Here is a 111789-nt window from a genome sequence, read left to right on the forward strand (position 1 = left end):
CTGGTGTCCTACAACGAGAAGCACAACGAGGCGAACGGCGAGGGCAACAACGACGGCGAATCCCACAACCGCTCCTGGAACTGCGGCGTCGAGGGGCCCACGGAGGATCCCAAGGTCCTGGGCCTTCGTGCCCGCCAGCAGCGGAACTTCATCGCCACCTTGCTTCTGTCCCAGGGTGTCCCGATGCTGCTGCACGGTGACGAGCTGGGCCGGACGCAGCGGGGCAACAACAACGGCTACTGCCAGGACTCCGAGCTGACGTGGATCAACTGGGACAGCGTGGACCAGCCCCTCGTCGAGTTCACGGCCGCGGTCAGCGCTCTGCGCGCCAAGCACCCCACCTTCCGCCGCAGCCGCTTCTTCGACGGCCGCCCGGTGCTGCGCGGCGAAGGCGAAAGGCTTCCGGACATCGAATGGCTGGATCCGGATGGAAGCACCATGCAACCTGAGGACTGGGACAACGGCTTCGGCCGCTCAGTTGGGGTTTTCCTCAACGGCGACGGCATCCAAGGAAAGGACAACCAGGGCCGGCGCATCACCGACGTCAACTTCCTGCTCTACTTCAACGCCCACGACGACGAAGTCAAGTTCAGGCTGCCCTCGGACGAATACGCACCCGCCTGGGACATCCTGATCGACACCGCGGGGGAGAGCGCCGACTCCGCGCCCGTCGAAGCAGGCGGTGTAGTGTCGCTCGTGGCGAAGTCAATCGTAGTGCTTCGTGCGCACAGTGCTCCCGAGGAGGTGCCCGACCACTCAGTGGCCGCCTCGCTCGCAGCGCTGACGCAGACGGCGACCGCCGAAACCGCGGCGCTCACGTCACCTGCCGTTCCGGAGCCGAAGAAGACGAAGAAGCCGGAGTCCGGGCGGCGGCCAAGCAAGCAGGACACTCCGTGAACGGTTGGCGACATCTTGATCGGGGCCTTGCCTGTCAGTAAGCGTGCTGATTAACTCGGAGGCGAAGCGCCGGACCGGCGCTCGTCTTCGTTGCAAAGGAGATGCACCATGGGTTTTCTCGCTTTTCTTCTGCTTGGCCTGATCGCGGGCGCCATCGCAAAGGCCATTCTTCCTGGAAGGCAAGGCGGTGGGCTGCTGCTTACCATGCTCCTGGGAGTTGTCGGGGCGTTTCTTGGTGGTTGGATCGGTTCCCTCCTCTTCGGTGGCGGACTGGGAGACTTCTTCGATCTGAGGACGTGGCTGCTGTCCATCCTGGGAGCCATCATCGTGCTGCTGATCTTCGGAGCACTCAGAGGACGTCGAAGCAGGGTCTAATGCCTGTCGAACAATTGGTTCGGCAGCACCGTTCTCGGGTGTCCGCTGGTCAGGCCTTCGCCGCCACCGGATCGTTCGGGTGTGGATTCAGGGGCGTAATCTCCACAGTCATCCACACATGCAGCGGGAGCGAGGCCAGGATCTCCCTGAGATCGGCCTCCGTATCGGCGCTCCAGAGGCCGAGCGTGCGCCACTCGCCCGGCTCTGCGGGCGGCCTCCACAACCGAAGGAGGTTGCCCGTCTGCGCCAGTTCGGCAGCGCGGATAGCTTCGCGATCCTTGGTAGCGTCGACCGTCGAATCTGGCGTTCCATGCGGGACGTTCGTGGTGAGGATGGTGAGGAATTCCATGGGACTGCTTTCTGTCTTTGTCGGCCGTCGGGCGGGTGCCCTTTATTTGAGTCAACACGAGTGCCCGTCTGCGGTCCACGACTTGTATCCGAACACTGGTAGGCCCGGCCTCTCATGGTCATCCCGGCGTACAATCAACCCGTGGAACTCCGGCAGCTCACCTACTTCGTCGCTGTCGCCGAGGAACTGCATTTCGGTCGAGCCGCTGAGCGGCTTCGCATTGCCGGGCCGTCGCTCTCCCAGCAGATCCTCAACCTCGAGCGCGAGCTTGGGACCCGGCTCCTCATCCGTGATCGCAGGCACGTCGAGTTGACGCCCGCCGGCAGCGAGTTCCTGACTGATGCCCGGGAGGTCCTGGCCGCTGCCGCACGGGCGTTCGATCGGGCTCGCAACGGCGACCGACAGATGCCGCTGCGGCTGGGCTATGTCAGTTGGCTTCCCCCAGGGATCGCGACAATGCCCAACCTTCGGATCCGGGTAGACGAGTGGGTCCTGCCATCCCACACTCAGGCAGCGCGGGTAGCCGAAGGCAGCCTCGATCTTGCAATTGCGTGGATTGAGGAGGCCGACGTCGCGCGGCAGGGCCTGGCAGCCGAGCTTTTAAAGTACGAGCGACTACAAGCCGTCATGCCAGGGACGCACCATGCGGCTCGTCACGAGAGTGTGCCGGCAGCCGGACTCACGATCCTCGTCGATGTCGACGAAGCCTCATGGGACTCGTGGAACCGCTACGCGTTGGCCTTCGCGCAGGCCAGTGGGGCGTCCGTCACCCACATCGACGACGGTGGCATCACCGGACCCGCATTCTTCGAGCATGTGTCCCGCTTGAGGCGGCCAGTGCTCCAGTCGCCCAAACGTCATGCAGAGCCGATGCCGCCCACATTGACCCGTCGGCCTGTCACGTCCCCGGTCCCGCTGTGGGCTTGGGATCTGCTGCACCGTGCGGATGACACGCGTCCTGTGGTCACGAGCGCGATCCGAACGCTGATCGACGGCGCCTCGGCGGCCGGGTGGCGAATACCGCCGACCGAAACCCACTGGCCCCCGACCATTGGAAAGCAAGCGTGAGGGGTTTCGCAGCTCTAGGACTGGATTTGGTCGTTGCCGAAAAGGCCTGGCAGCCCGCCTGTATGGAGAAACACCGCTGTGCCTTCTGGCAGTCGATCGTGGCGTGCTGCGCTGATTAAGCCAGCCATGGCGCGCCCAGTGTATGTCGGATCTAGGATGATGCCTTCCATCCGAGCGGTCAGATCGATAGCTTCCCGTGCCGCCTCCGTGAGGTATTCGTATCCGGCGCCGACCTGCTCTTCATCAATGCGAAGCGCACCGCTGGCAAAGCCCATCTCGTCTATGAGGCGTGCGACGGCGGCTCGCGCATCTTTGAGCGCTCCGCAGTCAACACCGAATACGCGCTCCGCTCCGATGGCTGCGACAAGGCCAGCCATCGTCCCTCCGGAGCCTACTGCGAGGGTGACGCTCCCCAGATCAGGTACCTGCTCGAGCAGCTCCATCCCCGCTTGCCGATACGCCTCCGCACTGAGTGCATTCGTTCCGCCGAAAGGTATCCGAAACGCGTCGCGCTCACGCGCTAATTCTGCGGCCACGCTTTCAGTGTCCGAGGCCCCGGCGAATACAAGCTCAGCGCCCAGGATTTGATCCAGCAGGAGGTTGCCGGTGGGTTTTTCCGGGCGTTCACCCGCCAATACGAGTACCACGTGCATTCCAAGGCGAGCTCCCGCGGCAGCCGTCAGCCGCGCGTGGTTGCTTTGCTGAGCGCCAGTGGTAACGAGGACGCGCGCGCCCTGCCGTTCAGCGTCCGCCATCATGATTTCGAGCTTGCGCACCTTGTTGCCACCGCCCGCAAGGCCCATCAGGTCATCGCGTTTGAAGACCAGCCCGTCTCGGGGGATGCCGAGGGCCGCAGCTAGCCGGGGTACCGCTTCTACGGGGGTCGGTCGTAAGAAGAATTGCGTCTTCTTTTCCATCCTTAGCTTCGTGCCAAAGGTCGCGGAGGCTAGTAGGCGACCAGCCGCCGTCGAAGGGACACCGTCCCCAGAACGAGTCCGACGGCGGCGGTCGCCAGCAGCACAACCAGGTCCCGGCCGAGGTTTTCGGTCGACTGGTAGAAGATCGCTGCCTCTAGCGCGTCCACCCCGTAAAAGGTCGGCGTGAAGTGCGCTATGGCCTGGATCCAATCCGGCAAGAACGCCGCAACACTGATTCCTCCGCTGAGGAAGAACAGGTAGATCGACAGATTGATGCCAGCCCCGGCAACGGCTGAGAAGCGCCGCAGCGCACCTCCCAAAGCCGTCCCGAGCCCGGCGGCCGCCAGCGCGATCAGTCCGATCGCGGCCAGCGCCGGCAACCAAAACCATCCAGCAGGGCGGAGGACCCCAAAGGCGTACGACAAGACCAGGACCACTGCAGCCACGAGCATGGTTGTTACCCAGCATGCCAGGATCTTGCCGGCGATCAGCGACCCGCGGCCGATCGGGGAGAGCAACAGCGCTTTGATGGTAAGTTCTTCGAACTCGCGGGCGGCTGCCAACCCGCCGTTGACGATCCCCATGATCGTGAGCAGGAGCACGAGGATCGGCACGAGCTGAAACTGGACCAGGTCGACGTCGTGCGGCCTCAGGTCCGATTCGGCGACGCCGACCATGATCGGTGTGTCCGGCTGGCCGGCATAAAAGTTGGTAATGGCGGCCGGAACGGAGCGGCGCAGATCGTTGGTGAAGTCGAGGTTCAGGTTGTTGATCTGCACTCTGACGGGGTCGGGCCGCCGCGCCCGGTAGTCGTCGTCGAACGTGGCGGGTACGGTAATGACCGCCGCAACTTGGAGCGTGTCCAGCAGGTGCGTGGCTTCAACGGGATCGGCGCGCTGGACGCGGAAGGCGTCCGAGTTCTCAAGGATCGAGACGAGCCGTTGCGCCTGCGGCCCGCTGTCCTCAACCACCAGCGCGACCGGGTTCCGGCCGACCGCCCCGGCCACCACGAAGATGATCAGCAGGAATGCGACGGGCGGCAGGAGGCTGGCCAGAATCGCGGACGGCGTCCGGAACCAGGTCAGGATATCTTTCGCCGCTATGGCGAGCACGGCACGTCGGGCAGCCATCAGTGCCTCGCCCCACGCCGACCGAACACGAAAGCCGCGCACCCCACGGCCACCAAGCTGAATGCTCCCAGGACGATCGCGTCCACAGTCAGGCCTTGCGGAGCCGTCTGGTAACCGTGGAAGGCGTGCTGGAAGGCGGCGATCGCATACGTGAGCGGCGATATCGCAGCGATCCCGCCGGGGATGGCGCCCAGCCAATTCGCCGGCCCGAACGGTCCGCTCAAGAAGAACAAAGGTAGAACGGCCGCGATGGACAGGGGGATTGCCTGCTGTCTCCGGCGGACCAGGGTCCCGACGAGGACGCCGAGGGCGAGGAACGCCGCCAGAACCAAGAGTCCGAAGCCCAACACTTCGAGGGGATGGAGCGGATGGACCCCGATAAAAAGGACCACGACGGCGAGTAGCAGCAGCGCGGACGCCGCCGCAAGGACTGCGGCTCCCAGGACCTTGCCCACCCCGATCGTCAAGCGGCTCACAGGCGCAAGTGCGAGTTCCTTGATGGTCCCGAGCTCGTAGTCCCGCGCGGTATTGACGCTGCCTTGCAGTTGGGACGCGAGCATCAGGCCGGCAACCATGATGCTCACGGCGAGGTACGGAATGTAGCCGGTGTCTTGTACTTGGAGGTCGGATTCGCGGGCGGTCACCACCACCTGATCGGGGAAGGCGTCCGCGTAGAAGGACGTGATGGACAGCGGAACGGCCCGCCGGATGTCGTTGGTGAAGTCGACGTTCAAGTTGTTGACTTCCACCGGAATCTCGATTCGCGTTCCGGCGGCGAGGGCGGCGTCGAACTCTTGTGGCACGGTCACGACGGCGACGATGCTGCCGGAGCGGATCTCACGTTCTGCGTCGGCCGGGCTTGCGGTGTGGATGATGAACGAATGCGCGCCGTTCATCGCCTGAAGGAAGCGTTCCGCGAGCGGTCCGTGGTCATTCATCACGACGGCGATCGGGGCCTGGCCGCCGCTGATCGCGAAGAGCAGGAAGAGAAGCAAAAAGTTGATCGGGATCAGGACGCCGATGATCGCGAACAATGGCTCCCGGAGGGTGAGCCGGATGTCCGTCGCGGCCACGGCCCGGATCACACGCAGGTCATGGCGGAGGCTCACTCCCGGAGCTCCTTGCCCGTCAGGCTCAGGAAAACCTCGTCGAGGCTCGGTTCCCGGCTCTGGATCTCCTCCAGGCTCGTGGACCCGACTACTTCCGTTACGACCTTGCCGGTCACGTCGGCACCACCCTCTACTGTGACCTTCAGCGAGCCGTCGGAAGCATTTGCCGAGACGACGCCGGGGAGCGCAAGGACCTTTCGAACGATGTCCTCCCCGGGAGCTGGATGCGTGCGCATTTCAAGTACCGTGTCACCGAAACTGCGCCGCAGCTTGGTTGGCGAATCGAGCGCCACCAGCCGTCCGCGGTCGATGATGGCCAGGCGATCGCACAAGGCGTTCGCTTCCTCGAGGTAGTTGCTGGTGATGAGTACGGTGGTTCCGCGATCCTTGAGTTCCAGGATCCGGTCCCAGAGGGCATGCCTGCTCTGCACGTCGACTCCGAGGGTCGGTTCGTCGAAGTAGAGCAGCTCCGGTTCGTGGAGCATGGCCCGGACCAATGCCAGCCTTCGCTTCATGCCGCCGGAGAACGTGGCGACGCGGCTCTTCCGCCGCTCTTCCAGTTGCGCCAATTCGAGCAGCGAGGTGATCTTCCTATCGAGACCATGCTTGGGCACGTCGAAGAGATCGGCATGAAACCGGAGGTTGGCTTCTGCTGTGAGCTCCTCGTAAAGGGCGTTCTCCTGCGGTACTGTCCCGAGCGAGCGCCGGATCCCGCGTGGATCCTTCAGCAGGTCGATGCCCAGGACCCTGACCCCGCCTGAGCTTGGGCGGCTGAGGCCGCTGATCATGTTGATGATGGTTGTTTTGCCGGAGCCGTTGGGCCCGAGTAGGCCGAAAATCTCTCCGCGTTGAACCTGCAGGCTCAGGTCGTCGACCGCGGTGAGGGAACCGAACCGCTTTGTGACGCCTATGAGCTCGATGGCCGCTTCAGTCATGCCTTTTCCTCCCTGAACAGCGGGCTGCATTACCCCTGCTTCCTCGCCGGGCGTGCCGGCTCGGCGCGAATGGCGGCGGCAGCTTCCGTCAAAGCGGCGTAGTTGTGCCCACTGACGAAGGCGTCACAGTAGGGCAGCGCGGCGGCCATGCCGCCCGCCAACGGTTGGTAATCCGTGCCGCCTTTCCTCGGATTGACCCAGACGATCCTGTAGGCGAGCCGCCGCAGCCGCGCCATCTGCGCGTCTACCAGTTCGGGGGCATCCTGGGCCCAACCATCGGAGAGCAGCACAATGACCGCGCCCCTGGCCAAGCCGCGGCGTCCGTAGCCATCGGTGAAGCGCCGGAGGCTCTCCGCGAGGCGTGTGCCACCCGCCCAGTCGGGGGCGGCCGCGGCTCCCAGGGCCAAGGCTTTGTCTGCGTTCCGGTTCGAAAGCTGCCGGGTCAGTCTGGTCAGCCGGGTGGAAAACACGAACGCCTCGGCCTGCGCGCCGGCCACCGCGCCCTGCAGCAGGGAAAGGAAGACCTGCGTGTACGGTTCCATGGAGCCGGACACATCGCACAGGAACACGAGGCGGCGCGGACGGGCACGACGGCGGGAATAGACCAAGGAGCTTGCGTCGCCGCCGGTGCGCCGGGCCGCGCGGATGGTGCGCCGGAGGTCAAGCTTTGCGCCACTATGCGCCCATTGGCGTGTCCGGCGGCTTCGGCGCTCCGGGGTAGCCAGGACGATGCGCCGAACCAGCTGGCGCACGTGGGCAGCTTCTTCGGGTGTCAGCTCGGCGAAGGACTTCTCATGCAGGTGCTCCTCTGCGGACGCCATGGCAAGGATTGCCTCGAACTCCGGGGCATGGGATTCGTCATCGTTCGCTTCGCCAGGGGCGGCGACGGGCGCCCGCGACGCCGGGACGTGACCGTCGGCGTGGGCCAGGCGCCGTTCGCTTGGAGCGGTCCGGGTGTGTTCGGCCGTGCCGATTGCCGGTGGACTGTTGGCATCGCCGCGGGTCTCCGCCGGATCGAGCGTCCCGTCGAATGCGGCCGAAAAGACGGCGTCGAAGACCGGCAGTTGTTCGTGCGAAGAGACCAGCGCCACCCGGCACGTCCAGTAGAGCGGCTCACGGGCAGTAGGCGGAACGATCTTGAGCGCCCGGGCAAGCCAGGCCGCGCGGTCCGGGGAGCTCGGCAAACCTGCATTGCGCAGCGCCGTGCTGAACCCTACCGCCAAAGCCGCAGCATCCACGCCGGCCCGGCCATCCCTGAGCGCAGGCTCAATCATAGCCGCCAGCCACCCATGCCGGGCCTTGAGCCCACGCAATGTCCAGATCGTCGCGATTCTTCAGGACCGAACCCCAGGTCTGTTTTACCGCCGCCGGGTCCAGTCGTTCCACGCCAAGCACCGTCAGGGCAGACACCCAGTCGATTGCCTCCGCGATACCCGGGGGTTTGGCCATGTCTAGGGACCGTAACCTCGTGATGGCCGCTGCGGCATCCAAGGCGAGCGGCTCGGCGCTCCCCGGCACCCTGCGGCGAACGATCGCGGCGATGCGCTCCGGCCGGGGGTAGTCAATCCAGTGGTACAGGCAGCGTCGGGTCAAGGCGTCGTGCAGGTCCCGGGTCCGATTGGAGGTCAGGACGACGATGGGCGGGTGCGTGGCGCGAATGGTGCCCAGCTCGGGAATCGTCACCGCGGCCTCAGCCAACAGCTCAAAAGTGAAGGCCTCGAACTCAGCGTCGGCCCGGTCGATCTCGTCCAGCAGCAGGACGGCCGGACGCGGGCCTGGATGCTCGATCGCCTTCAGCAGCGGGCGGCGAAGCAGGTACTGTTCCCCGAAAAGGTCGGACTCCTCCACGCGGACGTCCCGGACCTCAGCCAAGCGGATGCCCAGAAGTTGGCGTTGATGGTTCCACTCGTACAGGGCCTCACCCACGTCGATGCCCTCATAGCACTGCAAGCGATACAGGGGCGTGTCGAGCACCTTGGCCAGCGCCTTTGCCGCCTCGGTCTTCCCGACGCCGGCCTCACCCTCCAGCAGGATGGGTTGCGGCAAGCGGATGGCCAGGAACAATGCGGTCGCCAGTCCGACGTCGGCAAGGTAGTCGCCGTCGTCGAGTGCGGTCATCAGCGCGGAAACGTCCGGGACAAGACGCCGGACATCGTCTTCCGCACCCGCCCGCACCGGCCCGGTCATCGGTCCCGTCCCAGCCGGGGCTCAAGACGCAGCGGCATAGCGTTCCGGATCGGCGAGGAACGCCCTCCTGCATCCAGAGGAGCAGAAGTAGTACGTAGTCCCAGCGAACTCGGCGTGCAGCGTGGACTCCACAGCCGCGACGCTCATGCCGCAGACCGGGTCCACGGCACTCGCGGGCTCCGTGCTCGCGGGCGCCGGATCCGCTGTGGCGGTCTCCGGTTTCGTAGCCTCTACAGCCCCGCCAAGGTGGCGCACGGACACAAGCTCGGCGAGAATCGACAGCGCGATCTCGGCAGGCGTCCGGCCGCCCAGAAGCAGCCCGGCCGGGCTGTGTACGCGAGCACGCTGGCCGTCGTCGACGTCGAGTGAGGCCAGGACGGCGGCGCCGCGCGTGCGGCTCGCGACCAGGGCGACGTATGGCACCCCTAGCCGGAGTGCGGCCTCCAACGCAGGCTCCTCGTCCCGGCCCTGCGACGCGACGATGAGGGCGGCGTCGTCGGCCCGCGGTTCCGCCGCGGTTCCGTCCGTGAGGTCCATGTCCAGGTCGAGGATGGCACCCAAAGCGCCCAAGGCCTGTGCCACGGGGGTCGCGCCGACCACCACCACCCGGGGAGCGGGCATCTGCGGCTCGAGGAAGATCTCCACCGCTCCGCCGCTGAGGCAGGGGTTCGCGACCTCGACGGCGCCCTCCTCGCGGGTGCGGGACGGTTCGCCGGGGACGACGCGCAATAGCAGGGGTTCGTGTTTGGACAGCGTCTGCAGGCCGTATTCGCGCACGGAGGCCTCGACGCACGTGCCGCCAAGGAACCCGTCGATTTCCCCGTTGGCCAGCACCAGGGCGGTGTCCCCGGCGTGGGCGCTGGTGGGGTGCTGCGCTCGCACTACCGTGGCACGCACAAACGGTTCCCGGCGTTCCACAAGTTCCTGCGCCCTTGCCGCCAATGCTTCTCCGTGCAGGGGCATGTCACACCGGTGGCCTGGCCCGGCCCTGCATGGCCTCCCATACCCGGGCCGGCGTGCACGGCATATCCATGTGCGTCACTCCATATGGCGTCAACGCATCCACGATGGCATTGACGATGGCGGGCGGGGACCCGACCGTGGCGGATTCGCCGATGCCTTTGGCGCCGATGGGGTGGTGCGGCGACGGTGTGACGGTAAACCCGGTCTCCCAGTCCGGGACTTCCATCGCCGTGGGGATGAGGTAGTCCATGAACGAGCCGCTGAGGCAGTTGCCCTCCTCGTCGAATGCGATGATCTCCATGAGCGCCATCCCGACGCCGTCGGTCAGTCCGCCGTGGACCTGGCCTTCGATGATCATCGGGTTGATCCGGGTCCCGCAATCGTCCACCGCGATGAATCGCCGGACCTTGACGTGGCCGGTCCCGGCGTCGACGTCCACAACGCAGATATAGGCGCCGAAAGGGAACGTGAGGTTGGGAGGGTCATACGTCACCTCAGCATCGAGGTTGCCGTCGATTCCCTCCGGCAGGGCAACGGTGCCGTGGGCGCCGAAGGCAATCTCGGCGATTGTCTTGCCGGCGCTTGGATCGCCCTTGACGAACCAGCGGCCCTTTTCCCACTCGAGGTCCTCGGGCCGCGTCTCAAGCATCGCGGCGGCAATGAACCTCGCCTTTTCCCGGACCTTCCGCGCCACCAGCGCCACTGCGCCGCCGCTGACCGGCGTCGAGCGGCTGCCATAGGTGCCGAGGCCGAAGGGGGTCTGGTCCGTGTCGCCGTGTACGACGTCGATGCTCTCGGGCGGTATGCCGAGCTCCTCCGCCACGATCTGGGCGAAAGTGGTCTCGTGGCCCTGCCCCTGGCTCTGCACGGAGATCCTGACGACGGCCTTGCCCGTGGGATGGACACGGAGTTCGGCACCGTCGGCCATGCCGAGCCCAACGATGTCGAAATGCTTGCGCGGCCCTGCGCCGACGGTCTCGGTGAAGAAGGAGACCCCGATGCCCATCAGCTCGCCGCGCTCCCGCTTTTCGCGCTGCTCGCGCCGGAGATCCTCGTACCCGGCCATTTGCATGGACAATCGCATGGCCGGCTCGTAGTTGCCCGAGTCGTAGACCCAGCCGGTCTTGTTGGCGTAAGGGAACTGTTCCGGCTTGATGAAATTCTTCAACCGAAGCTCTGCCGGATCCATCTCCAGTTTCCGGGCCAGGATGTCCACCATGCGCTCCACCAGGTAGACCGCCTCCGTGACGCGGAAGGAACAGGCATAGGCCACGCCCCCGGGGGCCTTGTTGGTGTAGACACCCGTGACTTTGCAGTAGGCAGCCTTCAGGTCGTAGCTCCCGGTGAAGATGGAGAAGAAACCTGCAGGGTTTTTGGTGGGCTGCGCGGTGGCATTGAAGGCGCCGTGGTCTGCCAGGACGTTGGTCCGCACCGCCAGCATCTTCCCTTCCTTGGTGGCCGCGATCTCGCCCTGCATGATGTAGTCCCGTGCGAACGACGTCGACATCAGGTTTTCCGAGCGGTCTTCCACCCACTTCACCGGCTTGCCGGTGACAATCGAGCCGACAACGGCGAGGACGTAGCCGGGATAGATGCCCACTTTGTTGCCGAAGCCTCCGCCGATATCGGGGGAGACAATCCGGATTTTGTGCTCCGGAATGCCTGCCACTATCGCGTACAGCGTCCGGTGGGCATGCGGCGCCTGGGTTGTTTCGTAGAGGGTCAGTCTGCCGTCGATCGGGTCGAAGTCCGCGACGGCGCCGCAGGTTTCCATGGGTGCCGGGTGCACGCGCGGATACACGACCTCTTGGGCCACGACGACGTCGGCAGCGTCGAACACTGCTTCGGTTTCAGCCGCATCGCCGATCTCCCAATCGAAGATCCGGTTGTCCGTCCGGCCCTCGATATCGTCACGGATGACCGGCGCGCCGGGGTCGAGGGCGTGGCGGGCATCAATCACCGGCGGCAACATGTCATATTCGACGTCGATCAGCTCCAGGGCGTCGCGCGCGGCGTAGCGGTCCTCGGCGACGACGAAAGCGACCTCCTGGCCCTGGAAGCGGACCTTGTCCGTGACGAGGACTGCCTGCACATCGGCCGACAGGGTAGGCGCCCACGCGAGGTTGAGTGCCTGCAGGTCTTTGCCCGTGATGACGGCGAGAACCTTGGGATGCGCCAACGCTTCGGTGGTATCTATTGAGACCAGCCGCGCATGCGCAACGGGTGCGCGCAGGATGGCTCCGTGCAGCATGCCGGGCAGCACGATGTCGTCGATGTAAGTGCCCTTGCCGCGGACGAACCGCGGGTCTTCCTTGCGCTGGAGGCGGCCGAACCCGATCGGGCGGCCCGGGTCTCCGGCCGCCGGGTTGGGTGCATGCTCCTGGATGGTGGTCATGCCGTCACCTCTTCAACGATGGTGCCACCGGCACCGCCGTCGTGCGTTTCGGCGTCTGCGCCGAGCGGGTGGGCGGCGGCCCATTGCACCGAGCGGACAATGGTCGCGTAACCGGTGCACCGGCAAATCTGGCCGGAAATGGCTTGGCGGATCTCGGCATCGTCGGGATGCGGGTTGCGGTCGAGGAGGGCCCTGGCGCTGAGCATCATTCCCGGAGTGCAGAATCCGCATTGCAAGCCGTGTTCCTCCATGAACCCCTGCTGAACCGGATCGAGCGTGCCGCCGACGGCCAGTCCCTCGACGGTCCGGATCTCGTGTCCGTCGGCCATGGCTGCCAGCACGGTGCACGATTTCACCGGCTGACCGTCCATCAAGACGACGCAGGTTCCGCAGTTGCTGGTGTCGCATCCCCAGTGCGTGCCGGTCATTCCAAGGTTTTCGCGGATGAAATGGACCAGCAACACGCGCGGTTCGATGTCCCGGGTCACCTTGTCCCCGTTGACCGTCATACTGATCTGCATTGCCTTCAGCCTTCCTGTGCACCTGCAGCGCGCGCACAAGCACGGCGCAGGACCCTGCGGGTGAGTTCGTCGGCCAGGTGCCGTTTGTAGTCGACCGGTCCGCGCTGGTCGTCCACCGGGTGGCAGGCGGCGGCTGCGATGCGGGCCGCCTCGACGAACAGGTCTTCATGCGGCCGTTGTCCGAGAAGCACGGCTTCGGCCTCGGGGACGGTGCCGTCCAGCCCGACCGCCGTCAGCCCGATTGCGGCCTCTTCCACAGTCCCGTCTGCGGAGAGCCCGACGGCGGCCCCGGCCGCGACGATCGCCCAGTCACCTACCCGGCGTTCCACCTTTTCGTAGGCGCTGCCCGAGCGCGGGCGGATCGTGAAGCGGATTTCGTACAGCAGCTCGTTCTGCGCCACGGCGGTTTCGTAGGGGCCGCGGTGGAAGTCCGACATGGCGACGATCCGCTCGCCGTCGGGCCCGCGGATCACGGCCTGGGCACGCAGAACGTCGCAGACAGTGGAGAGGTCTTCGGCCGGATCGGCTTGGCAGAGCGAGCCGCCGATCGTGCCGCGGTTACGGACCACAGGGTCCGCGATCACCTGCTCGGCATCACGGATTATCGGAAAGAGTTCAGCGACGTCGGCGGACTCGAGGAGCGCAGCGTGGCGGGTTAGGGTACCCACACGCAACTGCTCACCTTCCCGGCGGATGAATTCCAGTTCCGCCAAGTCGTTGATGTCGATCAGCCACTCCGGCCGCGCCAGGCGCAGCTTCATCATCGGCAGCAAGCTGTGTCCGCCTGCGATGATCCGCGACTCGGGACCGTGGCGTTCGAGGAGTTCCAGGGCGTTTTCGACGTCGCTCGCGCGCTCATAATCGAATGGAGCCGGAATCTGCATTGTCCACCCCTTAGGGCCAGACGTACTGCGGGTCGCAGGACGCGGACCTATGATCAGTCTTGCCCGCGTCATTGTGGGTGTCAACATGATCAAGGGGCAAGATCACGGCCGTTTTGATTGCAAAAAGAAATTCGCAGCCGGTGTCCTTTCCGCGACGTTCCGTCCGTCGTCATGGTGTATCAACCGATCGTGGAATGGGAATGGGTCGCCGAGATGGAAGCCCGGGGCGTGAGCCGCCACGGTTACCGGCTGCCTGTCGAGGACGCGACAACCGTCACGCTGCGGGCGGGTGAGGTAGTTGTCTCGTTGCGAGCTAGCTTGGAGTGCGCCGTTAGGGTGGGGCATGAGCGATAAGGGACTGCTCGAACCACCAGGAAGGAACCCAATGACTGAAAGCAACAATTCGCCGGACAAACCCACAATGTCGGCAATGTGGTCCGACGGGCTGGGCCGCGCCGGGATCCGTTCAGGCCAGATGCTCCTGGTCATCACCTTGGTATCAGTGATTCTGTGGGCTCTGACCAGCGTGCCGCTCGTCATGATCCCGGTCACTATCGCGCTCATTCTTGCCTCGGCAATCTCGCCTCTTGTGCGTTGGCTGACTGCCCACCGGTGGCCCCAGGCCCTCGCCGTCGCGGCATCGTTCGTGGGGATCCTCGCAGTCTTCGGCGGAGTCATCACCGGAATCGTCTTTCTTATCAGGGCGCAATCGAAGGAGCTTGCGGTGAAATTCACTGCCGGCATCGACCAACTGCACCAATTCCTGAACAACGGCCCCTTCAAGGTCAGCGACGAGCAACTCCGCTCCGTCGCCGATTCCATCCAGCGCTTCGTCACGAGCAGCACGTTTGGTGCCGAAGCGCTCACGGGCGCCCGTACGGTCGGTGAAATCCTGGCCGGCTTGGTTCTCATGGTGGTGATCTTGTTCTTCTTCCTCAAGGACGGCGAGAAGATCAGGACTTTCCTTTTCGGGTTCCTGCCGCCGGTTCACCGCGGGAAGGCCCACCTGGCCGCGGAACGAAGCGCCACCGTCCTGGGAGGCTATGTCCGGGGCACGGCCCTCATCGCAGCGGTGAACGGCTTGATCATCGGGACCGTCCTGGCCATCCTCGGTGTCCCGCTTGCCCTGCCCCTTGGCGTTTTTGTGTTTATCGGCGGATTCATTCCCATCATTGGTTCCACCGCAGCCGGTACCCTCGCTGTAGGTGTCGCCCTGATCTCGAACGGTCCGGTGACGTCCCTCATCGTCCTCGCAGTCCTGGTCGCGGCCAACCAGCTTGAGCACCATTTCCTTCAACCCGTTTTGATGGGCAAGGTCCTGAGCATTCACGGGCTGGCCATTTTGCTGGCCTTGGCTATCGGCACGATGCTCGCTGGCATTATCGGTGCCTTGTTGGCCGTGCCGACTGCCGCCGTTGGCTGGACTGCCATCAAGACGTGGACCGGGCGGGGCGACTCGGCGCCCGCCGGCATCGACCACGCCGATGGAACCTCGGGCTGAACCGGACTCACCGCCAAAGCCCGAACCTACGCCTGCGCTAGGAGTTCGTCGCGCAATTGCTCCAGGTGGGACGGTTGTTCTGCGAGCGCCCGGGTGGTCGGCGGGGGACTGGGTGCCCGGACGCCCGCGAGGGGGTCGTCGGTGCGCGGGACGGTGAGGCTCAAGGCCCCGCCAACATCGGGTGCCGCGGCATCGCGGCGAGTGAGGGCCGGCAGGTTCCAACGATGTTCGATGGTGGCAAGGATGCTCGTGTGATCGAGTGGGACAGGACCGCGGGCTCGGAAGAGGGTGCCGGCCGGGATGAGCGGACTGATCAGGATCGTTGGCACACGTACCCCGAAACGGGTGAAATCGAAACCGAATTCCCCCGGTGTATCGTCTGGCGGCGTCGCGCCCCACGGCGGAGCGACGTGGTCGTAGCAGCCACCGTGTTCGTCATACGTGACGATGAGCAGGGTGGAGTCCCAGGCCGGCCCATCGTGGACGGCGCGATAGGCGTCCAGCAGGAACTGCTCCCCGAGCGCGACGTTGTAGTTGGGGTGCTCGCTGTTGCCCGTCGAGGACCAGGACGGTTCAAGGAAGGCGTATGCGGGGAGCTTCCCGGCCGCCGCGTCGGCCTGGAAGTCCGCGAACAGGCCAATGTTCGACGCCGGGGCGTGCCGGGTGTCGTCGAAGTCGAGTTTCGTCAGGGGCGACTTGGTTTCGCCGTAGATTTTCCACGGGATCCCATGGTTGCCCAAGTGCCCGAAGATGCTCGGCACGGCGAACCGTTTGGCCTTGTCATCCAGGTTGCCTTGGCTGGTTCCGGCACACGCGAACGCCCGATTGGGCATCGTCATGGTGGGAGCTGACGCGAACCAGGCGTCACAGACGGCGAACCCCTTCGCCATCGCAGATAAGACAGGAAGTGTCTGCGGGGTGAAGCAGCCCATGATCATTTGCTCGGTTGTTCCCGGCACCACGTGCCAGCCCTTGGCCAGGTTGTCCTTGATGGCACCGGCGTAGTTGGTCACAAAGCCGCTCATGGGAGGCACAGTCCCCGCTTGCGGCGCGCCGGCGCTGCCATAGAGCTGCTCGTTCGTTGCCTGGTATCCCTCCCCGGGGTCGGCGCCCGGCATGAAGTAGACGTCGGGCGTCGAGGAAGTCAGCTGATAGACCCCGACAGGACTGCCATCGGTGCCTGGGCAGGACTCCGTGCCGGTCAGGCCCTCAAACGGGTCTCCCGCGGGAGAAACATTGGCGGAATCGGCGTAGAGGTATCCCAGCATGTGATCGAATGAGCGGTTTTCAAGCATCAAGACGACGATGTGCTGGACGGCATTGAGACCAGTTGCCGGCACGGTGACCATCCCTTCGTAAGGAGTTCCTGTCCGTGCAGAACAGTCTCCCACGCAGCTGTCCTGGTGGATATGCCGTCGGATCGGTGCTGCTCAGGCGGGAACGGGAGCCACCACGGGTTCACCGTTGAAGTATTCGAGCTGCCAGCCGTCAAGCGCATCGTGGTGGGCTAGGTTGAGCGCGGCATTCTCGATGCTCTCCAGCGTGCGGGCGACGGCGCGGCCCAGGCTCAAGCGGAGGAGGGTTCCGTGTGCGACAACAAGGACGCGGCGACCGCTGAACTCCTCGGCGAGCGCCTCCAGCCCGGCCAGGCCTCGGGAGGCTGCCGCATCCTCGCTTTCCGCGCCGCGGAAGCCGCCGGGAATGCGCAGTGCGTCCAGCTCAGGGCCCGCTTGAAGGCCCTCGGCAGGTCCAAAGCGTCGCTCGGTCAGCTCCGGCATGTGCCGGTCCACGCTGAGCCCCAGCCCTGCGGCGATCAGTTCGGCGGTTTCGGCGGCCCTGCTCAGCGGTGACGAAACGATGACGTCCCATTCGTAGCCGGAAAGGACGGCGACGGCGTCGCGCGCCTGGCCGCGGCCGACGTCGTTCAGCGGAATGTCGGTGGATCCCTGCAGCCGGCGCTGGGCATTCCAGTCTGTCTGGCCGTGGCGGACGAGGGCGAACGTAGTAAGGGGCATTCCAGTCTGTCTGGCCGTGGCGGACGAGGGCGAACGTAGTAAGGGGCATGCCTTCCATTCTGCCTTGGGATAAGTCCGTGGGCAGCCAATGCTGCTTCTTGGGTCGGCCTTCCGCCTGCAAGTGAACGTGGCATGAAGGTTCGGTCAACAGGGGTCGCGAAACGGGAAAACCGGACTGGGCGACGGTCCAGTCTTTATACGGTGGACCCATGAAAGCCTCCCTAAAACGTCGCAGTGCCCTCACCGGCGGCCTCGCTCTGGCCGTCTTTTCAGCGCTCCTTAGCCCCGTTGGGCCCACCCATGCGGACGATGTTCGAAAACAGGATCAGGGTGCCCACCTCAACCTTGGCGCCGCTGACCTCCCCGAGAGCCGGACAGTGACAACCCTCGCCCCCGGCGTCACACTGACCAAAATCAGCCGGGGCGGAGCCGACTCATCACTTTTCTGGACAGCCGAAGTGGCCATTCCCTCCGACTCGCCGGATCCGGATGCTCCGGCGTCGGCGCTCTCAAGCCAGGCCACTGCACAGCGCACGGCCGACAAACTCAAAGCCGGCGGAGTCGACGAGCGCGTTGAACATGTCCAGTCGCCGCAGCTCGCCGACGCGGGAGGCGATTTGGGGTATCGGGTCCGTGCCGGCCGCTTCGCCGCGCAGGCTGACGGCGCCTCCGTCGTCGCAAAGATCAAGACCGCCGGTTTTGCCTCCTCAGTGATCTACACGGGTTGGGACGGCGACTCCGAAACCAGCACCAAGACACGCGGACCGTGGAATCTTGACGTCATCACGATCGATCCCGGGACGTACCAGGGTCAGCTCGCCGCCTCGTTCGGCCCGGATCTGGAGAAGCGGGAGACCACCAGCCAGTTGGCTTCCGACGCCCACGCCATCGCGGCTGTGAACGGAGGGTTCTTCGTCTTCGACCCGAAGGCCGGTGCCGAAGGCGACCCCGCCGGGGCCGGGGTCTATGGAGGCAAGACCCTCAGCGAAGCCGTGGCGGACCGCCCGGCTCTCGTCATCGACGGGAAGAAGAATGCCAGCAGCATCCAGCGACTGACCTGGGATGGGAAAATCTCCTCCGCTTCCGGGGAAGCACCATTGGACGGCATCGACCGTGTACCTGGCCTGATCCGCAACTGCGGCGGCGCCAACGACCTGCCTACCTCAGGCCCGCTCCAGGATGTCACCTGCACGAACTCCAATGAGCTCGTCACGTTCACTCCGGAGTTCGGGCCGTCCACGCCTGCCGGTCCAGGCCTCGAGGTGATGGTGGACAGCCACGACACCGTTACCGCCATCGCCGAAACCCGTGGTGCGGCCGTCCCTTCCGGAGGACACACCATCCAGGCCACCGGAACCGACGTCGCGCGGCTCCGCGCACTCGCTCCGGTGGGCGCCAAGCTGAAGATCGACGCCGGACTGCTCGGCCAGGACGGGAAGTCCCTGCACGCTAACAAGTTCACGAGCGTCGTCAACGGTGGCCCGTTGCTGGTCAAGGACGGCAGTGAAGACGTCACTGCCCGCCATGACGGCATGGTTCGTCCCAACGACGGAAACAGCTTTTACTACGGCTGGGTCCACAAACGGAACCCCCGGACCTTCGCCGGGACCGATGCCCAGGGCAGGACCATGCTTGTCACCGCCGATGGACGTTCGACTTCCTCGCTCGGACTGAGCCTGAAGGAAGAGGCTGACGTTGCACTGTCACTTGGCATGGTCCAGGCCATGAACCTGGATGGCGGTGGCTCAACAACAGCCGTTGCCGAAGGAAAAGTCCAGAACAGCCCCTCGGGCGGCTCGGAGCGCGCTATCGGGGACGCGCTCCTTGTGCTGCCGGCCCGCAAAGACGGGCAGTAGGACCGGGACTTCCACGGGGAACCAGCTAGATCCAGTCCCGCTTCTTGAAGGCGAGGTAAAGGAAGATTGAACCGCCGGCCATGAGAGCGCAGGATAGCCAGAGGCCGTAATCGCTCTGGAAGCCGAAGAAGGGCACATTCTGCCCGAAGAAGCCGGTCACTGCAGTGGGAACGGCGATGATCGCGGCCCAACTGGTGACCTTCTTCATGACCAGGTTCATCTGGTTCCCCTGGATGCTGATGTGGGTTTCCAGGATGGTCGTGACGAGGTCACGGAGCGATTCCGTCCATTCCGAGGCACGCAGCACGTGGTCGTAGACGTCCTGCAGGAAGGGCTGCATCGCCGGGCTGCAGCCAACCAGGTCCTCCCGCCTCAGGAGGGTGTTCAGGACTTCACGCATGGGCAGGACGACACGGCGGAGCCGGACGAGGTTCTTTCGGAGTTCGAAGGTCTTCCGCTGCAGGTCGTGATCGGGGGAGTGGTCCGCGAAAAGCGACTCCTCGAGGGAATCGATGTAGCCATCGAGTTCCTGGACGGCGTCGAAGTGCCCGTCGACGATCATGTCCAGCAGGCCCCAGAAGAGGAAGGGCACCCCGTGTTGTGCCAGCTCGGTTTCGGCGTCCCAGTGCGCAGTCAGCTTGTCGGTGTCGAATCCGGCCCCGTGCACAGTCACTAGCGCATTGTGGGTCACGAATGCCGAGATCTCGGCGACAGCCAGTTCCCCGGTGCCAGGCTGTAACGCGGCCTGGTAGGCCGAGAGGAAAAGGTGGTTCGGGTAGCGGTCCAGTTTGGGCCGCTGAAAGTCGTGGACGGCGTCCTCGACGGCGAGTCGGTGAAGCCCGTACACCGTTTCGACGCCGAGAAGGTCATCCGGCGTCGGGTTCGTGTAGTCGATCCACAGCACCACGTCATCCTGGCGGGCCAGGGCTTCGATTTCGTGGGCCAGGACATCGTCGCGTTCGAGTTTGCCTTCGCGGTATAGCCGTATGAACACCATCCGCCCCATAGTACGGGACGCGTATCCGTGCTTCCTGAGCGGCAAGGCTTCGCGGCCGGGACGTGCCTTTGCCGTTGTTCGTCCCTACAATTTAAGTGCGGCCTTGCGGTGTCCTGCCGCTGGGCCGGCGACTAAGGAGAGCCATTATGGGTTGGGGCGACAGGTTCCATCACGCTGCCGGTAAACTCCACGGCAAGGCCACGGAGGCGGCCGGCGAGGCCACCGGCAATGACCGGCTCAAGGCTGAGGGCAAGTCCCGTCAGGTCAGGGCCGATCTGAAGCTGGCAGGCGAAAAGATCAAAGGCGCCTTCAGGAAGCACTAGTCCGCGGACGCCGATAGCAGGGCGCGGGCCATGCGGCCCGCGCCCGCGTCATGTCCTGATACATTTTTCCAACACTGGACGGGTCAGTGCGGCCTGCCATGATGAAGCAGGCGCGGGGGGGCTGGATCATCAACCCCGGTTCGGCGCGGGAGCGTCATGCGGCAGGGCCGTTCGCCCCGCTGGCTAGGCTCTCGCGCGCAGCTCCCGCCGGAGGATCTTTCCCGACGCCGACTTGGGAATCGCATCGACGAACTCCACCGATCGCACGCGCTTGAACGGCGCCACCCTTCCGGCGACGAATTCCATGACTTCGCCGTCGCCGAGCTCGGCTCCGGCCTGCCGCACGACGAACGCCTTCGGTACCTCTTCGCCGTCGTCCGCGTGGATGCCGATGACTGCGGCGTCCGCAATACGCGGGTGGGTGAGCAGGAGCGCTTCGAGCTCGGCAGGTGCGATCTGGTAGCCCTTGTATTTGATCAGCTCTTTGAGCCGGTCGACGATCGTCACGACGCCGTCGGCCGTGACGGTCGCGATGTCGCCCGTGCGGAGGAAGCCGTCCGGATCGATCGTCGCGGCGGTTGCGTCGGGCCGGTTCAGGTAGCCGAGCATGACCTGCGGCCCCCGGACGAGAAGCTGTCCGGGAGCGCTCGGTCCTTCGGCCGGAACGTCGATCTCTTCGTCCGTAGCGGGGTCGAGGAGCTTGCATTCCGTGTTCGGCACGGTGTAGCCCACCGAGTCGAGAGGGACGCGCTCGGCACCGTCGCGCGGGATGGCGTGGGATACGGGACTCAGCGCGGTCATGCCATAGCCCTGAAGCATCGTGCACCCGAGCCGGTTCGCAACAGCGTGCCCCAGTTCGCCGTCGAGGGGCGCTGCCCCCGAAAGCACGGCGCGCACGGACGAGAGGTCGTATTGGTCCACTAGAGGATGCTTTGCCAGCGCGACGGCGATGGGCGGCGCGATGAAGAGGTAGCTACAGCGGTAGTCCTGCGTAATGCGGAGGAATTCGGCGAGGTCGAACTTCGGCATCGTGACAAGCCGGGCCCGCTCGCCGAGGGCAAGGTTGAGCAGCACGGTCAGGCCGTAGATGTGGAAGAAGGGCAAGACGGCGAGCAGCACGTCGTCGGGAGTTACGCGGAAGAAGGCGCTCGACTGCGCGACGTTCGCCACGAGGTTGTACTGGCTCAACAGGACGCCCTTCGGCGCGCCGCTCGTGCCCGAGGAATACGGCACCACCGCGGCGGCGTGCGGATCGACGTTGAGCGTCGGCGCGGGAAGACCGGCGTCGAGCACGTCCGCGAGCGAGGGATGCCCCGCGGCGGCAGCGAGGTCGCCGCCGTCGAGCACCACAAGCCGTTCCGCAGGGATCCCGGCAACCAGCGCCGCGGCCTCCGCCCGCTCAAGGAACGGCGTGACGGTGAAGAGCCAGGAGGCGCCGGCGTCGCTGAGCTGGCTGCCGACTTCATCGGCGGTATACAGCGCGTTGACGGTGGTGACGGCAGCACCCGCACGCAGCACCCCGTGGAAGACGACGGCGAACGCCGGCACGTTGGGGCAGAAAAGGCCCACTGTGGTCCCGGGGCCTGCATCGTGGCCCGCTAGCCAGCCTGCCATGGCGTCGATTTGGCCGACGAGTTGGCGGTAGGTCATTTCCGCGCCGGTCGTGCCGTCCACGAGTGCGATCCGGTCAAGGTCCTCGACGCCCAGCCCGCCGAACAGATACTCATAAATCGTGACTTCGGGGATCTCGACATCAGCGTACGGGCTGGTGAACATCGCGGCTCCTTCGGCGCACGACGGCGGGAGTCGCCGTCGTGCGTCCATTACACCCGGCGGCGCGGGGCCGCGACAAGGCCCGCCGCGGCCGGATGCCCACCAACTGGACGGCTCTACGCCTCAACCAGCCCTGCGCAGGATGCGTCGACCAAGGCGGGGGTGTGCCAGGGGCGGCCGGTTCGATCTCCTTGGGGGAGCGGATTATGGTGTCGAGGCGGGACGGGAAGCGGCGGCATCGCGGAAGGGCTGGTTTGCCGTACAACGGGAACCGGATGCGTGGGTGACGGCCCGCGGTGCGGGACTTCCGGGCAGAGATCGGTGATCAGGCCCATTCCTGCATATTCCCGCACGTCGCTGATGCCGCTCACCGCGGCGGGCTTGTCGGGAAAGGACCTGGAGATGGCTACCACGGTTCCGTCCGGCGCTTTGAGCCTGAATCTGAAGCTCGTGTCCTCGTCGATGTAGAGTTCAAATATCCCTGCCATGCGTATCCTCCTGAACAGCGGGCGGCGCGTGGCGCCCGGTAGGTCTCGCCGGGTCCGGGGCGCGGCGTTGCGCCCCAGCGGTTTCAGCCGGCAAATGGATCATCTGACTCACAGCGTGTGGTGCTCGCCGCACGGTGTAGTTAACAAAATACGGGGAAGAACCTTGGCTGGCTAGTGCATCAGGGACGGCCCTTGGTCATCGCTGCTCGAGAATCCGGTGTGCGGCGTCCTGGGCCGCCAGCGCCCTGTCATCGACGATTTGGCCGGGCAAGTGTCCGGCGGCTGCGATGGCACGCCGCAATTCCGCCACGGTGCGAGGGGTGCCCACGCCCCGGTGTGCCATGGCGTGGCAATTGGCACACAGCGGCACGAGGTCCGCTATCGGATCCAGCGTGTAGTCGTTGCCGAGCTGTGAAACGGGAACCACATGGTGGACGTGGATGAAGTCTTTGCCGATGTCTCCGTAGCCTACTTCGAAGGAGAAAGTGCACACGGCACAGGACGTGCCGTGGAAAGCCAGGCAAATCCGGCGGGCTTCAGGGTCGCGCTCGTAGCGGTTCGTTTCAATCCAACTGACGGCTGCTTCCGGGTAGGTTCCTGGAACGGTCTGGCACGGCTCGGAGGCTCTTGGTCCGTGCTCCCGCCACACGCGCTGAAGGCCGGATTCTGATTCTGCCGGTATGGACCGTCCCGATCCGCGGAAGGCGTTCCAGGCCACGTCCGGCACTTCGCTGGAGAGGACACTCGACGGGATCTGGCTGCCGAGGGGAAGCAAGGCATCGAAGGCCACGCTCACGTACCGCGCAACACTCTTCGGCTCGGTGCGTTGAGGCGCTTCATACGCTTCGGACATGACGACGCCGTGGCCGATGAGCCCGCGTCCGTGGGGGCCTCCGCCTTGCACGAGAAGCCATGCTTGGTTGCCGGCCTGGATCTTCCGGTGCTGGCCAACGTTCCATCGCTCGAGGAATTGACCCGTTTCGGCAACCTGCCCGATCACAGCCTCGTAGTTCCAGTCGTTCCAAAGCCGTGGATTCCATCCCAGGATGATGGCTGCCATGGCTGCTCCTCCCTGCGTTCCGGTGTATCTATGCGAGTCGGGTCCGGACGATTTCGCTGACGGCCTTGCCGTCGAAGCGGCCAGCGACCTTTGCTGTGACGGGCTTCATCACGGCGCCCATCTGCCTGATCGTGAGTTCCTGGCCGCTGGCCTTCAACGCGGCGATGGCGTCGTCGACGATTGCCTCTACTTCGGCGGGGGTCAGCATTTCGGGCAGGTACGCCTCGATGACTTCCGCTTCGGCAATTTCCGCGGCAGCGCGCTCGGACTCGCCGGCCTCCGTGTAGATGCGCGCCGTGTCCCTGCGCTTGGCGGCTTCCTTCTGCAACAGGGCCGTCACTTGGGTGTCGTCCAGCTCGATGGGTGTCTTGCCGGACTTCTCACGCGTCTCTATTTCGCCGAGGACGTTGCGGACCGTCGTGAGCGCGGTCTTGTTGCGGTCTTTCATGTGGACTACGACGTCGGCATGCAGGCGTTGCTTCAGGGTGCTCATGGTGTTCCCTCTAGTTGGTGGTTGTTTTCATTCTTCACGGTCTTGGCCGTCTATGCAGAAGAACCATGCAGCCGGCTGGCCCGGTATCTAAAATTCTGCCTCCGGCGTCCCCCAAGAGGGCCCTTGGCGACGTAGCATCGAGGTAGGCGGCTGCCAGGAGTGTGGCGAAATGTTTGAGAGATTTACGGACCGTGCCCGTCGCGTTGTTGTGCTTGCCCAAGAAGAGGCACGCATGCTCAACCACAACTACATCGGTACCGAGCACATCCTCTTGGGTCTGATCCAGGAGGGTGAGGGGGTTGCGGCCAAGGCGCTTGAGTCGATGAATATTTCGCTCGATGGCGTCCGCGAGCAGGTGCAGGAGATCATCGGCCAGGGCCGGCAGGCCCCGTCCGGTCATATCCCGTTCACCCCGCGTGCCAAGAAAGTCCTTGAGCTCGCCCTCCGGGAAGCCCTGCAGCTCGGCCACAACTACATCGGTACCGAGCACATTCTGCTCGGCCTCATCCGGGAAGGTGAAGGCGTTGCCGCGCAGGTCCTTGTCAAGCTTGGTGCCGACCTCGGCCGGGTCCGCCAGCAGGTCATCCATTTGCTCTCCGGGTATGAGGGCAAGGACCCCAGTGGTATGGTCGCCGGACCGAGCCAGGCCGAGGTTGCACCGGCTGGTTCGGTGGTGCTGGACCAGTTCGGCCGCAACCTTACCCAGGCTGCACGGGAAAACAAGCTTGATCCTGTGATCGGCCGCGAGCTGGAGATGGAACGCGTCATGCAGGTCCTCTCCCGCCGGACCAAGAACAACCCCGTGCTGATCGGCGAGCCCGGCGTCGGCAAGACCGCCGTCGTCGAGGGCCTCGCCCAGGCTATTGTCCGGGGCAACGTGCCGGAGAGCCTGAAGGACAAGCAGCTCTACACGCTCGATTTGGGCTCAGTGGTGGCCGGTTCCCGGTACCGGGGCGATTTTGAAGAGCGCCTGAAGAAGGTCCTCAAGGAAATCCGGACCCGCGGCGACATCATCCTCTTCATCGACGAGATCCACACGCTCGTGGGTGCCGGCGCTGCAGAGGGTGCCATCGATGCGGCGTCCATCCTGAAGCCGTTGCTGGCCCGTGGTGAACTCCAGACCATTGGTGCCACCACCCTGGATGAGTACCGCAAGCACATTGAGAAAGACGCCGCGTTGGAGCGCCGTTTCCAGCCGATCCAGGTCCAGGAACCATCGGTGGCCCACACCGTTGAGATCCTCAAGGGCCTGCGTGACCGTTACGAGGCGCACCACCGGGTGACCATCACCGACGGCGCGCTGACGGCCGCGGCGGCCCTCTCGGAGCGTTATGTGTCGGACCGCTTCCTGCCGGACAAGGCGATCGACCTGATCGACGAAGCAGGCGCACGTCTTCGCATCCGCCGCATGACACGGCCGCCGGAGCTGAAAGCGATGGACGCACGCATCGCCGAGGTGAAGATGGAGAAGGAATCGGCCATCGACGCCCAGGACTTCGAGGGTGCCGCGTCGCTGCGCATGAAGGAGCAGAAACTTGTCGCCGAGCGCCGGGAAAGGGAGCTCAGGTGGAAATCCGGCGGCACGGACGGCAACGCCGAGGTAGACGAGGAGCTGATTGCCGAAGTTCTCGCGAACTCCACCGGCATCCCGGTCTTCAAACTCACCGAGGAAGAATCCAGCCGCCTGCTCAAGATGGAAGAGGAACTGCACAAGCGCGTTATCGGTCAGAATGAGGCGATCAATTCAGTGTCGCGTGCAATCCGCCGTACACGTGCAGGCCTGAAGGACCCCAAGCGTCCCGGTGGCTCGTTCATCTTCGCCGGCCCTACCGGCGTCGGCAAGACCGAGCTCGCCAGGGCGCTGGCGGAATTCCTCTTCGCCGATGAGGATGCCCTTATCACGCTGGACATGTCCGAGTACTCCGAGAAGCACACGGTTTCGCGTCTCTTCGGTGCCCCTCCGGGCTATGTCGGCTACGACGAGGGCGGGCAGCTGACCGAGAAGGTCCGCCGCCGTCCGTTCTCCGTGGTGCTGTTCGATGAAGTGGAGAAGGCCCACTCCGACTTGTTCAATTCGTTGCTGCAGATCCTCGAGGACGGCCGCCTGACGGATAGCCATGGCCGGGTGGTGGACTTCAAGAACACGGTGATCATCATGACCACCAACCTGGGCACCCGCGACATTTCCAAGAGCGTGGCGACCGGCTTCCAGTCCGGCACGGACACCACCACAGGGTACAACCGGATGCGGGCACGGGTCACCGAGGAGCTCAAGCAGCAATTCCGTCCGGAGTTCCTCAACCGTGTGGACGACGTCATCGTTTTCCCGCAGCTCACGCAGGACGAGATCATCCAGATCGTGGACCTGATGATCCATCGCTTGGAACAGCACCTGGCCGACAAGGACATGGGCATCGAGCTCACGGACGCCGCCAAGGTACTTTTGGCCACCCGCGGATACAATCCCGCCATGGGTGCCCGGCCGCTGCGCCGCACCATCCAGCGCGAGATCGAGGACCAGCTCTCCGAGAAGATCCTCTTCGGCGAGATCCACCCGGGTGACATCGTGGTGGTGGACGTGGACGGCGAAGGCGACGACGCCAAGTTCACCTTCGCCGGCAACGCCAAGCCGCGCATCCCCGACGCCCTGCCCGCCGTGGGGTAACGCGGGTTAAAACCGGGTTAACAGATGGCCCGGTCCGGCCGCCGTCGGACCCGGCTTAGTCACGCTTGTGCCCGAGGCTGGTGAGCAGGCGCGCGACGGCGTCCTCCGCGGTTGGCGGCGGCCCGAAGACCTCGCGTTGCCGCGAAGTATCGGCGACCTAGCGGCCCGTCCCGAACCAGTCGATCATCGCCTCAAGGTCCTTCGCCATCGGGTTGACCGCGCTGATCGGGCTGACGACGACTTGGATCTCCCGGCCGAGCATCCGGGCCGAGATATCGGCGATGTCCTGCATGCTTACCGGCCGGTCCCAACCGATGTCGATACGCTGCCCCTCAACTCCGCTCGCGTCGACTGCTGCCGCAAGGTACCCGGCGAGGTCACTGGCAAGAACATACGTCAGGGGAACGCTTGGAGACCCGAACGACGTGAGCCGCCCCTCGCTGAAAGGGTCGCCGAAGCGGGTGATCTGCTCAAGGAAAGCGCCCGGGCGCAGCGCCACGAACGGGACCCCGAGTTCTTCAAGGCGATCCTCGCTGAGTTTCTTGTGCCAGAAATGCGGAACATCCGGTGTTTGATCGCAAGTGAGGATGCTGGTCAGGACGAATCTGCGAATACCGGCGCGGCTGGCCGCATCGACGAGGTTGGTGTTGCCCACGGTGTCGATGACGGGACTGTCGCCCTCCCGATGGTGGGTGTATCCCGCCGCCGAGGTGATCACCGCGTCGATGCCGTCCATGGCGTGTCCAAGCGACTCCGGGTCCATCATGTCGCCGCGGGCGATCGTGGCCCCTAGCTCTTCGAGGCGGCTCGCATCCGAACCGGGCCGCACCAAGGCGCGGACTTGCTTGCCGCCTTCAAGCAGCTTGGACACCACCTGGCTGCCCAGCATGCCTGTGCCGCCGACCACAAGCACCGGCCCAAGGTCAATCATTTACTCCTCCACCTCGCCGCGCCATCCTCCGGTTTCGTTTCCACGCGACTCTATGAACTCCTTGAACTTCTTCAGGTCGGCCTTCACCTGCATCTCGTCAATTTGGAGTGCGGCTCCGGCCTTCTCCATGAGGGTTTCCGGCGCCCATTCGAAATGGACCTTGACGTGCGTGTGGTTGGCGTCCAGCGGCGAAAACCTGATGATGCCGGCGTGCGACTTGCCGTCGATACTGCGCCAAGCAATCCGGTCGTCGGGTTCCTGGTCGACTATTTCCGTATCGAATTCCAGTTCCACACCGCCTACCTTGGTGACCCAGTGGTTGGTTGTGTCGCTCAACTGGGTTACGGATTCCACCCCGGACATGAATCGGGGAAACGACTCAAACTGCGTCCACTGGTTGTAAGCCATATGGACGGGGACGTCCACGTCAATCGTTTCTTCAACCTTTCGCATCTCTCCTCCTCGCTGGGACTTGCGTGGGCTGGCCGGAGGGACTGCCCCTGGGACCGTCCCTGCGGGAAGTCAGCCACTCTTGAACGTTAAGCCTGCTGATTATCCAAGTCCAGACCGGCCCGGTAGCTGTCTGCGTGCGGGGCCATTCAACAAGCCGCTTAGGTCCGGGAGCGTCCGCGACGCGCTACAGCGTCGATCGTTACCGCCGCGACGAGCACCAGCGCCGTCACGACGTACTTGGCCGGAGCGCTGTAGCCCTGCAGGCCCATGCCGTTATCGATCGTGGCGATCACCAGGCCGCCCAGCACCCCGTGCAGCACCTTGCCGCGTCCGCCGAACAGGCTTGTCCCGCCGATGACCGCGGCCGCCACGGCGTAAAGGACCAACGTGCCGCCGTCGTACGACGTCGAGACGGAACGGAGCCGCGACGCGTACACAATTCCGCCGATTCCTGCAGTGAAGGAAGCGAGCATGAAGGCGAGCGTGCGAATGCGTGCAAGGTTCACGCCTCCCCGCCGTGCGGCCTCGGCGTTGCCGCCAATGGCGTAGACATAACGGCCGAACCGGGTACGCCCAAGCAGCAACGTCCAAGCGGCGAGTACTCCGAGCACAACGAGAAGCACCCACGGCACGCCGCTGATTTCGACGAGGCTGCCGCGGTCGGTATTGCAGAGCCAAACGACGGCCACGCCCGCGGCGAGCACCGCCGCGATCTTCAGGGCGCTCACGCTGGCTGGCGGCGCGACGAGTCCGGTGTTGCGCCGGCGGGCGTCCCGCAGCCACGTCCACGTGCTGAACGCTCCGACGACGACGAGCATCAGGATCCAGCTGGTGACCGGGCTGAGGTTGCCGCTCGCGATGTTGTTGATGACATTGTCGTTGATGGGCACGACGCCGCCGGTCCCGAGGATGATGAGCATCACGCCAAGCCAGCCGAGCTGGCCGCCAAGGGTCACGACGAACGACGGCAATCCGAGTCGGGTGATGATCGTGCCATGAAGCAGCCCGATCCCGGCGCAACTAAGCAGGCCGACGGCGATCGCCGCCCACCATGGCCACCCGGTGGACTCCTGGACGAGTTCAGCCATGATGACGCCGCCCACTCCGCCGACGTACCCGATGGACAGGTCGATTTCGCCGAGCAGGAGCACGAAGACCTGGCCCATCGCCAGCAGCATGAATACCGAACCCTGGATGAGCAGGTTCACCATGTTGCCGGGCGTCAGGAAGTTCGGGTTCAACGATTGGAACAGCACAGAGATCAGCAACAGGCCTGCGAGAACCGGCAGCACTCCGCTCTCGCCGCCCCGGACCCGTGCCAGCGCCGCACGGAAGTATTCGGGCAGCGATGTCGCGGTGATGTCCGGGTTCAAGGCCAGGGCGGCCTTCCGCTCCGCGGCCGCCGTGGTCGGCTCGCCCTGGAGGGCGGCTGCCGCGGAGGGGAGCGGCCCCTTGACGGCGGCGAGCGGGCGTTTCGACAGCGGTGTCGGCGCGGTTTCGGGCCTTGCCCGTTCGGAGATTCCAGTGGTCATCAGGTCGACCACGATCTGCCGATCCATCTCCGTGACAGGCCGGATGGCCACAAGCTGCCCGAGCCTGAGAACGGCGATGCGGTCCGCGACCTCGAACACGTCGTTCATGTTGTGCGAGACGACAATGACGGCGACGCCACGGTCGGCGAGCTGGCGGATCAGGTGAAGGACAACCTCCGTCTGGGCGACGCCGAGGGCCGCGGTCGGCTCGTCCATGATGACTAGCTTCGAGTTCCACAGCACCGACTTCGCAATCGCAACGGACTGGCGTTGCCCGCCGGACAACGACGCGACTGGTTGCCGGATCGAACGCACGGTGGTCACGGCCAGGCTCGAGAGCGTCTCCCGGGCCGCGATCTCCATGCTCTCTTCATCAAGGAGAAGACCGCGCAGGCGTTCGCGGCCGAGGAACAGGTTCTGCACAATGTCGAGGTTGTCGCACAAGGCCAGGTCCTGATACACGGTCTCGATGCCGAGCGCTGCGGCTTCGTGGGGCGAGTTGAATCGTACGGGCCTGCCCTCCCAAAACAGCTGCCCGTCGTCGGGGGCGTGAATTCCGGCGACACACTTGATCAATACCGATTTGCCCGCACCGTTGTCGCCGGCCAGCGCAGTCACCTTGCCGCCAGGCACCTCAAAGGTGATGTCGACCAGCGCCTGCACCGGCCCGAAATTCTTGTCGATGCCCTCGAGCCGAAGCAGGGGCCCGACGTCGGCGGGATCCGGGTTTGCCAGCTCACTCATCGTGGAATTACTGGATACCTGCCGCGGTGCACGCGTCCTTCACCTGCGAGACGCACAGCGAAGAACTGGTCACCGCGCCGTCCTTGACCACCGTGTCCGCCATGTTCTTCGTGGTCACCCACAGCGGGGTCAGCAGGACCGATGCGACATCGGACTTCGCGGTGTCGTCCGTCGTCTTGCCGTTGACGAGGGTTGTCGGAACGGTCACGCCTGCCCGCAGGTAAAGCGCTGCCGCGGCAGCCGCCTGGGCTTCAAAGTAGATCGGCTTGTACACCGTTCCGCACTGGTAACCCTTCAAGATGTTCTGCAGCCCGGACAAGGACGCATCCTGGCCTGTCGTCGGGAAGGTCTTGGCGGGAATCTGCTTGCTCTGCAGGTAGGCGATCACGGCGTTGGCATTGTCGTCGTTAGGCGTGACCACCGCGTTGATGTTCGGGTGGGCGGTGTACTGCTGGGCGAACGTCGTCTGGGCAACCGACGGTGTCCAGGTGCCCGCCGGCTCTCCTACGTTGACGTACTCGCCATTGTCGAAGTGGGGCTTGAGTACGCCGTTATAACCTTCGGCGAACAGTTTGGCGTTGTTGTCGGTCGGATCGCCGTCCATGACGAGGATGTTTGGTTTGGTGACTTTCCAGTCCGCGAGGCACGCGATCTCGCCCTGGCCGATCAGCTGACCAACCTTGACGTTGTCGAAGCTCACGTAGGTGCGATCCTTGGCCCCGCCTTTGACGAGCCGGTCATAGTCGATCACTTTGACGCCGCGCGCGCTTGCCGCCGCCTCGATGGCGGCGCCCGAACCGGAGTCGAGCGCGTCGACAAGCAGCACGGAAGCGCCTGCCGTGATGTCAGCCTCGGCCTGCGTCTGCATCGTGCTTGCGCTGCCTTGCGCATTGTCGATCTTGAACTTCGAGGAATCGAGTCCCGCGGCTTCAAATGCCTTCTTCAAATAGGGGGCATCGAAAGTGACGTACCGCGCGGAGGTGGTGGTGTCCGGCAGCAGCACGCCTACCGTGCCCTTGCCCTGCGAAGCGAGCGAGGTGAGCTGTTTCATGGCCGAGAAGTCGGCCGTGAAAGCATCCGCAGCGATCTGCGGTACCGCTCCTCCGGAACTCGTGGCACTCGGCGAAGACGATGTGCCCGTGCTCGAACATGCGGCGAGAGCCGTGATAGCGAGGGTAGCAATGAAGGCGGTTCCGGCGCCTCGTGCCGGGACCTTCATGTTTAACATTTCTTTCCTTCTGTTGGTTTCGACTGCGGGCGACCTGGCGGGGTCGGGCCGGAACCTGGGCGTTGGCGCAGGACTCACGTCCACGCCGGAGGCCACGGCGGTTCTCACCAACGGACGTCGTTAAGCCAGCACCAGGCTGACTGGCGACTTTACGACCAGCGACTCGATATCACGCGGTCCTTCCTGGACGGACATGCCGGCGACGCCGGGCATGTTCGCCGATGTTGCTCTATGACTACGTTCTAGACCGGAAGTCCGCTCTTAGCAAGGCTTCGTGCGCGACAGGATTCGACGACGGCGGACCGGCCCACACGGGTTCGTCGGGAAGCAGCTGTGCCCGGATTTTGTTATGCCAGTACCGGAGTACATCTCGATACCCCGGGATGCAGTCCGCATCACAGAGGTGGGTTCAATGAAGAAATGGACGCGATGGCAGGATTGGGTCACGGTTGTCGCCGGGCTCTATGCTGCCCTGTCGGTCATCTGGAGTGTGCCGGCCGGCTCGTCGGCTGCCCTGATGGTCGTTTTCGGCGCCTTGCTGATCGTTAGCGGTGTCATCAATCTGGCTATGCCCGGAACGCCGGCTATGGAGTGGGTGCAGGCAGCCTTCGGCGCCTTGCTGTTCCTTTCTCCGTGGCTAGGCTCCTACTCCACGCAAGCGGGGGTGGCCTGGACGTCCTGGATCACCGGCCTGGTGGCGCTCGTCGTCACCGCGATGGCAATCAAGCCCAGCACCGAGGAGCACCGGCACCACATGGTCAGCCCTTCGCACTGAAGTGCTGAACGCTGACGTGTTCACACGCTGAACAGCGCCAATAGCGACCGGCGGGCCGTCATCGGACCCGCCGGTCGCCGTCTTTTGTTCAGGTATCCGCCGGCTTCCGGCGCAGACAGAGCGTTCAGGCTCTCAGGACAGCAGCGCCGGTGATGCGGCCGCCAGCCAGATCCCGTAACGCCCGGTCGGCTTCCGCTAACGGATACGCCGTCGTGGTGGGGGCCAGCGGAATTTCCGCGGCCAGGGACCAGAACTCTTCGCCGTCTGCCCGGGTATTGGCGGTAACACTACGGAGCTGCCGCTCATAGAAGAGATCCGCGGAGTAGTTCAGAGGCGGTATGTCGCTGAGGTGGATGCCTGCAATAGCGAGGGTTCCACCCCGGTCCAGCGCCTTGAGTGCCACAGGGACAAGGTCCCCGACGGGAGCAAAAAGCATCGCTGAGTCGAGCGGGTCCGGCGGGGAATCGTACGCGTCGCCCACAAACACCGCGCCCAGTTCACGTGCCAGTTCACGGGCCGACTCCGAACGGGTCATCACGTAGACCTGCGCCCCTTGGTGGCGCGCCATCTGCGCCGTGAGATGGGCGGAACCGCCGAAGCCGTAGATGCCCAGCCGGCCGCCCGGCGGAAGCTCGGCCCGTTTGAGCGCCCGGTACCCGATGATGCCCGAACACAATAGAGGGGCCGCTTGTTCGTCCGAAAATTGCTGCGGGATCGCATAGGCGAAATCCTCGGACACCGTGAGTTGTTCGGCATATCCGCCGTCCCTGTCCCACCCGGTGAAGACAGGGGAGAGGCAGAGGTTCTCGTTGCCGCGGCGGCAATACGCGCAGCTCCCGCAGGTTCCCCCTAGCCAGGCAACTCCGACCCTGTCACCGCGCCGGAACCTCGCACACCCATCGCCGGTTTCGCTGACTATTCCCACCGCTTCGTGGCCGGGCACGACGTTCGGCCTCCGAGGGGCGAGATCGCCTTCGGCCAAATGCAGATCCGTGCGGCAGACACCACAGGTTCGGACACTGACGAGGAGCTCCCGCCGCCCCGGTTGCGGATCGGGACGCTCGCCCCAAGCAAGCGGCTGTGACTCAATCGGCCCTGGTTCCCGCACCCACCATGCACGCATCGGGTTGCCTCGCAGCTAGGGCTGTTTCTGGGCTGCGGGGCCGGCGTTCGCGGCCCGCCGCTCGGCTTTCAGCAGACGCAGGCCGCTGGCAAGCACGCCCACATGGCTGAACGCCTGCGGGAAGTTCCCAAGAAACTCACCGGTGTCAGGGTGGATCTGCTCGGGTAGGAGGCCCAACGGGTTTGCACGGCTGCAGAGGGACTCGTAGAGTTCATGGGCCTCATCCACGCGGCCTTGCCCGGCCAGGTTGTCCACCAACCAGAAGCTGCAGAGGAGGAACGCCCCCTCGCTTCCCGGCAAACCATCGGGAGAAATCCCCGGCAGGTAGCGGAACAAAAGTCCGTTGCCGGCGTCGAGCTCTGCGGCGATGGCTTGAGTGGTGGACACCATCCGCGGATCGTCGAAATCGATAACGTTGCGGACGGGAAGTGTCAGCAGGGACGCGTCCAGGCCGCCGCTGCCGCCCAAATTCTCGGTGAAGGTGCGGCGCCGCGGATCCCAGGATTGTGTCAGGGCAGCCTGCCGGATCCGCCGGGCCGTGGCCTCCCACCGGCGCTTGGGATAGGGAAGCCCGTCCCTGCGCGCGATCTGCATGGCACGGTCGATTGCGACATAGCACAGCGCCGCCGAGTAGGTGAAGGGCCTGCTCTTGTCCCGGATCTCCCAAGGCCCCGAGTCCGGAAGCCGCCAGCTCCTGATGGCCATTTCGACTATGGGGATCAGGGCGGCCCAGAGCTGCTCATCGACTCTCTTCCCACTGCCCGACCATTGGTAGGCAATGTCGATGATTTCACCGTACACATCGTGCTGGAGTTGGTGGCGGGCGCCGTTTCCCCACCGGACCGGGGCCGAGCCGCGGTATCCCCGCAATTGGGGGTCCTGCACCTCATCGGGCGGCTGGGAGCCGTCGAGGGCATACATGACGTGCGGTACACCGTCCCGCTCCACATTTGTCAGGACCCAGGCAAGGAAAACGTCCGCATCACTGGGGTCGCCGATGCGCCGGAAAACGTAGTTGGAGAAGGACGCGTCGCGCACCCAGGTGTACCGGTAGTCCCAGTTCCGCGACGTCCCTGGCCACTCCGGCAGCGACGAGGTGGCGGCCGCGAGGATGGCCCCCGTTTCTGCGTGATCCAACATTTTCAGCGTCAAGGCCGATCGCTTCATCAACTCCGCTTGGGAGCCTTCGCAATCCAGGCTTGATGCCCACCGCCGCCAGGCATATACGGTCTGGTCAATGAGCTTCTTGCTCTGCGGGTGCTGACGGAGCCTGAACCGTCCCGACCAGTGCAGGACAATGGTGAGCGTTTCCCCTGCCCGAAGCGTCAATTCGGCGGACAGGCCACGGCCGTCAGGGGTGAGTTCAATGGAAGACCACAGATAGACTTCCTGGACTCCGTCCTGCCGCCAATCAAACCTCCAGCCGGTGGCCAGCGTATCGAACGTGACACCGGCCTTCGGTATCAGGCTGATGCGCAGCGGAACGTCTCCGCCCACCGCCCTCGCGTGCCGCAGGAGTTCGGAACGGCCAGCCGGCACCGGCTCCGACAAGTCGGCTCCGGCACGTAGCGTGAGTCCGTCCGTCACCTGCAGCACGCCCCGGTCGGATGCGAGGGATGTGACCAGCACGCACGAATCCTCGGTGTAGCGCTGGGAGGATGCCAGAGTATGGACAGGGGCTATTTCAAAACGGCCGCCTGAATCTGCGTCAAGGATCCCGGCCAGGAACGGGGGACTGTCGAATTCCGGCAGGCAAAGCCAGGTAATTGCCCCGTCCCGCCCTACCAGGGCGCACGTGGACCCGTCGCCGATAAGTCCATGATCCTCGATGGGCAAATACCCATCATGCTTAACCACCGGGCGCGCGTCGGCACCAGTGATCATTCTGTCCACTCCTTCGGGTTCAGGCCAGCCTTCCTATATGGATTCTCTCGCCGTTCCCCCGCCTGCGCCACAGTCCACGCGCCCGCAGGAATCTGCGGTTTCGGCGCATGCCCTAGGGAGTGAGCAGGACCTTGATGGAGCGCCGTTCGTCCATTGCGCGGTAGGCCTCGGGCGCTTCCTCGAGCGGCATCACCGTGTCGAAGACCCGGCCTGGGTTGATCTTTCCGGCAAGCACGTCCTGCAGCAGTTCCGGGATGTACGTGCGAGCCGGAGCCATTCCGCCGGCAATCGAAATGTTCGTGTCGAACAAGTAGCGCAGCGGGGCTTCGGCTCCGCCGGTCGGGACACCAACAAAGCCGAGGGCGCCGCCCGGGCGGACGCTGTGAAGTGCCTGTTCCATGGATTCCTTCGTCCCGACGCACTCAAGCACGGAGTCGGCCAAAACGCCCCCAAGCAACTCGCGGACCTTGGCTACGCCGTCGTCGCCGCGCTCGGCGACGATGTCCGTGGCCCCGAACTCGAGGGCTATCGCCTGGCGGTCGGCGTGCCGGGACATCGCGATGATTCGTTCGGCTCCGAGCCGCTTCGCGGCGAGCACGCCGCAGAGGCCAACTGCGCCGTCGCCGACGACGACGACGGTCCTGCCAGGGCCGACCTTCGCCGCGAGGGCGGCATGGTGGCCGGTCGCCATCACGTCGGAGAGCGTCAGCAAGCTCGCGCGGAGGGCGTCGTCGGGTTCCGTGACGCCGGGAACCTTGACGAGGGTGGACTCAGCAAGTGGTACGCGCACGGCCTGGCCCTGCCCGCCGTCGATTGCGTGCCCGCTGTCATCTTTGCCGCCCCAACCTGCCAAATGATCGCAAGCAACCGTGACGCCGTTCAAGCATTGCGGGCAAGCGCCGCAGCTGACCACGAAGGGAGCGATGACGAAATCGCCGACCGCCAAGGCAGTGACGTCGTCGCCGATGCTTTCCACCGTGCCGATGAATTCATGGCCGATGGCCGAAGGCCGGTGGGTGGGCTTCACGCCGCGGTACGGCCATAGGTCCGAACCGCAGACGCAGGAGGCGGTGACTTTGACAATGACGTCTGTGGGCAGCTGGACCGTGGGGTAGTTACGGTCTTCAACACGAATGTCGCCGGGGCCGTGGATGATGGTGGCGCGCATGGGGCTCCTCAAATGGTGGTTGTTGGGCTTGAATCGAGTCTATCCCCGCGACGCCCGTGGTCTTGTACTGGCCGGTAGCTAACGCGGGCGAGGTGCGGCCTCGTTCGCCGCTTGGCCTCCGCGTCGAGCTAAATAGCCCCATGACAAATACCAGCGGGCGCTTGCCACGACGGGAGCAACATCGGCCCCGAAGAGCGGGATGCGGTTTGCCGTGCTACCAAGCCTGAGAACAGTTGACAGGGGCAATCTACGCCCTTAAATTTCTGTGTATTCAGGTAGGTTCCTTGGTTCGGATCACATTGTTAGCTGTAGCTATGGAAACGCAGCAGTTAAGCTGCCAAGGCGCAGGGGGCAACGATGATGAAAGTACCGCTGGATAATTTCCTCAATGAGTGCGTCTCCCGGAATTCGGGGGAGGAGGGCCTCAGCTTCGAAGAACTATACGGTCTGTACATCAGCTGGTGCGGACTTACAGCTTCGGAACCCGTGAGGGCCAGGACGTTTAGGGCCAGCCTGCGGGCGGCCGGCATCGCTCCCACACACCGCGGAGACCTATGCCTGAATCTGACGATGGTGGGCCCGGCGGCGCGCGACTACATTGTCCACAGCGCACGTCCGCTCACTGCCTTGGAGGCACGATCAGATGGCTGGCCACGCCTCAGGTCTTGGCCTGCTGAACGTCCGAAGGTGCCGATCACGAGGCGCGCATCCGGCGAGGGCCGCGACTCGGCGCCGGCCGCCTAAGCGGGATTCTTTATTCGCGGAGTTTGCTTCGAGCCTCGCGCTGCTGCAGCTCAAGCTTGGCTTCCGCCTCGGTCCGCCGCTGTCCGACAATGCGCATCTGGTGGGTGGTCGGGTTTTCGTATTCCTCCGATGGAATGCTTTTTTCCCTGTGAAGGTAGCGGCCGGCAGCCGGGGACGCGAGCTTTTGCTCGTCTTTTTCGCTCATATCAAAATCGTCCCACCGGGCGGCGGTCTCCAAAAGAGGTTCGATCCGCAGGGTTCCAAAAGGCGCGACATCCCGGTCTTCGGACCGGGATGTCGCTTGTGTTTTGACCAATTCGATAAGGTCAGCCGAGGTTCAGCGCCGTCCAGGAGACGGGCGGCAGGGTGATTTCGATGACGCCGTTATGCACCACGGCGCTCTTGTTCGCCTGCAAGCCCACGCGGTCCTGGTCTTCGAGCGTGTTCTTCGCGTAGACGTCCGGGTCGGAAAGCGTCTGGGCATCAATAATGATCACGCCGTCGAGCGCCGTCAGGTCGATGGCGACCGTCGCCTCCTCGCTTCGTGACCGGTTGACCAGGAAGACGGCAGTTGTTGCCGAGTCCGCGTCGTAGGTCGCGACGGCGTCGATGAGCGGGACGGTGCCATAAGCGTCCGTGCTGTACGTGTCCGCTTCCAGCCTCACATCCAGGGCAACTCCCTTGGCCAGTTTGGATGTCAACGCGAACGGGAAAAAGGTGGTTTGCTTCCACGCCGGGCCCCCGGGTTCGGTCATGATGGGAGCGATCACGTTGACCAACTGCGCCAGGGAAGCGGAAGTGACACGATCGGCGTGCTTGAGCAGCGAGATCAGCAGGTTGCCGACGACGACGGCGTCCGCCACGGAGTATACGTCCTCGAGCAGCCGTGGCGCCTTGGGCCAGTTGTCGAGTCCTTCGATTTTATCGACGTCGTGGAACCGCTCGAGGTACCACACATTCCATTCGTCGAAGGAAATGTTGATGGTTTTCGTGCTTCCGTTGACAGCCTTGACGTGGTCAGCCGTCGCAACCACGGATTCAATGAAGTGGTCCATGTCGGTAGCGGAAGCAAGGAACGAGCCCAGGTCCCCGTTCTTTTCCTCGTAATAGGCATGACACGAAATGTAGTCGACGTCCTCGTAGGAGTGGGTCAGTACTACGCGCTCCCATTCGCCAAAGGTGGGCATGTGGGCGCTGGATGAGCCACAGACCACGAGTTCAACGGAAGGATCCAGCTGACGCATTGCCTTCGCGGTCTGCGATGCGATTTTGCCGTAGTCGTCAGCGGAGCGATGCCCCAACTGCCACGGGCCATCCATTTCATTGCCGAGGCACCACATTTTGATGCCGAACGGCTCTACTCGGCCATGAGCGGCTCGGCGGTCTGACAGCTCTGTCCCGGAGCGGATGTTGGAGTATTCCAACAGGTCCAAGGCTTCCAGCGTGCCTCGGGTGCCGAGGTTGACGGCCAGCATCAGTTCGCTGCCTACCTTCGCCAGCCATGTGCTGAACTCGTGCATGCCGATCTCGTTGGTTTCGGTCGAATGCCAAGCGAGGTCGAGGCGGCGAGGGCGCTGTTCCTTGGGTCCCACACTGTCCTCCCAGCGGAACCCGGAGACGAAGTTGCCGCCCGGGTAGCGGATGGTGGAAACCCCGAGTTCTTTGACGAGCTCGATCACATCAGTGCGGAAACCATCGGCGTCGGCGCTTGGGTGACCGGGTTCGTAGATGCCGTCGTAGACACAGCGTCCAAGGTGTTCAACGAAAGAACCGAAGAGACGGGGATTGACAGTGCCCACTGCGAATTGCGGGTCGATCGTAAGGCGTGCGGAAACCATTGTCTGCTTTCAGGGCGAGGGAGCGGGAAGAGAAGGGGTGCTTTGTGTGCCTAGTCCCAAGTTTTTACATCGATGTAAGTAATCGTTGTAAATCCATCATGCTGTGACCGGACTTACATGTCAAGAGGAAATTAGGCGGAGTCTTGGGCGGGCCGGATCGCCGTGGACTCCCGGCTGATGACCTTGAATCCTGCTGCAAACTCGCGGGCCGGTGTCGCTTCGGCCGCGCCGTCAATGCGTTCCAGGAGCATCGCCACGGCGGTCTCGGCGATCTCCTGCCGGCCTGGATCTACGGTAGACAGGGTCGGTAGCGAATACCGGGTCTCGTCGATGTCGTCAAAGCCGATGATGGCCACATCCTCAGGGATCCTCAGTCCGGCGTCCTGCATGACACGCATGGCGCCCAGGGCGATGGAGTCGTTGAAGGCCACCACACCGTCGAAGTCCAGCCCGGACTCCAGGACCTGCCGCATGGCTTGGGCACCGTCGGCGCGGTGCCACGACTGGACGTCGATTGCCAGTTCGTCCCGGTAGTCCAGCCCTGCATTCTGCAACGCGCGGCGGTAACCTTCCAGGCGAAGCCCCGCTGAACCGATGACTTCATTCCGGTGGGCACCAAAGGCGAGTAGTCTCGTGCGTCCGCGTTGCAGGAGGTGTTCCGTCGCTGCTTGCGAAGCTTCGATGTTTTGCATGGTCACGTGGTCCGTGGGGCCGTGAAAGATCCGCTCGCCAAGGAGGACCATGGGCGTCGGGATGTCAATCAGGCCCGCGTCCTCCTGGCCCAGGCCGAGCGCGCTGTACAAGACACCATCGACCATTCGCATCCGGGGGCCATGCAGGATCTCAAGCTCGCGTGCCCGCGCGCCTCCGCTTTGCTCGATGATTACAACTTTCCCCCGCTTTGACGCGGCTGTCATCACGGCGTCGGCAAGTTCAGCAAAGTATGCGTTCTTCAAATCCGGGATGATGAGGCTGATGACGTCCGTACGGCCCGACCGCAATCCACGCGCCGAGAGATTGGGCTGGTAGCCAAGTTTCTCGATGGCTAGCAAGACCCGCTCGCGGGTCTCGGCTTTGATGTTTGGATGGTCATTGATGACGTTCGACACCGTCTTGATCGACACATCGGCGGCTTGGGCCACATCCCGCATGGTAATTGCCACTTTTCCTTCTTCCGCGCACTCCAGCGTCCGTCCTAAGCTGAAGATTACAACGTTGGAAGCATATGGGTCGGAATGAAATAGGTGGATGATGTCTGCATGAGCGAAGACAGCGGTCCGCGTCAGGATTTCTTCACCCGGTTCACCAGCAGAGTGGCCAAAGTTCTGGGCCACGCCTGGGTGTTCAGTGCGGCGGTGATCATTCTCATCGTTTGGGCGTTTACGGGACCAGTCTTAGGATTTTCGGATACGTGGCAATTGGTTATCAATACCGGCACCACTATCGTGACGTTCCTGATGGTCTTCATCATCCAGAACACCCAAAACAGGGACAGTGCTGCCCTCCACGTGAAGCTTGACGCTGTGATGCGTGAACTCCAGATCACCAACTCCAAGCTTTATGAGGCTGAAGACGAAGGCGAGAAAGAGCTCGAGGAGCAGCGTCGACGCATCGAGCAGCAGGCCAAGTCCGATTGATCTGACCGGAGTCCTGGACCGGCGGACGTTCCTACATCAGCCATTGGACTGAGACGTTCATGGCGAACAGGGCATTTGTCAGGGGCGCCAGTATCGACTCGTCGGCCTCCATGCGGTGCAGCGTCTCGACGAATTCATCTATCTGATCGGTGGTGAACCCACCGTCCAGGAGTTGCTGGATGGCAAGCTCGGTATTCTGCTTCCGGGTGTTGCTGAATCGCGGGCTTACCTCTGGCATTGCCGGTTCTGAATCCATTGCCTTACTTGCCCCAACTCTTCCCTGTCCGTAGGACGCTCGTCGCCAAAGGTATTTATGCATTACAAATGCTACTATCTCAGGCCTTGTGGGGTGGATTAGGAGTCACTGCCGTCGCAGAGGCGCAATGTGAGGAACTGGAGCAATGGCGGAGCCTTAGCTCATCACGGGCATAGACTCCTGACAGCAGCGGGCACCGCTGAAGCGTCCAGGCACCGGGGGCACAATGAAGCGCAGAAGATGTTCGGAACGCAGGCTGGTTCTCCTGCTTCTGATCGCAGCGGGGTTGACTTCATGTGCGTCCGTGCAAGGGCGCGAGGCGCAAACGGCCATACCCACGCCGCGCGAGACCGTCCCGGCGTCCCGTGTGACGACGACTGCGCCTCCGCGGCAGACATGCGCAGCATTCCTGCCGTCGGCTCCCTGCACCGAGTATGTCAGCATTGCGGGAACAGCGGACGGCATTGACCTGCCCTGGGCGGCATCAGGGGGACTCACGGTGCAGTTGAATTCCGTGGGTGGTTCCCTCTACGTCACCGCGAAGACCCCCTGCTCGCCGGTCAGCGGACCGGCCACAATCACGGGGGACACGTTGGTGGTGGGGAAGCTCGGGATCGGCGCCATGGGGTGCATCAGTGACGCCGGTTCTCAGCAACAGTGGTTTGTGGATTTCCTGAAGCGGCCTATTGAAATGTCATTTAGCCAGGGCACTCTCAAATGGAACAGCGGCACCGAGACCCTCGTTTTCAAGGGCAAGTAAAGCGGCGCGTGACCCACGATCGTCACTGAGATGTCTGACGATGGGAGCGACGGCGCCACACCCCCAACTGGCTGGCAGTTGTTGTCGTTCTGGGGGCTGAAAACGGCAACAACTGCGAGTTGGTTGGGGGTGGCCCGCGTTTGGGTCGCCGTCTAGCCGTTGATGATTTGTGGTTGGCCTAGGGCTTTGAGGCCTTCTGTGCCGAATTCGAGGCCGTAGCCGGATTGTTTGGCGCCGCCGAAGGGGATGCGGGGGTCCACGTTTCCGTGTTTGTTGATCCAGACGGTTCCGGCTTGGAGGCGGGAGGCGACCTCTCGCGCCGCACTCACGTCGGGGGACCAGACGGAGGCGCCGAGTCCGACGTCGAGGGCGTTGGCCATGGCGATGGCCTGGTCGATGGTGGTGTAGCGGATGATGGGCAGGGCGGGGCCGAATTGTTCCTCGGTCACGAGGGGGTTGTTGTTGTCGATGTCGGCGACGAGGGTGGTGGGGTAGAAGTAGCCGGGCTGGTCGGGGTCGGGGTTGCCGCCGAGCAGGATGCGGGCGCCGGCGTCGCGGGCGGCGTCCACGAGACGGGCGAGGATGTCGAACTGTGCTTTGTTTTGCAGGGGGCCGAGGACGTTGTTCTCATCGAGGCCGACCCCCATGGGCATGGCGGCGGCCACGGCGGTGAGTTCTTCGCAGACGGCGTCGTAGAGGGAGTCGTGGACGTAGAGGCGTTTGAGCGCGGCGCAGGTCTGGCCGGTGTTGATGAACGCGCCCCAGAAGAGGCCTTCGGCGATCGCTTTGGGGTCGGCGTCGGGCAGGATGATGCCGGCGTCGTTGCCGCCGAGTTCGAGGGTGAGGCGTTTGACGGTGTCGGCGCTGGAGCGGATGATCGCTTTGCCGGTGGCGGTGGAGCCGGTGAACATGACTTTCCCGATCGCAGGGTGGGAGGCCAAGGCCTGGCCGACGTCGGGGCCGCCGGAGATTACGGTGAGCAGGCCTTCGGGGAGTTCTTCGTTGATCACGGTGGCCAGGGCGAGCACGGACAGGGGCGTGTATTCGGAGGGTTTGAGGACGACGGTGTTGCCCATGCGCAGGGCGGGGGCGATCTGCCAGGTGGTGATCATCATGGGCCAGTTCCAGGGTCCGATCGCGCCGACGACGCCGATGGGCCGGTAGTGCAGTTCGGCGCGGGTTTCGCCGTCGTCCACGACGGTTTCGGGTTCGAGGGGGGTGGCGGCGGTGGCGCGGAGCCAGGCGGCGCAGGCGCCGACTTCGAAGCGGGCGTTGGGGCCGTTGAGTGGTTTGCCTTGTTCGCGGGAGAGCAGGCGGGCGAGTTCTTCGGCGGAGCGTTCGACGGCGTCGGCGGCCTTCATGAGCGCGGCGGACCGGGCGTCGTGGCCCAGCGCGGCCCACGCGGGCTGGGCCGCCGCGGCGGCGGCAACCGCGGCCTCGAGGTCCTCGACGGTGTGCACGGGGGCCTCGCCCACGGGAGTGCCCGTGGCCGGGTCAAGGATGGTCCGGGTTTCGCCGGTGGTAGGGGTGATTGAAGCCAGGAGGGCGTCGTAGCTTTCCATTGGTTTACTCCACTCTGAGTTGGTTTGGGTTTCGAAGGACAACGTTCTAGGGGTCAGACGGCCATCAGGACCATTGCGCCCAAGGCGCCCGCTGAAGAGATGGCCTCAAGCGATGCAGATGCGTGACGGCGGTGTCCGCGGCCGTTTCGTCGAAGCGTTCGGGCCGCCAGGACGATGGAGTAGGCGATGACCGCCGCCGCGAGGGCGACTGCCAGGACCGGGTTCGCTCCACCAAGCCCTGAATGCGCGTGTGTTTGGTGTACCGAACTGGATGAGGGGGACGGAAGGGTGGTGACGAGAAGGGCGAACATGGCCACCATGGACAAGGAACGGTGTATTTCCATGCCGCCGCGGCGATCCTTGGGCAGAAGCATCAGCGGAAGGGGCGCAGTGAGGAGCAGCAGCAGCCCCCACACGACGCCCGGGACAATGCCCGGACCGACGGTCGTATCCGCCATCGCCACCAGCATGAGTGCCATCGGTCCCCATTGGCTGAGGTTCCTGACCAGGCCTTCGCGCATCGGGCCCAGGATCCCCAAGGCGCAGCAGGCCAGCATGACCATCGAAAGGATTGTGTGCATCGTGTTCACTGATCATCAGTCCCGCTTCGAGTCTTCTTCGTCGCCGAGGTGCACGGCCGCCGGCCCCTCTTCGCCATGCCCGATCCGCCGATACACGGCGGGGTTGCTCCGGCGGATCCGGAATGCCCAGGCGATCCCTACCAATCCGGGCACGATGATCGTCGCCGGCAGGATGAAGGTCAGGGCATTGGTCTCGTTTTGGCCCAGCAGTACGTTGAAGTTGACCACGATCAGCACGAAGATCGCCGCCAAGAGCACGAACCCGAGGGCCGGGGCGATCGCGCGGGTCCAGATTCCGGCGTCACGCTTGTTCTTGCGGAAGAAGCCAATGACGGCCAGCGAAACAACGGTCATCAAGAGGACAAGTCCCATTGCCCCGTCATTAGTCAGCCACGTGAACATGGTCAGGACAGGGTAGAGATCGCCCAGCGATGATCCGGTCCCCGCGATGGCGAATGCCACCGTGACCACGACTGCGATGACCGTCTGGGCGATCGACCCGGCGTACGGGGCGCCGCTGTGCCGCCGGACTGCACCCAGCTTCCGGGGAAGTACCTGCTCCCGGCCAAGGGAGAAGAAGTAGCGCGCTGCGGCATTGTGGAAGCTGACCAAGGCTGCGAAGAGGCTGGTGACGAAGAGCAGGCGGGCCAGGTCGGCGAGAAGGACGCCGGCATGGTCACTGAGGAAGCCGAACATCAGGTCCGGTCCTTGTTTTGCGGATGCGTCGACCACCGCGGACGGTCCCGTGCCAACGGCCATGGCCCAGGAGGAAACCGCATAGAACACGGCGATGATGGCCACGGCGGTGTACGTGGCCCGCGCGACGGTGTGCTTGGGGTCCTTGCTTTCCTCGCCGTAGATCGCGGCCGACTCGAATCCCATGAACGCCGCGATGCCGAAGGAGAGGACCGCTCCGACGCCCGGTACAAAAAGGCTCTGCGGGCTCAGCGGCGCTCCGCTGACTCCCTCGGGCGCCACCACGAAGGAGACGACATCGTAGACAATCACCACGAGGAACTCCAGGCCGACGAGCACTCCGAGGACCTTCGCCGAGAGGTCCACCCGGTTCACGCCGAGGAACGCCACGACGGCGATGCAGACGAGCACCGGAATCCACCAAGGGACTGTGGCGCCGAAGCGTTCGTTGATCAAGCTCGAGACGGTGAACCCGAAGAGGCCATAGATGCCGACTTGCATCAGGTTGTAAGCCATCAGGGCGACCATGGAAACCCCGACGCCGACCGGCCGCGAAATGCCTTGCGCCACGTAGGAATAGAAGGCGCCGGCGTTGACGACGTACCGGCTCATGGCCGCGTAGCCGACGGCGAAAACGGCGAGGGTTGCGCCGAGCAGCAGGAAGGACAAAGGCACGCCGGTGACCCCGGTGACGGCAAACGTCGTCGTGACGCCGCCGGCAAGGACGGTAAGGGGAGCCGACGCGGCGATGATCATGAACGTCACCGCCGGGACGCCCAGACGGCGTCGATTGTGGTGCGGGTGGCCCACCTCAGTGGTCTCTTTCCCGGTTGTTAAACTCATTTTTGGGCCTCCATATGGCAGTGGCCGCCTTCAGCGGGCTTCGACGCGGGCACGTCGAGGACGGGACTCCGATCGAAGAAGCCTTCGGGGCGCAGTTTGAAACCCACCGTGTCGACCGGCATGATCGGCCAGTCCTCGGGGCGGGGGAAGTGGGTCAGCCCGAAGGTGTGCCACACGACGATGTCTTGTCCGTCGATGTCCCTGTTGCGGGCAATGTAGGACGGCAATCCGGCTCCTCCGGATTGCTGGTTGACGAAGTCGCCGCTGGGGTAGCGCTCGTTTTCGTCATAGCGCGTCACCCATAGATCCTTCGTAGCGAATGCTGCACGCTGGGCGATGGATGATTGGGGGTCGGCCAGGAGCATCGGATGCCCTTGGCCATGGAGTTTGTACCCCACGGGATCGCCCAAGCGGTTGAGTGATTCGGGATTGGAGATGATCCAGGCCCGTCCGGCCGCCATGTTGGATTCGCGGACAGCCTCCGATTCGTTCTTGAGGACAGTCCGACGACGCGCGAAGGCGTTGCCGCGCTCGTTTCCTTCTCCCATGGGTACGCGGACGGCGTCCTCTTCCTCGACCCTGTTGCTCAGGCCGTCGATGGCGAAGTCCAGGCGGGCACTGAAGAGGTGCTGGTGGAAGGGAGCCCCCAGGCCCGGGGCGAGCTCCGAGGCGTACGGGTAGCCTTTTCCGGGGTGGGCGCTCGTGAAGACAACGCCGGTAGCCTTGGCTTCGAACTCGATGGTGCCATCGAGGTAGAGGTACCAGTAGAAGCCGTAGTCGTAGTTGCCGATGGTGGTGAAGAAACTGATGACGAGCCGGCGGTTCCGGCGCGTGTAGTTCACGCCGCTCCAGAGGTCGCTGTGCTTGGCGAGGATGCTCCAATCTTCCTCGTGCATGCAGATTCCGTTGCGGATTTCCCGTGGGCGGCCGAACGAGTCGCTCACTACCGGGCTGAGGTAGGTGATTTCGCCGAGGCAATCGCAGCCGAGCTCGAGCGAGTTGGCGTACTGGCCCACGAGGTATTCGCCGGTATCGAAGTAGTTCTGCCAGGAGCGCACAGGGGAGGGGTCGCCGTAAGGCACGACCATTTCGGCGATCGAAGCACGTTTGAGGATGCTGCGGCGGCGATCGACGTCGTCGAACGCTACATTGTGGAGAACGACGCCTTCCCGGACATCGAAGCCGATGTCCAGGCTCCATTTCTCCCACTCGACGTGGTTGCCGTCCCGGACCGTGAAGCTCGGACCTTCCGGCTGGGTGATGTGGATCGGTTTCTGGGTGGTGCGCATCGCTCCCGTCAGCTCAGGGTCCGTAAAATTGCCGTGTTCCTCCGGCACCGGAACCGGCCCGAAATCCAAGACCTGGTCGACCGTCTTGCTGACGACGTCGACGTAGGCAACCAGTCCGTCCACGGGGTGGGCCCAGGCGCTGTCCCCGGGGAACTGCTGGACGAAAGCCAAGCCGCGCAGAATCCGGCGGCCTTTCTCCTCCGGGTACTCGAAGACCCCGGCTGACAGGGGAGCGACCCTGACCTTGCTGACATCGAGGTTCCGGTCAGCCAACGCCTTGAGCCATCGCTCATCCTGGGCGAGGACTTCCTCAACCACCTCGAATTCCTCTTCGATGACCGGAAGCTCACCCGTCACCGAGGTGTCGAGTTCGACCTTGGAGACGACTTCCTGGCGTGTCACAGAGACCACGACGTCCTGTGCTGCACCAGAAGAAACGTCGTGCAGGAACACCCTGAACCTACGGTCCACAGCCTCCGCATTCCGCGGTGGCTCAAGGAGGCCAAGGTAGGCGATCCGGATGGATTCGTCGAAGAGTCCGGCGCCGGCCAAAATGCCCCTGACCGCCGTGATGTCTTCGGCGCTGGTCAAGGCAAACGGAGACGGTCCGGCAAACGCAGTCATTTCGGCGATTTCTGGAGAGGAAGTTGTGCTCATGGAGGGCCTTTGTGAGTGGCGATTTATTTTCTATGTGTGTAGAGAATAGCATCGTGTAATCTGAGTCACAACGGTTGTAGAAAAAAGATTTGGGGAAAGCGTGCCGAAGATCGTAGACCACGACAAGCGCCGGTTGGAACTTGTCGAAGCCACGTGGCGGATCATCGCCAGCAGGGGGATCGAGGGCGCCACCATGCGCGAGATAGCAACGGAAGCAGGCTTTGCCAACGGCGCGCTCAAGCCGTATTTCCCGACAAAGGACGATCTCTTGACGTTTGCTTTCGCCCACGTCTTCAACCAGACGAATACCCGCATGAGCGGCTCCACTGCGGGCCAACGGGGCCTGACAGCCTTGCGCAGCTATTGCCATGAAATTTTGCCGCTCGATGCTGAAAGGCTCAACGAGGCGCGAATCGCGATCGCCTTCTGGCAGCGCGCACTGACGGACCCGGCGAAGGCAGCCTTGCATGATTCCTCGATGGAGCAATGGCGCGAGGCCCTGTTCGACAAGCTCCGCGAAGCCAGGGAGCTTGGAGAACTAAAAGAGGGACTGAATGACGACGACATTGTTGGCGGGATCATGACGTTCGCTCTCGGTGCCCAGATCACGGCCACGCTGACGCCGGAACACCACTCGGCGGATCAGCTGCGGTCCCAACTGGAGACCTACATATCCCTCATTTCATCCGAAAAGGGCGCTCTCGTGCCAATGGAAGGCCCGAAAGGCTCCGCTTAGCGGCGAAGTGTGCTCTGCCTCGCCACGAGTTCGGGCGTGAACACCACTTGGCTGTGCACGTGGCCGGGTTCGTCGTCGATTTCGTCGAACAGCAGCTGGGCGGCACGCTCGCCGATCAGCTGCCTCGGTTGGCTGATGGAGCTGAGCGGGATGCTGGACTGGGAGGCGAAATCGATGTCGTCGAACCCGATGATGGCAATGTCCTCTGGCACACGGAGCCCGTTTGCGGCGAAGGATTGCAAGAGCCCAAGGGCCAATTGATCGTTGGCGGCAAATACCGCGTCAGGGCGCTTGTCGGGTTGGAGACTCCACATGAGATCTCCGATCCGCCGGCCGCGTTCGAATTTCAGGTCGGGCGTTTCGAATAGTTGAAGCGGGACGCCCGCTCGCGCGGCCGCGTCAGCGGCCCCCCGGTAGCGGTCCTCGACCTGCTGCAGCGTGAAGGGGCCGCCGACGAATGCCGGACGTACCGAACCGACGCTGACGAGATGGTCCAGGGCCGCGGCGCCCCCGGCGACGTCGTCCACTGAAACCGAGCAGAACTGATCCGTGCTTGCCAGCCTGTCGACGAGTACCGAGGGAATGCCCCGTTCGCGCATTCTTTCGAGCCGCTGAAAAACGGGTCCGAACGGAGTGATCAAAACGCCCTGGACGCGCTGCTGCTCGAACAGGTCCAGATACGCCTGCTCACGCCCGGCGTTTTCGGCGCTGTTGGCCAGGATCAGGGAGTGCTTGTGTTCTTCGGCGACGTTTTCAGCGCCCAAAGCGACATCCGTGAAGAAGGGGTTGCGCACGTCCAAGACCAGCATACCGAGGCTCCTCGTGGATCCGGACCGCAGCGAGCGGGCTGATTCGTTACGCACGAATCCCAGTTCCTCGATGGCGGCAAGAACGCGGGTCCGCTTGTCGAATGACACTTGCTCGGGCCGGTTGAGGACATTCGACACTGTGCCGACCGAAACTCGCGCAAGGGCGGCGACGTCTGTCAGTTTTGCTCCCGGGCCGCTTGGCACCCTGAACCTCCCGATTGATGAATCGAATCAAACCGTTTCATCAATATTACGAGGTTCGAGGGGCGATCTCGGGGATTACCTGTTGACACGCCACGGAAGCAGGCCCTACCGTTTGAGTAGGTCATCAAATGAATCGATTCAAGAATTCACTCAAGACGAACTGGCACTGCTGTTCGAAGACGACACACAGGCAACAGAAGGAACAATCATGAACACCATGGAAACGGCCCTGGGCCGCCTCGGGGAACTGGCCATCGAGGTTCCCTCCTGGGCCTACGGCAACTCGGGCACGCGATTCAAGGTGTTCGGAACGCCCGGCACCCCGCGGACCATCCAGGAGAAGCTGGCCGACGCCGCGAAAGTCCACGAACTGACCGGCCTTGCCCCGACCGTGGCATTGCACATCCCTTGGGACAAGGTGGATGATTACTCCGCCCTGCGCGAGTACGCAGAGAGCATTGGCGTGGGGCTGGGGACGATCAACTCGAACACATTCCAGGACGATGAATACAAGTACGGCTCCCTGACGTCCTCCGACGCTGCCGTGCGTCGCCGGGCGATCGAGCACCACCTGGAGTGTATCGACATCATGCACGCCACCGGCTCCCGGGACCTGAAGGTCTGGCTGGCTGACGGAACCAACTATCCCGGCCAAGACGACATGCGCGGCCGCCAGGACCGCTTGGCAGAATCCCTGCAGGAGATTTACGCGGGCCTCGGAGAAACCCAGCGCCTGGTCCTGGAGTACAAGTTCTTCGAGCCGGCCTTCTATCACACCGACGTTCCGGACTGGGGCACCTCTTACGCCCAGACACAGGCGCTGGGGGAGAAGGCCTTCGTCTGCCTGGACACCGGCCACCACGCCCCGGGCACCAACATCGAGTTCATCGTCATGCAGCTGTTGCGGCTCGGCAAGCTCGGTTCCTTTGACTTCAATTCGCGCTTCTACGCTGATGACGACTTGATCGTCGGTGCCGCGGATCCGTTCCAGCTGTTCCGCATCATGCACGAGGTCATCCGCGGCGGCGGCTTCGGGAAAGAGTCAGGTGTTGCCCTGATGCTGGACCAGTGCCACAACCTGGAGGAGAAAATCCCCGGCCAGATCCGCTCCGTGCTCAACGTCCAGGAAATGACCGCCCGCGCACTCCTCATCGACACGGATGCACTGGCCGAGGCGCAGCGCGAAGGCGATGTCCTGGCCGCGAACGGCATTTTCAACGATGCCTTCTACACGGACGTCCGGCCGATGCTGGCGCAATGGCGCGAATCGCGGGGCCTGCCAGCGGACCCGATGACAGCGTTCAAGGCCAGTGGCTACCAAAAGAAGATCAACGAGGACCGCGTGGGCGGCCAGCAAGCCGGATGGGGCGCTTAGGCATGAATATGCAGAACACAACTAACAAGACTGTTGAAGATCTGATCACCCGTTCCAACCGCCTCGGCGCGGACAAACGGAACACGAATTTCGCCGGCGGCAACACCTCCGCGAAAGGCACGGACAAGGATCCGGTCACCGGGGAGGACGTCGAGCTCCTTTGGGTCAAGGGCTCAGGAGGCGACCTGGGAACCTTGAAGGCTGAAAACCTGGCGGTCCTGCGCCTGGACCGGCTGCAGGCACTCAAGTCCGTTTACCCCGGCGTCGAGCGCGAAGACGAAATGGTGGCCGCCTTCGATTATTGCCTGCACGGCAAGGGCGGCGCCGCGCCGTCGATCGATACCGCCATGCACGGACTCGTCGACGCCGCGCACGTGGACCACCTGCATCCGGACTCGGGCATCGCGATTGCGACGGCGGTGGACGGCGAAGCGCTGACGTCCAAGATCTTCGGTAACAAGGTCGTGTGGGTTCCCTGGCGGCGGCCCGGGTTCCAGCTGGGACTGGACATCGCGGCGATCAAGGAAGCCAATCCGCAGGCCATCGGCACGATCCTGGGCGGCCACGGCATCACCGCGTGGGGCGAAACGAGTGAGGAAGCCGAGGCCAACTCCCTCTGGATCATCGTGCAGGCCGAACGCTACATTGCCCAGAACGGCAAGGCCGCGCCTTTCGGCGCCAAGCTCCCCGGCTATGCTGCGCTCCCGGAAGCCGAAAGGAAAGCCAAAGCGGCCGCCCTGGCCCCGGTGATCCGCGGCCTTGCCTCGGCAGACAAACCGCAGGTGGGCCACTTCAGCGACGACGCCCGTCTCCTGGAGTTCCTCGAAGGAGCCGAGCACCCGCGCCTGGGTGCGCTGGGCACCTCCTGCCCGGACCACTTCCTGCGCACCAAGGTCAAGCCCCTCGTCCTGGACCTGCCCGCCGGCGCGGGCATCGAGGAGTCCGTGGCCCGGTTGAAGGAACTCCATGCCGCGTACCGCGAGGACTACCAGGCCTACTACGACCGCCACGCCGTCCCCGGCCGCTCCCCGGCCCTGCGCGGCGCGGACCCGGCCATAGTCCTGGTCCCGGGAGTGGGCATGTTCTCCTACGGCAAGGACAAACAGACTGCCCGCGTGGCCGGCGAGTTCTACCTGAACGCGATCAACGTGATGCGCGGTGCCGAGGCCATCTCCTCCTACGCCCCGATCGAGGAATCCGAGAAGTTCCGGATCGAGTACTGGGCGCTCGAGGAGGCCAAGCTGGCGCGGATGCCTAAACCAAAGTCCCACGCCACGCGCGTCGCCTTGGTGACGGGCGCGGCGTCGGGCATCGGAAAGGCGATCGCCACCCGCCTCGCCGCGGAGGGCGCCTGCGTGGTCATCGCCGACCTCAACCTGGACAACGCGCAAGCAGTCGCGGCCGAGCTCGGCGGTGACGACGTCGCCATCGGAGTCCAGGCAGACGTCACCGACGAAGCCCAGATCGCCGCCGCCATCCAGGAAGCCGTCCTGGCTTTCGGCGGACTGGACCTGGTGGTGAACAACGCGGGACTGTCCATCTCCAAGCCGCTCCTGGAAACCACGGAGAAGGACTGGGACCTGCAGCACAACGTCATGGCCAAGGGCTCGTTCCTGGTCTCCAAAGCCGCGGCGAAGGTCATGATCGACCAAGGCCTCGGCGGGGACATCGTCTACATTTCCTCAAAGAACTCGGTGTTCGCCGGTCCGAACAACATCGCCTACTCCGCCACCAAGGCTGACCAGGCCCACCAGGTCCGCCTGCTTGCCGCCGAACTGGGCGAGTACGGCATCCGCGTCAACGGCATCAACCCCGACGGCGTGGTCCGCGGCTCCGGGATCTTCGCCGGAGGCTGGGGCGCCAAGCGCGCCGCCGTCTACGGCGTGGACGAGCAAGAGCTGGGCAAGTACTACGCCCAGCGCACCCTGCTGAAGCGCGAAGTGCTGCCCGAGCACGTGGCCAACGCGGCCGCCGTGCTCACCAGCAACGAACTCTCGCACACCACGGGCCTGCACATCCCGGTGGACGCGGGCGTCGCGGCCGCCTTCCTCCGATGAACGGGCAAGCCCATGCCGGCCGCGTTTTCGCGGCGGTCGATATCGGAGCGTCCTCGGGCCGCGTCATGCTCGGCCGGGTCACCGACGGGCGGGCCGAGCTCGAAACAGTGCACCGATTCCCCAACGGGGTCGTAGAGCTCGACGGCGGACTGCACTGGGACTTCGACGCCCTGTTCGACGAGGTGCTCACGGGACTTGCGGCGGCCGCCGGAACGGCTGCCGCAAGCGGGGAGCGGATCGCCAGCATCGGGATCGACACGTGGGCCGTCGACTACGGGCTCGTGGATGAAGCCGGCAAGCTGATCGCGCAGCCGTTCAGCTACCGCGACGAGCGCGGCCGCACCGCCGTCGCGGACGTCCACAAGGTGCTGGGCCAGGCGCGGCTTTACGCCGCCACCGGACTGCAGTTCCTCCAGTTCAACACGCTCTACCAGCTCGCCACCGAACGCGAACTGCGCGGCGTCCAGGCGTTGCTCATCCCGGACTTGATTGCGTTCAAGCTGAGCGGGCAACGCCGTACCGAGGCCACGAATGCGTCCACCACCGGGCTTTTTGACGCCGTCGCGGGGGAGTGGGCCGGCGACCTCTTCAAGGCACTCGGCTTGCCCAAAAACCTGTTCCCGGCCATCATCCAGCCGGGCGGGACCGTAGGCACCCTCTTGCCGGAGATCGCGGCCAGGACGGGGTTGCGGGCGGAGACTGCTGTGGTTGCCGTGGGATCGCACGACACCGCCTCGGCCGTGGCAGCCGTTCCGGCCCGGCAGGAAGACTTCGCCTACATTTCCTCCGGCACCTGGTCCCTCGTCGGTGTGGAATTGGACAGCCCGGTCCTCGATGAAGCAAGCCGCTTGGCCAACTTCACCAACGAGAGGGGCGTCGACGGCACCATCAGGTACCTGCGCAACGTCGGCGGACTGTGGCTGCTCAGCGAATGCCAACGCACTTGGGCCGCCGAAGGGCATCGACAGGAACTAGCCGCGCTCCTGGAGTCCGCGGCGGCACTTCCCGCCGGAGGCCCCCAGATCAACGCCGACGATGCGGCGTTCATCGCGCCGGAGAACATGCCGGACCGTATTCGCTCTGCGGTTCGCGCGGGCGGTGCCGTCCTTCCGGACCGGCCGGCCGCCGTCGTGCGCTGCATCCTGGACAGCCTCGCGGCAGGTTACGCCAGGACCCTGGCACGCGCCGAGGAACTGTCCGGCAAGCAGACGTCGGTGGTCCACATCGTGGGCGGCGGCTCCCAAAACAGGCTGCTGTGCCAGCTCACAGCGGACGCCAGCGGGAAGACGGTTATTGCCGGCCCCGTGGAAGCCACGGCGCTCGGGAACGTGCTGGTTCAGGCCCGGGCCGCAGGAGCGGTTACGGGAGGCCTGTCCGAACTCCGGGCACTCGTGAGGGCCAGCGTCGGCCTTGAAAGCTACGAGCCGGGCCTGGGCAACATGCCCACTACGTGATCTTCCTCCTTGGATCTGTCACCGCTGCCGAGTTGCTGTCCGGTATGGAGCCGGAACCGGACGACCAGCACATCACGGTCCGGACTCTCGGCACGTTGGAACGCATGCGGGAGTTGGTATATGAGCGCGATCTGAGGACAACGCGTGGCCCTGTTGCCCCGCAAAGCCCGTCGATAAACTTAAGGGGCGCCAAGGAGACGCGAGGTTGGTTGCGGGAGAGGCAAGATCATGACCGAAAGCAGCGGCGTCGAAGAACCCACTGAAGAGGAGAAAAGCGGAGTTCCCGTGAAACCGGAACTGCGCGGCCGATACGTCAAGGGGGACTACGGCAAGACCGGAACGGAGCCCGGGCGGCACTCCGAAGACGTAGAAGGCCAATACATCGCAGGCGACTACGGCGCGGCCGGCAGTCAAGGAGGCTTGCCCGAACCCTTGGGCGAGCAGGCCAAGGAATCCGGGCGCTACGCAAAGGCAGACCTCGGCGAAGCTGGAGCGGTTCCGGGGCGCACAGCAGAGTCGGAAATCGGCCAGTACGCCAAGGGGGACTATGGCAAGGAGGGGGCCGTCGGGCCACTGCGAAAGGCAGCCGATCGTCCGGCGCCGGCGGATGAAGACGATCAACCGGCGTCGGTGGATGAAGACGGCGACAACTGACCGGGTCGGTAACATCGGCGTCGGTTACTTCGGCGGCGTCGGTTACTTCGGCCGGACCTGGCCTCCTTCAGCCTTGGCCCGGATGAAGCTCAGGTCCTCGGGGGAGAGGCTGACTTGGCTATGGCGGTCGGAATCCGGGGTGATGCCGGTTTCCTGATGGATTATTTCCGTGATGGTTCGCGGCAAAACCACGCATCCAGGGTTGTCCGTTAGCCAGTGCTGCGTTTCGGGGCTGAGCATGTCCCAGTGGTCCCTGATGTTCATCTCCATGGATGACGCCTAACTGAGTGGGTGCAGAAAAATGCCGGCCGAGGGCCGGTGCCGGAAACGTAATTAGGATACGCCCGAGCGTAGGGGAAAGACAGGGCCGACATGGCAACTCAAAGCGACGGCGTAGGCTTTCGTTCCAAGCGGGGCCCGATACTCATAGCCCTGATGCTCTCGAGCGGTCTCGTCGCGATCGATGCCACCATCGTGGCCACCGCCGTGCCTTCGATCGTGCATGAAATCGGTGGGTTCGCCTCGTTTCCGTGGCTCTTCTCCGCCTACCTGCTCGCGCAGGCCGTCTCGGTTCCGGTCTACGCGAAACTCTCCGACATGGCGGGTCGGAAACCGATCATTCTCACTGGCATTGGACTCTTCCTGCTCGGATCGATCCTTTGCGGGTTGGCGTGGAGCATGCCCGCGCTCATCGCCTTCCGCGTAGTGCAGGGCTTGGGCGCCGGCGCAGTTCTGCCCGTGGCCATTACCATCGCGGGCGATATCTACACCCTGGCCGAGCGCGCGAAGGTGCAAGGCTACCTCGCGAGCGTGTGGGCGACGTCATCGGTTGTCGGTCCAACTCTGGGCGGGGTGTTCTCTTCGCTTGGAGTCTGGCGCGGAATCTTCCTGGTCAACGTTCCGCTCTGCATCGTGGCTGCGTGGATGCTCGTGCAAAGGTTCCAGGAGAACATCGAACGGGTAAAGCACCGCGTCGATTATCTTGGAGCCGCGCTTCTCACGGTCACGTTAACCTTGACCATCCTCGGCGCCCTGGAAGGTGGCCAGGCATGGGCCTGGGACTCTCCGATCAGCATCGCAGTGTTCGCCGTTGGTTCAGTCCTGCTCGTTGCCTTCGTCGTGGTCGAAAGACGAGCGGCTGAACCTGTCCTTCCGCCGTGGGTCGTGTCGAGGCGCCTTCTTGCCACGACCGCACTGATCTCCTTCGGGGCTGGAGCAATCGTGCTTGGCCTCACCTCGTACGTTCCCACCTTCCTTCAAGGCGCGCTTTCGGTGTCGCCACTCACTGCGGGCCTGTCCCTGGCGGCCCTGACAATCGGCTGGCCGATCAGCGCCTCGCAGTCGGGCCGTTTCTACCTCCGGATCGGCTTCAGGGCAACAGCATTGATCGGGATCACCATCACCCTCATCGGTTCGGCTGCCCTCGCCATTACGGCATACACACCGAATCTCGTGCTCGTCGCAGGCAGCTGCTTTGTCGCCGGACTCGGACTGGGGCTACTTGCTACCCCGAGCCTGATCGCAGCCCAGTCCAGCGTCGAATGGCACGAACGCGGAGTCGTAACGGGCACCAACCTCTTCGCGCGATCCATCGGCAGCTCGCTTGGCGTAGCCGTTTTCGGGGCCGTGGCCAATGCGATCTACGCCGGCAGCCCCGGTGGCGGGAAGAGTTCGCAGGCAGTTGTATTCGCCTCTGCGGCGGTATTCCTCGCCGTGCTTGTGAGCGCAGCGCTCACCGTCGTCGCCGTCCTCGCAATGCCCGCCACTGACCTCGAGGCCGCCGCTCCCCAGGACAGGCGGCCAGCCCCGCGGCTCCAAAAAGTGCGGCGGCCAAACGGACGGAACGGAGGTCCTTAGGCTTGCGTCCTTAGGCCTGCGTCGCGGGCCGGGCCAGTTGGCTGAGCTAGGTCAGCGGCTCCTCCGGAGACTGGTTGGCTTCGCGGCCACCCGTACGGACAACGCGGATTTTGGTGGTCGGCGTCTCTGGCTGTTCGGGGACCCGGATACGGATTTCGAGGACGCCGTCCTCGTACGTGGCGATGATGCCGTCCTGGCTCACGCCGCGGGGCAACGGGATGCTGCGGGACCGTTCGCCGTAGCGGAGCTCGCTGCGGTAGCCCCTCTTGTCCATGCGTTCGGCATCCTCTTCGCGCCGAGCCTGGATATGCAGGTTGTCGTCGGACACGCTGATGTCGACGTCGGTTTCCGGATCGATTCCCGGCAGATCCACTCTGACCACGAGCGTGTCCCCCTCCTGGTATTGCTCGATGCGGAGCGAAGGATCGGATTCGCCTTGAAGGAAGCGTCGGACGGGCTCCGGGACTTCGAGTCCGCCGCGTCGGAGAAAGTTGTCCATGATGTCCTCCTCATAAGTGCCGGCTCCCAGCCAAAACAGACTTGCCGGGATGAGAAAAAAGCTACGCCTCGCACGGCTCCGTGGATAGCCCCACGGTGTCTGCTGAGGTGGTGTGCACTACCGAATAGCGCAACCTTGACGACAGCTTTGCTCGGTCGGAAACTGAGCATAGGAGGCGCGCCGTGAGCAATTTGGCTTGGATTCTCGTGCTGCTCATCCCTTCCTTGGGCTTCTTTCTTTTCCTGGTTTACGCAAATATTCGATTGTCAGCCAGGCGGAAATCTCTTGGGCTACCGCCTCTAGGACTGACTCCACGTCGTGCCAAGACCCGTCACCGGAAGCATCACAAATACGTGATCATTCATCGCTTCAAACACTGAGAACGGCTTCTATCAGCTTTGATGGAAGTCCGGAGCCTTTGGCGCGTCGAGTATTCCGGCAATCTTCTCTTCCAGGGCGGCGATCGTCGCTTCGGGCAGCACAATCAGACCATCCAATTCGCGCCGGGCGCGCCTGTACGCCGTCTGCCGCTCGGCCGGCGTCGCGGCACTATCCGAAGCAATCCTGAGCAGCTTCCTCGCGGTCGCCAGACGCTGACGCTCGGACTCTGTGAAATTGCTGTCCTTGATGCGTCTGGCTTCCCGCTCCGCCACATCGAACGCCAGCTCGAAGCCGCGGACGGCCATGCGATACTCCGCCAGCCGGGCCGCCGTCGTGATTTCTTCCGGAGTTGCCGGACGCAAGCCGTCAGCCTCCCGTTTGGCCCGAAGAAACGCCACCGTGAGCGGCTCGCGGACATCCGACATGACCGGAAAATCGATGAGTTTCCCGACGTCGAGTTCGTACTCTAGCCATCGCCGGTTCACCGCGTCGTGCGCCTCTTGCAGCCGCAGGACCTCGGCCTGGCTGGCCTGCTCCGCTTGCGCCGCACGGTTCTGGAGCTGATAGAGCTCCACCCGACGGCGATGCCGCCTTTCGCTGGCCCTGGACCAGGACCGCGCCCAACCGCCGGCCAATCCGCTCAGCGGAAAGACCAGCCACCAGAACTGGCCGACAAATTCGAAGAAGGGATTCACTGCTTCATCGTCCCACCGGCCCCGACGTGTCTCAAGAGCCTCGTTGCCCAAAGCCGATCAGTGCGGAGTTTGTGTGGTCAAGCTTGCCACTGAATTGGCGGCAGGGGGCCTTGGCGTGGTCCCCGGACTTGGAGCTTTCCGTCGACAGGCACCCAGCCCAGGAATAGCCTTAAGCCGTCCCATTGACCGACGAGGATGACGGAGAGGTATCCGAACATGGGAGCTACAGAAAACGCCGAATTGGTCCGGCGGGGGTACGAGGCCTTCAACACAGGTGATCTGGCGACACTCAGCGAGCTGTTCGCAGAGGATGCGGTTTGGTACGCAGCTGGAAGCGGCGTGCTGTCCGGGACGAAGCAAGGACGCGACGCCATACTGGCCTATTTTGGCGAGCTGGGAGCGCGTTCCCAAGGGTCCTTCCAAGCGGTGGTCCAAGACGTCGTCGGCGGAGAAGAGCACACAATAGCACTTCAGCAGACACACGCCGAAAACAACGGAAAGGCCCTGGACATGGCAACTGCCATCGCCTTCGTGCTCCGCGACGGAAAGGTTGTAGAGGGCCGGGAGTTTTTCGAGGACACGGCAAAGGCAGACGAATTCTGGACCTGAATCCGGGATTTGGATCCTGCCTGTGAAAACGCATTGACATCCCGGGCAGCGGGGTCTATTGCTTGGCATGTCCACACCCTCGACACCAGCAAGGAGCAGATATGGAAGCCGCACCCTACGGAGTCGTGCACTTCTTCCCAGGAGGCACGAAGGAACAATACGAGGCGTCTATCGCCGCGGTCCACCCAGGAGAGGGGCTCTTGCCCGACGGTCAGACTTTCCATGCCGCAGGCCCGTCGGCCGGCGGCTGGACCATCATGGCCGTCCACGAGTCGAAGGAAAGTTGGGAGAAATTCCGCGACGGCATCCTCATGCCCCGCATGCAGGCGGGCATCGAGGGCGGATTCGAGTCGCCCCCGGAGGAGACAGTCGTAGACCTCTACAAGGTCCTGCCCTAACTATTCGAAAAGGCCGCCCCCAGGTCTCGCGGGCGGCCTCCCTCCTCTATCTGCGGCGGAAGTCGAAAAGAGACAGCCATGGCGTCCACAGTGAACTACTTCGAAGTCGGTTCGCCCGATCCCGGGAGGGCGCGGGCCTTCTACGGCTCGCTCTTCGACTGGACCTTCGGTGAGCCCTCGCCTGCCGGCTACCAGATGGTGAACGGCGACAAGGGTGGGCTGTGGGACACTTCCTCGCTTGAGGGAACGTCGTGGGCGATCTTCTACGTACAAGTAGACGATGTGAAGGCCGCGATCGCCAAGGCGGAGTCGCTCGGCGCGAGCGTAGCCATCCCGTTCGTCGATAACGGCTCGATCGAGTTCGCACACCTCCTGGACCCGCACGGCAACCGTTTCGGTGTGTGGCATCCCAAGGAGCCGGGCTGAAGGCGACGGGACAATCCGCACGCTCGCGGCATTCGATGAAAAGGACGAAGTGCATTGACGCTCGACACATTGCCCGTGATCGATTTCTCCCGTCTGGATGCAGGCCCGGACGAGGCCTCCAGGTTCCGTAACGAACTGCGGGACGCCATGCATGAGGTTGGTTTCCTCTACCTGGCCGGCCACGGAATCCCGCAGGACCTGACGGACGCCATCCTCGACGTGTCGCGCCGTTTTTTCGAGCTGCCGGAAGAAGAGAAGCTCGCTATTGAGAATGTCCACAGCCCCCAGTTCCGCGGTTACACCCGCGTTGGCGGCGAGCTCACGGACGGTGGGATCGACTGGCGGGAGCAGATCGACATCGGCGTCGAACGTGACGCAGTTGAGCCGGGCCCGGGTGTCGCCGAATATTGGCGCCTCGAGGGGCCCAACCTGTGGCCGGCTGCGCTGCCTGAGATGCGGGAAATCGTCTCGGAATGGACCGAGCGGCTGAGCGCCATCTCACTTGCGTTGTTGCGGGCCCTGGCAGTTTCCCTGGGAGCGCCCGAGGACACCTTTGATGCGGCATTCGCCGCGCGGGCTTTCCCCGTCCTCAAAATTGTGAGATATCCGGGGGAGTCGAACCCGGAACCGAAGCAGGGCGTGGGTTCCCACCGCGACGGCGGAGTGCTCACGCTTCTGCTGGTCGAGCCCGGGAAGGGCGGTCTCCAGGTCGAGTACCAAGGGAAGTGGATCGACGCGCCCCAGGTGCCGGGGACATTCGTGGTCAATATCGGCGAAATGCTTGAGCTGGCCACCAACGGCTACCTCAAGGCGACCCTGCACCGGGTGATCTCGCCGCTTCGAGGCACGGACCGGATTTCCCTTCCCTTCTTCTACAATCCCGCCCTTGACGCGACCATGCCGCGGCTTGCCATGAGCACGGAATTCCAGGCAAAAGCGCGTGGCTTGTCGGTTGACCCTTCGAACAGCCCGATTCTGGAAACCTACGGGGACAACGCCCTCCGTTACCGGCTTCGGGCCCACCCGAACGTCGTCGCGGAGCATCACGCCGACCTGCTGTGACCCGGACGGTGCGGCGCCGGATAATAGGGCCATGGACTTCGAATTGCTCACCATCCAGGACTGTCCGCACGGCTCAGCGGCCCGGGAACTGTTCGCACGGGCCGCGGAACTGGAAGGGAAGGCCCCTGCCTTGATTGCGGCCAGGGAGATCATGACCGACGAAGAAGCCGCCGCGTCCGGATTCCACGGATCCCCGACATTCATGGTGAACGGAGTCGACCTCTTCCCCTCCACGGCGGAACCGGCCATGACGTGCCGGGTCTACCGTACGGCCGGCGGCCTCTCGGGCCTGCCCAGCCTGGAGTCGCTTCGAGAGGCGATCCAAGCCAGGCTGGCCGCATAGCATCAGCCAGGAACTGGTGCCGCTGCAACCACAGGGTGGTCCCTGCCGAGGTTCCCCAGCGCCGATGCTCCTTGCGGAGATCCCAGTTCCTCGAAGAACTCCACGTTGGCCCTGACATAGTCGGCCCACTCATCCGGAACGTCGTCCGAGTAGTAGATCGCCTCAACAGGGCACACGGGATCGCACGCACCGCAGTCCACACATTCGGACGGGTGGATGTAGAGCGAGCGTTCGCCTTCGTAGATGCAATCGACCGGGCATTCGTCGATGCAGGCTTTGTCCTTGACGTCGACGCAGGGCTGCGCGATCACGTAGGTCATGACGCGCTACACACCGGTATAAACGGTCTTGCCCCAAGTGAAGAAGTCCAGCGCGGACTTGCCCTGCTCGCGGAAGGTGTTCGTGGAGGAGTCCTTCACGCCACCGAACGGCACGTTCAAGTCCAGGCCCGCCGTGGGACGGTTGACCTTGATCACTCCAGCCTGCGCCCGCGCCGCGAAGTCCGTGGCCAGGGCCAGGGAGTCGGTGCAGATGCCTGCGGTGAGGCCGTAGCGGGAGTCGTTGATCGCGGCGAGTCCGGCCTCGTAATCGGGGACCTCCAGGACCGCGACCACCGGACCGAAGATTTCCTCCGTGACAGCGGCGTCGTCAAACGGAATATCCGTGAGGACAGCGGCGGGGAAGAGCAGCGCGCCGGTCGGGTCGCCGTCGTACTCTCCGTGAAGGAGGGTGGCGCCGCGTTCGACGGCGGTGCGCACCGCAGCTTGGTCCTGCTCGAACTGCTGGGTGCTCACCACAGCGCCCATCTTGGCGCCGTCGAGCCCGTCACCGGCGGTGTAGCTGGCGGCCTCGGCGACGAGGGCTTCGAGGAATGCGTCACGGACGCCCGGGGTGACGTAGACGCGCGACGTCGCGGTGCATGCCTGCCCTGTGAGCCCGAACGCGCCGGCTGCGACTACCGCGGCGGCTTTCTGCGGATCGGCGTCGTCGAGGACCAGGACGCCGTTCTTGCCGCCCATTTCGAGCTGGACGCGGGCGCGGCGCGCATTCAGGATTTCCTGGAGTCCGAGCCCCACTTTGGTGGAGCCGGTGAAGGACAGCCCGGCGATGCGGGGATCGCGTGCCAGAGCGTCTCCGACCACGCGGCCTTTGCCGTGGACCACGTTGAAAACTCCGCCGGGAAGCCCGGCGTCCTTGAGGGCGCGGGCAAGGTGCGTCGCGGAGAGCGGTGTCAGTTCGGCCGGCTTGATGACCACGGCGTTACCGCTGATGAGTGCGGGGGCGGCCTTCCAGGCCGGGATGGCGATGGGGAAGTTCCAGGGGGTGATGAGCCCGACGACGCCGAGCGGCTCGCGCCGGGTGGTGATGGTGGTGTCCGGGAGGCCGCTGGGAAGTACTTCGCCGGTGGCGGCCCAGCCCAGGGAGCCGAAGAAGCGCAGCACGTCCGAGGCGCGTTTGACCTCTCCCTTGGCTTCGGCGAGGGTTTTGCCTTCCTCGCGGACGAGGTCTTCGGCGATCGCGCTTTGGCGTTCTGCGAGCAGGTTGCCGGCGGTCATGAGGATCGCGCCGCGGGCGGGTGCGGGCAGCGCTGCCCACGCCGGCTGGGCGGCGGCAGCGGCTGTGATGGCCGCGTCGACGTCGTCGGCGGTACCGCTCGGGGAGAGGGCAGCGAGTTCATCCGGGCGGGCCGGGTTGGTCCGCTGGATTTCAGGCTCTCCGGTCCATTCGCCGTTGATCAGGTGTTGCGCTGCGGCAACGTCCTGGCGGGTGGACGTTGCGGATTCGGTGGCGGTGGAAGTCATGGTAATCCTTGGCTAGTAAGGCTTGTCGGCTTGTTGGGCGAAGGCTGCTCGGGGCTAGAGGCTCCGGATCAGGCCTCCGTCACAGCGGAGCGCGACGCCGGTGATGTAGGAAGCGGGGGCACTGCAGAGGAAGGTGCCGGCGGCGCCGAACTCCTCCGGGTCGCCGTAGCGTCGGGCAGGGATGGTCTTGCGCGATTCGAGTTGGATTTCCTCCGGTGTGGTGCCGCGGCGTTTGGCCGCCGCCCTGTCCAATTCGGCGACGCGATCGGTGGCGATGCGTCCGGGAAGGAGCATGTTGACCGTGACGGCGTCGAGGGCCACTTCCGCCGCGAGTGTCTTGAGGTAACCGGCCAATGCTGCGCGGCCCGTGTTCGAGACGGCGAGGTTGGGCAGGGGCGCCGCAATTCCGCTGGATCCAATGGCCAGGATCCGTCCCCAGCGCCGCTCCCGCATCCCCGGGAGGATCCTGGAGACAAGGGCGTGGTGCGGTCTCACGAGCAGCTCGAACGCCGCTGTGATGTCGTCGGCGCCAAGGCTCGCTGCCGCCCCGGGCTTGGGGCCGGGGCCGTTGAGGACGAGGATGTCGATGGGGCCGAGCAGTTCCACGGCGCGTTCGACGGCGGCGCTCACCCCGTCCGCGGTACTGAGGTCCGCTTCGACGGCCACGGCGCTGTGGCCGTCTGCCTGCAGCTCCGCCGCGATCTTCTCGGCCAGCTCGCCGCGGCGGCCGGTGATGGCCACCTGGACGCCTTCGGCCGCGAGGCCACGGGCGACGGCCAGTCCCAGCCCTCCTGTGGAGGCGGCGACGAATGCGGTCCTGCCGTTGATTCCGAAGTCCATCAGAGCCCTCCTGCTGTGCGGGCGGTCGGGGTAAGGGAGAGCTCCAAAGCGGCGGCCGCTTCAGCCAGATGCGTCAACATTCCGTTCCTGAGGACGTCGGGGAAAGGAGCCGCCGGCGGGCGGACACCGGAGTCCTTGATCAAGCCCCGCTCGCGGAAGCACTCCTTCCGGACCGCCAAGGCGATCCGGGCCTGCTGCTCGAAGTTGATGAGCGGCAGGTACGGGAGCAATGCGTCCCGGGCGGCGTCGTAGCCGCCCGACGCCCAGGCGCGGACGCAGGCCACGAGCGCTTCCGGGTAGGAGAACCCCGTCATGGCTCCGGCAGCGCCGGCCACCAGCTCATCAAGGAGCCCCTGGCCGCCCAGCCCGCCGAACACGGAGACGTCGAGGGCGGCTGCAAGTTTGGCGATCGCCACGCTGGTGGGCGGGGCCTCGGCCTTGACCGCGACGACGAACTTGCAGGCCTGGACCACGTAAATGAGTGCTTCTGTGCTGATGCTGACACCGCTGGCGAGCGGGTAGTCCTGCAGGACAACCTTGGCGCCTGTTGATTGGTGGATGGCGTTCAAGTGAGCGATGACCACCTCCGGCCGTGCTGAATTTGCCTGCACCATGACTGCCGCGATCCGGTCTCCCGCCACGGCTTGGGCGGCCCGGACTTCTTCGACCGCAGTGCCCGTGAAGAGCGAGGTCACACCGACCACGAGGGGCAATCGGGTTTCTTCGACCACCACTTCCAGCGCCAGGCTGCGCTCGGCTGCGGTCAGGGCAGCGGCCTCTCCGAAGACGCCCAGGACAGTCAGCCCTGTGGCGCCGACGGATTCATAGTGCTCCACCAGCTGGGCCAGGCTGTCGGTGTCCACATCGAGGGTGCTGCCCTGGAATGGCGTGGCGACGACGCCCCACACCCCGGGTGCTAGTGCTTCCCGCATTGGATTGTCCTTCCATTCGTGCTGAGGTTCGGGGTCTTGCATCTGTTCGTGCTCCATTCAACGGCCCGGCCACACAGGCGGGCGCTTTTCCTGGAAGGCGCGCACGCCTTCGGCGGAGTCTTCGCTGTCGAGTGCGGCCATGAGTGCCGGCAACCTGAGGCCGCGGGCTTCCGCAGCGCTCAAATGGCTGGTCCTGCTGACCATTTGCTTGACGGCCCGGACGGAACTGGGCGCGCAGGCGAGGATCTGGTCCACCCAGCGCTGCACCGCGGCATCGAGCTCAGCTGCGGGAACCACTTCGTTGACCAAGCCCATCGATTGCATCTCCGCAGCCTCGGCCTTGCGGCCGGTGAGGAGCATGCCCATCGCTTGGGTGTACGGGACGCGGCGCACCAGCTGGTGGATGCCGCCGTCGAGCGCCAAGCGTCCGACGCGCGGTTCGGTGAGGCCGAAGCGGGCAGTGTCAACGGCGACGACGATGTCGGCGCCGAGCACGATCTCCATGCCGCCGCCAAGCGCATAGCCGTTCACCCGGGCAATGACCGGAATGTCCAGGCTCGTGCGCAGGCTCAGTCCGCCGAAACCGTTGGGGTCAAGCTCCGCCCAGTACTGCAGCCCGGTCTTGTCCACGGCAGAGGCGGACATGTCCGCCCCGACGCAGAACGCCCGCGTGCCGGCGCCGGTGATGACGACGGCGCGCACGTCAGGATCCGCTTCGATCCGGTTCCAGATGTCATTGAGCCGGGCCTGGGCAGTCCCGTCCACCGCGTTGAGCACGTGCTGGCGGTCGATCACTACCGTGGCCACGTGGTTCTCGATGGTCAGCGTGACCTGGTCAACTGCGTTGGGAGCTGAGGTGGTCTTTTCGTCGATCGAAGCAGTCACCGGAGTACCCCCAACTCCTGCAAGCGCTCGATGGTTTCGGCGTCGAAACCGTTCTCCAGCAGGACCTCCATGTTGTGCTCGCCGAGCCGCGGCGCCACCCGCCGGACGGAAGGCGGGGTAGCGGACAAGCGAATGGGGGCATTGAGCATCTTCACCGTGCCCACGCCCGGGTGCTCGGCTTCCACGATCATGCCGTTGGCCTCCGTCTGCGCATCCGCCAAAGCCTGTTCCAAGGTGTGGACGGGCGCGTTGAGGAGTCCTTGGCTTTCCAGCTGGTTGGTCCAATACTCGGTGGTGTTCGTGGCGATGCGTTCCCGGAAGATCGCCTGCAGGGCCGGCTTGTGCTTGAACTGCTGCTCAAGGTTCGCGAACTCCGGCCGCTGGGTGAGGTCTTCGTCCAGGCCCAGCGCTTCGGAAATCCGGGCCAGCGGATCGGGGGTGAAACCGCCCACCATGCAGACGGCGCCGTCGGTGGTTTCAAAGACTCCGCTCAGCGGCATGGCTCCCCAGTTGACTTCGTAGCCGCGGTTGAGCTGCATGCATGCCTCCTGCATCTGCAAGTGGAGCATGGAGTCGTACATCGTCACCTCGACCTTCTGCCCGACGCCGGATGTCTCCCGGGTGCGCAATGCCAGCAGGATGCCCTGCATGAGGTGCATACCCGTGATGTAGTCGCACAGCGTCGTGGGGTAGATGGCCGGCTTAACGTCGTCCGACTCGCGCCGCCACATCACGCCTGAGTAGGCCTGTGCGATCGCATCCTGGCCGCCCTTGTGGGAGTAGGGCCCGGCCGGGCCGAAGCCCGTGCCCGAGGCCCAGATGATGCCGGGGTTCCCGGCCTTGAGTTCCTCGTAGCCGAAGCCCATCCGCTCCATCACGCCGGATCGGAAGTTGCTGACGACGACGTCGGCGTCGGCCATGATCCGGCGGAGGACGGCCTTGCCCTCGTCGGTGCGGGTATCCACGGAAACGCTGCGCTTGTTCCGGTTGATGGACAGGAAGATGGGATTGTCCTGGCCGTCCTTGTCCGGGAATGAGTTGCGCGAGATGTCGCCGGCGCCCGGACGTTCCACCTTGATGATGTCCGCGCCGTAGTCGCCCAGGAGCTGGGTGCAGGACGGTCCCATGAACACCTGGGTGAAGTCCACGACCTTGATGCCGTCGAGGGGGAGCGGGATGCCGTTGGGCTTGGCAGCGGCGGCGGGCGCCGCCGTCGTGGTTTCCTCAAACTCATCGAGGAGGGTGTCGGTGCTCATGCCCCCACCACCGCTTCGCTGTCGAGGGTAGCGTTCGACGACGGGACGTCGCCCGGATCTGCACCGTGCCGGCGCATGCCCTGCTGGATCTCCAGCGCGGAAACCTCGCGGACGAGGGTCCCGTTCCCGACCGCCAGCGCGGCGGCGACGCCGACTGCCTGGCCCATGGCCATGCAGGGCGGAATCTCCCGGGACATCTTTTGCGCTTCCGGGGTGGCCGAGTAGTGGCGGCCGGCCACGAGCAACTGGTCCACTTCCTTGGGAAGCAGCGAGCGGTACGGGTAGTAGTAGTCGCGGCCGCGGGCCACAGTGTCCGCGAAGTGGCGGCGGGAGGTGACGTCGTCCTTCGTCATGACGTATTCGCCCTCGAGCAGGCGGGTCTGCCGTACGCCCATTTGGGAGGCGACATCGAGCATGTAGCAGCTCTCAAAGCCCGGCAGGTGGGCGCGGACGTACTCGACCGCCTCGGTGATCCGGTCCCGCGCGGCAAACTCGGCGGCGGTCATGTCTGCGGGGTCCACGCCGTCGTACCCGGTCATGTGGGGAGCGTTGCACCAGACGACGCCGTCGATGGGTGTCTTGAGCCACCACAGTTCCCAGGCCCCGCCGAGGAGCCGCTTGATGGTGCGGTTGATGGCACGGGCTTCCTTCGGGTTGGCCTGTTCGAACGCTTCTGCGGCGGCGGTGTCTACGTTGCCGAGGCGGAAGACGAGCGTGGTGAGGTAGCTGTCCTTGATATGGCTGGCGCCGGCACGGGAAGCGACGTCGATGTCTCCGGTCGTGTCGATGACGATGTCCGCCATGAACGCCTGCGGGCCGGACTTGGTCTCGCAGATGACACCCTTGATGACGCCGTTGTCCACGATCGGGCTGGAGAACCACGAGTGCAGGCGGAGGTTGACTCCGGCTTCGCGGACGAGGTCGTTGGAGACCCGCTTCCAGCCGTCGGGGTCGAAGGCTGCGGCATAGCAAATCGGCTTGGGGTTCGTGTGGGAGTGGAAGTCGAAGGTGCCGTAGCGGCCCCACTTGTTCCAGAGTTCCTCGGAGGTCTTGCGGTCATCGGCAGGTGGCACGATTGCCAGGCCCAGCTTCTGCAGCCGTTCCACGTACTCCGAAACGATGCCGGTGACCGTGATTTCCTGGCCGTTGATCATGTCGTCGAGCACTAGGACCATGCCTCCGGAGGCGAGGCCACCGAGCGAGGAGTAGCGTTCCAGGAGCGTGACCGATGCGCCGGACCGTGCTGCGGTGACGGCGGCGGCCACGCCGGCAGGCCCACCGCCGACCACGAGGACATCGGAGCGGGAGATGACGGGCGCGGTGAGATCCGCCGTCGTCGTACTGAGTTCCAGTGACGATGTGGTGGCAAAGGAGTTCATGGTGGAGGATCCTTACTTCCCGGCAGGCATGCCGTTGGAACGGTTGCCGGGGTATAGACGAGGTGCTCAGGAGGGGCTCGCGGCGGGTGTACGCAGCGAACCAGCCCCTGGCAGAGGGCATGACGAGTAGAGGTCCCGGGGGACCTGCACACGGAAGTGGAGATGTTTGCGGACGGACGTCCAAGGGTCCGTACGTGTGTGGGATCGAGCGGCGGCTAACGCCGGCTGGTCACCACACGTGAGGGGCGTTTACCCAGATTGCTACGCATACCTCTTCGTAGCTGTTTTTGTACCAGTGAGGCGTATCCGAGGAGAAGGTGATCGAATCGCCCGCCTCAAGCGTGTAGCACTCACCGTCGAGGTAGACGTCTTTCTTTCCCGACAGGATGATGCCGAATTCCTCGCCGCTATGGCGAAAAGGAGTGGCGCTGGTGTCGTGGCCTGGCGGACTCACGATCCATTGGGCCTCCAACGCGCCATTGAGGTCCGGGGTCAGGAGTTCATAAACTGCCTCTCCCACGGACTTTTTGGTGACGCCTTTGAGGTTTCGCCGCTCGGACTTACGGACAACCGGCGACCTCGTTTCTTCCTGGCCGAGGAAGAACTTCCCGACGGGAATGTCCAGGCCGTGGGCGAGCTGTGCCAAAGTAGTGAATGATGGATTGGCCAGCCCACGTTCGATCTGGCTGACGATCGCCGGGCTGAGCCCGGTGATTTCCGAGAGTCTGGACAGGGTCATCCCCTTGTCCTTGCGCATCGTGCGGACCTTGTTGCCGACAGTTGCCAGAAGCGCGCTCGTGCCGGCCGGTGAGGATGCCGTGATGCTCTCGTTGGTCATGATCCAGCTTTCTCTCGGTGAGCTGACTCACATAACTATAGTGAAAAATTTTAGCGAATCAATGGTTTGGTGAAATTTTTCCTCTAGCAAAGGCTATTGATCAAAAGCATTGACCTAGTGAATATCTTCAATATAGTTAAGTGAGTCGCATCACGTGGGGAAGTTTGCAACACGATCAGGAACGTGGACGCTTCAGCCTTCTGGCGGAAGGCCCAGCCCAGCCCCACCTCCACCCTCGTGATTCCCATGCTGACCCTGCGGCATCCAAGCAAGCCATCCACGCTCCCTACTTACAGGACTGGATGTCCCCGTTTGCTTCAAAGCGCTACGAAGAGGCACGCGTAGCTATCTGGGCTAACTCGCTTCCCATGAAGTGAGCTGGTGCGGCCTTGCCGGACCAAGCCAAAATGATAGTTTCGATCACCGTCCATACCCTCTGGATGTCAACGGTGATCCGTACCCTCACGCACCGCGAAGGTGCGGAGGAAGGAAAGAATCATGACTGACACCGTCGTCAAGAATGGCCCGGAGACCGCCCGGAAAACCCGGCTCTCTCCGGAAATCCGCCGCGGGCTGCTGGGCCTCGGACTCGGGAACACCCTTGAGTGGTATGACTGGATGGTCTTCGGACTCCTGTCGGCCTTCATCGGGCCAAAGTTCTTCCCCTCGCAGGACCCCACCGCCGCAACCCTCAACGCCCTGGCGGTCTTCGCAGTCGGCTTCGCGTTCCGTCCGCTGGGCGGCGTCCTGCTCGGCACTTTCGCCGACAGGATCGGCCGCCGAAAAGTGATGCTCTGGTCCATCATGATGATGGCGATCACCACGCTGATCATCGCACTGTGCCCGACATACCAGCAGATCGGCGGCGCCGCCGGCGTCATCCTCCTGATCTGCCGTATCGTGCAGGGCGTCTCCACCGGTGTTGAAGCTCCGCTTTCCACCGCACACGCCGTCGAACTGGTTCCCATGGGACGGGAAGGGTTCGTCGCAGGGATCATCTCTTTCTTCGTCAACTCGGGAATTCTGCTCGCCTCGCTGGTCAGCTATCTGTGCAGCCTGATGCTGAGCGGTGCTGTCATGGCCGACTGGGGTTGGCGTGTTCCCTTCATCGTGGGGGCAATCTTCGGTTTCGTCGTGGTCTACCTTCGCCGGACCCTTCCGGAAACCATGCGGCCCGAGGAGCTTGCCGAGAACTCCTCGAAAGCTGTTTGGGGCGGGGTGCGCAAGCATTGGCTCAGCGTGCTGGCGATTACCTTCGTCGTTGGAGCGGCGCAAGCCTACAACTACGCCTGGAATACGGGACTGCCCACCGCTGCCCGCAGCGGCTTCAAAGAAGACGCGACTGCGGTCTTCGCCCTCACCACCATTCTTGGCGTGGTGCTCGTTGTCGGCAGCCTGGTGGTCGGCAAGTTCGCCGATGGCAAGTCGATTTCCAAGTGGTTCCTGATCACCCGAGCCTTGTCCATTCCGTCGGTCTTCCTGATGCTGATGTACGTCCGTCCTGGCATCGGCGGATTCGCCGCCGTCCTCCTGGGCGGCTCGGTGGTCCTGGTCTTGAACATGACCCTGTACAACGTCGTCACGAGTTCCCTCATGCCCAAATCCTGCCGCGGCGCCGGAACTTCCCTCGGTTACGGAATCGGCGTCGCCATCTTCGGTGGCACTGCTTCCTACCTCCTGGTCTGGCTCCAGTCCATGAATGCGTCGTGGATCTTCCCGGTTTACGTTGCCGTTCTGTCCGTGTTGAGCATTGTGTTCTACGTGCTGGCGCGGCGGAAGAACGGAGTCTTCATTGGGAGCTAGGAACGTGATCTCCTTTGACCTCAGCCAGTCCGATGTGGAGCTCTACACCGCGGCGCGTCAACTGCTCCTCTCGGCCCATCACGGCGAGAACCACCGGGTGGCCGCCGCCATGCGGGGCGCGTCGGGAGCGATCTATCTCGGCCTTCACATCGGCTCCAAACGAATCAACGTGTGTGCCGAATCCAGTGCCCTCGCCAATGCCCGCATTGCGCAGGAAGCCTCCATCCGGTCGTCCGTTGCCGTCAGCATGGACGAACACGGCGAGCCCCAGGTCACCAATCCTTGCGGGGTTTGCCGGGAGCTGCTCCGGAACTACGGGGCCGAGGCTACCGTCCTGGTTGATGCCGGGGGAGAAGTCGGAACGGTCGGTCTGGGCGAACTCCTGCCTTATCCGTGGATGCGGGCCAGCGAGACCGAATGGACCACCCAGCCGCCGGAGGCCATGAAGACGTACTAAGCGCGACGGAAATGGCCGGGGCTCCTTTGAGTCCCGGCCATTTCTACGGTTCGGCGCCAAGCGACCCCGCTATTAGACGCCGCTATTTCCACCCGTTCAGCCATCCCTTGGACGTGCGCGCTTTGTAGCCCCGCCTACGGACTATGGAGGTTCGGCCCAGCCAGTTCCGGACCCGGCCCGGTCCCGCTTGGGCAGGGTCCGGCGCGGGGATTCCCGGTTCCGGTCCGGATGCCGCCGGCTGGCTCGGACACAGGTCCGTGATCAGTCCCATTCCCGCACATGCCCGCACTTCGCGGATTCCCGCCACCGCGGCGCGTTTGGTCTCAAAATCCTTCGAGACTGCCATGACAGTCCCGTCCGCTGCCTTCAGCCGGAACCGGTACCGTTCGCGGGCATCGACAAACAGTTCGAACGTGCCCGCCATTCGCTGGCCTCCCCAATAGATACATATGGTCCTTGTTCGACCGTACCCGGCAGTCACCAAAAAGCAAAGCACCCTTACTGTTTTTGCTCCTGTGCCGCGGGGATGCCGGATGCAGGCATGCGGTTGCCGGATGAGGTGTTGACGTGTAGTTTTTTCAATGCAAAGCAACCTTAGTAATACCCGCACCGCCGGGTCCGCGGTTCAGCAGGAGGTACAGCAGTGGGTATCGGATCATCTATCTTCCTTATCGCGATAGGCGCCATTCTGGCCTTCGCCGTCCCCGGGGATGTCGTGTCATTCATCGACCTCCATATGGTCGGCTACATCCTCATGGTCGTCGGAGTGATCGGCTTGATCGTTTCCCTCTTCGTGTTCGGCCCGCGCCGGACCCGTAGGATCAGCGAAAGCCGCGCCACAGTAGACCCGGCCACGGGGGAACGCATCGTGACCAGGGACACGCGCGACGGCGGAATCTAGGAACCGGAACGAAGGCGAGGGTCGGCACGCCGACCCTCGCCTTTTCCGTGCCCCCGAACAGTGGCCGAACACGCCATTGCCGTCCGGGCCGGCCTTGGGGGAGCATCGAGGCATGACCAAATACCTCATCTCCTTCCCGAGCGAAGCGATGGTACTCACCGACGAGGAGTTCCCGGTGGTCTCCGCCGATGCCCACGCTGTGATCGAGGAGGCGAAGGCCGCGGGCGTCTACGTCTTCGGCGGTGGGATCGACGAGGACGTGGATCCCGTGCTGGTTTCACCCGACGGCTCGGTGAGCACCGAGATCTATCCGGGCTCCGAACTCAAGGGCGGGTTCACGTTGCTGGAGCTGCCGACGCGCGGGGAGGCGGTCGAGTGGGCGAGGAAGATCGCGGTGGCCTGCCGTTGCCCGCAGGAGCTCCGCGAGTTCATGTATGACCCGCAAAGCTAGCATTCGTCAGCCCAGGCGCCGGTTCCTAGCCGCCGTTTCCCTTGCCGTTGCCCTTGTGGCGCCCGGGGGCCGGCACCACGGGAACCGGCGCAACCGGCGCAACCGGCGTCGATGCCTGCTCAATGCTCGGTGAGGGTGTTGGGGTTGACGTAGGGGCGCTGGGCGTGGGCGTTGCCGTGACGGACGGCTCCGGGGCGGCGGGAGCGGGCGGCTGGAAGGCGCTCACGCCAACGATCACCAGGGCGCTGGTGAGAAGCGCTCCGCCGAAAGCCCACGCCGATCTGCGGGCGCGGCTTGGCGGTTTCCCCCGCCATGGGCGCTTGCTTCCTACGGGCGGCACGACGACGGTACTCCCGCCCGCCGTTGCCACGGGCTGAACGCGCGTCCGGATATCTGTTTTGGGCATGCGGGGCGGGCGGTCGGGCATGCGGGGAAGGGTGTTCGTGGCTCCGTTGGCGCCAACGGGCATCGCCGCAGGGACGCCGGAACTGAGGGCACTCCGCAGTGCTTGCTCGACGTCGCGCGCGGCCGGTCGTGCAGAAGGCTGAGCCGATGTCATGGCGGTGAGGAGATCAACCCACTGCGTCCCGAGGGCTTCCGGCACACGGGGCGGTCGGTGGAGCCTCGCAACGGCCGACTCGACGCTCGTCCCCGGATATTCGAGCTTTGCGGTGAGGCATTCGAGGAGAAGGAGTCCGAGGGAGTAGATATCGCTCGCCGGTCCGAGGGCGGAGCCGGTGGCCTGTTCCGGGCTCAGGTATGCCGCGGTTCCCACCATGGTGCCCGTTGCTGTCAGGCGTGTTCCTTCGATGATGCGGGCGATTCCGAAGTCGGTGAGCTTCGGCCGGACGGGGGATCCTTCGGGACCATCAGCCAGGAGGACATTGGCGGGTTTGATATCGCGGTGGATGATCCCACGCCCGTGGACGTATTCCAGGGCCGAAGCCAGATCCGCCCCGATGTGGGCCACGTCATGGGTCGCCAGCGCTCCGTTCCGCAATCTGGCATGCAGGTCGGGACCATGAATCAGTTCCATCGTGAGGAATGTCCGGGCATGCTCCGGGTCCCGGTGGTCGGTACCGGCGTCGAAGAGGGTGACGAGGGACGGATGGTTGAATGTTGCCAGGAGCCGCATCTCGTTTTCATGCCGGGCAAGCTCGTGCGGCCCTCCCAGTAGGGGAGCAAAGAGTTTCAGCGCCACGTGGCGGCCGAGCGTTTCATCCTGCGCCCGGTATACCGACGCTGTGGCGCCGCGTCCGATCAGGGTTCCGAGCCTGTAGCGACCTGCCACAAGGGCATCGCTGTCTCCCGTGGTGGGGCCACCCGGCACGCTCACACCTCGCTTTCTTCGAACCGATGGAGCCCGTACAGTCTAGGCCCTTGCTTGGGCATGGACATTGGTCCCCGTTGGGGTAATCGTCCTGCACCGAGGGAAAGTTACGGTTCGGCTGTCGCGGGGCGCAGAGGCGTAGGCCATGCATTCAGGGCCCTCCCGCTACTTGCCCTCCCGCTACTTGCTTGTCCCGCCTCTCCGCGTGGCGGGCCAACTCAAGGGTTTTCGAAATGACTGCTCAAGAATGCGCTCACCGGCTGACCGGTTCGTGGTTGCCGAGGAGCCGCAGTTCATCGCGCCGGGGGAGCCCCTCCCAGTCGCCTGGTACGAGGCAAACAAAAGCACCCGTGCTGACGGCTGTCTGAAGACGCTCCTCCGCGCCCAGGCCCCCTACGAATTCGGCCAGGTAGCCGGAGACGAAGGCGTCGCCGGCGCCCACGGTATCGACGGCTTCGATGGACAGTGCGTCCTGCCTGAAAATCTGGCCGTCGACGAATGCCAAGGCGCCGTCTGCGCCCAACTTGATAACCACCTGGCTGGGACCCATGGCGGCGATGCATCTGGCGGCCTCCTCGGCGTCGCAGGCTGTTCCGACCGCGAGTTCGGCCTCTTCGAGGCCGGCGAACACGATGTCGACGTCCGGGATAATCCCGCGGTAGGCGCGTCCGGCGGTTTCGGCGTTCCAGAGCTTGCTGCGGTAGTTCAGGTCGAAGGAAACAGGAACACTGGAGGCTTTGGCCGCAGCGATGGCATAGCGAAGAGTGGACGCCGCCTGGGCAGAGAGCGCCGGAGTAATGCCGCTGACATGGAGCAACGCAGCCCCCGCAATCAGTTCATCGTCGACGTCGTCGGGGGCAATCCGGGAACCGGCACTCCCGGAGCGGTAATACGCAACTTTCTGGGCCGTGGGTGTGCGGCGTTCCTTGATCATCAGGCCGGTGGGCGCGTCGTCGTCGACGGCGATGCGGACATCTACCCCCTCAGCGCGAATCTCCCGCTCCACAAGCCGGCCGAGGGCATCCGCTCCGATGCGGCCGCACCAAACAGCTTGGACGCCTAAGCGTTGCAGGCCGATGGCCACGTTCGACTCGGACCCTCCGATGCCAAGGCTCAAGGTGGACGCATGGGCCAGCGGGCCAGGTGTGTCCGAAGCCATGAGCGCCATGGTTTCGCCGAGGGTGACGACATAAGGTTTGGTGGTCATTTCTTGCCACCTGCCTCGTCAACGAGTGCGCGGACCCGCCGGGCCCGCGTAGTCAGTTCAGTCAGGCTCCCGCCTTTGAAGGCGTCGCCGAGGAGCGGACCTCCGAGGCTGACAGCCAATGCTCCTGCGCGAATCCAAGCCGGGACGTCACCGATTTCGACGCCGCCGGAAGGGACCACTTGGATGTCGGGGAAGGGGCCGCGCAGTTGGGATACGTAGCCGGGGCCGACCGTGGAAGCGGGGAAGACTTTGACGGCGGTGGCACCCAGCTTCCAACCGGTGTTGAGCTCGGTGGGGGTGAGCCCACCGGGAAAGACGGGCACGCCGCGTTGAGCGCAGGCGGTGATGACGTCCGGTTCGGTGACGGGCGTAACGATGTACGCGGCACCCAGCTCGAGTACCGTTTCGGCCTCGCCAAGAGTGGTCACGGTGCCGACGCCGATTTCCACAGACCCGCCGAAGCGCTCCAGTAGCAGGGGAAGTTCCTCGAATACTCCCGGCGTGCTCAGCGTCAGCTCGATACTGAGCACCCCGCCGTCGCGGAGGGCTTCGATGACAGGGCCGTAGTCCTTCGCGTGTCCGGCCCGCAGCACAGCGACGACCCTGGAGTTGCAGAGGATGGCGGACGGGGCCGGACGGGAGACGGTGTCCGGGTTCTCGAGGCGGAGCATTGGATGTCCTTCGTATGTTGGTTGGCTGGCGGGCGTTCCCGACGGCGGCACGCGCCGCCGTCGGGAGACCTTCGGGTGCTATTGGACGTGCTGCGCTTCGGAGGTCACCGGAACAATCCTGCTTTTGCCGTGCGCGGCGTCCTCAGGATCCGTGAGGTCGCGGTTCAGGGTCTCGGGGGTCATCCGCGTGGCGATGAAGCTGATGAGCATGGTCACCGACATGTAGATCGCAACGGGAATCCAGGAGTTGCTGAACATGCCCAGCAGGGCAGCGCAGATCATCGGAGCGATGCCTCCGCCGATGATGGACGAGAATTCGCGGCCCAAGGTGACGCCTGCATAGCGGTAACGGCTGCCGAAGATCTCAGGGAAATAGCTCATGTGCACGCCCACCACACCTTGGCAGGCCAGCATGAAGCCGATGATCATTACCAGCACGATGGCTACCGGGGAGCCGGTGGTCAGCAGCAGGAACGCGGGGGCAGGGAAGAGGATGAGTGACCCGGTGATGAGTGAGACGACGCGCCGGCGCCCGATCTTGTCGGAAAGGATTCCGAAGGACACAGCTGCGACGCCGCCGCAGAGCGACCCGATGAGGAGCACTGGAGGAATGAACTTGGGATCCGTTCCGATCACACTGATGAGGTAGGAGGCCATGAACACCTGGATGGTGTAGGACTGGGTGCTGACGCCGAAGTTCATCAGGATGACGCGCAGGACGTTGGCCTTGCCGTATTTGGCAACTTCCCGCAGGGGTGCCGGGGGTTCCGTGCGGGCCTGCTTGATCTCTTCGAAGACCGGTGACTCGTCCAGCTTGCGCCGGATGACCAGCGCGGCGATGGTGACGAAGATACTGGAGAGGAAGACGAGCCTCCAGCCCCACGTGAGCATGTCGTTGGGTGCCAAGGACTGCGCCGCGATCCACACCAGTGCTCCGAGCGCCGTACCGGCGGCGGCGCCGACCATGATGAGGGACGCCAGCTTGCCTCGGGTTCCAGGCGCGGCGGATTCGGTGAGCAGCGTTGCGCCGCCCGATTGTTCAGCACCGGCGCCGAAGCCTTGCGCCGCGCGGCAGATACACAGCAGGATCGGGGCAAGGAGTCCGATCTGGCCAAAGGTCGGCAGGAGCCCGATTGCCAGCGTCGCCCCGCCCATGAGAAGCAGAGTGACTACCAGGACCCACTTGCGGCCGAGGCGGTCACCGAAGTGGGAGAAGAAAATCCCGCCGAGCGGACGGAAAAGGAATCCGACGGCGAAGGTGCTGAAACTGGCCAGCAGCGCTGCCGCCGGGGAAATATTGGGGAAGAAGAGCTTGCTGAACACGAGTGCCGACGCGGTGCCGTAGATGACGAAGTCGTACAGCTCAAGCGTGGTACCGATGAGTCCGGCGACGGCGGCCTTCCGGACCTTGCTTTGGTCCACCGGCGTGGGCGGGAGGTTTGCTGCTGTGGTCATTTCCATACTCCTTTGAATGGATGTCCGCTGGCCCGTACTTGGGCCGGGTCAGTAGGTGATGAGGACTTTGAGGTTGGTGGGGTCCGTCACCGGGGCCGTGAGCGCGGCCGCGGCGTGGGCGAGTGGATAAGTTGCCGTGATGATTGACCGGAGGTCCACTACGCCTGAGGAGGCGAGCTGGATCGCCGTCGGGAACGCGTTGGCGTACCGGAACGCGGTCACCAGATCGATTTCAAAACGTTGGAGGAAGCCGAGCGGGATCCCGTCGACGGACGGGCGGGCCTGGCCCACCACGGTGGCCCGTGCGGCTGGGGCTAGGGCGTAGATGCCGTCGGCCAGCGCACGCGTATTGCCGGAGCACTCGATCAGGCGATCCAGGTCCTTCAACTCCAAGGCCGTCATTGAGGTGTTGATGGTCCGAATGGCGCCGAACCGGGCCGCAACAGCCAGCCGGTCGTCGTTGACGTCTGTCACGATGATCTCCGACGCGCCGCGGTGGGCCGCCACTTGCGCCACGAGCAGGCCGATCGGCCCTGCGCCCGTGATCAGCACCCGGTGCCCTGCCTCTACCTGTGCCCGTTCAACGGCCCAGACGGCGACGGCAAGTGGCTCGATCGCTGCCCCCACCTCGGAGGGGACGCTTTCCGGCAGAACGTGAAGCGCGGCTTCGGGCACCACTACGTGGCGGGCGAACAGCCCGTCGGTAGGCGGGGAACCGAAGCAGGTTCCCGTCGGGCAGAGGTTGTAGCGTCCGGAGAGGCACGTGGGGCAGTTCCCGCACGGCACCGCCGGTTCAATCACGACGGCGGTGCCCACGACAATGCTGGCTGCATCACCCCGCGCGACGACAACTCCGGCACCTTCATGGCCGAGAACCGTGGGCTGGCGAAGGACGTTGGTGCCGTTGCGGCCGTCGGCGAAGTAATGCATGTCGGAGCCGCAGATGCCGCCGGAGCGCATCTCGACCAGGACATCGTTCGGTCCGAGGTGCTTCAGCGATTTTTGTTCGATACGGAGATCTCCTGCGCCGTGCAGGACGGCCGCTTCCGTGGTCAGCGGGAGGGAGGATCCGTCGGCGCGGCGGACTGCTTGGGTGGTCATCGGATGCTCCGGATCTGGGCGGGAAGTAGTGAGGTTGACTCGGCTGCCGCGTTTGCGGCGGCGAGGGGGCCTTGCCGGTGGATGATGTCGATCAGTTCACCGGTGCGGACGATGAAGTCTCCACGCGTCGCAAGCTCGTCCCCTAGGAGATGGTGTTCGCCCAGTACCTTGGCGGCGAGGTCCTGTCCGGAGGAGGATCCCGCTGCGAGCTCCTGGAGTGTCTTCCGGGCGGGGTCTTGCATTTCGTTGGCGTTGTTGCCGGGGTCGAATCCCCGAAGAGGTGCGATGCACGACAAGTACGCGGCCGCGGTGAGGGCGAGGTAGTGGGGCATCGCACCTCTGTCGAGCATCTCCAAGGCTGGAATCGGGATCCGCTGGCGCAGCTTGACGGAACCATCGCTGCCCACCTGGCTGGTCCGGTGCCCCAATGCCGAGTTACGCCAACGCGAGAAGAGTTGCTCCTCGTAGGCCCCGGCGTCGACTGCTGCGGGCACCGTCACGCTCGGCAGGTATTCACCGCGGAGTACGTGGCGGGCGGCGGCTTCGATGTAGTCGATGCCCGTAGCGTCCGGAATGGTGGCTGCACCGGACAGGGCTCCGAGGTAGGCGATCAGCGAATGGGTGCCGTTGAGGAGCCGGACCTTGAGCTGCTCGTACGCCGCGACGTCGTCGGTAAAGATCGCCCCCGCAGCCTCCCAGGCCGGGCGGCCCGCGATGAAGTTGTCCTCCAGGATCCACATTGTGAAGGGCTCGGCAGGCACGGGGATCTGGTCGGCGTAACCGAGTTGCTCGGCGACAAGGCTACGGTAGTGATCTGTCGTGGCGGGCACGATCCGGTCCACCATGGACGACGGGAAGGTGACGTTGGCACCGATCCAATGCAACGTCTCGGCGGCTTCAGCTGTCGGCAACAGTGAGGCGAATTCGCGGACCAGGCGCTGGGTGTGGCGCCCGTTGTCTGCGAGGTTGTCGCAACTGAGCACCGTCACTGGTTCGCCGTGGGTCCGTGCCCGCTGCTGGAGTCCCCGGACGATCTGCCCGATCGGCGTGCGGGGGGCCGAGCCGCTGGCGAGATCGTGCTGAACGTCGGGATCGGCAACGTTCAGTGAGCCTGTTGCCGGGCTGTAGGTGTAGCCGTTTTCCGTAACCGTGAGGGACACGATGCGCGTGGTCTCGTCGCCAATCGCGGCTACAACCCGCTGCGGGTCTTGTCCGGCAACGAAGGCGTCCGTATGCACGCGCGGCGTCGAGAACTTCGATCCCTCGGGCGAGATCTCGACGACGGTGTACAGCATGTCTTGTGCGTGCATGGCATCGGTGATGGTGCTTGAGCGGCTCGAGATTCCGATGATTCCCCAGTCTCCGCCGTGCGCCGCGACGGCTGCATCCGTATAGACGGCCTGGTGCGCTCGGTGGAAGTTGCCGAAGCCGAGGTGCACGATGCCGGGGGCTGGCGCTGCGGTTCGGCTCAGGACTCCGGGAGTTCCCGCGTTCAGGGTCGGGAGAGTTGGCGTGACCACGATTCACCAGTCCTTCATGGAGCCGTCGAGCTCCCGGGCGATGGGTAGGTAGGCCTGTGTGTAGGGGAACCGGGCTGCGGCTTCTTCATCCACGTGGACGCCCAGGCCAGGCTCGTCACCGGGGTGCAGGTAGCCGTCTTCGAAGCGGAAGCTTGATTGGAAAACCTCGGACACCAAGGGGTCGTAGCCCATGTATTCCTGGATGGCGAAGTTGCTGGTGGCCAGGCCGAGGTGCAGCGATGCCGACAGGTTGATGGGGGAGACGTCGGAGGGGCCGTGGGGTGCGCCCTTGATCTGGTAAACCTCGGCCAGCGCCAGGATCTTGCGGACGTGGGAGATGCCTCCGGCATGCACGACGGCGGTGCGGATGTAGTCGATGAGCCGTTCAGTGATGAGCAACTCGGCGTCCCAGATAGTGTTGAAGACTTCCCCGATAGCGAGCGGAATGGTGGTCTGCTGGCGCAGGGTGCGCAGGAGCCGCTGGTTCTCGGCTGGGGTGGCGTCCTCGAGCCAGAACAGGTCCACGTCTTCCAGGGAGCGGGCCAGCCGGGCGGCTTCGGTGGGGTTGAGGCGGTGGTGGACGTCGTGAAGGAGCTTCAACCCGGGTCCGACGTGCTCGCGGACTGCCGTGAGGATGCCGGGTGCGTGGCGCAGGTAGGCGGAGGTGTCCCACTCTTCTTCGACTGGACCGGCGCCGCGGCCGGCAGGTTCGTAACTCGCTGTGCCCTTGGTGACGCCGTAGACCTTCTCGAGCCCGGGGACACCGGACTGGGCACGGACTGCGCGGAAGCCTTGTTCGCGGCGCTGGTCTACCGAGTCCAGCAATTCCGGCAGGTCCCAGCCGGTGGCATGCGTGTAGGTGAGGATCTTGTCGCGGGCTGCGCCGCCAAGGAGTTGGTATACAGGAACACCGAGGGCCTTGCCCTTGATATCCCAGAGGGCGAGGTCGATGGCGCCGATTGCGGCCATGGTCACCGGCCCACGCCGCCAGTACGCCCCTTTGTAGAAGTACTGCCAGGTGTCTTCGATGCGGTCTGCGTCCCTGCCCAGCAGCGCTGGGGCAAGGTGATCGCGGAGGTAGCTCGCGACGGAGAGTTCGCGGCCGTTGAGGGTGGCGTCACCCCACCCGACAACTCCGTCGTCGGTAGTGATCTTGAGGGTGACGAAGTTGCGGCTCGGGCTGGTTACCAGGACGTCGACGTCGACGATTTTTCGGGTCATCGGGAAATCACTACATTCTTCAGGGTTTCGTTTTTGGAAAGGCGGGTGATGTTTTCGGCGATCTCGAGTGCGCGGCTGCGGAAGGTCTCTGCGGTGACGCCGGAGGAGTGCGGGGTCATGATGATGTTGTCCAGCCGGCCGAACGGAAGGGCGGATGGTTCGCCGCGGCCGTCGGGGCCTGGGTATTGGTACCAGACGTCGATCGCGGCCCCCGCGATCCGCCGGTCCTTCAGGGCTTCGTAGAGTGCGGCTTCGTCGACGACGGGTCCCCGGGCAATGTTGACGAGCAAGCCGTCCGGACCGAGGTCGTCGAGTTCTGCCGCGCCGATGATGCCGGTGGTTTGCTCCGAGAGCGGAATGCTGACCACCAGGACGTCCGACTCGCTGAGTGCCTCGCCAAGCCGCTCGGTGGTCCCGGCCCAGCGCAGGCAGTTCGCTTCCGCATCGACGGTGCCGCTGCGCGTGATGGAGATGCCTTCCGCGCCGAAAGCCTTAAGCAGTGCCCAGGCGGCACTGCCTATGTGCCCGAACCCGAGGAACGTCACCACGGCACCGCGGAGTGTGTCCGGCTGCCGGATCTGGGAGGAGTAGACCGAGGAAGACCAGACGCCGCTCCGAAGCGCCGCGTCTTGTCCGATCAGGTTGCGGCGGAGCGCCACCAAAACGGCGGCGATGTGTTCGGCAATGGAACTTTCGTGGTGGAAGGTGTTCGCGCAGACCGTCCCGGAGGGCAGGGCGGAGGCGTCGATGCCGTCGTAGCCTGCACCTGCTACGTGCACGAGCCGCAGATTGCTGGCGGCTGCGCCCATGCCCTCGGTGAAGCGTGGCCCGACGTAGACGTCGGCATCTTTGAGGTCGGTGAGTACTGCATGATCGCTCCAGCTGTCGTGCCAGGAGGTAAGGGCCCCTTCGGGGAGCGCGGCCTCGAAAGTGGAGCGGTGGGGCATCAGGTTGGGATCTGCGATGACGATTCTCATGGTTACTTTCCCTGGAGGGCTTGCTCTGCGGTGCGCGCAGCAAATGTGGAGCCACGCACAATGAGTTGGGAGCTGAGGTGGACCGCTTCCGTTGCGGTGGGCTTTCCGGCCATCTGCTCCAGGAGGAGCTCAAGGCTGAGGGCGCCGCTTCGGTTAATCGGTACGCGGACAGACGTGAGTCCGGGTTCTGCCGCGGCGGCAATGTCGAGGTCGTCGATGCCGACAACGCTGATGTCCTCCGGGCAGTGGTAGCCGAGGGTCCGGGCGCCGGCGAGCATGCCGATGGCGACTAGATCGTTGTATGCGATAACCGCGGTGGCGCCGCTGGCCACCACCGACGCCGCCGCGGCCAGTCCGCCGTCGACGGTTGCATTCTGGTTCCCCACGGTGACGAGTTCGATGCCCCAGTCGGCGCAGAAGCGGGTGATCGCCGCCCGCCGCTGGCCGTTGGCCCATGAGGACGCGGGGCCGGGAATGTAGGCGAGCTTGCGGTGGCCGAGGGCGTAGAGGTGCTCGACGGCTTGGCGGATTCCCTCGCCGGCCTCCATGAGCACCCGCGCGGCATGCTCGGCCTCGCCGTTGATGACAACCAGCGGAAGGCCGCCTGCGAGGTCGTGTATCTGTGCGGAAGGCAGCCGGGGCGAGCAGAGGATGACGCCGTCCACGCCTGTCGCGAAGGACTCGAGGTGGGAACGTTCCCGCGAGGAGGATTCCGAAGTGTCAGCGAGGACCATCCGGTGGCGGCCATGCCATGCCTGATCCTGGATGGCCTTGATCAGGGCCGCGAAGACTGCGTTGGAGATGTCCGGAACGATGACGCCGAACGTCCGGCTGCCCGTGACGCCCGGTACCTCGTAGCCCAGCTGCTCGGCCGCAGCCATGACCTTCTGCCGCGTTTCAGCTGCCAGGCGGCCGGGGTCTCCGAATGCCCGCGACGCCGTTGCCAGGGACACCCCTGCCAGCTTTGCGACATCCGTGAGTTTTGCCGACATCTGTCCTCCAGTTGCTTCGTTGAAACCTTGTCCTACAAGTATGGAAAAGCTTGTACAACATTGTCAAGAGTTTGCACAAGCTCGTTGCGCGACCACGAGTTGCCTGGTTCCGTTGAGCGCCGCGCAACGGCGGAGTAGGGTGGCCCCACCCACCTCGCACCACCTTTGAGGAGCGACCATGTCACATCGCAAACTTCGAATCGCCTCCCTAACCGCAGTACTCGCGCTGAGCGTGACGAGCGGCGCGGTCACCAACCCCGCCTTTGCCGATCCGCGCCAGACTGAAAAGACCGCCACCGCCACCGGATATGGCGGCGCGGTCAGCACCGTTGACCCCGAGGCATCCGCCGCGGCCATCGAGGTCCTCCGCAAAGGCGGCAACGCAGCTGACGCCGCCGTCGCCGCGGCCGCAACCCTGGGCGTGACCGAGCCATACAGCGCAGGGATCGGCGGTGGCGGCTACTTCGTGTTCTACAACGCGAAGACGGGCAAGATCGGCACCATCGACGGCCGCGAGACCGCCCCGGCGGCAATGCCGCACGATGCGTTCATTGATCCCGCCACGGGGAAGCCGTACAACTTCACGCCTGAGCTCGTCACGAGCGGCGTTTCCGTGGGCGTCCCCGGCACCGCGGCCACTTGGCAACGCGCGCTGGAGCGCTGGGGTACCTTGAGCCTTGGCGACGCCCTGCAGCCTGCCATCAAGGTCGCGACCCGGGGCTTCGTCGTCGACCCGACGTTCCGTCAGCAGACACTGGACAACAAGCTCCGTTTCGCGGCGTTCAGCTCCACGAGCAAGCTGTACCTGCCGGGAGGCGACGCACCCGCCGTCGGCAGCATCTTCCAGAACCACGACCTCGCCGCGACTTACCGGCTCCTCGCGAAGCAGGGCATCAGCGCCTTCTACCGTGGTCCACTCGCCGCTGAGATCGCAGCAACAGTCCAGGCACCGCCGAAGACCGACACCACTAAGCTGCCCATCCCGGTGGGGCACATGACCCCCGCCGACCTGGCCGCGTACGAGCCCCTGGACCAAGCACCCACCCACGTCGACTACCGCGGCCTCGACGTCTACGGAATGGCGCCGTCGAGCAGCGGCGGTACCACGGTAGGCGAGGCGCTGAACATCCTGGACACGGTCAACCTTTCGGAGATGTCCAAGCCAGCTGCCCTGCACCACTACCTCGAGGCGAGCGCACTCGCTTTCGCGGACCGGGGGAAGTATGTTGGCGACCCTGCGTTCGTTGACGTTCCCACCGACGCGCTCACCGACCCGCTGTTCGGCAAGGAGCGCGCCTGCAAGATCGACCCGTTGCACGCGGCCACGAAGCCCGTCGCGCCGGGAGATGCGTCGACGTACGACGGCGTGTGCCCGGCTTCCGCGGCGGCGCTCGCCGACGAGAAGGACACCGAAAACATCTCAACGACCAACATGACTGTCGCCGACAAGTGGGGGAACGTGGTCGAATACACGCTCACCATCGAGCAAACCGGCGGATCAGGCATCGTGGTGCCGGGACGCGGGTTCCTGCTCAACAACGAGCTGACCGATTTCTCGGCCGTTTACAGCGCGAGCGATCCCAACCGGATCGATCCCGGCAAGCGCCCACGCTCCTCGATGTCCCCGACCATCATCCTCAAGGACGGTAAGCCGTTCCTCGCTCTCGGCTCACCCGGCGGATCGACGATCATCACTACGGTGCTGCAGACGATCCTGAACAGGGTGGACCTGGGCATGAGCATTTCCGACGCGATCGCCGCACCGCGCGCCTCTCAACGCAACACGGCGACGGTCACGGCCGAACCGGAGTTCATCACGGCATTCGCGAGCCAACTCACACCGTATGGCCACCGGTTCACGCCATCCGGTGACGCTTTCACATCGGCGGCCGAGATCGGTGCCGCAACAGCGATCGAGTTCAGGCCCGACGGGAGCATGATTGCCGCCGCCGAACCGGTCCGGCGCGGCGGCGGCTCGGCAATGGTGTTGAACCCGTCCCCATAAGCCGGAAACGCGGGACCGACGTCCGTTCGGTCCGTTGCGGTGCTGACGCAAGGGGCGGCCCTGGGGTAGCTTGTCCCCATGGCTACCGAAGCAACCACCCTCACCGTTGACGGGCCGAACGGTTCCCGGGAAATGCGGATCTCCAGTCCCAGCCGGGTTCTCTGGCCGGAGGTGGGCCTGACCAAGCTGGACCTCGCGCACTACATTGTTGATGTCGGGGAAGCATTCATAGCGGCGAACGGGGACCGGCCGGTTTCGCTGCAGCGCTTTTCGGACAACGTCGACGGAGAACAGTTCTTCTCCAAGAATCCGCCGAAAGGAACCCCGGATTTTATCCGCTCGGTAAAGGTGATCTATCCGAGTGCGCGCTCGCATCCCCAATTGGTCCTCGACGAGCCAGCCGCGGCCGTGTGGGCAGTCCAGATGAACACGGTGGTCTTCCACCCGTGGCCGTCACGCGCCGAAAACACGGACAACCCCGACCAGTTGCGGATCGACCTGGATCCCCAGCCCGGAACAGATTTCGACGACGCGATTCCCGCCGCGCTTGAGCTGAAGAACGTACTTGCGGAGGCCGGGCTGACCACCTTCATCAAGACCTCAGGAAACCGGGGACTTCATGTCTACGCTCCGATTGAAGCCTCGCATGAGTTCCTGGACGTTCGGCATGCCGTGATTGCCGCCGCCCGGGAGCTTGAGCGGCGGATGCCGGACAAGGTCACCACCGCTTGGTGGAAGGAAGAACGAGGCGAACGGGTGTTCGTGGACTTCAACCAGGCCAACCGCGACCGCACCATCGCCGGCGCGTACAGCCCGCGCGCACTCGCCCATGCTCCGGTCTCATGTCCAATCACTTGGGAGGAACTGGAAACTGCCGACCCGAAGAACTTCACCATCCTCACGGTGCCTGGAAGGCTGAAATCCGTGGGGGACCCTTGGGCTGACATGAACTCCAAAGCAGGGAAAATCGACGTCCTGCTTCAATGGTGGGAGCGGGACCTCGGCGCCGGCCTCGGGGAGCTGCCGTTCCCGCCCGACTACCCGAAGATGCCGGGTGAACCGTCCCGTGTACAGCCAAGTCGGGCGCGCAAGCACGACTGACCAACTACGCTGTCCCAAGGTCCGGCGCAAGGCTCATCGTGAAGGCAAGGCCCGTCGTGAAGATAGTCAGGGCGGGGCAAAGGTGGGAGAATGAGGGCTGGACCAAAACGGCCGGCGGCGCATCTTGCCTGCTGAGACCCAGGTGAGTCCCCCAGTGCGCCGTCGGTCCTGACGTTGCCGCCCTCTTACGCCACGCCGGTCCATCGGGGCGCGGCTGACGCCCGCCGGAGTTCCTTGGCGCGGGTGCGGAATGCGTCCACCGTCTTGCGCGGTTCGTGGCATGCCTGGGCATCCGTGCCCGGACGAACAGTCACGGCCGGTTCGCGTACGGCCGCCGCCGGGCAAAGGTCGGTGACCAGCCCCATGCCTGCGCACTCCCGCGCAGCGGCGATTCCGGCGACCACCGAGGGCTTGTCCTCGAACGGCGTCGAGATCGCGATGACGAGTCCGTCGGGTGATTTGAGCCTGAACCTGAAAAAGGATTCCCCGTCAACAAACACTTCAAATATTCCGGCCACTGCTACCTCCCGGTCTGCGGACCCTGCCCAGTAGCGACTTCACTACGGGCGGGACGGAGCATCACTGCATTCCTTGTCCGCTGCTCTGGTTGAACAACCACCGTGAATCGTCTTTCACGTGATCTTCAGTCTGTGCTGACTGTGTTGAGGCTAACAAGACCGCGTGGGTAAACCCTGTGTAAAACGTGTGCAACCCCAGGGCTGGTCAGTTGCCGCTGGCCCGGTTCATCAGGTGCTCAAGCAGGGCCAGTTCCGGGAATCCGGGGTGTCGGGCAATGCTGGCCCTGAGTTTTGCCCTGAGGTGTTCGCCGCCCGGTTCGGTTCCGCTGAGGACTTCGTCGATGATGTCCTGCGCTTGCCCACGCAGGCCCGCCAGGCTGTCACTGTCGTCCCGGGAAACCAGAACCGGTTCCGGCTCGACGAGTGGGTCCTGAGACTCCAAAGGTTCCGACATTGCCAGCTCCTGATATTTCATCCCGGCTAGTCCCAGCTGAGTTCGGAATTCGCCCCCATCCACTCTAGATAGTAATAAGGGCGCCCGGATTGTCCATCGCTTAAGGATCAGAACGATTGAATATGGCTTCGAAACGGCGGTTTGTGACGCGAACGCATTTGCGGATGGCTGGGCCTTTCCTTGGGCGCCAGCCATCCTGCGTCGGCTAGGAGAACCTGCCCGGGCGGAAGGTGGAGAGCATGGGGTGCTTGCTCCCTGTGAGGATTTCACCCGCCAGCAATTCGCCGACGATGAGGCCAAGCGTGGCCCCGGAGTGCGTGAAGGCGACATAGCAGCCCGGCACCTGTCCGAGTTCACCGAGCACCGGTTCACCGTCGCCCGGAATGGGCTTGTAGCCGATCTTCCAGGACGCCGGTTTGAGCTCGGGGTTGCCGGCGATGAGTCTGGACGCTTCGTCAGCGAGTTCCTGGACTATGCCATCAGGGATGCTGAAGGAACCGTCCTCGTGCTCGGTGATGTGCTCTTCGTACCAGTCGTGGTCGAGGGCAAAAGTGTTTCCCGGGTTGGGCCGGATGGCGGCACGGGGGGTGTTCATGACAGCCCGGACCTCGTGGTCTACAGGCTTGGTGAGCACGAGCATGGAGACCGGGGAGCCGTTCGGGATGTCGACGCCGAGCGATGCGACGACGGCAGGGGTGGCGGCCCCGCAGGCCACCAGCACGGCGTCGGCTGGGTAGGTTTCGCCGGCGGCGGTCTCGACGCCGGTGGCACGGCCGCCGTCGACCGCGACGGAAGCCTTGCCGGAGTTGAGGACAAGCCGGCCACCGCGGGCGTGGAATTCTTCCATGAGGAAGTCGATAAGGTCCGGCAGGCTGACCCAGCCCTCGCCGGGGTTGAAAATGGCAATTTCCGGCACAGCGCTTGCATTGATGCCCGGGGTTGCGAATCCAATCTCTTCAGGCGTCAGCAGCTTGGAGTCGTACCCGACGGACTTCTCGTAAGCGTGGCGTGCTTCCGTGACGGCCTGCTGTCCGGCGGCGTTCCACATGAGGCCGCCGCCGAATTGCAGCCATTCACGGCCGGGATCCGCAGCGAAGAGGGTACGGTAACGGTCGACCCCGGCGAGGCGCAGCTGGTGGTACGGGGTGGACCGTTCTCCCGCGGAGTTGAGCCAGGACAACGAGCGGCCGCTGGCTTCGCTCGCGAGGCCCTTTTCGGTCAGCAGGACGACGGACGCGCCTTCGCGGAGCAGGTGCACCGCAGTGGAGACTCCGAGGATGCCGCCGCCGATGACGACGACGTGCTTGGTAGGGGGCGTGGAGGACATGGCTCTCCCTTTCTTTGGGTTTGGTTGTTGGCCGCGCGGGGCGGACGATGGCATCGCTGGAAAGATCTGCCTACGCGAAGGCGTGGATTCTTTCGATGATCTTGAGGGTTTCAAATGATTCCGCGGGATCCACGGGCAACGGTCCATGCCCCCGGATGGCAGCCGCGAGGTCGGCATAGAACCGGGGGTAGGCGCCGGTTTGGGCAGGCACGGGCTCACGGTCTCCGTCAGTCCCCAGGACGCCCCATGAACTTACGGGGTCAACGCCATAGGCGGGGTCCGACGGCGACATGCCGGCTGCGAGCGCCGCCTCCTGGCTGTCCAGTCCCCACTTGGTGTAGCCGGCCTTCGAACCGAGGACGTGGAACCGTGGTCCTACCTGGGCAGCCATGCCGTTCATCCACAGCCTGGTCCGCACTCCCGAGATGTGGAGCAGGGATACGAAAGCCTCGGTATCGGCGCCGGCCGGGTCTTGTCCGTGGTTTGCGGTCTCCCCGTAGCAATCTTCGACCGGACCGAAAAGCTGCACGGCCTGGTCGATCAAGTGGGCACCGAGGTCATGGAGGATGCCGCCGCCTTCGGCCAGGGACGCGCTGTCCCGCCAATTGCCGAAGCCTTCGGGGCGCCACCACTCGAATCGGGATTCGAAGCTTCGGACCTCTCCCAGGCCACCTTCCCGCAAGACCTTCCGTAGGGTCAGGAAATCGGCGTCCCACCGGCGGTTCTGGAACACCGTCAGCCGCACACCGGCGTCGGACGCTCTGTCGATGAGCTCTTCACCGTGAGCCGACGTTGTTGCGAAGGGCTTGTCCACCACCACGTCGAGACCGTGGGCGATCGCAGTCGCGGCGAGATCGAAGTGGGTAAGCGGGGGAGTGCCGAGGACCACGAGGTCCAGGTCCGGGGCCAGTGCGAAAAGCGCTTCCGGGGTGGGGACAATCCGCGTGCCGGGGTAAAGTCTTGCCGCTTCCGCGGCACGCTGCGGATCAGCCGTGACGATGACGTCGAGGGAATAACCCGGGTCCGCGGCGATCAGGGGCGCATGGAAGACCTTTCCGGAAACGCCGAATCCGACGACGGCCGTGCGGATGGGTGCGGGGGCAGGGTTCAGCATTACAACACTTCCGAGAGGAATCGTTGGAGCCGTTCGCTGCGGGGGTTGTCGAAGAGTTCGGCAGGGGTGCCTGACTCCACGACTTCTCCTTCATCCATGAAGACCACTTGGTCGGCGACTTTCCGGGCGAAGCCCATTTCGTGGGTGACAACCAGCATCGTCATGCCGCGCCGTCCCAGGCCGGCCATGAGGTTCAACACACCTTTGACGAGTTCGGGATCCAGTGCGCTCGTGGCTTCGTCGAAGAGCATGACCTCGGGTTCCATGGCCAGGGCCCGGGCGATGGCGACACGCTGTTGCTGGCCACCGGAGAGATCGCGGGGGCGGTGGTCCGCGCGTTCGGCGAGCCCCACTTCGGCGAGGCTGCGGCGGCCACGTTCCCTGGCTGCGGCCTTGGACATTCCCTTCACGCTCCAGAGCGCCAGGGCCACGTTGTCGAGGGCGGTGTGGTCAGGGAAGAGGTTGAAGTGCTGGAAAACCATGCCGATGCGGCTGCGCAGGATGTCTGGTTTGACGGTGAGCGCGCTTTCACCGGCCAGGAGGACGTCGCCGCTCTTGGGTTCGTGGAGCCTGTTGACGCCACGGAGCAGCGTCGACTTGCCGGATCCGGAGGGGCCGATGATGCAGGTGGTGGTGCCGGGCGCAACATTGAGGCTGACGTTGCGCAGCACCTCGATGTCGCCGTACGCCATGGTCAGGTTTCTTAGCTCCAGGCTGGAACCGTGGAATGTCTGGACACCGGCGGCGGTGTTGTTGTTGGTGCTCGTGCTGGCGCTCATGTGTTGCTCCCGGTGATCAGCGGCGATGCCGCGTCGAGTTCTGTGACTTCCTTCAGGCCGCTGCTCGGGGCGCTCGGACGACGGCGGCCCGTGCGGAAGCGGCTGTCGAAGTAATTCACGAGGTGGGTCAGCGGGACGGTGATGACGAGGTAGAACACGCCGGCCATGACCAGCGGTGACAGGTTTCCGGCGAGCACGGCGGCATCCTGGCCCACCCGGAAGAGCTCGCGCTCGCTGACCAGCAGGCCGAGGAAGTACACCAGCGAGGAGTCCTTGACGATGGCGATGAACTGGTTCACCAGAGCCGGCAACACGCGGCGGATGCCTTGCGGCACTACCACGAGCCGCATCGACTTGGCGTAGCTCATGCCCAGGGCACGGCACGCCTCGCCCTGGCCTTTGTCGACGCTTTGGATGCCGGCGCGGAAGATCTCACCGATGTAGGCGCTGGCGATAAGGCTCAGCGCGATAATGCCGAGCGGGTAGGGGGAGGGGCCGAAGATCGACTGGCTTAGCCGGGCGAAGCCTTGGCCGATCAGCAGGATGGTGAGGATGGCCGGCAGGCCCCTGAACAGATCGGTGTAGATGCGGGCAGGGACCCGCAGCCAGGCGGAGGATGAAATCCCCATGACGGCAACTACCATGCCGAGTGCGACGCCAATGATCGTGGCGGAGATCGAAATGATCAGCGTGTTCAGCAGGCCAACGCCGATCAGTTGAGGCAAGACCTCGGCCATCGCGCCGAAATCGAAGAATGTACGTGTGATGGTGCTTAACCAGTCCATGGTTTGCTCTCAGACTTAGGTGGCTGTTGGGGCGGGCGGACCACGAATGGTCCGCCCGCCCGCTAGACGGTTGGGCTACTTGCTGGGCGAAGGGCTGGCGGTCTGCTCAGCCTTGGGCAGGTACTGCTCCGGCATCGGGGAGCCGGGGAACCACTTCTGGTACAGCTTCTTCCAGGTGCCGTCTTCCATCGCCGCGGCCAGTCCCTTGTTCAGGGCGTCCTTGAGGGCGGTCTTGCCCTTGGCCAGCGCGAAGCCGGCCGGTGCGTCAAAGGAGGGAATATCGGCGGCGCTGACCAGGCCGAACTGCTGTTCGTAGGACTTGGCGGCCTCGTAGTCAAGGAAGTGCGCGTCAGCCGAACCGCTGTTCACGGCCGAGATCGCGGAGTTGTTGTCCGGGAAGCGCACCAGGTTTGCGGTGGGGAAATTCTTCACCGCGTACGCTTCCTGCAGGGTGCCCTGGACCACGCCGAGCCGCTTTCCAGCCAGGCCATTGACATCCTTGATCCCTGAGGTCTTGGTCGTCAGGACGGTCAGGTAGCCGGCGAGGTAGCCGTTGGAGAAGTCCACGGTCTGCTTGCGCTTGTCCGTGATGCCGATGGCCGCGACCCCGACGTCGAACTGGCCGTTGGCGACGGCCGGCAGGATCGCCGAGAAGTCCTGTCCGGTGAAGACGACCTTGTCCACTCCGGCGCGGTGCGCGACATCCTTGAACAGTTCGACGTCGAAACCGGTGAAGTTTCCGGTGGCGTCCGTGAACGTGTAGGGCTTGGCATCTCCCAGGCTGGCGACGCGGATGGTGCCGGGTTCGATGAGGCCATAAGGGTTTCCAGCGGTCGACGACGAGGCAGGGGTCGACCCGCCACACCCGCTCAGTGCCAGGAGGGCTGCGACAGCAGCCGCGACGATCACCCCTGGGCGGAAGTTCAGTCGTTTAGTCACAGCAAATTTTCCAATCATGAGAAGCGGTAAGCGGCCTTGAAGCCTTTCGGGATTCCTCTTGTTGAGTCCGGTCTCAGTGGCTAGGATTGAGACCGGACTCACAAGGGGTTGCGAAAAATGTAACCCAAACCACACAGGCCGTCAAGGCCCTTCGAAAGGCATCCATGAGCAGCAACAGTTCGAGGCGGCGAGAGATTACCGTGGCCGACGTCGCGAAGGCGGCACAGGTGTCCAAAGCCCAGGCGGCGCGGGCCCTGGGAAATTACGGGGCGGTGAGCGAAGATGTGCGGGGGCGCGTTCTTGCGGCGGCAGAGGAGCTTTCCTATCGGCCCAACGAACTGGCGCGCAGCATGAATACGGGGAAATCGAACACGATCGGGGTCGTCGTGGGCGACATCGAAAACCCGCACTTCGGACTGGCGACGAGGGGTATCACGGACACTGCCAAAAAGAGCGGCTACAACGTCATCCTGATCAACACCGACGAGGAAGTCAGTGCAGAAATCGAGGCAGTCCGCGTCTTGCTCGACAAGCGGGTGGACGGACTGATCGTCGCCCCCGCGTCGTCTGTTGAAACAGAACATTTACGGCACGTTCACGAATCCGGACGGCCCTTGGTCCTCCTGGACCGGAAGGCCGAGGGGCTGGATGTGGAGACCATCGCAGTGAGCATGGCCGGGATTTCCTTCGAGTCCACCCGGTATCTCCTCCAGGCCGGCCACCGCCGGATCGCGTTCATCTCTACCCTCAAAGCGGAAACCCCGTACCGGACCGGAATGGTGTTGGACTCCTCGCAGATCTCCGAACGGTTGGAGGGCATGCAGCGCGCCTTCGCGGAAAGAGGACTGAACTTCTCCGAAGACCAGGTGAGGCTCAACGCCGGCGACGCGGATTCCATCCGGGCCATCACTCGCGGGCTTCTCCTCGCGCCCGAGCCGGCCACTGCCATTGTGGCGTCCGACGGCCTGATAGCACTCAGCGTCGTCGAGGCAATCCAGGAGCTGGGCCTCTCAATCCCGGACGACATTTCGTTCCTGATGTATGACGACTTTTCCTGGACACGCCTGACCAGCCCCCCGCTGACCGTCATTGCCCAACCCGTGTACGAGATGGGCGTGGCCGCTGCCGGCGCGCTGATCCGGCAAATCGAGGGCCGCAAGCCCGCGGCCAACGTAGCTGGATTTTCCGCCAGCCTGATCCGGCGGGGATCGGTCGCAATGCCGCGCACCGCGACGGTCTAGATCCGTCCAGTCTGCTGGCGGTCGTGGTGTTGCCGCCTCACTCCATGACGAGGTCGCGGGCGGCGGCGGCAATGTGGCGTGCGGAAATGCCGGCGGCATTGAGCAGGTCCTTGGGTTCGCCGGAACCCGGCAGTTCCCTTACGGCAAGCAGTGCCAGATGGAGTTTCGGAGTGTTGGCACTCGCGAGGGCTTCCAGGACGGCCGAGCCTATGCCGCCTTGTGCGTAGTGGTCTTCCGCGACGACAATCCGGCCATCAGTTTCAAGGCACGTCCGGCGCAGGGTGTCCACGTCGATCGGCTTGATGGAGTAGAGGTCGATGACGCGGGCTTTGATTCCCGACTGGGCCAGTTCCTCGGCGGCCGCGAGGCATTCGTGGAGTGTGACGCCCGCGCCGATAAGCGCCACTTGGTCATCGGCGCTGGCTCCGTGGACCTTGCTTCCGCCAAGGGGGAACTGTTCGTCCGGCCCGTAAATCACGGGATAGGCTCCACGAGTGGCGCGAAGGTAGGAGATTCCGGGCGTGTCTGCCATGGCGCTCACGAGCTGCACTGTGGACGGAGCATCAGCCGGATAAAGCACGGTGGAACTGTGCACGGCCCGCATGGCGGCAATGTCCTCCAATGCCATTTGCGATGGGCCATCCTGCCCGATTTCAACACCGGCATGCGTGCCGACGAGCCGGATGTCGACTTCCGAGACTCCGGCCATGCGGATAAAGTCGAATGGCCGCGAAACCAGGAAAGCCGCGAAACTTGAAGCGAAGGCCACGTAGCCGCGGACAGAGAGGCCGATGGCGGCGGCGACGAGTTGCTGCTCGGCAATGAAAATTTCGAAATACCGCTCGGGGGCCACTTCCTTGAAGTCCCCGGCGTGGGTCGAATTACCCACCTCGCCATCCAGGACCACCACTTCGGGGCGGACCGCAAGCGCGGAGACCGCGGCACCGAAGGCTGCCCTGGTCGCCACCTTGTCGCCGGCTTTCCACTGCGGCAGCGTGACCTCGGCTTTGGCGCCCGGCGTGATGGCCGGTGTGCCCGGCTCCGGAAGACGGGTAGTCGCTTGGACGCTGCTTGGCCCTCCAAGGCCCGCGATGGCTTTCCCGGCCATGTCCGCCGGGAGCGCCTTGCCGTGCCAGCCGTTCCGGTCTTCGATCTCAGGTACCCCTTTGCCCTTGATCGTCTTGGCCAGAATGACCGTCGGCTGCTCGGCTTCGCTTCGGGCCCGGCCCAGGGCGTCGTCGATCTGGCCAAGGTCATGACCGTCGATGACGATTGCCCTGGCCCCGAAGGCCTCAACCCGCTTGGTGTAGGCATCCATATCCCACTGGAGTTCGGTGGGGCCGTCTTGGCCAAGCCGGTTGACGTCTACGATGGCGGTGAGGTTGCCGAGCTTGTAGTAGGCCGCCTTGTCGATGGCCTCCCAGATGGACCCTTCAGCCAGTTCGCTGTCTCCGCACAACACCCAGGTATGGAAGGGCAGTTTGTCCAGGTAACGCGCTGCGAGGCTTACCCCGACGGCGACCGGCAGCCCCTGTCCCAGCGAACCGGTAGCCACATCGACCCACGGCAGAACCGGGGTGGGGTGGCCCTGAAGCCGGGCGCCGAACTGGCGATAGGTGTTCAGCAGCTCATCTTCCTCGACGACGCCCACGGCCCGGTACATGGAGTACAGAAGCGGTGAAGCATGCCCCTTGGAGAAAATGAGGTGGTCGTTGTTCGGCAACAACGGCCGTTCCCAGTCGTAGCGAAGGTGTCGCGTGAGGAGGACCGCCATGAGATCCGCGGCCGACAACGACGACGTGGGATGACCCGAGCCGGCGTTGGTACTGCACCTGATGGAATCCACACGCAATTGCGTCGCAAGGGCCCCGATGGAATCCGCTTCTTCGGTTTCCAATCTGGCCGCGGGTGTTGTCCTGGTCTCTGACATGCCCGGTCCCTCTCTGCTTAGTGCTCGTCGAGCCGCTCGAGCAATTTCCCGAGGGCTTGGCGAATATCGTCATGGTCGTATTGGCTAGCCCTGCTCTCACCTGAAATCACGGCGCATCGATGAATCTTCTTGAAGTCTCCATAGGGGAATTTGTAGCGTCCCTTCTGCCCCTCGGAGTGCTCATCGTCTATGCCGAGAAACCATTTCGAATATTCGGCGCTCCCGTTCTTATCCAGGAATTTGTTCTCATCCTGCGTCGACGGCGCGTGTTCGCTCCAGTCGTCCCGGGTATCGAGGACCACCTTGTTTTCCTGGATCAGGCTCTTCGCATGATCGAAGGCCTTCTTGTTGAGTTTCACAGCCATGTTTGAACCTCCATCTCTCCAGTCAAGCTATGCGAACTGCCAGGTCACAAGAGGGTGAGAGGCGGCTCTTCGAAGGGCCGCGATGGCGGGGAGGGAAGGTCCGGGCCCGGCTCGGGGACGGGGGTAGGTCCCGGCTCGGGCAGCGGAACCGGTTCGGGGGTTCCTGGGCCCGGCCCGGGTTCGGGCTCAGGGCCCGGGGTCGGCACGGGCGTCGGCCCTGGTTCCGGCAACGGCACCGGGTCCGGCGTCGGGCTTGGACCGGGCTCACGGGTGGGGTCAGGGTCCCGGGTCGGGTCGGGAGGGAACTCGCTCATGGTTTACTCCTCGAATCGTCAATGAATCCGGGGCGGACCGTCGTGGGGCCGGCGTGTTCGTGGCCGGCCCCACGGGGCTCAGCGATCCGACGGACGGGGACGTGTTTCTATTTCTTCCGTGGTGTAATCGCCTTCGACCCGCTCGGCGGGGAGATCCGAGACGTGTTCCGTGCCGTAGTCGCCCTCGGTGTACTGGCCGACGCGGGTCGCGTCACCGCCGTCGGCCGCCTCCGTAGCCGCCGGGGCCGTCAAGTCGGGATCGACGGCGGGCAGCTCCGAAGCGGCAGCGGCGGGGGAGACTGCGGCCCCTGAGTCGTCGACGTCTCCGGCGGCCACGGAGCCTCGCCAACCGCCCGTTTCGTAGCCGCGCTCTTCGATGAATTTCTTGAACTTGTCGAGGTCGGCTGAAACCCGCATATCGTCGATGCCCACCAGTGAGCCGGCCTTTTCAGCAAAGCTTTCCGGCTCCCATTCGATCTCCACACTCACGCGCGTACGGTCTGCGCCAAGAGGCTCGAACCTTACCGTGCCCGCGTTCCTTGGTCCGTCAATGCTGGCCCAGCTGACCAGTGAATCCGGGACCTGCTCAAGGATTTGGGCGTTGAACTCGCGCTTGACTCCGCCGACGTTGGTGGAAAAATGCAGGGCGGTCTCGTCGATTTGTTCGACCGCTTCCACGCCCTTCATGAATTCCGGGAAGGATTCGAACTGGGTCCATTGGTTGTAAGCCACTGAAACGGGAACTTCTACCTCGATTGTTCGGTTAACCGTAGCCATTTTCATGCTCCTTGCTTGCGCTCGTTCTTGCGGAGGTTGGTGGTCGTTGAGCCGATCTAGCCGGCGTCGAAGGTTTCGCCGTCGTCGTCTTTCGGGGACTCATCCCTGGGCAGCCCTGTTGCATCGCCCTTTGGTTCGGACGAGAACGAGCTCCCCGGCTTGCTTCCCTCGGAGTTCGAATCGTCCAGTTCGGCATCTGCCGATGGCACCACGGCTGGACCGTCGTCGTCTGCTGGCGTCGAGGAGTCTTCCCTGGGCTGATCCGATTGCTGGCCCCCGCGTCCTTGCATCTCTTGTTCGGGCGTCGGAGTTCCGTAGCCTCCGGCTTCCTCTTCCTCGGCTGTATGCTGCTCGTCCATGTCCATACTGTCCTTCCGTGTTGGTTGAACCTGTTGGTGGAAATCAAGAACCGGCTACTCAAGACGTCTTCGGTCGCCGACCGCGAGGAAGGCCTCAGGGACCCCGGACCTTGGCCCGAAGAGAAGGACGATGGCCTTCCTTCGACGGTCGCTTGAGCGTGCTTCCACATCGAAACTAGTAGGCCGGACGGCCCCTTGTCCATGGCTTCCGGGAAATTGATCAGTAAACTTACTATGTTGATCGAAACGGCCTCCACCAGCTCGTTTTCTGGGCTGCGACTTAGGGCTCCGGCTCTGCTTTAGTACGCCGGGGAGACCAGGAAAGCAGCGGATACAGCAGCACGAGCGCCGCGAGGGCGACAAGCATACTGCCGCCGGCAGCGAGGCCAGCCTCCGGTCCCACGGCAACACTGAAGATCAGTCCGGCGCATCCTGCGATCAGCAGGGATACACAAGCCACGACGGCCTTGACGATCATGTCCCCTGCAGCCACCAGCCGATACTTGACGTGATGCTGGAAGAGCCGGCGGTGCAGGCTGACCGGAACCAGCATGAGGCCGGTGGTCATGGTCGCCAGGACAACCAGCAGGAGAAACCACCCTTTTTGCAGCTCGGTCAGGGTGCCGAATCGCTGCTGGAACGGAAGGGTCAGCAGGAAGCCGCCGATAATTTGGACGCCCGTTTGAAGGACACGCATCTCTTGGAGCAGCTCATTCCAATTGCGGTCCATACGCTGGTCCTCTGACTCATGCCTGGTGTCGCCAGGCGGCCGGGGGAGTAGAGGATCTTCCGCCCCGCTCACGACGGCCGCGGCAGTTCGCAGCCTGCCACAGGGTTCAGTCCCATGTAGTTCAGGGGACCGGCAACAATATTCAGGCTAATCGTTGCGAACTGGGAGCACTGCGCTGGAACTGCGCTGAAGTAGCCTCGCTGTCCCGCGGCTACCGCTCCAATGACGAGCCAGATCACCACGATCAGCCCGAAAATCGATCCGAATCGCATGGCCTTCGACCAACCTCTCATCAATTCCGGATGTCATCAGCTTACTTATTAGGCGACGTTGACCATAGGCTGGGCGAATGGGAACCCACGTAGGGACATCGGGGTGGAGCTACGACCACTGGGAGCACGTGCTCTATCCCGCCGGCGCTCCCTCCCGCAACCGGCTCGCTTACTACGTGCAGCAGTTCAGCACCGTCGAACTCAACGCGAGTTTCTATCGGTGGCCGCGCGATGCATCGTTCGCCAGCTGGCGACGCCGGCTACCGGAAGGCTTCGTGTTTTCGGTTAAAGCGCCCCGTGGGCTCACCCACGCAAAGCGCCTTTATGCCCCTGAAGCCTGGATCGGCAGGATCACTTCGGCGTGGCATGAACTCGGGGACAGGCGCGGAGTCCTCCTGGTCCAGCTGCCGCCGGGAATGGAGCGCGACGACGACCGGCTGGCCTATTTCCTGGACCTCCTCCCGGCGTGGATGAAGGTCGCCGTCGAATTCCGACATCACAGCTGGCATGAAGAGGCCGTCTACGAGCTGCTTGAAAAGCACCAAACCGCCTACTGCGTCATGAGCGGCGCGGACCTGCCTTGCGTCCTCCGGGCCACGGCGCCGTTTGTCTATATCAGGATGCATGGGCCGGATCACCACCACCTCTACGGAGGTTCATACTCCGAGCAGGACCTGCGCTGGTGGGCGGACCGAATTGCGGAATGGGAGAGGGCGGGCAAGGACGTCTTCGTCTATTTCAACAACGACGGCGGCGGAAACGCAGTCCGTAACGCCCGCACCCTTAGTTCCTACCTCGCCGCGCACTAGGCGTGCCCCCGACGGTTGTTGGGTACGGTAGGTTCCATGGGTGAAACCAAGAAGGTCGGGATGCCACCTTCATCCTTTATGACCGTGATCTTGGCTTTTGCGGCAAATATTCTGGTTGCCGCGGCAAAAACTGTCGCCGCCATACTTACTGGCTCCGCTTCGATGATCGCCGAGTCCGCACACTCCTGGGCCGATACCGGAAACCAGGTCTTCCTGCTGGTGGCTGAGAGGAGATCCTCGAAGAAGCGGGATGTGGCCCATCCGATGGGCTACGGCAGGGAAGCGTACGTGTGGTCGATGTTTGCGGCCTTTGGCTTGTTCACCGCGGGTGCCGTTGTGTCCGTGATGCACGGCGTCCAACAGCTTTTCGCACCGGAGCCCGCCAGCGATTTTGCGGTCGCCTATATTGTCTTGGCAATATCTTTTCTCCTCGAAGGTGGTTCGTTCGTCCAGGCGTTCCGGCAGGCTCGCGAGTCCGCGAGGGAGCTTGAACGCCGCACTTTGGAGCAGGTGCTCAAGAGCTCGGATCCCACTATGCGTGCGGTCTTCGCCGAGGACAGTGCCGCTCTGATCGGCTTGATGATTGCTTTCCTGGGGATCTTCCTGCACCAGCTCACTGGCTCGCCACTTCCGGATGCGCTCGGATCCATCTTTGTCGGCATCCTCCTCGGTGTCATCGCGGTGGTGCTGATTGATCGCAATCGTCGCTTCCTCGTCGGCCAGGGCGTTACGCCCGAACTTGAGAAGTCGATGGCGACCAGGGTCATGGAACACCGGGACATCGAGCGCCTGACGTATCTGCACCTGGAGTTTGTCGGTCCGCGAAAGCTGTACCTCGTGGCGGCGGTAGACATCAAGGGTGACCTCCGGGAACATGAAGTAGCCGTCGCCCTGCGCCGCGTCGAACGCGAACTTGAGGACGAGGAGACGGTCGAGGAAGCCGTATTGACCCTCGCCACCCCCGACGAACCCTCTTTGACCTTTGGCGTTCCGCAACCGTCGCCGGCCGTTGAGTAAGGCAGCATCGGCAATCCGGGGGCGCGGCCCTCGCGAAAACAAGTACACGCCACTCGTGCCATGCTGCACTCAAAGTTGTTGACTCAAGTGACCGGCATCCGCGCACGGTCAGGGGACGCCGATCCCAGCTGGCCAACGGCAGGGTCGGCCGAACGATAGAACCGGCGCGCCGGAAGCACAGCCGAATTTCGAGGGGAGCTGCAATGGACGCGCAACTATGGATCTGGATCGTGGTGGCGATTGTGATCATTGCGGTGATCGTCGCCGTCGTCGTTTACGGGCGCCGTGCAAAGAACGCCGCTAACCGCAAGCGCGCTGCGGACCTTCGCGAGAAGGCCCGTGCCGACGCCCTCGGAGCTCATGAGCGCAACGCTGAAGCCGCGCGGGCGGCGGCCGACGCCGCCCGGGCCGAGAGCGAAGCGGAACGGTTGCACAAGGAGGCCATGGACAAGCAGAGGGCTGCCGAACGGGCCAACGAAGTCTCCCAGGACAGGTTGCGCCGGGCAGAAGAGTTGGACCCCGATGCCGGCAACCGTTCGGACCAGACTGGAGCGGAGGGCCGTCGGGACAGGGACGACGATCAAGGCGACGAGGAGGGCCCCCGGTCCCCGAGACCCTAGGCTGCCGTCACACCCCACCTGCAGTAGGTGCGGCTTGGGGTTGCTCTGCCAGTTCCTGTGTGGCGGCCCAGCTCGCGAGAAGGCGCAGGGCGTCTGCCGAGGGGGAACCAGGTTCCGCAGGGTAGATGAACAGGGAGAGGCCCGTGTCCGCCGACAATTCCATCGCCTCGAACAGCAGCCGGAGTTCGCCCACCACGGGGTGATGGAAATGCTTGAAACCGCTGTAGTGGCGGCGTACGTTGTGCGCGGCCCAGCGGGTGCGGAATTCCTCGCTGCGGGTCGAAAGCTCTCCGACGAGGTCGCTTAGCCCGCGGTCGAAGGGGTCGCGGCCGGCCTCGGTCCGCAGGATGGCCACCATGTTGTTGGCAGCGAGTTCCCAGTCCGGGAAAAACCGCCGGGCCCGTCCTTCATCCAGGAAAATGAATCGCGCGTAGTTGGCCGGCCGGACCGGGTTGACGTACATCTCGGAGTGCAATGCGTGGCCGAGCCTGTTGGCGGCGAGGATGTCCATGCGTGCGTTGCGGACAAATGCGGGAGCGTCAGTGATGGCGTCGAGGGCAAATTGGACACTCGGTCGAAGATGTTGCGGCGCAGATCGACGCTGCCGCTTGCTTGTTCCGGCGGCGCGGGCCAGATCGAACAGGTGTGCGCGCTCAGCTTCGTCAAGGTGCAACGCCCTGGCCAACGCTTCCAGGACGCTTTCCGACACTCCCGCAAGGTTTCCCCGTTCCAGCCGGGTGTAGTACTCAACGCTTACCCCGGCCAGGGTTGCGACTTCCCCGCGACGGAGCCCGGGTACTCGCCGGTTGCCGCCCGACGTCGGCAGCCCCGCCTGCTCGGGGGTGATCTTCGCACGCCGGGAAGCAAGGAAATCGCGGGCGTCGTTCCGGTTGTCCATGCGGTCAACGATAGTGACCTTTCAGGTCCCTGAGGGAGTCCCTGCCAGTACCTCTATCAACCCCCGGTGCTAGAAAATGTGGAAGTCCCCGGCGTCGGCGTTCGCGGACGGGTACACCACGGGTTCCCGCCCCAACTCAAGCAGGACGTCGTTGATGCTCATTTGCCCGTCGAGTTGGACGGCCGGGACGAAGGCGGTTTCGGATTCGACTTCAGCGGTCATGGATCGATCTTATGTGCGGCGGGCCCCACGGAAGCGATGAACACGCGGCCTTCCGGCTAAGACGCCTAGCGTTGCTTTATGGTCCAGGATCACGGCTTCTGGGACGCGGCTGCGGAGGGGGAGAGGTCGGACAGGGAGAGCGGATGCGTCGGAGCCGCCGGGAAGGGCTGGCTGATAGTCACAGCCAGATCCGCATTGACGTGGACCAGTGCGCCGGCGGTCAGCGCCCTCCACTCCGGGTGCGCATCCATCGGTTCGGTGGCGATGAGGACGTGTCCGGAACGGGCCAGATCCTTGCTGTGGGCGCGGATGCGGGAGCTCCGTGCGTCGAGGGGAGCTCCCTCGCTGGAACGGGCAGGCAAACGTTGCAGAATGTGCAGCTCATGCGTGTCCGGGTATCTGACTGCCCAAAGCCCGGAGGCCGTCGTCAGGATGAGGTTCAGGCTGAATACCGGAAGCTCCTTGGCGATCCAGCTGATCGCTTGGATGATACCTTCGCCGACATCGCCATCCGCGCGTCTGCTCTCCGCGGTGATCAGTGCAAAGAGGCGCTCGCTGTCGGTCTGGCCCTTGACCAGATCCGCAACGCCGAACTCAGCCAGCCGCCGGTCAAGCCGTTCAAGATCGCCAAAGGCGCCGTTGTGCGCGAACAACCTCCCGTCCTGCTCGAACGGGTGCGTGTTGACCATGGTGTGGGCGCCGGTACTGGCATACCGCACGTGGGCCAGGAACGTCGTGCTCTTCAGGACCCGCGCCTCACGCGCAAAGGCGTGGTCCTCCCATGCGGCGAGTGGCTGTTTGGCCACGTGGGCCTTACCGTCACTGTCAAAGGTGCCTATGCCGGCGCCGTCGGGCTCGCGCCGGCTCTGGTCGGCGAGGCTGTCCGGCGCGTCCAGAAGCCAGAATGTGGCCCGGACTGCCTGCGAACCGGCATGCAAGCCGAACAACCGGCACATGGCACACATCCTTCCTTGAAGCGGCCGGGCTTGAAGGTGCCGGCTAGTGATGGAACGCCTGGGTTTGCCCGCCTGAGGGCATCGGTGAGGTGAGGCCGTCCAGGTAGGCCACTTCCTTCTTGAGATCGGCCAGGAAACTGGATGCGAGGTCTCGCGTGAAACCGTTGCGGACAACGATTCGTTGGACTGTGATCGCGCTCAATCCCTCCGGCATGGGGTAGGCAGGGACGAGCCATCCGTTCATCCGCAACCGTTCGGACAAGTGATGAAGGTTCCAGTTCTCCGTGTAGCCGTCCGTGAGCTGCCAGGCAAAGACCGGGATGTCCGATCCGTCGCTCCACAAAGTAAACGGCTCCATCGCCCCTATTTCACTTGAGAGATAGAGCGCTACGTCGCGGGAGCTGGCCTGAACGGATTTGTATCCCTCGTATCCGAGCCGGAGGAACAGGTAGTACTGAAGGAGTACCTGGGCACCAGGGCGTGAGAAGTTCAGGGCGAAGCTTGGCATGTTCCCGCCCAGGTAGCTGACATGGAAGATCAGGTCCTCGGGGAGCGCTTGCTCGTCCCGCCAAATGATCCAGCCCAAGCCGGGATAGACCAAGCCGTACTTGTGGCCGGATGTGTTGATCGAGGCAACCCGCGGCAGACGGAAGTCCCAGACTGTCTCCCGTTGCAGGAAGGGCGCAACCATGGCTCCGGAGGCGCCGTCGACGTGGATCGGGACATCAAAGCCGTGCTTTTCCTGGATCTCGTCCAGCGCCGCCGAGATTCTTTCCACGGGTTCATAGACCCCCGTGTACGTCACACCCATGATGGCCACAACGCCAATGGTGTTCTCATCCACGTACTTGTCCAGTTCGTAGCCGTCCAGCATTTGGTGTTCCTTCGACACCGGAACGTAGCGGGCCTCGACGTCCCAGTAGTTGCAGAACTTCTCCCAGCACACCTGCACGGCCGAGCTGAGGACCAGGTTGGGTTTGTCGGTGGAAAGGCCGGACGCGCGGCGGGCATGCTGCCAGCGACGTTTCAAGGCCAGGCCGCCCAGCATGCACGCCTCGGAGGATCCGATCGTGGAGGTCCCAATGGACTTGGCGGGATCGGGCGCGTTCCACAAGTCGGCGAGCATCCGCCAGCAGCGGGTCTCGATCAAGGCCGTCTGGGGGTATTCGTCCTTGTCGATCATGTTCTTGTCGAACGTTTCGGCGTACAGCTTCGACGCTTCCGGTTCCATCCACGTCCCAACGAACGTCGCCAGGTTCAGGCGGGAGTTGCCGTCCAACATGGCTTCGTCGTGGACAACCTGATAGGCAGTCGAAGGAAGGGACTCACCGTCCGGAATGGTGAACCGTGGGAAAATAGTGGATTCTCCCGGTCGGCTGAACACCGGGTTCAACTCAACTGCAGTGTCGGGTTCATGGGCTGATGTTCGGTGTGACCTATTGATGGTTCGCTCCTTTGACTCGCCGCTGGGCCGGCCGTTGCTGTGGCATGGCCCGCCAAGGCCCCACGCTACCGTGGGCGGCCGCCGTGCCCAAGCCCTTCAAGCCGTCATCGCTCGAGGCGGCCCCAGTGGCCGTTCCTGTTCCGCGCCATGGTGCCAAAGTGGCTGCTGGTGCATAATCGCAGGGACGAAGCTCTCCCACAGCGAGCCTAGGAGGCACCAATGTCGATGCAGGACACTCCGGAAAATCCGCAGCCCGGGGAAACGCAAAGTGTTCCGCTGCCGGGATCGAACCGGGCTCCCGCTCCGGGCGTCCGGGACGTTCTCGGTCCCGTCGATCCTTCCCGTCGGATCGAGGCGACGGTCATCCTGAGGCGCCGGGAAGAAATGCCCGAGGTTCCGGCTGCGGCGCTTTCGCTGGACGAACTGGCCTCCCGGTACGGCGCATCGGCCGCAGACCTGGATCTGGCTGTACGCACTTTCGCCGACCTCGGTCTCGACGTTGTGGAGTCGGACGGCGCCAGCCGCAGGATTCGGTTGGCTGGAACCGTGGAGCGGATGGGCAGCATCTTCGGGACGTCCCTTGACGAGCTGACGAGTCGCAGCCCGGATGGCACTGCTGTCACCCACAGGCATCGCACCGGGGGCCTCCAAGTGCCTGCAGCCCTCGACGGCGTCGTGGTCGCCGTCCTCGGCCTCGACGACCGGCCGCAAGCCCGGGCCCAATTCCGCGCCATTCCCTTGGCCGCGGCCAGTACCAGCTACACCCCGCCCCAGCTGGGAAAGATCTACAACTTCCCTGAGGGGACGGACGGAACGGGCCAAACCGTTGCCATCCTTGAGCTGGGCGGCGGCTTCGGACAGCAAGACCTTGACACCTACTTCCAAGGCCTAGGTATCGCGACGCCGAGCGTCACCGCGGTGGGAGTCGACGGCGGGGCGAACCAGCCGGGGCAGGATCCGGCGGGCGCCGACGGGGAAGTCCTGCTCGACATCGAAGTAGTCGGCGCCTTGGCGCCGAAGGCCAACATCGTGGTCTATTTCGCACCCAACACCGACGCCGGGTTCCTGGATGCGATTGTCGCAGCCTCCCATGCAAATCCGGCGCCGGCCGCGATCAGCATCAGTTGGGGCCAGAGCGAAGACGCCTGGACCGCCCAAGCCCGGACGGCCTTCGACCAGGCCATGGCCGATGCTGCCGCCCTCGGGGTGACGGTGACAGCCGCAGCCGGGGACAACGGCAGTGCGGACGGCGCAACGGACAACAAGGATCACGCCGATTTCCCGGCGTCGAGCCCGCATGTGTTGGCCTGTGGCGGAACCCGCCTTCAAGCAGACACCGCGACGGGAGTCATCAACGCGGAAACTGTCTGGAACGACGGCCCCAACTCGGCTACCGGCGGGGGATACAGCGACGTCTTTCCGGCTCCCTCCTGGCAGTCCGGCATCTCGGGACACGCCAAGCACAAGCCTGCGCCCAAGAAGGCCGGAAGGGGCGTCCCGGATGTCAGCGGCGTTGCCGACCCGCAGACCGGTTACCGGGTGCGCGTCGACGGGAAAGACATGGTGATCGGCGGAACCAGTGCGGTCGCACCGCTCTGGGCGGCCCTCGTCGTCCGCCTCGCCCAGGCCACCAACAGGCGCTTCGGGCTGATCCAGCCGCTGCTGTACCAAAACGGCACCCAGCCGGCGTCGGGGTTCCACGACATCACCACCGGCTCCAACGGAAGCTACCATGCCGCGACCGGCTGGGATCCCTGCACGGGCCTGGGCAGTCCGGACGGCAGTGCCCTCCTCGCCAGGCTTCAAGCCGGGGGCTTGGCTCGGTAGACTGGTTGGTGTCCTTTACAACCGCAGGTTTCAAAGGAGGCTACACAATGGCTGGATACTTTGAGCTGATCGACGGACCCGACGATGGGTACAGGATTGCACTACGCGACGGCGACGGCGACATTCTGGCGATGTCCACAACTTTTGCCACCAAACAGTCGGCTGTCCGCGGGATATCGACTCTCCGGGAGATCGCCGGAACCGCCCTGGTCAAGGACAGAAGCCATGGCCGGTGGACCCCGTCCCTTGAGCGGCAGGCCCACCGCTTGCATCTGCTCCACCAACCGGCATGGCGGAAACACGAAGTGAGAAGCGCCGCAGGCCGAATGTAGCCCAGCGTTAGGGCGGTTTCGCGGACCGCACCACAGTCCAGACCCACAGTCCTCCCTATGACGGGTTGCACGGGCAGCAATAACCTATGCCAAAATAGCCGTCCTGCGCCGCGTCTCCTCGGCGAAAAACGGCACGCCCGCGCCTGCTTTGGCTGCCCCAGCCGGAGCGGATACGATGGACGATGGCTGGCTGTGGTCCCCGTACGCCACAAGCTATGAAGCCTTATCAATGAATAGGAGACACCCGTGTCAGATGCCCAGCAGATCACCCTCATCGTGGATGGCGAAGAGACCAAGGTGACGGAAGGGACCACCGGCGCGGAACTCTTCTTCGAGCGCCGCGATGTCGTAGTGGCCCGTGTCGACGGCGAGCTCAAGGACCTTGACCAGGTGCTGCCCGAGGGTGCCCAGGTTGACGGCATCACCATCGACTCGCCGGACGGCCTGAACGTCCTGCGCCACTCCACCGCGCACGTCATGGCCCAGGCCGTGCAGCAGCTTCGTCCGGACGCCAAACTCGGAATCGGCCCCTACATCACAGACGGCTTCTACTTCGACTTCGACGTTGCCGAGGCCTTCACTCCCGAAGACCTGCGCCAGCTCGAGAAGATGATGCAGAAGATCATCAACCAGAACCAGAAGTTCGTGCGCCGCGTCGTCACCGAAGACGAAGCCCGCGAAGCCATGAAGGGCGAGCCCTACAAGCTCGAGCTGTTGGGCAAGAAGAACGACGCCGCCGACGCCGGCGAGGGCGTCAACGTCGAGGTGGGCGCCGGGGACATCACCATTTACGACAACGTGGACCGCAAGAGCGGCGAAAGCGTCTGGTGCGATCTTTGCCGCGGCCCGCACCTGCCCAACACCAAACTGATCTCCAACGCCTTCGCCCTGACCCGTTCCTCGGCGGCATACTGGCTGGGCAACCAGAACAACCAGCAGCTGCAGCGCATCTACGGCACCGCCTGGCCTACCAAAGACGCGCTGAAGGCTTACCAGGAGCGCATCGCCGAGGCCGAGCGCCGCGATCACCGCAAGCTCGGCGCGGAGCTGGACCTGTTTTCCTTCCCGGATGAGCTGGGCTCCGGCCTGCCGGTGTTCCACCCCAAGGGCGGGATCATCCGCAAGGCGATGGAGGACTATTCGCGCCAGCGCCACGTCGACGCCGGATACGAGTTCGTCTACACCCCGCACATCACCAAGGGACATCTCTACGAAGTCTCAGGCCACCTTGACTGGTACAAGGAAGGCATGTTCCCGGCGATGCACATCGACGCGGAATTGAACGACGACGGCACCGTGCGCAAGCCCGGCCAGGACTATTACCTGAAGCCGATGAACTGCCCCATGCACAACCTGATCTTCCGTTCACGCGGGCGCTCCTACCGGGAACTGCCCCTACGGCTCTTTGAATTCGGTTCCGTGTACCGCTACGAGAAGTCCGGTGTTGTCCATGGGCTGACCCGCGTGCGCGGCATGACACAGGACGACGCCCACATCTACTGCACCCGCGAGCAGATGAAGGACGAACTCACCACAACCCTGAACTTTGTCCTCGGCCTGCTCAAGGACTACGGACTGGACGACTTCTACCTTGAGCTGTCCACCAAGAACGAAGACAAGTTCGTTGGGGAAGACGCCGCCTGGGAGGAAGCCACCCGTACCTTGGCCGAAGTAGCCGAGGCCTCGGGTCTGGAACTGGTGCCGGATCCGGGTGGAGCAGCGTTCTACGGTCCCAAGATCTCCGTGCAGGCCAAGGACGCGCTGGGCCGCACCTGGCAGATGTCCACCATCCAGCTGGACTTCAACCTGCCTGAGCGTTTCGAGTTGGAGTTCCAGGCCGCCGACGGCACCCGCCAGCGGCCGGTCATGATCCACCGTGCGTTGTTCGGCTCGGTAGAGCGCTTCATGGGCGTACTCACCGAACACTACGCGGGGGCTTTCCCCGCCTGGCTTTCGCCCGTGCAGGTGGTTGGCATTCCGGTGGCGGAGGCGTTCAACGACTACATGTTCGACGTCGTCGGCCAGCTCAAAGCTGCGGGCATCCGTGCCGAGGTAGACATTTCCTCGGACCGTTTCCCGAAGAAGATCCGCACTGCGAGCAAGGACAAGATTCCCTTCGTCCTCATTGCCGGCGGGGAGGACGCAGAGGCCGGTGCGGTGTCGTTCCGCTTCCGTGACGGCAGCCAAGACAACGGTGTACCCGTTGCCGAGGCCGTCCGAAGGATTGTGGACGCCGTCAAGAACCGCGAGAGCTGACGAGTCGGACACCGCGGGGGCAGGGAACAGTGCAGGAGAACACGGGCGTGACAGCTGATTATCCGGGCGATGCCGAAGTGACTGACGACTTCGGCCTGGCAGGTGTTCCCGATGCCTTCCAGCGCCTGTGGACTCCGCACCGCCTGGCCTACATCAAGGGCGGGCAGAACCAGTTCAAAGACCAGGACGACTGCCCTTTCTGCGTGGCACCGAGCCGCACCGACGAGGAATCCCTCATCGTGCGCCGCGGCAAGACGTGCTACGTGGTGCTCAATTTGTTTCCTTACAACCCCGGTCATTTACTGGTGTGCCCATACCGCCATGTTCCGGACTACACGGACATCACGGTGCAGGAAACAGCGGAAATGGCGGAACTCACGCAGACCGCAATGCGGGTGCTGCGCAAGGTGGCCAACCCGAGCGGCTTCAACCTGGGCATGAACCAAGGTGTGGCGGGCGGGGCGGGAATCGCCGCCCACCTGCATCAGCACGTGGTTCCGCGCTGGGGTGGGGATGGAAACTTCTTTCCCATCATCGCCCAGACGAAGGCCGTGACGCAGACGCTCGGCGAAGTCCGCCAGCAGGTGGCCGACGCCTGGCCTGAAGAGTCGGATCTGTCCGGGTCGGATCTGTCCGGGGAGACGGATGCTTAATCGGCATGCCCGCGGGTTTTTCACCGGGCTGTTCTCACCCCTTGCCCGGTTCCTGCTCAAGGTGGGCGTCTCGCCCGACGCGGTTACCGTCGTCGGGACCGCCGGGGTCATTCTCGGCGCCCTGATTCTCTACCCCCTGGGCCAGCTCTGGTGGGGTTCTTTGCTGATCGCCGTTTTCGCCCTGTCCGACGTCATAGACGGCATTATGGCGAGGGAACAGGGACGCAGCGGCCCGTGGGGAAACTTCCTCGACTCCACGCTGGACCGGTTGGCAGACGGCGCCATATTCACCGGCGTCGCAATCTGGTTCTTCACGGGCGGCGGGAACAGCACGATCGCCATCGCGTCCCTGGCCTGCCTGGTGCTCGGGATGGTGGTTTCGTACGCCCGCGCCAAAGCTGAATCGCTGGGCTTCTACGCCAATGTGGGCATCGCCGAACGCGCGGAGCGACTCATTTCCGTGCTCCTCGTCACCGGTCTGACCGGACTCGGCTTGCCTCCCGTCGTCTTGCTGGTGACCCTTGTCTTGCTCGCCGCCGCTACGGGCGTCACCGTCGTCCAAAGGATGGCGGCCGTCCGCGAACAGGCGATGGCAGACGTCGACGGCGGGACGCCCGCCTGATATGTAGGTCTGGTTGTCAAGAGGCATGGATGAGCGGCTCCTGGTTGTTGGTTCCGGGGGCCGCTCATCGTGTGCCGGCCGGTCGTGGCGGGGGTGTTGGCGAGTCTTTCTCGACTGCAGTGTCCAGGCTGACATGCGCGGGTTGGTTACCGCATGACGATTTGTTCGGCTGGAGCTTTATCGGTGTCTAAGGTCGAGCGTCCAACGGTGGGTCATCCGTGTGCTCATAGGCGGGTCCCGAGTTCGCTCCGTGTGCTGCCAGCTCACTTCCGCCACCTCCGGGGGCACGTTCACGTCAGGCCGCGTTCATGTGTTGTCCTTGCTGGAGCGGGGCGGCCAGCGACCAGCACCAGCCAGCGAGTTCGTGGGCGATCGCGGTGTTTGCCTTGACTGACATTTTGTGCCGCTCATCGAAGTGTTCCCACTTGTGATGGAGCCGGTGGTTTCCTTCCAGGGCGCGGATGCGGGTTGCCGGGGCGACGAGATCGAGCTGGCGCAGCAGGCGTTCCCCGGGCCGGGCGTAGGGGCGCCGGTGCTGCCACGCGGCTTCGATGAGGAGTTTGCGGGCATAAGTGTTCCCGGCCTTGGTGATCGGGCCCTGGTGCCGGGATTGGCCCGAGGAGTTCTCACTGGGCACCAGCCCGAGGTAGGAGCCGATGGAGGAACCGGTGAACCGCGTCCAGTCCCCGATCTCCACGGCCAGCCCGAACGCGGTCGTCATCTGGATGCCCCGCAGGCACATCAACGCCCCAATCACCGGGGAGTAGCGGCACGCCGCGGCCGTGGCCGCGACGTGCTTGTCGATGCGCGCCAAATGCCCGGCGAGCAGCTCGGCCTGCTCGACATCTGCTTCGTAGGTGAACTGCAGCGCTGGTTCCTCAAAACGCTGTCGGTGCAGCCACAGGCTGTGTTCCTTCGTCCACCTGTTGTCCTTGGGATAGCGGATGCCGTGGCGCAGCAGGACGGCGTTCACGTGCTGGCGGGCGTGCGCGAGGTCTTTGGCCGCGCCTGCGCGCAGCCGGGACAGATCCCGCAGCGCTTCTTCCTCAAGAGCCGGGATCCGCACCTCGGTCACCGAGCCGACGGCGAGCATCTCGGCAAGCACCCGGGCGTCGCGCCGGTCAGTTTTGATGCGGTCCCCGGGGGCGTGGAGCAGTTTCGAGGATGCCGCGACCACGCAGTTGATGCCTGCGGCGCGCAGGTAACGGGCCAGGACAAACCCGGTGGGTCCTGATTCGTAGACGACCCTGACGGGCGGCTCGAACCGGCGGATCCACTCCAGCACCATCGCAGGGTCAGCGGGCATCGTGTGCTGCGTGATTTCGCCGGTGGCCGGGTTCAGCGCATGGCCCACCACGTTGACCGCGTGAACATCCAGACCAATGAAAGTATGCTCAAACATAGCCGGGACCTCCCAAACCTCACATGTGGCACTACCATTGCACTCCCGAGGAGCCGTCAGGCCAAGGGAGCCGTTAATGGCAACCCACGGCCCTGTGAAACAGAAGGCCCCGGCCCCACAACCCTCTCGGCCGTTCCCTTCCCGTCCGGGACAAAGGACATCACCGCCGGGGATCAGGCCCCGCAGCGCGCCCCTTCATCGGGAGGCAAGCGGAGAACGCTCAAGCCGGGCGCTGCGGGACCGCCCCGGCGAAAATGGCCGGCCCGGACGGGCAGGACCTGCAACCCTTCCTTCATATCGTCTAAACAGGCGCGTTTTCACCCTGGCGCGTTTTCGCCCCGGCGCGTTTCTTGTCTGGCCGGTTTATGTCCGGGTGGGTCTGAAGTGGTGGTTGCGTCGGGGTGTTTGGCGGGGGTCGACGTGGGGCGGGGGTGTGAACCAGGGCACGCCGGATTTGGTGGTGATGGTCCAGTGTTCTTTGTGGATGACGTGGTGGTGGTGGCTGCACAGGAGGGTGCCGTTGTCGGTGCTGGTGGTGCCGC

At 64.3% G+C, this 111789-nt stretch carries 110 protein-coding genes and 2 pseudogenes; 37 read left to right on the top strand and 75 right to left on the bottom strand.

The features are described from left to right. Both AB0323_RS14915 and AB0323_RS14920 read left to right on the top strand, forming a co-directional pair. Positions 1-897, top strand: a pseudogene (locus AB0323_RS14915) (glycogen debranching enzyme); the annotation flags it as partial. A 108-nt stretch (positions 898-1005) separates the two neighbouring features. Beyond that, the gene (locus AB0323_RS14920) at positions 1006-1272 is read left to right on the top strand and encodes a GlsB/YeaQ/YmgE family stress response membrane protein (RefSeq protein WP_366178000.1); all 267 of its coding nucleotides are present in this window, start codon (positions 1006-1008) and stop codon (positions 1270-1272) included. 49 nt (positions 1273-1321) lie between these two features. Here AB0323_RS14920 and AB0323_RS14925 read toward each other — a convergent pair whose 3' ends face one another. Then, entirely contained in the window at positions 1322-1621 is a 300-nt protein-coding gene (locus AB0323_RS14925) for a muconolactone Delta-isomerase family protein (RefSeq protein WP_366178001.1), read from the bottom strand. A gap of 141 nt (positions 1622-1762) precedes the next feature. Here AB0323_RS14925 and AB0323_RS14930 point away from each other — a divergent pair, with 141 nt between their 5' ends. Continuing rightward, positions 1763-2689: a LysR family transcriptional regulator gene (locus AB0323_RS14930; protein ID WP_366178002.1), complete on the top strand. Its 927-nt coding sequence runs from the start codon at positions 1763-1765 to the stop codon at positions 2687-2689. Positions 2690-2703: 14 nt separating this feature from the next. Here AB0323_RS14930 and AB0323_RS14935 read toward each other — a convergent pair whose 3' ends face one another. The 10 genes from AB0323_RS14935 to AB0323_RS14980 are packed head-to-tail and all read right to left on the bottom strand — an operon-like array spanning position 2704 to position 13730. Continuing rightward, the gene (locus AB0323_RS14935; protein ID WP_366178003.1) at positions 2704-3606 is read right to left on the bottom strand and encodes a pyridoxal-phosphate dependent enzyme; all 903 of its coding nucleotides are present in this window, start codon (positions 3604-3606) and stop codon (positions 2704-2706) included. Between the two features lie 29 nt (positions 3607-3635). Then, positions 3636-4736, bottom strand: coding sequence for an ABC transporter permease (locus tag AB0323_RS14940; RefSeq protein WP_366178004.1), 1101 nt, complete (start codon positions 4734-4736; stop codon positions 3636-3638). Then, a complete protein-coding gene (locus tag AB0323_RS14945; protein ID WP_366178005.1) occupies positions 4736-5845 on the bottom strand; it encodes an ABC transporter permease in 1110 nt (369 codons plus the stop codon). Before AB0323_RS14945 ends, AB0323_RS14940 begins: the two co-directional genes overlap by 1 nt. After that, complete coding sequence (locus AB0323_RS14950; RefSeq protein WP_366178006.1) at positions 5842-6780, bottom strand: ATP-binding cassette domain-containing protein; 939 nt, start codon at positions 6778-6780, stop codon at positions 5842-5844. The genes AB0323_RS14945 and AB0323_RS14950 overlap by 4 nt, the downstream gene beginning before the upstream one ends. A gap of 29 nt (positions 6781-6809) precedes the next feature. Then, positions 6810-8054, bottom strand: a complete 1245-nt coding sequence (locus AB0323_RS14955; protein WP_366178007.1) for a VWA domain-containing protein — start codon at positions 8052-8054, stop codon at positions 6810-6812. Then, positions 8047-8967, bottom strand: coding sequence for a MoxR family ATPase (locus AB0323_RS14960; protein WP_366178008.1), 921 nt, complete (start codon positions 8965-8967; stop codon positions 8047-8049). Before AB0323_RS14960 ends, AB0323_RS14955 begins: the two co-directional genes overlap by 8 nt. A 21-nt stretch (positions 8968-8988) precedes the next feature. Further along, entirely contained in the window at positions 8989-9930 is a 942-nt protein-coding gene (locus AB0323_RS14965; RefSeq protein ID WP_366178009.1) for an XdhC family protein, read from the bottom strand. Position 9931: 1 nt separating this feature from the next. Then, complete coding sequence (locus AB0323_RS14970) at positions 9932-12325, bottom strand: aerobic carbon-monoxide dehydrogenase large subunit (RefSeq protein ID WP_366178010.1); 2394 nt, start codon at positions 12323-12325, stop codon at positions 9932-9934. Next, positions 12322-12846, bottom strand: coding sequence for a (2Fe-2S)-binding protein (locus AB0323_RS14975; protein ID WP_366178011.1), 525 nt, complete (start codon positions 12844-12846; stop codon positions 12322-12324). The genes AB0323_RS14970 and AB0323_RS14975 overlap by 4 nt, the downstream gene beginning before the upstream one ends. A 5-nt stretch (positions 12847-12851) precedes the next feature. Next, positions 12852-13730 (bottom strand): xanthine dehydrogenase family protein subunit M, encoded by an 879-nt coding sequence (locus tag AB0323_RS14980; RefSeq protein ID WP_366178012.1) that lies wholly within the window; start codon positions 13728-13730, stop codon positions 12852-12854. Between the two features lie 385 nt (positions 13731-14115). Between AB0323_RS14980 and AB0323_RS14985 the strand changes: the two genes are divergently transcribed. Further along, complete coding sequence (locus AB0323_RS14985; protein WP_366178013.1) at positions 14116-15231, top strand: AI-2E family transporter; 1116 nt, start codon at positions 14116-14118, stop codon at positions 15229-15231. 26 nt (positions 15232-15257) lie between these two features. Here AB0323_RS14985 and AB0323_RS14990 read toward each other — a convergent pair whose 3' ends face one another. Both AB0323_RS14990 and AB0323_RS14995 read right to left on the bottom strand, forming a co-directional pair. Beyond that, on the bottom strand, positions 15258-16571 hold the full coding sequence (locus AB0323_RS14990; protein WP_366178014.1) for an alkaline phosphatase family protein: 1314 nt from the start codon (positions 16569-16571) through the stop codon (positions 15258-15260). A gap of 90 nt (positions 16572-16661) precedes the next feature. After that, complete coding sequence (locus tag AB0323_RS14995; RefSeq protein WP_366178015.1) at positions 16662-17246, bottom strand: histidine phosphatase family protein; 585 nt, start codon at positions 17244-17246, stop codon at positions 16662-16664. Positions 17247-17455: 209 nt separating this feature from the next. Here AB0323_RS14995 and AB0323_RS15000 point away from each other — a divergent pair, with 209 nt between their 5' ends. Beyond that, positions 17456-19102 carry a phosphodiester glycosidase family protein gene (locus AB0323_RS15000; protein ID WP_366178016.1) on the top strand — a complete coding sequence of 549 codons (1647 nt, stop codon included), beginning with the start codon at positions 17456-17458 and terminating at the stop codon, positions 19100-19102. 25 nt (positions 19103-19127) lie between these two features. On the opposite strand, the gene AB0323_RS15005 is transcribed toward AB0323_RS15000, so the two are convergent. Further along, entirely contained in the window at positions 19128-20099 is a 972-nt protein-coding gene (locus tag AB0323_RS15005) for a magnesium transporter CorA family protein (RefSeq protein WP_364536240.1), read from the bottom strand. A gap of 146 nt (positions 20100-20245) precedes the next feature. Here AB0323_RS15005 and AB0323_RS15010 point away from each other — a divergent pair, with 146 nt between their 5' ends. After that, positions 20246-20422, top strand: coding sequence for a CsbD family protein (locus AB0323_RS15010; RefSeq protein ID WP_364536243.1), 177 nt, complete (start codon positions 20246-20248; stop codon positions 20420-20422). A 183-nt stretch (positions 20423-20605) separates the two neighbouring features. Here AB0323_RS15010 and AB0323_RS15015 read toward each other — a convergent pair whose 3' ends face one another. From AB0323_RS15015 to AB0323_RS15030, 4 genes are all read right to left on the bottom strand, one after another. Further along, positions 20606-22198 (bottom strand): AMP-binding protein, encoded by a 1593-nt coding sequence (locus AB0323_RS15015; protein ID WP_366178017.1) that lies wholly within the window; start codon positions 22196-22198, stop codon positions 20606-20608. Positions 22199-22311: 113 nt separating this feature from the next. Then, on the bottom strand, positions 22312-22683 hold the full coding sequence (locus tag AB0323_RS15020; RefSeq protein WP_366178018.1) for a DUF1508 domain-containing protein: 372 nt from the start codon (positions 22681-22683) through the stop codon (positions 22312-22314). A gap of 196 nt (positions 22684-22879) precedes the next feature. Next, positions 22880-23743, bottom strand: a complete 864-nt coding sequence (locus AB0323_RS15025) for an HNH endonuclease (RefSeq protein ID WP_366178019.1) — start codon at positions 23741-23743, stop codon at positions 22880-22882. 28 nt (positions 23744-23771) lie between these two features. After that, positions 23772-24236, bottom strand: a complete 465-nt coding sequence (locus AB0323_RS15030; RefSeq protein WP_366178020.1) for a GatB/YqeY domain-containing protein — start codon at positions 24234-24236, stop codon at positions 23772-23774. A 169-nt stretch (positions 24237-24405) separates the two neighbouring features. Between AB0323_RS15030 and AB0323_RS15035 the strand changes: the two genes are divergently transcribed. Further along, positions 24406-26901 (top strand): ATP-dependent Clp protease ATP-binding subunit, encoded by a 2496-nt coding sequence (locus AB0323_RS15035; RefSeq protein WP_366178021.1) that lies wholly within the window; start codon positions 24406-24408, stop codon positions 26899-26901. A 157-nt stretch (positions 26902-27058) separates the two neighbouring features. Here AB0323_RS15035 and AB0323_RS15040 read toward each other — a convergent pair whose 3' ends face one another. From AB0323_RS15040 to AB0323_RS15055, 4 genes are all read right to left on the bottom strand, one after another. Beyond that, positions 27059-27832, bottom strand: a complete 774-nt coding sequence (locus AB0323_RS15040) for an SDR family oxidoreductase (protein WP_366178022.1) — start codon at positions 27830-27832, stop codon at positions 27059-27061. Next, entirely contained in the window at positions 27833-28285 is a 453-nt protein-coding gene (locus tag AB0323_RS15045) for an SRPBCC family protein (protein WP_366178023.1), read from the bottom strand. A 158-nt stretch (positions 28286-28443) separates the two neighbouring features. Continuing rightward, positions 28444-30561, bottom strand: coding sequence for an ATP-binding cassette domain-containing protein (locus AB0323_RS15050; RefSeq protein ID WP_366178024.1), 2118 nt, complete (start codon positions 30559-30561; stop codon positions 28444-28446). A gap of 7 nt (positions 30562-30568) precedes the next feature. After that, positions 30569-31789: a substrate-binding domain-containing protein gene (locus AB0323_RS15055; RefSeq protein ID WP_366178025.1), complete on the bottom strand. Its 1221-nt coding sequence runs from the start codon at positions 31787-31789 to the stop codon at positions 30569-30571. A 412-nt stretch (positions 31790-32201) separates the two neighbouring features. On the opposite strand from AB0323_RS15055, the gene AB0323_RS15060 reads away from it, so the two are divergent. Then, positions 32202-32564, top strand: coding sequence for an SPW repeat protein (locus AB0323_RS15060; RefSeq protein WP_366178026.1), 363 nt, complete (start codon positions 32202-32204; stop codon positions 32562-32564). Between the two features lie 124 nt (positions 32565-32688). Here the strand turns inward: AB0323_RS15060 and AB0323_RS15065 are convergent, their stop codons facing one another. The 3 genes from AB0323_RS15065 to AB0323_RS15075 form a co-directional block, all read right to left on the bottom strand. Further along, on the bottom strand, positions 32689-33687 hold the full coding sequence (locus AB0323_RS15065) for a zinc-dependent alcohol dehydrogenase family protein (protein WP_366178027.1): 999 nt from the start codon (positions 33685-33687) through the stop codon (positions 32689-32691). A gap of 15 nt (positions 33688-33702) precedes the next feature. Then, positions 33703-35571, bottom strand: a complete 1869-nt coding sequence (locus AB0323_RS15070; protein WP_366178028.1) for a glycoside hydrolase family 15 protein — start codon at positions 35569-35571, stop codon at positions 33703-33705. Positions 35572-35683: 112 nt separating this feature from the next. After that, a complete protein-coding gene (locus AB0323_RS15075) occupies positions 35684-36739 on the bottom strand; it encodes a zinc-dependent alcohol dehydrogenase family protein (protein WP_366178029.1) in 1056 nt (351 codons plus the stop codon). A gap of 357 nt (positions 36740-37096) precedes the next feature. Here AB0323_RS15075 and AB0323_RS15080 point away from each other — a divergent pair, with 357 nt between their 5' ends. Next, positions 37097-37483: a hypothetical protein gene (locus tag AB0323_RS15080; protein WP_366178030.1), complete on the top strand. Its 387-nt coding sequence runs from the start codon at positions 37097-37099 to the stop codon at positions 37481-37483. 10 nt (positions 37484-37493) lie between these two features. Here AB0323_RS15080 and AB0323_RS15085 read toward each other — a convergent pair whose 3' ends face one another. The 3 genes from AB0323_RS15085 to AB0323_RS15095 form a co-directional block, all read right to left on the bottom strand. Next, a complete protein-coding gene (locus AB0323_RS15085; RefSeq protein ID WP_366178031.1) occupies positions 37494-37688 on the bottom strand; it encodes a hypothetical protein in 195 nt (64 codons plus the stop codon). Positions 37689-37809: 121 nt separating this feature from the next. Further along, positions 37810-39321, bottom strand: coding sequence for an alpha-N-arabinofuranosidase (locus AB0323_RS15090; RefSeq protein WP_366178032.1), 1512 nt, complete (start codon positions 39319-39321; stop codon positions 37810-37812). A 131-nt stretch (positions 39322-39452) separates the two neighbouring features. Then, positions 39453-40484 carry a LacI family DNA-binding transcriptional regulator gene (locus tag AB0323_RS15095; protein ID WP_366178033.1) on the bottom strand — a complete coding sequence of 344 codons (1032 nt, stop codon included), beginning with the start codon at positions 40482-40484 and terminating at the stop codon, positions 39453-39455. A 96-nt stretch (positions 40485-40580) separates the two neighbouring features. Between AB0323_RS15095 and AB0323_RS15100 the strand changes: the two genes are divergently transcribed. Further along, entirely contained in the window at positions 40581-40958 is a 378-nt protein-coding gene (locus tag AB0323_RS15100; protein ID WP_366178034.1) for a low affinity iron permease family protein, read from the top strand. A gap of 31 nt (positions 40959-40989) precedes the next feature. Here AB0323_RS15100 and AB0323_RS15105 read toward each other — a convergent pair whose 3' ends face one another. Continuing rightward, positions 40990-41196 carry a hypothetical protein gene (locus AB0323_RS15105; protein ID WP_366178035.1) on the bottom strand — a complete coding sequence of 69 codons (207 nt, stop codon included), beginning with the start codon at positions 41194-41196 and terminating at the stop codon, positions 40990-40992. Positions 41197-41518: 322 nt separating this feature from the next. Between AB0323_RS15105 and AB0323_RS15110 the strand changes: the two genes are divergently transcribed. Then, entirely contained in the window at positions 41519-41974 is a 456-nt protein-coding gene (locus AB0323_RS15110; protein WP_366178036.1) for an META domain-containing protein, read from the top strand. A 152-nt stretch (positions 41975-42126) separates the two neighbouring features. Here AB0323_RS15110 and AB0323_RS15115 read toward each other — a convergent pair whose 3' ends face one another. Genes AB0323_RS15115 through AB0323_RS15130 form a run of 4 tightly spaced genes read right to left on the bottom strand, consistent with a single transcriptional unit; the run spans position 42127 to position 47569 of the window. Then, positions 42127-43536, bottom strand: coding sequence for an aldehyde dehydrogenase family protein (locus tag AB0323_RS15115; RefSeq protein ID WP_366178037.1), 1410 nt, complete (start codon positions 43534-43536; stop codon positions 42127-42129). 53 nt (positions 43537-43589) lie between these two features. Then, positions 43590-44117, bottom strand: a complete 528-nt coding sequence (locus AB0323_RS15120; RefSeq protein ID WP_366178038.1) for a hypothetical protein — start codon at positions 44115-44117, stop codon at positions 43590-43592. 15 nt (positions 44118-44132) lie between these two features. Further along, positions 44133-45656: an APC family permease gene (locus AB0323_RS15125; RefSeq protein WP_366178039.1), complete on the bottom strand. Its 1524-nt coding sequence runs from the start codon at positions 45654-45656 to the stop codon at positions 44133-44135. Further along, complete coding sequence (locus AB0323_RS15130; RefSeq protein WP_366178101.1) at positions 45653-47569, bottom strand: primary-amine oxidase; 1917 nt, start codon at positions 47567-47569, stop codon at positions 45653-45655. Before AB0323_RS15130 ends, AB0323_RS15125 begins: the two co-directional genes overlap by 4 nt. 133 nt (positions 47570-47702) lie before the next feature. On the opposite strand from AB0323_RS15130, the gene AB0323_RS15135 reads away from it, so the two are divergent. Next, entirely contained in the window at positions 47703-48338 is a 636-nt protein-coding gene (locus AB0323_RS15135) for a TetR/AcrR family transcriptional regulator (protein ID WP_366178040.1), read from the top strand. Here AB0323_RS15135 and AB0323_RS15140 read toward each other — a convergent pair. Continuing rightward, positions 48335-49351, bottom strand: a complete 1017-nt coding sequence (locus AB0323_RS15140) for a LacI family DNA-binding transcriptional regulator (protein ID WP_366178041.1) — start codon at positions 49349-49351, stop codon at positions 48335-48337. The two genes, AB0323_RS15135 and AB0323_RS15140, sit on opposite strands and share 4 nt — an antisense overlap. 208 nt (positions 49352-49559) lie before the next feature. Here AB0323_RS15140 and rhaI point away from each other — a divergent pair, with 208 nt between their 5' ends. The 4 genes from rhaI to AB0323_RS15160 all read left to right on the top strand — a co-directional run bounded on the left by rhaI (position 49560) and on the right by AB0323_RS15160 (position 54891). Then, positions 49560-50726: an L-rhamnose isomerase gene (rhaI, locus tag AB0323_RS15145; RefSeq protein WP_366178042.1), complete on the top strand. Its 1167-nt coding sequence runs from the start codon at positions 49560-49562 to the stop codon at positions 50724-50726. Positions 50727-50734: 8 nt separating this feature from the next. Continuing rightward, positions 50735-52783 carry a bifunctional aldolase/short-chain dehydrogenase gene (locus AB0323_RS15150; RefSeq protein ID WP_366178043.1) on the top strand — a complete coding sequence of 683 codons (2049 nt, stop codon included), beginning with the start codon at positions 50735-50737 and terminating at the stop codon, positions 52781-52783. Beyond that, a complete protein-coding gene (locus AB0323_RS15155; RefSeq protein WP_366178044.1) occupies positions 52780-54237 on the top strand; it encodes a rhamnulokinase family protein in 1458 nt (485 codons plus the stop codon). Before AB0323_RS15150 ends, AB0323_RS15155 begins: the two co-directional genes overlap by 4 nt. Positions 54238-54465: 228 nt before the next feature. After that, the gene (locus AB0323_RS15160) at positions 54466-54891 is read left to right on the top strand and encodes a hypothetical protein (protein ID WP_366178045.1); all 426 of its coding nucleotides are present in this window, start codon (positions 54466-54468) and stop codon (positions 54889-54891) included. Positions 54892-54933: 42 nt separating this feature from the next. On the opposite strand, the gene AB0323_RS15165 is transcribed toward AB0323_RS15160, so the two are convergent. Continuing rightward, entirely contained in the window at positions 54934-55161 is a 228-nt protein-coding gene (locus tag AB0323_RS15165) for a hypothetical protein (protein WP_366178046.1), read from the bottom strand. Positions 55162-55263: 102 nt separating this feature from the next. On the opposite strand from AB0323_RS15165, the gene AB0323_RS15170 reads away from it, so the two are divergent. Continuing rightward, positions 55264-56748, top strand: a complete 1485-nt coding sequence (locus AB0323_RS15170) for an MFS transporter (protein ID WP_366178047.1) — start codon at positions 55264-55266, stop codon at positions 56746-56748. Positions 56749-56794: 46 nt separating this feature from the next. On the opposite strand, the gene AB0323_RS15175 is transcribed toward AB0323_RS15170, so the two are convergent. Together AB0323_RS15175 and AB0323_RS15180 are read right to left on the bottom strand one after the other, a co-directional pair. Next, positions 56795-57247, bottom strand: a complete 453-nt coding sequence (locus AB0323_RS15175) for an Hsp20/alpha crystallin family protein (RefSeq protein WP_366178048.1) — start codon at positions 57245-57247, stop codon at positions 56795-56797. 392 nt (positions 57248-57639) lie between these two features. After that, positions 57640-58323 carry a hypothetical protein gene (locus tag AB0323_RS15180; protein WP_366178049.1) on the bottom strand — a complete coding sequence of 228 codons (684 nt, stop codon included), beginning with the start codon at positions 58321-58323 and terminating at the stop codon, positions 57640-57642. A 216-nt stretch (positions 58324-58539) separates the two neighbouring features. Here AB0323_RS15180 and AB0323_RS15185 point away from each other — a divergent pair, with 216 nt between their 5' ends. The 5 genes from AB0323_RS15185 (at position 58540) to AB0323_RS15205 (ending at position 61161) form a co-directional block, all read left to right on the top strand. Then, positions 58540-58932 (top strand): nuclear transport factor 2 family protein, encoded by a 393-nt coding sequence (locus AB0323_RS15185; protein WP_366178050.1) that lies wholly within the window; start codon positions 58540-58542, stop codon positions 58930-58932. A 101-nt stretch (positions 58933-59033) separates the two neighbouring features. Then, the gene (locus AB0323_RS15190) at positions 59034-59330 is read left to right on the top strand and encodes a hypothetical protein (protein ID WP_364542398.1); all 297 of its coding nucleotides are present in this window, start codon (positions 59034-59036) and stop codon (positions 59328-59330) included. A gap of 78 nt (positions 59331-59408) precedes the next feature. Beyond that, positions 59409-59756: a VOC family protein gene (locus tag AB0323_RS15195; RefSeq protein ID WP_366178051.1), complete on the top strand. Its 348-nt coding sequence runs from the start codon at positions 59409-59411 to the stop codon at positions 59754-59756. Positions 59757-59810: 54 nt separating this feature from the next. Beyond that, a complete protein-coding gene (locus AB0323_RS15200; protein ID WP_366178052.1) occupies positions 59811-60818 on the top strand; it encodes a 2-oxoglutarate and iron-dependent oxygenase domain-containing protein in 1008 nt (335 codons plus the stop codon). Positions 60819-60849: 31 nt separating this feature from the next. Next, a complete protein-coding gene (locus tag AB0323_RS15205; RefSeq protein ID WP_366178053.1) occupies positions 60850-61161 on the top strand; it encodes a DsbA family protein in 312 nt (103 codons plus the stop codon). A gap of 2 nt (positions 61162-61163) precedes the next feature. On the opposite strand, the gene fdxA is transcribed toward AB0323_RS15205, so the two are convergent. From fdxA to AB0323_RS15245, 8 genes are all read right to left on the bottom strand, one after another. Further along, complete coding sequence (gene fdxA / locus AB0323_RS15210; RefSeq protein ID WP_366178054.1) at positions 61164-61481, bottom strand: ferredoxin; 318 nt, start codon at positions 61479-61481, stop codon at positions 61164-61166. A gap of 6 nt (positions 61482-61487) precedes the next feature. Next, entirely contained in the window at positions 61488-62963 is a 1476-nt protein-coding gene (locus AB0323_RS15215; protein ID WP_366178055.1) for an aldehyde dehydrogenase family protein, read from the bottom strand. Positions 62964-63017: 54 nt separating this feature from the next. Next, on the bottom strand, positions 63018-63803 hold the full coding sequence (locus AB0323_RS15220) for an SDR family oxidoreductase (protein ID WP_366178056.1): 786 nt from the start codon (positions 63801-63803) through the stop codon (positions 63018-63020). Then, positions 63803-64735, bottom strand: a complete 933-nt coding sequence (locus tag AB0323_RS15225; protein WP_366178057.1) for a dihydrodipicolinate synthase family protein — start codon at positions 64733-64735, stop codon at positions 63803-63805. Before AB0323_RS15225 ends, AB0323_RS15220 begins: the two co-directional genes overlap by 1 nt. 57 nt (positions 64736-64792) lie before the next feature. Continuing rightward, a complete protein-coding gene (locus AB0323_RS15230) occupies positions 64793-65620 on the bottom strand; it encodes an enoyl-CoA hydratase-related protein (RefSeq protein WP_366178058.1) in 828 nt (275 codons plus the stop codon). Further along, positions 65617-66876: a CaiB/BaiF CoA-transferase family protein gene (locus AB0323_RS15235; RefSeq protein ID WP_366178059.1), complete on the bottom strand. Its 1260-nt coding sequence runs from the start codon at positions 66874-66876 to the stop codon at positions 65617-65619. The genes AB0323_RS15230 and AB0323_RS15235 overlap by 4 nt, the downstream gene beginning before the upstream one ends. Further along, a complete protein-coding gene (locus AB0323_RS15240) occupies positions 66873-68255 on the bottom strand; it encodes an FAD-dependent oxidoreductase (RefSeq protein ID WP_366178060.1) in 1383 nt (460 codons plus the stop codon). The genes AB0323_RS15235 and AB0323_RS15240 overlap by 4 nt, the downstream gene beginning before the upstream one ends. 229 nt (positions 68256-68484) lie before the next feature. Beyond that, the gene (locus AB0323_RS15245; RefSeq protein WP_366178061.1) at positions 68485-69093 is read right to left on the bottom strand and encodes a cupin domain-containing protein; all 609 of its coding nucleotides are present in this window, start codon (positions 69091-69093) and stop codon (positions 68485-68487) included. Between the two features lie 498 nt (positions 69094-69591). On the opposite strand from AB0323_RS15245, the gene AB0323_RS15250 reads away from it, so the two are divergent. Both AB0323_RS15250 and AB0323_RS15255 read left to right on the top strand, forming a co-directional pair. Beyond that, a complete protein-coding gene (locus AB0323_RS15250; RefSeq protein WP_366178062.1) occupies positions 69592-70896 on the top strand; it encodes an MFS transporter in 1305 nt (434 codons plus the stop codon). 4 nt (positions 70897-70900) lie between these two features. Then, positions 70901-71353 carry a hypothetical protein gene (locus AB0323_RS15255; RefSeq protein WP_366178063.1) on the top strand — a complete coding sequence of 151 codons (453 nt, stop codon included), beginning with the start codon at positions 70901-70903 and terminating at the stop codon, positions 71351-71353. An 82-nt stretch (positions 71354-71435) separates the two neighbouring features. On the opposite strand, the gene AB0323_RS15260 is transcribed toward AB0323_RS15255, so the two are convergent. Beyond that, positions 71436-71777, bottom strand: coding sequence for a DUF1508 domain-containing protein (locus AB0323_RS15260; protein WP_366178064.1), 342 nt, complete (start codon positions 71775-71777; stop codon positions 71436-71438). Between the two features lie 219 nt (positions 71778-71996). On the opposite strand from AB0323_RS15260, the gene AB0323_RS15265 reads away from it, so the two are divergent. Beyond that, a complete protein-coding gene (locus AB0323_RS15265) occupies positions 71997-72254 on the top strand; it encodes a DUF6458 family protein (protein WP_364542385.1) in 258 nt (85 codons plus the stop codon). Positions 72255-72366: 112 nt separating this feature from the next. Continuing rightward, a complete protein-coding gene (locus AB0323_RS15270; RefSeq protein ID WP_366178065.1) occupies positions 72367-72705 on the top strand; it encodes a transcription initiation protein in 339 nt (112 codons plus the stop codon). 25 nt (positions 72706-72730) lie between these two features. Here the strand turns inward: AB0323_RS15270 and AB0323_RS15275 are convergent, their stop codons facing one another. The 9 genes from AB0323_RS15275 to AB0323_RS15315 form a co-directional block, all read right to left on the bottom strand. Next, positions 72731-74041, bottom strand: coding sequence for a serine/threonine-protein kinase (locus tag AB0323_RS15275; protein WP_366178066.1), 1311 nt, complete (start codon positions 74039-74041; stop codon positions 72731-72733). A gap of 247 nt (positions 74042-74288) precedes the next feature. Next, positions 74289-75242 (bottom strand): sugar kinase, encoded by a 954-nt coding sequence (locus tag AB0323_RS15280; protein WP_366178067.1) that lies wholly within the window; start codon positions 75240-75242, stop codon positions 74289-74291. After that, positions 75239-75913: a bifunctional 4-hydroxy-2-oxoglutarate aldolase/2-dehydro-3-deoxy-phosphogluconate aldolase gene (locus AB0323_RS15285; protein WP_366178068.1), complete on the bottom strand. Its 675-nt coding sequence runs from the start codon at positions 75911-75913 to the stop codon at positions 75239-75241. The genes AB0323_RS15280 and AB0323_RS15285 overlap by 4 nt, the downstream gene beginning before the upstream one ends. Positions 75914-75991: 78 nt before the next feature. After that, complete coding sequence (locus tag AB0323_RS15290) at positions 75992-77368, bottom strand: MFS transporter (protein ID WP_366178069.1); 1377 nt, start codon at positions 77366-77368, stop codon at positions 75992-75994. A 48-nt stretch (positions 77369-77416) separates the two neighbouring features. Beyond that, positions 77417-78469 (bottom strand): NAD(P)-dependent alcohol dehydrogenase, encoded by a 1053-nt coding sequence (locus AB0323_RS15295; RefSeq protein ID WP_366178070.1) that lies wholly within the window; start codon positions 78467-78469, stop codon positions 77417-77419. Continuing rightward, positions 78466-79989, bottom strand: coding sequence for a mannitol dehydrogenase family protein (locus AB0323_RS15300; protein ID WP_366178071.1), 1524 nt, complete (start codon positions 79987-79989; stop codon positions 78466-78468). Before AB0323_RS15300 ends, AB0323_RS15295 begins: the two co-directional genes overlap by 4 nt. Before the next feature lie 3 nt (positions 79990-79992). Next, positions 79993-81210 carry a D-mannonate dehydratase ManD gene (gene manD / locus AB0323_RS15305; protein WP_366178072.1) on the bottom strand — a complete coding sequence of 406 codons (1218 nt, stop codon included), beginning with the start codon at positions 81208-81210 and terminating at the stop codon, positions 79993-79995. Beyond that, on the bottom strand, positions 81207-82187 hold the full coding sequence (locus AB0323_RS15310) for a 2-hydroxyacid dehydrogenase (protein ID WP_366178073.1): 981 nt from the start codon (positions 82185-82187) through the stop codon (positions 81207-81209). The genes manD and AB0323_RS15310 overlap by 4 nt, the downstream gene beginning before the upstream one ends. Before the next feature lie 2 nt (positions 82188-82189). Then, complete coding sequence (locus AB0323_RS15315; protein WP_366178074.1) at positions 82190-83179, bottom strand: LacI family DNA-binding transcriptional regulator; 990 nt, start codon at positions 83177-83179, stop codon at positions 82190-82192. 178 nt (positions 83180-83357) lie between these two features. Between AB0323_RS15315 and ggt the strand changes: the two genes are divergently transcribed. Both ggt and ligD read left to right on the top strand, forming a co-directional pair. After that, positions 83358-85184: a gamma-glutamyltransferase gene (gene ggt / locus AB0323_RS15320; RefSeq protein WP_366178075.1), complete on the top strand. Its 1827-nt coding sequence runs from the start codon at positions 83358-83360 to the stop codon at positions 85182-85184. A 78-nt stretch (positions 85185-85262) separates the two neighbouring features. After that, positions 85263-86285, top strand: coding sequence for a non-homologous end-joining DNA ligase (gene ligD, locus AB0323_RS15325; protein ID WP_366178076.1), 1023 nt, complete (start codon positions 85263-85265; stop codon positions 86283-86285). A 185-nt stretch (positions 86286-86470) separates the two neighbouring features. Here ligD and AB0323_RS15330 read toward each other — a convergent pair whose 3' ends face one another. The 7 genes from AB0323_RS15330 to AB0323_RS15360 form a co-directional block, all read right to left on the bottom strand. Next, positions 86471-86785, bottom strand: a complete 315-nt coding sequence (locus AB0323_RS15330) for a YegP family protein (RefSeq protein WP_366178077.1) — start codon at positions 86783-86785, stop codon at positions 86471-86473. A 223-nt stretch (positions 86786-87008) separates the two neighbouring features. Further along, the gene (locus tag AB0323_RS15335) at positions 87009-87257 is read right to left on the bottom strand and encodes a hypothetical protein (protein ID WP_364542369.1); all 249 of its coding nucleotides are present in this window, start codon (positions 87255-87257) and stop codon (positions 87009-87011) included. Between the two features lie 205 nt (positions 87258-87462). Continuing rightward, positions 87463-88584, bottom strand: a complete 1122-nt coding sequence (locus AB0323_RS15340; RefSeq protein WP_366178078.1) for an FAD-binding oxidoreductase — start codon at positions 88582-88584, stop codon at positions 87463-87465. A gap of 70 nt (positions 88585-88654) precedes the next feature. After that, complete coding sequence (locus AB0323_RS15345) at positions 88655-89698, bottom strand: Gfo/Idh/MocA family oxidoreductase (RefSeq protein WP_366178079.1); 1044 nt, start codon at positions 89696-89698, stop codon at positions 88655-88657. Next, positions 89698-90477: an amino acid ABC transporter ATP-binding protein gene (locus AB0323_RS15350; RefSeq protein ID WP_366178080.1), complete on the bottom strand. Its 780-nt coding sequence runs from the start codon at positions 90475-90477 to the stop codon at positions 89698-89700. The genes AB0323_RS15345 and AB0323_RS15350 overlap by 1 nt, the downstream gene beginning before the upstream one ends. Then, a complete protein-coding gene (locus AB0323_RS15355; RefSeq protein ID WP_366178081.1) occupies positions 90474-91262 on the bottom strand; it encodes an amino acid ABC transporter permease in 789 nt (262 codons plus the stop codon). The genes AB0323_RS15350 and AB0323_RS15355 overlap by 4 nt, the downstream gene beginning before the upstream one ends. Positions 91263-91337: 75 nt before the next feature. Beyond that, on the bottom strand, positions 91338-92219 hold the full coding sequence (locus AB0323_RS15360) for an ABC transporter substrate-binding protein (RefSeq protein WP_366178082.1): 882 nt from the start codon (positions 92217-92219) through the stop codon (positions 91338-91340). 146 nt (positions 92220-92365) lie between these two features. On the opposite strand from AB0323_RS15360, the gene AB0323_RS15365 reads away from it, so the two are divergent. After that, positions 92366-93442 carry a LacI family DNA-binding transcriptional regulator gene (locus tag AB0323_RS15365; protein WP_366178083.1) on the top strand — a complete coding sequence of 359 codons (1077 nt, stop codon included), beginning with the start codon at positions 92366-92368 and terminating at the stop codon, positions 93440-93442. A gap of 37 nt (positions 93443-93479) precedes the next feature. Here the strand turns inward: AB0323_RS15365 and AB0323_RS15370 are convergent, their stop codons facing one another. The 7 genes from AB0323_RS15370 to AB0323_RS15400 all read right to left on the bottom strand — a co-directional run bounded on the left by AB0323_RS15370 (position 93480) and on the right by AB0323_RS15400 (position 98189). Continuing rightward, positions 93480-95372: a transketolase gene (locus AB0323_RS15370; RefSeq protein ID WP_366178084.1), complete on the bottom strand. Its 1893-nt coding sequence runs from the start codon at positions 95370-95372 to the stop codon at positions 93480-93482. A 17-nt stretch (positions 95373-95389) separates the two neighbouring features. Further along, positions 95390-95737, bottom strand: coding sequence for a hypothetical protein (locus AB0323_RS15375; protein WP_366178085.1), 348 nt, complete (start codon positions 95735-95737; stop codon positions 95390-95392). A gap of 44 nt (positions 95738-95781) precedes the next feature. Next, positions 95782-96051 carry a hypothetical protein gene (locus AB0323_RS15380; protein ID WP_366178086.1) on the bottom strand — a complete coding sequence of 90 codons (270 nt, stop codon included), beginning with the start codon at positions 96049-96051 and terminating at the stop codon, positions 95782-95784. A 78-nt stretch (positions 96052-96129) separates the two neighbouring features. Then, positions 96130-96828, bottom strand: a complete 699-nt coding sequence (locus AB0323_RS15385; RefSeq protein ID WP_366178087.1) for an SRPBCC family protein — start codon at positions 96826-96828, stop codon at positions 96130-96132. A 56-nt stretch (positions 96829-96884) separates the two neighbouring features. Next, positions 96885-97187, bottom strand: a complete 303-nt coding sequence (locus AB0323_RS15390; protein ID WP_366178088.1) for a hypothetical protein — start codon at positions 97185-97187, stop codon at positions 96885-96887. A gap of 280 nt (positions 97188-97467) precedes the next feature. Next, on the bottom strand, positions 97468-97989 hold the full coding sequence (locus AB0323_RS15395; protein ID WP_366178089.1) for a DUF6328 family protein: 522 nt from the start codon (positions 97987-97989) through the stop codon (positions 97468-97470). After that, complete coding sequence (locus tag AB0323_RS15400; RefSeq protein WP_366178090.1) at positions 97986-98189, bottom strand: hypothetical protein; 204 nt, start codon at positions 98187-98189, stop codon at positions 97986-97988. Before AB0323_RS15400 ends, AB0323_RS15395 begins: the two co-directional genes overlap by 4 nt. A gap of 77 nt (positions 98190-98266) precedes the next feature. Here AB0323_RS15400 and AB0323_RS15405 point away from each other — a divergent pair, with 77 nt between their 5' ends. The 3 genes from AB0323_RS15405 to AB0323_RS15415 all read left to right on the top strand — a co-directional run bounded on the left by AB0323_RS15405 (position 98267) and on the right by AB0323_RS15415 (position 100635). Continuing rightward, a complete protein-coding gene (locus tag AB0323_RS15405) occupies positions 98267-98998 on the top strand; it encodes a DUF72 domain-containing protein (protein WP_366178091.1) in 732 nt (243 codons plus the stop codon). A 36-nt stretch (positions 98999-99034) separates the two neighbouring features. Beyond that, entirely contained in the window at positions 99035-100015 is a 981-nt protein-coding gene (locus AB0323_RS15410; RefSeq protein WP_366178092.1) for a cation diffusion facilitator family transporter, read from the top strand. 203 nt (positions 100016-100218) lie between these two features. Then, positions 100219-100635, top strand: a complete 417-nt coding sequence (locus AB0323_RS15415; protein ID WP_366178093.1) for a hypothetical protein — start codon at positions 100219-100221, stop codon at positions 100633-100635. A gap of 7 nt (positions 100636-100642) precedes the next feature. Here the strand turns inward: AB0323_RS15415 and AB0323_RS15420 are convergent, their stop codons facing one another. The 4 genes from AB0323_RS15420 to AB0323_RS15435 form a co-directional block, all read right to left on the bottom strand. Next, positions 100643-101533 (bottom strand): helix-turn-helix transcriptional regulator, encoded by an 891-nt coding sequence (locus AB0323_RS15420; protein WP_366178094.1) that lies wholly within the window; start codon positions 101531-101533, stop codon positions 100643-100645. 69 nt (positions 101534-101602) lie between these two features. Beyond that, positions 101603-101755 (bottom strand): hypothetical protein, encoded by a 153-nt coding sequence (locus tag AB0323_RS15425; protein ID WP_172465612.1) that lies wholly within the window; start codon positions 101753-101755, stop codon positions 101603-101605. A gap of 89 nt (positions 101756-101844) precedes the next feature. Beyond that, positions 101845-102711 (bottom strand): class II glutamine amidotransferase, encoded by an 867-nt coding sequence (locus AB0323_RS15430; protein ID WP_366178095.1) that lies wholly within the window; start codon positions 102709-102711, stop codon positions 101845-101847. Between the two features lie 43 nt (positions 102712-102754). After that, positions 102755-104155 (bottom strand): glutamate decarboxylase, encoded by a 1401-nt coding sequence (locus tag AB0323_RS15435; RefSeq protein WP_366178102.1) that lies wholly within the window; start codon positions 104153-104155, stop codon positions 102755-102757. A 219-nt stretch (positions 104156-104374) separates the two neighbouring features. On the opposite strand from AB0323_RS15435, the gene AB0323_RS15440 reads away from it, so the two are divergent. The 5 genes from AB0323_RS15440 to pgsA all read left to right on the top strand — a co-directional run bounded on the left by AB0323_RS15440 (position 104375) and on the right by pgsA (position 109845). Further along, positions 104375-105982, top strand: a complete 1608-nt coding sequence (locus AB0323_RS15440; RefSeq protein ID WP_366178096.1) for a S53 family peptidase — start codon at positions 104375-104377, stop codon at positions 105980-105982. Between the two features lie 47 nt (positions 105983-106029). Beyond that, positions 106030-106314, top strand: coding sequence for a YegP family protein (locus tag AB0323_RS15445; protein ID WP_364542318.1), 285 nt, complete (start codon positions 106030-106032; stop codon positions 106312-106314). Between the two features lie 246 nt (positions 106315-106560). Then, entirely contained in the window at positions 106561-108570 is a 2010-nt protein-coding gene (gene thrS / locus AB0323_RS15450) for a threonine--tRNA ligase (protein WP_366178097.1), read from the top strand. Between the two features lie 29 nt (positions 108571-108599). Then, positions 108600-109223 (top strand): HIT domain-containing protein, encoded by a 624-nt coding sequence (locus AB0323_RS15455; protein ID WP_366178098.1) that lies wholly within the window; start codon positions 108600-108602, stop codon positions 109221-109223. Beyond that, a complete protein-coding gene (gene pgsA / locus AB0323_RS15460) occupies positions 109216-109845 on the top strand; it encodes a phosphatidylinositol phosphate synthase (RefSeq protein ID WP_366178099.1) in 630 nt (209 codons plus the stop codon). The genes AB0323_RS15455 and pgsA overlap by 8 nt, the downstream gene beginning before the upstream one ends. A gap of 295 nt (positions 109846-110140) precedes the next feature. Here pgsA and AB0323_RS15465 read toward each other — a convergent pair whose 3' ends face one another. Both AB0323_RS15465 and AB0323_RS15470 read right to left on the bottom strand, forming a co-directional pair. Next, positions 110141-111247, bottom strand: a complete 1107-nt coding sequence (locus AB0323_RS15465) for an IS110 family transposase (protein ID WP_366178100.1) — start codon at positions 111245-111247, stop codon at positions 110141-110143. Positions 111248-111610: 363 nt separating this feature from the next. Further along, positions 111611-111789 (bottom strand): annotated as a pseudogene (locus AB0323_RS15470) (HNH endonuclease); the annotation flags it as partial.

Source organism: Arthrobacter sp. NPDC080031, from assembly GCF_040702485.1.
In the GTDB taxonomy this organism is placed as follows: Bacteria; Actinomycetota; Actinomycetes; order Actinomycetales; family Micrococcaceae; genus Arthrobacter.

What these genes read in the sequence shown, in the direction of transcription:
- AB0323_RS14970 (WP_366178010.1), bottom strand. Translation starts at nt 12,325, where the DNA reads ATGACCACCATCCAGGAGCATGCACCCAACCCGGCGGCCGGAGACCCG.
- AB0323_RS15175 (WP_366178048.1), bottom strand. Translation starts at nt 57,247, where the DNA reads ATGGACAACTTTCTCCGACGCGGCGGACTCGAAGTCCCGGAGCCCGTC.
- AB0323_RS15340 (WP_366178078.1), bottom strand. Translation starts at nt 88,584, where the DNA reads ATGTCCTCCACGCCCCCTACCAAGCACGTCGTCGTCATCGGCGGCGGC.
- ggt (WP_366178075.1), top strand. Translation starts at nt 83,358, where the DNA reads ATGTCACATCGCAAACTTCGAATCGCCTCCCTAACCGCAGTACTCGCG.
- pgsA (WP_366178099.1), top strand. Translation starts at nt 109,216, where the DNA reads ATGCTTAATCGGCATGCCCGCGGGTTTTTCACCGGGCTGTTCTCACCC.
- AB0323_RS14940 (WP_366178004.1), bottom strand. Translation starts at nt 4,736, where the DNA reads ATGGCTGCCCGACGTGCCGTGCTCGCCATAGCGGCGAAAGATATCCTG.
- AB0323_RS15355 (WP_366178081.1), bottom strand. Translation starts at nt 91,262, where the DNA reads ATGGACTGGTTAAGCACCATCACACGTACATTCTTCGATTTCGGCGCG.
- AB0323_RS15155 (WP_366178044.1), top strand. Translation starts at nt 52,780, where the DNA reads ATGAACGGGCAAGCCCATGCCGGCCGCGTTTTCGCGGCGGTCGATATC.
- AB0323_RS15020 (WP_366178018.1), bottom strand. Translation starts at nt 22,683, where the DNA reads ATGGCAGGGATATTTGAACTCTACATCGACGAGGACACGAGCTTCAGA.
- AB0323_RS15005 (WP_364536240.1), bottom strand. Translation starts at nt 20,099, where the DNA reads ATGGTGTTCATACGGCTATACCGCGAAGGCAAACTCGAACGCGACGAT.
- AB0323_RS15280 (WP_366178067.1), bottom strand. Translation starts at nt 75,242, where the DNA reads ATGACCACCAAACCTTATGTCGTCACCCTCGGCGAAACCATGGCGCTC.
- AB0323_RS15010 (WP_364536243.1), top strand. Translation starts at nt 20,246, where the DNA reads ATGGGTTGGGGCGACAGGTTCCATCACGCTGCCGGTAAACTCCACGGC.
- AB0323_RS15040 (WP_366178022.1), bottom strand. Translation starts at nt 27,832, where the DNA reads ATGATTGACCTTGGGCCGGTGCTTGTGGTCGGCGGCACAGGCATGCTG.
- AB0323_RS15150 (WP_366178043.1), top strand. Translation starts at nt 50,735, where the DNA reads ATGCAGAACACAACTAACAAGACTGTTGAAGATCTGATCACCCGTTCC.
- AB0323_RS15165 (WP_366178046.1), bottom strand. Translation starts at nt 55,161, where the DNA reads ATGGAGATGAACATCAGGGACCACTGGGACATGCTCAGCCCCGAAACG.
- AB0323_RS15370 (WP_366178084.1), bottom strand. Translation starts at nt 95,372, where the DNA reads ATGTCAGAGACCAGGACAACACCCGCGGCCAGATTGGAAACCGAAGAA.
- AB0323_RS15315 (WP_366178074.1), bottom strand. Translation starts at nt 83,179, where the DNA reads ATGTCGGCAAAACTCACGGATGTCGCAAAGCTGGCAGGGGTGTCCCTG.
- AB0323_RS15105 (WP_366178035.1), bottom strand. Translation starts at nt 41,196, where the DNA reads ATGCCAGAGGTAAGCCCGCGATTCAGCAACACCCGGAAGCAGAATACC.
- AB0323_RS15055 (WP_366178025.1), bottom strand. Translation starts at nt 31,789, where the DNA reads ATGTTAAACATGAAGGTCCCGGCACGAGGCGCCGGAACCGCCTTCATT.
- AB0323_RS15115 (WP_366178037.1), bottom strand. Translation starts at nt 43,536, where the DNA reads ATGGAAAGCTACGACGCCCTCCTGGCTTCAATCACCCCTACCACCGGC.
- AB0323_RS15100 (WP_366178034.1), top strand. Translation starts at nt 40,581, where the DNA reads ATGAGCGAAGACAGCGGTCCGCGTCAGGATTTCTTCACCCGGTTCACC.
- AB0323_RS15420 (WP_366178094.1), bottom strand. Translation starts at nt 101,533, where the DNA reads ATGGACAACCGGAACGACGCCCGCGATTTCCTTGCTTCCCGGCGTGCG.
- AB0323_RS15290 (WP_366178069.1), bottom strand. Translation starts at nt 77,368, where the DNA reads ATGACCACAGCAGCAAACCTCCCGCCCACGCCGGTGGACCAAAGCAAG.
- AB0323_RS15390 (WP_366178088.1), bottom strand. Translation starts at nt 97,187, where the DNA reads ATGGACGAGCAGCATACAGCCGAGGAAGAGGAAGCCGGAGGCTACGGA.
- AB0323_RS15125 (WP_366178039.1), bottom strand. Translation starts at nt 45,656, where the DNA reads ATGAGTTTAACAACCGGGAAAGAGACCACTGAGGTGGGCCACCCGCAC.
- AB0323_RS15220 (WP_366178056.1), bottom strand. Translation starts at nt 63,803, where the DNA reads ATGGACTTCGGAATCAACGGCAGGACCGCATTCGTCGCCGCCTCCACA.
- rhaI (WP_366178042.1), top strand. Translation starts at nt 49,560, where the DNA reads ATGAACACCATGGAAACGGCCCTGGGCCGCCTCGGGGAACTGGCCATC.
- AB0323_RS15415 (WP_366178093.1), top strand. Translation starts at nt 100,219, where the DNA reads ATGGACGCGCAACTATGGATCTGGATCGTGGTGGCGATTGTGATCATT.
- AB0323_RS15235 (WP_366178059.1), bottom strand. Translation starts at nt 66,876, where the DNA reads ATGAGCACCGACACCCTCCTCGATGAGTTTGAGGAAACCACGACGGCG.
- AB0323_RS15465 (WP_366178100.1), bottom strand. Translation starts at nt 111,247, where the DNA reads ATGTTTGAGCATACTTTCATTGGTCTGGATGTTCACGCGGTCAACGTG.
- AB0323_RS15130 (WP_366178101.1), bottom strand. Translation starts at nt 47,569, where the DNA reads ATGACTGCGTTTGCCGGACCGTCTCCGTTTGCCTTGACCAGCGCCGAA.
- AB0323_RS15060 (WP_366178026.1), top strand. Translation starts at nt 32,202, where the DNA reads ATGAAGAAATGGACGCGATGGCAGGATTGGGTCACGGTTGTCGCCGGG.
- AB0323_RS15360 (WP_366178082.1), bottom strand. Translation starts at nt 92,219, where the DNA reads ATGATTGGAAAATTTGCTGTGACTAAACGACTGAACTTCCGCCCAGGG.
- manD (WP_366178072.1), bottom strand. Translation starts at nt 81,210, where the DNA reads ATGACCCGAAAAATCGTCGACGTCGACGTCCTGGTAACCAGCCCGAGC.
- AB0323_RS15160 (WP_366178045.1), top strand. Translation starts at nt 54,466, where the DNA reads ATGACCGAAAGCAGCGGCGTCGAAGAACCCACTGAAGAGGAGAAAAGC.
- AB0323_RS15075 (WP_366178029.1), bottom strand. Translation starts at nt 36,739, where the DNA reads ATGCGCGCCACCATCATCCACGGCCCCGGCGACATTCGTGTTGAAGAC.
- AB0323_RS15045 (WP_366178023.1), bottom strand. Translation starts at nt 28,285, where the DNA reads ATGCGAAAGGTTGAAGAAACGATTGACGTGGACGTCCCCGTCCATATG.
- AB0323_RS15195 (WP_366178051.1), top strand. Translation starts at nt 59,409, where the DNA reads ATGGCGTCCACAGTGAACTACTTCGAAGTCGGTTCGCCCGATCCCGGG.
- AB0323_RS15245 (WP_366178061.1), bottom strand. Translation starts at nt 69,093, where the DNA reads ATGACCAACGAGAGCATCACGGCATCCTCACCGGCCGGCACGAGCGCG.
- AB0323_RS15250 (WP_366178062.1), top strand. Translation starts at nt 69,592, where the DNA reads ATGACTGACACCGTCGTCAAGAATGGCCCGGAGACCGCCCGGAAAACC.
- AB0323_RS15185 (WP_366178050.1), top strand. Translation starts at nt 58,540, where the DNA reads ATGGGAGCTACAGAAAACGCCGAATTGGTCCGGCGGGGGTACGAGGCC.
- AB0323_RS15070 (WP_366178028.1), bottom strand. Translation starts at nt 35,571, where the DNA reads ATGATCACTGGTGCCGACGCGCGCCCGGTGGTTAAGCATGATGGGTAT.
- AB0323_RS15365 (WP_366178083.1), top strand. Translation starts at nt 92,366, where the DNA reads ATGAGCAGCAACAGTTCGAGGCGGCGAGAGATTACCGTGGCCGACGTC.
- AB0323_RS15445 (WP_364542318.1), top strand. Translation starts at nt 106,030, where the DNA reads ATGGCTGGATACTTTGAGCTGATCGACGGACCCGACGATGGGTACAGG.
- AB0323_RS15310 (WP_366178073.1), bottom strand. Translation starts at nt 82,187, where the DNA reads ATGAGAATCGTCATCGCAGATCCCAACCTGATGCCCCACCGCTCCACT.
- AB0323_RS15385 (WP_366178087.1), bottom strand. Translation starts at nt 96,828, where the DNA reads ATGGCTACGGTTAACCGAACAATCGAGGTAGAAGTTCCCGTTTCAGTG.
- AB0323_RS15085 (WP_366178031.1), bottom strand. Translation starts at nt 37,688, where the DNA reads ATGAGCGAAAAAGACGAGCAAAAGCTCGCGTCCCCGGCTGCCGGCCGC.
- AB0323_RS15080 (WP_366178030.1), top strand. Translation starts at nt 37,097, where the DNA reads ATGATGAAAGTACCGCTGGATAATTTCCTCAATGAGTGCGTCTCCCGG.
- AB0323_RS15015 (WP_366178017.1), bottom strand. Translation starts at nt 22,198, where the DNA reads ATGTTCACCAGCCCGTACGCTGATGTCGAGATCCCCGAAGTCACGATT.
- AB0323_RS15065 (WP_366178027.1), bottom strand. Translation starts at nt 33,687, where the DNA reads ATGCGTGCATGGTGGGTGCGGGAACCAGGGCCGATTGAGTCACAGCCG.
- AB0323_RS15425 (WP_172465612.1), bottom strand. Translation starts at nt 101,755, where the DNA reads ATGACCGCTGAAGTCGAATCCGAAACCGCCTTCGTCCCGGCCGTCCAA.
- AB0323_RS14995 (WP_366178015.1), bottom strand. Translation starts at nt 17,246, where the DNA reads ATGCCCCTTACTACGTTCGCCCTCGTCCGCCACGGCCAGACAGACTGG.
- AB0323_RS15440 (WP_366178096.1), top strand. Translation starts at nt 104,375, where the DNA reads ATGTCGATGCAGGACACTCCGGAAAATCCGCAGCCCGGGGAAACGCAA.
- AB0323_RS14960 (WP_366178008.1), bottom strand. Translation starts at nt 8,967, where the DNA reads ATGACCGGGCCGGTGCGGGCGGGTGCGGAAGACGATGTCCGGCGTCTT.
- AB0323_RS15410 (WP_366178092.1), top strand. Translation starts at nt 99,035, where the DNA reads ATGGGTGAAACCAAGAAGGTCGGGATGCCACCTTCATCCTTTATGACC.
- AB0323_RS15380 (WP_366178086.1), bottom strand. Translation starts at nt 96,051, where the DNA reads ATGAGCGAGTTCCCTCCCGACCCGACCCGGGACCCTGACCCCACCCGT.
- ligD (WP_366178076.1), top strand. Translation starts at nt 85,263, where the DNA reads ATGGCTACCGAAGCAACCACCCTCACCGTTGACGGGCCGAACGGTTCC.
- AB0323_RS15190 (WP_364542398.1), top strand. Translation starts at nt 59,034, where the DNA reads ATGGAAGCCGCACCCTACGGAGTCGTGCACTTCTTCCCAGGAGGCACG.
- AB0323_RS14920 (WP_366178000.1), top strand. Translation starts at nt 1,006, where the DNA reads ATGGGTTTTCTCGCTTTTCTTCTGCTTGGCCTGATCGCGGGCGCCATC.
- AB0323_RS15090 (WP_366178032.1), bottom strand. Translation starts at nt 39,321, where the DNA reads ATGGTTTCCGCACGCCTTACGATCGACCCGCAATTCGCAGTGGGCACT.
- AB0323_RS14955 (WP_366178007.1), bottom strand. Translation starts at nt 8,054, where the DNA reads ATGATTGAGCCTGCGCTCAGGGATGGCCGGGCCGGCGTGGATGCTGCG.
- AB0323_RS14965 (WP_366178009.1), bottom strand. Translation starts at nt 9,930, where the DNA reads ATGCCCCTGCACGGAGAAGCATTGGCGGCAAGGGCGCAGGAACTTGTG.
- AB0323_RS15215 (WP_366178055.1), bottom strand. Translation starts at nt 62,963, where the DNA reads ATGACTTCCACCGCCACCGAATCCGCAACGTCCACCCGCCAGGACGTT.
- AB0323_RS15025 (WP_366178019.1), bottom strand. Translation starts at nt 23,743, where the DNA reads ATGGCAGCCATCATCCTGGGATGGAATCCACGGCTTTGGAACGACTGG.
- AB0323_RS15335 (WP_364542369.1), bottom strand. Translation starts at nt 87,257, where the DNA reads ATGTCGGAACCTTTGGAGTCTCAGGACCCACTCGTCGAGCCGGAACCG.
- AB0323_RS15030 (WP_366178020.1), bottom strand. Translation starts at nt 24,236, where the DNA reads ATGAGCACCCTGAAGCAACGCCTGCATGCCGACGTCGTAGTCCACATG.
- AB0323_RS14985 (WP_366178013.1), top strand. Translation starts at nt 14,116, where the DNA reads ATGACTGAAAGCAACAATTCGCCGGACAAACCCACAATGTCGGCAATG.
- AB0323_RS15000 (WP_366178016.1), top strand. Translation starts at nt 17,456, where the DNA reads ATGAAAGCCTCCCTAAAACGTCGCAGTGCCCTCACCGGCGGCCTCGCT.
- AB0323_RS14980 (WP_366178012.1), bottom strand. Translation starts at nt 13,730, where the DNA reads ATGCAGATTCCGGCTCCATTCGATTATGAGCGCGCGAGCGACGTCGAA.
- AB0323_RS15285 (WP_366178068.1), bottom strand. Translation starts at nt 75,913, where the DNA reads ATGCTCCGCCTCGAGAACCCGGACACCGTCTCCCGTCCGGCCCCGTCC.
- AB0323_RS15270 (WP_366178065.1), top strand. Translation starts at nt 72,367, where the DNA reads ATGACCAAATACCTCATCTCCTTCCCGAGCGAAGCGATGGTACTCACC.
- AB0323_RS15430 (WP_366178095.1), bottom strand. Translation starts at nt 102,711, where the DNA reads ATGTGCCGGTTGTTCGGCTTGCATGCCGGTTCGCAGGCAGTCCGGGCC.
- AB0323_RS15350 (WP_366178080.1), bottom strand. Translation starts at nt 90,477, where the DNA reads ATGAGCGCCAGCACGAGCACCAACAACAACACCGCCGCCGGTGTCCAG.
- AB0323_RS15035 (WP_366178021.1), top strand. Translation starts at nt 24,406, where the DNA reads ATGTTTGAGAGATTTACGGACCGTGCCCGTCGCGTTGTTGTGCTTGCC.
- AB0323_RS15225 (WP_366178057.1), bottom strand. Translation starts at nt 64,735, where the DNA reads ATGCGGGAAGCACTAGCACCCGGGGTGTGGGGCGTCGTCGCCACGCCA.
- AB0323_RS15240 (WP_366178060.1), bottom strand. Translation starts at nt 68,255, where the DNA reads ATGAACTCCTTTGCCACCACATCGTCACTGGAACTCAGTACGACGACG.
- AB0323_RS15205 (WP_366178053.1), top strand. Translation starts at nt 60,850, where the DNA reads ATGGACTTCGAATTGCTCACCATCCAGGACTGTCCGCACGGCTCAGCG.
- fdxA (WP_366178054.1), bottom strand. Translation starts at nt 61,481, where the DNA reads ATGACCTACGTGATCGCGCAGCCCTGCGTCGACGTCAAGGACAAAGCC.
- AB0323_RS15120 (WP_366178038.1), bottom strand. Translation starts at nt 44,117, where the DNA reads ATGCACACAATCCTTTCGATGGTCATGCTGGCCTGCTGCGCCTTGGGG.
- AB0323_RS15260 (WP_366178064.1), bottom strand. Translation starts at nt 71,777, where the DNA reads ATGGCGGGCACGTTCGAACTGTTTGTCGATGCCCGCGAACGGTACCGG.
- AB0323_RS15405 (WP_366178091.1), top strand. Translation starts at nt 98,267, where the DNA reads ATGGGAACCCACGTAGGGACATCGGGGTGGAGCTACGACCACTGGGAG.
- AB0323_RS15375 (WP_366178085.1), bottom strand. Translation starts at nt 95,737, where the DNA reads ATGGCTGTGAAACTCAACAAGAAGGCCTTCGATCATGCGAAGAGCCTG.
- AB0323_RS15050 (WP_366178024.1), bottom strand. Translation starts at nt 30,561, where the DNA reads ATGAGTGAGCTGGCAAACCCGGATCCCGCCGACGTCGGGCCCCTGCTT.
- AB0323_RS14950 (WP_366178006.1), bottom strand. Translation starts at nt 6,780, where the DNA reads ATGACTGAAGCGGCCATCGAGCTCATAGGCGTCACAAAGCGGTTCGGT.
- AB0323_RS14975 (WP_366178011.1), bottom strand. Translation starts at nt 12,846, where the DNA reads ATGCAGATCAGTATGACGGTCAACGGGGACAAGGTGACCCGGGACATC.
- AB0323_RS14925 (WP_366178001.1), bottom strand. Translation starts at nt 1,621, where the DNA reads ATGGAATTCCTCACCATCCTCACCACGAACGTCCCGCATGGAACGCCA.
- AB0323_RS15295 (WP_366178070.1), bottom strand. Translation starts at nt 78,469, where the DNA reads ATGACCACCCAAGCAGTCCGCCGCGCCGACGGATCCTCCCTCCCGCTG.
- AB0323_RS15400 (WP_366178090.1), bottom strand. Translation starts at nt 98,189, where the DNA reads ATGCGATTCGGATCGATTTTCGGGCTGATCGTGGTGATCTGGCTCGTC.
- AB0323_RS15170 (WP_366178047.1), top strand. Translation starts at nt 55,264, where the DNA reads ATGGCAACTCAAAGCGACGGCGTAGGCTTTCGTTCCAAGCGGGGCCCG.
- AB0323_RS14935 (WP_366178003.1), bottom strand. Translation starts at nt 3,606, where the DNA reads ATGGAAAAGAAGACGCAATTCTTCTTACGACCGACCCCCGTAGAAGCG.
- AB0323_RS15345 (WP_366178079.1), bottom strand. Translation starts at nt 89,698, where the DNA reads ATGCTGAACCCTGCCCCCGCACCCATCCGCACGGCCGTCGTCGGATTC.